The organism is Algoriphagus iocasae (assembly GCF_014206875.1).
Lineage (GTDB): Bacteria > Bacteroidota > Bacteroidia > Cytophagales > Cyclobacteriaceae > Algoriphagus > Algoriphagus iocasae.
Genome location: NZ_JACIJO010000002.1, coordinates 576,715 through 692,057 on the forward strand (window position 1 = coordinate 576,715; position 115,343 = coordinate 692,057).

Here is a 115,343-nt window from a genome sequence, read left to right on the forward strand (position 1 = left end):
AAATCCATCGCCAAGAAAGGCTCATCAAACTGTATCCATTCTACATGGGCTGCATCCAGTTTTTTCAGTAACTCCAAATACACTGGCAAGATGTTTTTAATCAAATCTATCCGATCAAAGCCTTCTTCTTTTTCTTTCCCCAGAAGCAAATAAGACACAGGCCCTATCAAAACTGGTTTGGTGGAAAAACCTGCTTGTTTGGCTTCCTTGTATTCCAGAATTACTTTGGTAGAGAACAACTTAAACTGTTGATCTTTTCTAAATTCCGGAACGATGTAATGGTAATTGGTGTCAAACCACTTGGTCATTTCCATGGCAGTGATATCCAATCCATTTTGTTGATAACCTCGCGCCATGGCGAAGTATAAATCCATTTCATTGTTGCCTTTTTGTAAAATCACCTCATGGAATCGGTCTGGAATAGCACCTAGCATCAAGGACATATCCAAGACCTGGTCGTAAAAAGAAAAATCATTGGATGGAATGAGATCAATTCCTTCCTCCTGTTGAGTTTTCCAATTCTGCAATCGAATGGATTCCCCTACAGTCTGCAATTCATGCAGGTTGATTTTGCCTGACCAATAAGACTCGCAGGCTTTTTTGAGTTCTCGTTTGCTACCAATTCGCGGGTAGCCAAGATTGTGCGTTTGCATCTCTTTTAACTTTTAATTTGAATAATGAGTTAAAAGCTCTTTTACTGAACCTCACAATGCTTTGAATAAGAAGGGATTATCATGAAAAATGCAGATTTATTCCAAGGCATAGCCAATCTGGTCTGGAATGGACAGACAGTTAACTAGTCTCAGAAATAATGCATCAAACCTGACAATAAGCTTCAAACCGCGAAAGCATTGTCTCTCCTACCTTGAGGTAGGTCGGAATAGGCAGGTCTCCTGACTTGTAACAGATTTCATCGTCCTTCCCGCCTCGATGGGGATCAAAACAGTGGACATGCGAGGATGAAATCCTTTGGTGTGTTACTTACAGTTGCGCGACAGTTCGTGATTTTCACACGATTCCCTTTTAACCCCGATTTTCATCGAGGACCGCTTCCGGTTGATAAAGTATAGAACTATTTAATTGGTGAAAGTAGTGAATTTTATTCAGCTAAAACTAATTGATAGGTTTAGTTTCTTATTGATGAATCTTCTTCCTAGTTAAATTTTCTTTGAGGCTCAATTTGAAGTCTTATCCAAAATCAAATTGTATTTTAGCTTAAACAACATTTCTATGGAATTTCTAACTGATATTTTGATCGGGCTCATCGCAGCACTACATCTCTATTTTCTTTACTTCGAAATGTTTGCCTGGGAAACTATCGGAAAAAAAACTTTTAAATCCTTACCTCCGGAATTATTCCCTAAAACCAAAGGCTTAGCTGCGAATCAGGGATTATACAATGGGTTTTTAGTTGCTGGATTAGTTTGGTCTTTGCTGATTGATGATCCGAAATGGTCATTTTATATAGCAATATTCTTTCTCGGTTGTGTTTTGGTAGCAGGAGTTTTCGGAGCCTTAACTGCCAGTAAAAAAATCTTTTGGGTTCAGGGATTACCGGCACTGATTACGTTGGTGTTACTGCATTTGAAGTAGAATTTCCCGCAGATTTTCGCGGATTTTTACGCAGATATTCGCTGAGGAACTTAAATCAGCGAGTATTTGCGGTTTTTATCCGCGTTCATCTGCTGGAGAAAAATTATAAATCATCCTCTTCGAAATCCTCCTCATCACCCCGTCCCATATCAAACGTAGAACTAAAGAGATCTTTGAATTTCAAACCGGTATTTTCTAATAATTGAAATTAAAATTTCCCGCGGATTTACACAGATTTCCACGCAGATTCTCACCGATTCTTTCTAATTCAGCGAGTATTTGCGGTTTTTATCTGCGTTCATCTGCGGGAATTCATTTACAAATCATCCTCCTCGAAATCATCCTCATCTCCCGGTCCCATATCAAACATGGAACTGAAGAGGTCTTTGAATTTCAAGCCGGTATCCAGCATTTTTTTACTGAGCTGAGAATATTCAGCCAAGCCATGAAGGGCAAATTCCATAAAGAATTCTTTTTCCTTTTCTGGCAAACTCTTCACAAGCTGTGTGACTACTTCTTCAAGTCCTGGAACAGAATTAAGAGCTGTTTTATACTCTTTATCGGATTGGGAAGCTAAAATATCCAACTCATTTCCCTCTCCAAACCAAGCCAATGGAATCACGTATGGATTCCCTTCTTTGGATTTCTTCTTTTGCTCGGGAGAAGGAAAATAGTTTACAAACTGGGATCGGATCGCTTTTCCGATTAAAGAATAAGCGACAATTCCAGCGCCTTCCTGCTCTCCCTCATACACTAATTCTACTTTTCCCGTAATCGCCGGGATCACTCCTATCAGATCTGCGATTCTGACCATCGTGTTGCTCTCCCCATTCATATACATCCGGCGCTCCGCTGCTGACATCAGGTTTTCGTAGGCAGAAATCGTCAGACGGGCAGAAACCCCACTTTTTTCATCCACATATTCCGATGCTCTGGCCTCGATGGCGATCTGTTCGATGAGATCTTTCATCAATTCCGGAACATAGATATTATCTAAAGGTTTGCCTTTTAGATTGGCTTCCTGTTCTGTAATTCTTCTGCCTATTTCGATTGATTTCGGATAATGTGTGATGATCTGGCTTTCGATACGGTCTTTCAAAGGAGTGACAATACTTCCCCTGTTGGTATAATCTTCCGGGTTGGCAGTAAAAACAAATTGAATATCGAGCGGCAATCTCAATTTGAAACCACGGATCTGAATATCTCCTTCCTGCAATATATTAAACAAAGCTACCTGAATTCTCGCCTGCAAATCCGGTAATTCATTAATCACGAAAATGGATCGATGCGATCTTGGTACCAACCCATAATGAATCACTCGCTCATCGTTATAACTGAGCTTCATCGTAGCAGCTTTAATCGGATCCACATCACCAATCAAATCCGCCACGGAAACATCCGGCGTGGCCAATTTTTCTGTGTAGCGATCATCTCTATGCCACCAAGAGATTGGCGTATCATCTCCTTTTTCTTCGATCTTCTCTTTGGCATAAGTACTTAATGGCGCTAAAGGATCGTCATTCAATTCTGATCCAAAAACAACCGGAACATATTCATCCAGTAAATGTGTCATCATTCTGGCAATTCTGGTTTTCGCCTGTCCTCTCAAGCCCAATAAATTGATATTGTGTCGGGACAAAATCGCCCGTTCAATGTCAGGAATGACTGTATCTTCATATCCCCAGATTCCTTCAAAGACATTTTCTTTTCTCTTGATTTTGAGAATCAAATTATCTCGAAGTTCTTCTTTAATGGATTTGGGTTGATATCCAGCTGCTTTCAACTGGCCGAGGGTTTTTATTTGGGTGAGTTCGTGTGGTGTCAGTTTTTGGTAGTCCATATTGCTTAAAAGCGTTTCGTTCTATTTCGTCTATAATCTTCAAAAATCAGGTCGCCTAGCCCTTTCAAGCTGCTGTAATAGGCATTCCCGTTATTCACTTTGGTAAATTCCTTTACAAACTCCTTCAGATAAGGATCCGAGGCAATCATAAAAGTCGTCACCGGTATTTTCAATTTTCGGCATTGGGCAGCGAGCTTCAGCGTTTCAGAGAGAATCTTGCTGTCAATCCCAAAAGCATTTTTGTAGTATTTGATTCCCACTTTTAGGCAAGTCGGTTTCCCGTCAGTGATCATGAAAATCTGCTTGTTTGGATTTTTTCTTCTTCGAAGTAAATCCATCGCCAACTCTAGCCCTGCAACTGTATTCGTATGATAAGGTCCAACTTGAAGATAGGGCAAATCTTTGATCTCGATCTGCCAGGCATCATTTCCAAAGACGATGATATCCAAAGTATCTTTTGGATAGCGGGTTTTGATCAATTCTGCCAAAGCCATCGCCACTTTCTTAGCTGGCGTGATTCTATCTTCCCCATACAAAATCATGGAGTGCGATATATCGATCATCAGCACGGTGGAAGTCTGGGATCGAAACTCATTTTCCACCACTTCCAGATCATCTTCGGTCAACAGGTAATCTCCACCAAAACCGTGGTTTGCCTGTGCATTTCTGAGTGAATCCGTCAAAGCAATCTGATCCAGATTATCTCCAAATTCATAGGCTCGGCGGTCGGTTCCCCGTTCTTCGCCCTGACCCGAATGCGTGGTTTTATGCTGTCCTGATTTCCCTCTTTTTAACTTCCCAAAAATCTCCTCCAAAGCTGATTTTCGGATGGTCTGCTCAGCTTTGCCGGTGATTTTAAACTCTCCTTTTTGGTTTTCCTCGGTCAGATAACCTTTGCTTTTCAAGTCTTCAATAAAATCACCGATTCCATACGTTGGATTGGTCATTCCATAGCGATTGTCCAGATTGGTCAGCCAACTCAAAGCCTCAGCCACATCTCCACCGGTCATGGTGACCAGTTGCAAAAATATATTGAGCAGGTTTTCGAAGGTATTTTTCTCAGGATCCTGAGAGGGAACAAATTTCGTAAAACGGAATCCTTTCATAATTAGAATCAAGTATCAAGACACAAGACTTTGTTTAGAGTAAACAACTTTCTCTTGTCAAATCAAACTAGCCAGAAAGCCTGAAAGCCTTAAAATTCAATTTAGTAGAATTTTATTCTCTCCGACAGATTAAGTAACAAACAGATGGGGATGGTAGTTTATTAATTAGAATAAAAACTCTAAAAAGATGAAAAACTATTTGCAAGTAGTGGGAATCGTGACGGGGGTTTTGATAGTTTTCGTCACCTTGATTCAGATCAAAGTGGCCATGCCTTTGATCTGGATAATTTTCTTGGCAGGTCCAGTTTTAATGATCTGGATGGTTTGGGCGGTTTTAAATGCGCCGGTGGAGGTGAAAGAGACTTTTGAGGAGAAGTGGTATCAGGATAGACCGGATTTATTGAAGGGTTAGTTTGATTGGAAAAAATTAACTCTCTTATCTTTACCCTCATGACTCCCGCCTCAAAAAATGCCTCCATCATCAAATCCACAGCCAATCGGCTGGGTTTTGACTTTTGTGGGATAGCAAAGGCGGGATTTATGGAAGAGGAAACACCTAAGATATTAATAAAGGGTATGAAAGAATTAATTCCCATTCTTGGTTAACTCTCTCGTATAAAAGTAAGCTTGAGGAACTTTCAGAAGAGTGATTAGAATAAAATATAAAGGCATATTTACCCTTTTGCAAAAATATAGGCTTTGAAAAACGGATATATGCATTGGTATTTAAATTCTCAAATTGTTGAGAAGAAACTGTTTGGTCCTTTAAAGATCGATAATATACAGAAACTAGAGAATCCAAATAGTTCTGTTCTACAAGTTTAACCGATTGAGGAACCATTTTATTAGAAAAGATAAAATCCTCTTCCGACTCTTCACATATCTTTTTTAAATCTTCTTCATTAAGAATACTTTTTAAAGATTTTCCCTCAATTTTAATTATACTCCTAAGCCTTGAAAACGACTCAAGATTACATGGTTTTAAGAGGGGATTTTGAAGCCACTCTACATCCGCTTTCATAGATACTTTCACAGTTTCACTCATGGAAATTTTTCTCGCAAGAACTGTAGAAAGTAACGCTTTAATTTCTTGATCTTCATTTTTTATAGAAGAGCATCCAACTAAAGAAAAAACAATAAACATTAGAAAGGCTCGATGGCTAATCACAAAGTAGCGTTCCAATTGGTGCAATATTTCCAACATTAGTATTAGTAAGTTCTGCATTATATCTGTTATTAATTCGTTGTTGTTCCGACACTGTTAGCGTATTTTTAAAAACATCAGTTTCATGGAGACCTCCCCATGCCATATCTTTAAAATATTGATCGCCAATTAAACTAACATTGTAGCCTACACTTGAAGCATAATTTTTTAACTCAAAAGCTATATCATTCAGGAATTTTGTTTCTACATATAAATTATGATGGACAGGATTTAAGTCCGCTCCACCATAAATTGCTATATAATCATTTAGCAAACAGTTTAAATCACAATCACTTGGGTATTCTAACTCATATACTAAATATGCATGTAGTACTTCATGCATAGTAGATCGTGCCATCGAAAGATCTGTAGCATTTGTAATGGCAGATTGGTTAAAATTTACTACTGCATAATTATTTGTAAGTTGCGGGTTTGTGCAAGCGGTAGCTGGTCCACAGTTTCCATATTGAAATCTCAAATTATATGGAACCGATGTATTTACTTCATCATTAAATAAACTGAATATTTTCTTAATTTGAGTTTGGGTTCCTCCCATTATATCTTCAATTAGTTCTTGATGACATGCAGAAAGTCCAGATTTATCTATTTCAAAAATTCTATAATTAGAACTACTTCCACCTCCGCCACCGCTACCAGAACATATTTCTTCTGTCCAAGTATATATTAATGTAGGAGTGTTACATACTACACTTGAAGAACTATTATAATAACAGCTTCCTTCATAATATCCAAATGTAACAGTTTCACAATCCAATGGCATGTTTGCATTAGGATTAGATTCTATTCTATAAAAATCAAAACCCATTGATTTTAGGTTTTTATCAAATTTCATAAACCTGACATAGCTATTTTCCTTTTTACTCTTTATTAAGTCTCCAAAAGATTCTTCTTTTATTTTAAAATTTGACTCCAAACTAATGTAATGGTAGTCTTCTGCCGTAGTTTTTGAGATCAGCAATCTCGTTTCGTGATTTGAAAACTTACTTATAAATCCATTCAAAGAATTTATCAAGGGAACTTCTATAAATTTCCCTCCAATAATAGCTCTACTCCAATCCAGCTCGATTGGAAGGTTTTCGAAAGTCGTTTTACCCGCCACTTCAAGATCTATAAAGTTTCGAATGGTTTGTAATTCATCTTGAGGAATTACCGGGTCTTGCTCCTGTGTACAGGAAAAAAATATCAGATTTAAAATAAGAACAAATACCCAACTTATAGACTTACTTCAATAATTGCATTTGGGGAGGTGTAAATTGTTTTTCATAAAATAGAAATAGTTGATTAATTAAAAATTTCTTCAATTAATAGGTTTTCTAATTAATATCAAATTCCAGCACCTAAATTCCCTTCAGATTACAAAACTTACTAAAAAAAGAAGAGTTGTATCTTTACCCTCATGATTCCCGCTTCAAAACATGCCTCCATCATCAAATCCACAGCCAATCGGCTGGGTTTTGACTTTTGTGGGATAGCAAAAGCGGGATTTTTGGAAGAGGAAGCTCGCAGACTGGAAGAATGGCTGAACCGGAATTATAATGGCGAAATGGGTTATTTGGCCAATCACTTTGACAAACGCCTGGATCCGACCAAACTTGTGGAAGGTGCGAAATCGGTGGTTTCTCTCATTTATAATTATTACCCCGAAAATAAACTCCCAGAAAAACCAGAGGATATCAAACTTGCTAAATATGCTTACGGCGAAGATTATCACTTGGTCATTCGAGACAAGCTCAATGAATTTCTGGGAATCCTCAGAGATGAAATTGGGGAAATAGATGGGCGAGGCTTTGTAGATTCTGCACCAGTGATGGAGCGTCAATGGGCTCAAAAAGCCGGTTTAGGCTGGCTTGGAAAAAATAGTTTATTGCTCAATCGGGAAATGGGCAGTTTCTTTTTTCTGGCCGAACTGATCATTGATTTGGACGTAACTCCCGACACACCTTTAGCAAAGGATTACTGCGGTACTTGCACCGCCTGCATCGATGCCTGCCCCACAGATGCAATTGTGGAAAATGGAGTGATTGACGGTTCCCGTTGTATTTCTTATTTGACGATTGAATTGAAAGATGCCATCCCTGCGGAGTTCAAAGGAAAGATGGAAAACTGGGCTTTCGGCTGTGATATCTGTCAGGACGTGTGTCCTTGGAACCGCTTCTCTAAACCTCACCACGAAACAAAATTCAAACCTCATCCTGAGTTGGCAGAATTTACCAATCGTGACTGGCAGGAGATCACAGAAGAAACTTTCCGCAAAGTTTTTAAAAAATCAGCCGTAAAGCGCACTAAACTTGCTGGACTAAAAAGAAATGTCGACTTTCTAAATACGAAATAACCAGATCCGAAATTCTTATGAGTCCTCAAGTACCCAACTTAAAATCAGTTCAGAAGCTTTTCAAACCCAAAAAGAAGAAGAAAAAGAAGACTCATAAAATTGGGTTGCCTCCAGGTGCTTTAATTTATACTGGAGAGAAAAAGCTCGATAATGTATTGATCAACATTATTACTTATGACGAAGTGGACCTTTACGAGGAATCCATACTTCTCGATCAGCTGGAGGAGCATCTAAAGCTGAAGAAAAATGTACTCTGGATTGATATCATAGGCCTGCATGATGTAGAGTTGCTGGAGAAAATCGGTTTGTTATTTGGGATCCATAAGCTTACCATGGAGGATATTCTGAATGTGGATCAGCGTCCTAAAATGGAAGCTTTTGAGGATTATCTTTTTGCCGCCATGAAGATGATCCAGTGTGAATCGCCAGAAGCTCCAATAGACGATGAGCAGATCAGCTTTGTGTTGAAAGATGGTGTTTTGCTCACATTTCAGGAGAAAAAAGGAGATGTATTTGACTTTGTCCGTAGTCGCTTGGCAGATCCAAAACGAGCAATTCGTCAGCGAAAGGCAGATTATTTACTTTATGCTTTGCTGGATGCAGTGATTGATAATTACTTCATCGTGATGGAAAATGTGGGTGAGCGAATTGAAAATCTGGAATCCCAGGCCATGACTGCTCCAGGCAATGAAACTCTCAATTCACTCTACAGTCAGAGACGTGAAATGATGGATCTGCGAAGAACAGTATATCCTCTCCGGGAAGTAATAGGTTCTTTTGATAAATATGCAGATGACAAAATCAGCCCGGAAACCAGACCTTTCATCCGGGATCTCTACGAAAACACCATTCAGGTGATTGAGACGATGGAAGTTTTCCGTGATATGTCTTCGGGTGTGTTGGATTTATATATGAACAGCCTTTCCAATCGCATGAATAATATCATGAAAGTGCTCACCATCATCTCCACAATCTTTATTCCGCTGAGTTTTGTAGCAGGAGTCTATGGGATGAATTTTGACAATATGCCTGAGCTTCATTGGAAATATGGCTATTTCTATGTGATCGGAGGCATGGGTATTTCCGTGCTCGGAATGTTGTTTTATTTCCGCAAGAAAAATTGGCTGTAGCTTATTGAAGCTTTAGAATCACCTTCTTTTCTCCATCTTTTAGTAGAAGTTGCCCACCTGTCTGCTGGTAATATCTTACAGAAGCGAGGGTTTCAATAAACTTATTTTCGAAAGCTGTATTCTGACAAGCCATTCTCGTAGCTCCGATTTCACCAAACTTCAAGGTGCTTTTCTTACCAATTTCGTAAGGGCCAAATATCCTGTTACAACCTCCAAAACCCGTGATTTCCTGGTCATCTGAGTCAAAAATCAAATGCGCATCCTGCACAGATCCAGAAGTCTGAATTGGAATACCACGCAGTTCTATTACTGTCCATTGCTTATTATCCCATTTAGAATCTGGGAAAGTTTTGGAACTACAGGAAACTATAAAAAGCAGTGAAACTAAGTAAAGTATATTTTTCATGTTTGGTCTAGTTTCCATTTATAACACAGAAACTAAGCCAAATTCACAAATAAATCCTTTGTAAGATTGAATTAGAAAGCTTTCAAACTTATATCCATGCTTTGCACAGAATGAGTCAAAGCTCCCATTGATATAAAATCGACTCCACATTCTGCTACCTCCACAAGAGTCTCTTCGGTGATTCCTCCAGAAGCTTCGGTTTTGAATTTATCTCCTACCATCTCCACTGCTTTTTTCATCGTAGCATAATCCATGTTATCCAGCATGATAAAATCAATGCCTCCCACTTCGATAACTTCTGCCACTTCTTCCAGAGTCCTAGTTTCCACTTCTATCTTTAGGTCAAGATTATTTGCTTTGAGATAGGATTTTGTTTGGGTGATAGCAGCTGTGATGCCTCCTGCAAAATCGACATGATTGTCTTTCAGCATGACCATGTCGTACAGAGCAAATCGGTGATTGATCCCTCCACCGATGTGAACCGCCCACTTTTCCATTAATCGGAAGTTTGGAGTTGTTTTTCGGGTATCCATCAACCGGGCTTTGGTATGAAGGATTTTTTCAGTCAATCGATGCGTCAAAGTAGCGATTCCGGACATTCGCTGCATACAATTCAAAACCAATCTCTCAGAAGATAAAATAGAGGCAGAGGATCCTTTGACGATCAAACCGATGTCACCAAAATGAACTGGATCTCCATCTGATTTTAACATTTCCACTTCCAGGCTGGAGTCATACATGGAAAAGATTTTTTCTGCTAATTCCATTCCGGCAATAATACCATCGCCTTTGATCAGCAACTTAGCCTGTCCTTTTTTACCTGCAGGAATAGATGCAAGAGAAGAATAATCACCCGGTCCTATATCTTCCTGAAATGCGGATCGGATAAAATTTTGGACGGCATCTTCCGTCAAGTAGGCTGGTTTCATGCTTCAAAATTAGGCAAAATGGCAAGCTGGAAGACAAAATTTTTCGAAAATGATTTAACCTTTTACAAATTCAAGGCTATAAATTTTCAAATTTGAATCCTGCTGAGAAACCTTGATGAAAACTTTGAAAGTTCCCTGACCACTCAAATAATCTCCGATGTAGGAGCTAAGATTGGGATTTGTTTCGCTGCTGTAAACGATGCTAAAACCTTGAGAAGGGTTCTTTTTAAAAAATTCACGAATCACAATTTCGGCTTGACTTTTAGAATAACTTCCTTGTTGCCCATTGATATTCAAAGAGATACTCGACTCGAAAAATCTGGCTAAGTCATTGCTAGAGTTAGTATCAATCGCGGCAATTACGGAATCGATAGACAACTCCTTTGTTTCATTCTTGATCGGACTATGAAACAGCAAAAGGATTGAAAGAAGTAGGTTCAAAATCGCCATCGACCTATCTTGGCAAATACTAAGCCAAAAAAAGAATTATTCTTGTGCTTATTAGGTTTGATAAAGTGAAAAGACAAATCCTGTCAGGATTCGATTTTGAGTCGCGATTGGGTCTAAAATTAATATATTTGCTCCATGGACAAGAAAGTACTTTTAATGATTTTGGATGGCTGGGGAATAGCCACCAACCCTTCAGTATCTGCAATAGACAAAGCGAATACTCCTTTTGTCGATAGCCTTTATTTAAAATACCCTCATGCCAAGCTGGAAGCTTCAGGATTGGCAGTGGGATTACCGGAAGGACAAATGGGAAACTCCGAAGTGGGTCACATGAATATCGGTGCCGGCAGAGTAGTCTACCAGGATCTTGTAAAAATCAACCTTGCGGTAGAAAAAGGGGAGCTAAATCAGCACCCGGTATTGGTTGAAGCATTTGCCAAAGCAAAAGCAGCAAAGAAAAAAGCACACTTTATGGGATTGCTTTCGGATGGAGGAGTCCATGCCCATATCAATCACCTGAAAGGACTTTGTGATGCAGCCAAGGCCAATGGCTTAGAGGATGTATTTATCCATGCTTTCACGGACGGTAGAGATACAGACCCGAAAGGAGGAATAGGATATCTTCAAGATTTACAGGAGCATCTTACTCATTCTGCAGGACAAGTGGCGTCTGTAGTCGGAAGATACTATGCAATGGATCGTGATAATCGCTGGGAAAGAGTAAAACTCGCCTACGATGCCATGGTAAAAGGTGAAGGAGAGAAGTCAAAAGACATCATCGCTGCCATGCGCAAATCCTATGAAAATGGCGTAACTGATGAATTTATCCGTCCGATTATCCATGTCGGTTCAGACAACAAGCCTTTAGCCACAATCGAAGAAGGTGATTTGGTGATTTGTTTCAACTTCAGAACGGACCGAGGCAGAGAGATTTCTCAGGCGCTTACGCAAAGAGATTTTGAAGATTTCAATATGAAAAAGCTGAATGTTGATTACATCACATTCACTAATTATGATAATACATTCACCGGAGTGAAGGTTTTGTTTGACAAAGACAACCTTAACAATACCTTAGGAGAGGTGTTGGCAGATGCCGGAAAAAAACAGATCCGAATTGCTGAAACTGAGAAGTATCCTCACGTGACCTTCTTCTTCTCTGGAGGCCGGGAAGACGTATTCGAGGGAGAAAGCCGATTGCTATGCCCATCTCCAAAAGTAGCGACTTACGATCTTCAGCCAGAAATGAGCGCATTTGAGATTGCTTCTAAAATCAATCCGGAATTGAAGAAAAAGAGTGCCGATTTCATCTGCCTTAACTTTGCAAATGCGGATATGGTAGGACATACCGGAGTTTTTGATGCAGCAGTTAAGGCTTGTGAAGCGGTGGATAAATGTGCAGAAAGTGTAATCACAACCGCTTTGGAAAACGGATACACCACGATTGTTATCGCAGATCACGGAAACAGTGATATGATGATCAATGAAGATGGAACACCAAATACAGCACATACTACCAATTTGGTTCCTTTCATCATGGTGGATAACAAAGACCAACTGCACGTGAAAGATGGCAAATTGGGTGATTTGGCACCGACAATTTTGAAATTAATTGGAATCGATATTCCTCAAGACATGACTGGAGAAATCTTGTTGACATAATGAAATTCAAATACAGTATTCTTATTGTTTCCTTCTTTCTGGCATTGACATCCTGTAATATCGGAGGGGGAAGTAGAGAAAATTTGGAAGTTTTACCCTATTTCGATCTGAAAGGATACATGGAAGGGGCCGTCAAAGGACTTGAAGAAGCCAAAGTCACCAAAATTTCAAGGGTGAATGGCATAGACACTCAAGTCGAAGTAACCTTGACCGAAGAGCAATGGAGGGAAGAATTGGATGTTTTCTTTGAAGCAGATATCAATAAATCCTCTTTGTTAAACTCTTATGATACGAGGGTTAAAAATGAATATTTGATTCATGAAATACTTCCTAATACAAAAGGAGTGGTTAAAAACATGACGATTTCCATCATCGATGACAAAGTACATTTGATTCAGGTGAAAATGGCCAGAGAGAATATTTTCTACAGCTCAGTGACCAATGCGGATCTGTATATTTCAAATAAAACACAGAAACTCGATCATTATAATATAGAAACCACTCAAAAAATCTGGTTTTTAAAACCCAACAATATAAAAATTTCGGGTTCACTAAGATTCTAAAAAAATGGCTCTGGAAGTATCCAGAGCCATTTTTTTTATTGGTTAAAGAGTGGCGGCCTTTTGGCTTGCCAGTCTGAATTTTTCTGGATAAAATCTCCCAACATCACGAGCTTTTCCTCTTCAAAAAGATTTGCCAGAAGGGTAATGGAAGTAGGACTTCCTTCCTCATTAAATCCATTTGGCATACATAAAGCAGGATGCCCGGTAAGATTTGTAATCCTTAATTGTGGCCCTGCAAATGATGGGGTCACAATCACATCATAATCCTTCATCAATTCATGCATTTCCTGGATTAGCATTGTTCGTTGCCTACTTAATTGAATGTATTCAACAGCCGGAATCATTCGTGCGGCACGGAATGAATTTGGCCAGGCACCTTTATGCTGAGCCACCAACTGATCATCCAATCCCAAACGTGTTAATTCGTCAAAAGCTGCAGCACCTTCTGCTATCAGCATCATGACTATCGGACCGGCATCGATCGTAGTTTTCAATTCCAAAGGATGCAATTCCACTCCTTTTTCCTTGAGTAACTCCAAAACTGCCTGATCATTTTTGCTTGCTCTTTCTCCTTCAAAGTAGGATTTGAAATAGCCAACCTTCAGCTCCTTCACCGATTTTTTCGAGTCAAAATTAAATGCGGATGCGATGGTACTATTATCATTGATATCAGGTCCATTAATTATCGAAAGCACAATTCCATCATCCAAAGCAGATCTTGAAATAGGTCCGATTTTATCCATAGACCAGCTCAAAGCCATTGCACCATTTTTACTGACTCTTCCGTAAGTTGGTCGCAATCCTGTGACCCCATTTCGGGTGGAGGGAGAAACAATTGATCCCAATGTTTCTGTGCCTATGGCAAAAGGCACCAAACCTGTACTCACAGCAGAAGCAGAACCTGCAGATGAACCGCTGGATCCTTGATTCAGATTCCATGGATTTCTAGTTTTTCCTCCATACCAGACATCACCCATCGCCAAAGCACCTAAAGTAAATTTGCCTACTAAAACTCCTCCTGCTTCATCAAGTTTGGTTACGACAGTGGCAGTTTGATTGATCACTTGGTCTTTATAAGGCATGGCTCCCCAAGTGGTTTTAGTGCCTTTAACTGCCAACAAATCTTTAATTCCATAAGGAATGCCATGAAGAGGACCTCGATATTTTCCGGAAGCCAATTCTTGGTCCATTTGCCTTGCTTTTTCTAATGCCGGCTCTTCCATCAAGGTAATCAGACATTCTAGGGTATCAGAATAGGTCTTGATTCTATCCAGATAAATTTTGGTGAGTCTTTCACTGCTAATCTTCTTTGATTTGATTAAAACCGCCAGTTGATGAACTGGCATATATGCAATATCCACGTCTTTTTCTGGAAGATCTACCGAAGTTGGAAGCCCCCAATGAAGCGGTTTTTGTTCCAAGCTTGGAGCAAATCCTTTTGGCAATGGATTAAAGATCAAAGCCGGAGCTACAGAATTATCTAATTCAACTTTCCTCAACTTTTCATAATTGGCAAGCTGGTTTTGGAGATTGCCGATCATGCTGTCCTTTTCTGCAGGATTAAAGGATATTCCTATCAATTCAGATGCACCATCAATGGCAGCAGGGGTAATTTCTCCGACTTTTTTTCCTAATGTAAAGCCTAAAGCCAAGCAAGAGCAAGCACCGAGCAAAATCAGAAATCCTCGTGAACTCATTCGATTATTAATTTTCATTGGATAGTTTTGTATAAACTTTTGGGGATAATCCTCTCAAGTTCTTCAATAAACCAAAATAAATCAAACCACTCATGGATGAGCAAAAACCATTTCCTGTATTTCCGATGCACTTCAGAGGTATTCTTTTATTGGCAGGAATGTATACCATCGCTTGGTCAGCGTTTTTTAAGTGGTTTGGTCCAAATCTAGTCGGCTGGCTAGCCATGGGCAATTCTGACCTGATCGAATTGTCCAGTGCATATTATGGAACTTTTGGTATTCTAGTGGGGATCATCATTTTTGTCAGCGCTTTTTACCCAGTAAGTTGGGTGTATTTGATTATTGCTGGGATTGCTGGAAAAGTAATTCTGGCTATTTGGTTTAGCCTTGGATTTCTTCCAGATATAGGTTGGAACAAACGAAGTGGTTTTCATCTCATCGTCAATGAGCTGGTTTGGCTGATTCCTTTGATTTTGATCTTTTTAAGAGCACTTCAGGTAAAAAATTATCTTGAAAACAAAGAATAACCGGATTTCTATTGTTTCAAAATGAGATATTAATAATATTTAGATTTCATTTTGACAATAAAACCCATGAACCGTAGATCCTTTCTAGAAAAATCCAGTTTGGCGCTAGCCTCTGGAATCCTTGCTCCAAACCTTTCCTTCTCCAGAAATCTCAAACCCATCAGCAACGTAGGTTTGGGATTGTTTACTCTTCCAAAGTCTCTTGGAAGCGATTTGACTGGTACCTTAAAAATGATTTCTGACATTGGCTACAAGGAATTGGAATTCTTTGGACCCTATGACTTTAGCGTGGATTCTGTAAAAAAAAGCTGGGATCAAATGGCTGGGATGCTGGGAATTTCAGGAAGTGGATATTTCGGAAAAAGTCCCAAAGAAATGCGAGCAATTTTGGATGATTTAGGACTTACAGCTCCTTCCATCCACGTTGATCTAGAAACTTTACAGCAAAACATGGAGCCTTTGGCTGAGGCTGCTCATATTATGGGGCATAAAGATGTCGGCATTGCCATGATCCCTCAGGAACTCCGACCTAATCTAGATGGATATAAGAAAATGGCAGATGTCTTTAATAAGATTGGAGAAGAGGCTAATAAAAACGGTCTGACTTATTTTTACCATAATCACGGCTATGGACACAGCGAATTAGAAGGAGAAATTCCTTTCCAGCTATTGCTAGATCGCACTGACAAAGACTTAGTAAAAATGGAAATGGATGTGTTTTGGTTTGCATCAGCCGGAGCAGATATGATCGCTTATATTAAAAATAATCCTGGCCGGTTTGAATTGTTCCATTTAAAAGACATGAGCGAGAAAAAGACTTTTGCGAATGGAGGAGAAAGCATGAATGATATCATGGGAATGTTTCCTTATTTGGCAGATGCAGGCACCGGTGTTTTGGACCTTTGTGAGATTATCTCTGTAGCACAGCAAAATGGTGGAAAGCATTTTTTCCTAGAAAAAGATTTAGCGAGTAATCCTAAAGTAACACTGGAAGACAGTTTTGCTTTTCTATCGGGAAAAAATGGAATGTGTTGACATAAAAAAAGGGCTTTTAAAGCCCTTTTTTCGTTAATCCTTACTTGATTAGGTCAATAAGATCAACAATAATAAAATAATGATTATAGCACCTACAGAGATATAAACTCCATTACCTGCTGCTTTAGCTTCTACACGCATTTCTTTAAGCTCCTTACGCACTTCCTTCTTTTCTTCTTTGCTCATTGATTTGAAATCCATTGCCTTGATTTCATCCAGTCTCTCTTGCATCTCCTGAGCTCTGATTTTCTGCGCTTCTGTTAATTCAGTCTTACCTTTTTTGGTTTCTTCATCTGTTCCTGTTGAGGCTTGTACAAATTGTACTGAAAGGAAAAGGGCAAAAATCGCTAATAGCTTTTTCATAAAGTAAATTGTTTAAGGTTAGGTACTCGTATTATCAATAAAGTCGCCAGTTTCTGTCTTTTCAAAGAATGAACTATCAAAGGAAAGCTTTCAGATACCTATTTTTTGTAACTTACGAAGCTAAAATCTAAGATACGTTCGAATCAAAATAATCTAATAATGCCCCAAAAACAAGCCAATAAGCTTTTTTTACTAGATGCCATGGCTCTTATTTATAGAGCACACTTTGCATTCAGCAAAAATCCGAGAATAAATAGTAAAGGCTTGAATACCGGAGTGATGCTGGGTTTTACCAATACCCTATTAGAGGTACTAGATAAGGAAAAACCTACCCACATTGGGGTTGCATTTGATACCCATGCCCCAACTTTTAGACATGTTCAGTTTGAAGCTTACAAAGCAAATCGCCAAGAGCAACCAGAAGATATTGGAATAGCCATCCCTTGGGTAAAGGAAATCGTCAAAGCTTTTAACATTCCAATTTTAGAGTTGGACGGTTATGAGGCCGATGACATTATTGGGACACTTGCTAAGCAAGCAGAAGCGGAGCATTTCACCGTGTACATGATGACCCCAGATAAAGATTATGGACAACTGGTAGATGACCATATTTTTCTCTACAAGCCAGCCTTTATGGGAAATGGTGTCGAGGTCATGGGACCAAAGCAAATCTGTGAAAAGTGGGACATTGAGCGGGTAGATCAGGTGATAGATATTTTGGGTTTGATGGGTGATGCTGTCGATAACATTCCTGGAATCCCAGGAATCGGACAAAAGACCGCTGTCAAACTGCTGAAACAATATGGAAGCGTCGAAGAATTGATCAAGAACACCGACGATCTCAAAGGAAAACAAAAAGAAAATGTAGTCAACTTTGCGCAGCAAGGGCTACTTTCTAAGGAACTGGCAACCATCAAGGTCGATGTGCCTGTGGCTTTTGTGGATGAGGATCTGCATTACGATGGCTTTGATGAGGAAAAGCTGAAAGCACTTTTCTCGGAGTTGGAATTCAGAACTTTGGCAAGCCGTATTTTTAAGGACGGAAGCAAAAAAGCCTCGATCAAAAGCAATGATCAATTGGGTCTTTTCGGGGATAGCCCATCTAATAATACCAAAGCAACTATCGAATTTGAAGAGGAATCTGTCAATGCAGAGCCTTTGCCTGAGGCAACAACCATTCACAACACTTCCCATCAATATCATAAAATTAAAGGTGCGGAAGCAATCGGTGAATTGGTTTCTTACTTGATGCTTCAAGAAGAGCTTTGCTTCGATACAGAAACAACTTCTGTCAATGCCATGGAGGCGGAATTGGTTGGAATTTCCTTTTCCTACCTAGCTGGAGAGGCTTATTACATTCCTTGTCCTGAAGACAAAGGGGAAACGATGGCAATTTTGGAACAGCTAAAACCGGTTTTTGAAAATGAAAATATTTTAAAAATCGGGCAAAATGTGAAGTACGACCTACTTGTCTTGAAGAATTATAATATCGAGGTGAAAGGTAAGTTGTATGACACCATGCTGGCTCATTACCTCATCGAGCCGGAAGGCAAACATTCCATGGATTGGCTGTCTGGGCATTACCTGAATTATAAGCCGGTTTCAATCACCGAGTTGATAGGGAAAAAAGGCAAAAATCAGGGGAATATGCGGGATGTAGAGGAAGATGAAGTGACCGAATACGCTTCCGAGGATGCCGACATTACCTTGCAGCTCAAAGAGAAACTGGATCCTTTGCTGAAAGAAAGCCAGTTAGAAAAACTTTTTTATGAAGTAGAAAATCCATTGATCAATGTACTTGCAGACATGGAGTTTGAGGGAGTCAGAATTGATACTGAAAGCTTGGCAGAAATGTCTCTTTTGTTGGAAAAGGAAAGCAAAGAGATCGAAAATAAGGTATATGAATTAGCTGGTGTCCGGTTTAATCTGGCTTCGCCAAAGCGGTTGGGCGATGTACTTTTCGAAAAACTGAAACTGGATCCAAAGGCCAAAAAAACCAAAACCGGCCAATATGCCACTGGAGAAGAGATTTTGAGCAAACTTGCCAATGAACATGAGATTGCTCAGGCGATTTTGGACTTTCGTCAAATGGTCAAATTAAAGTCTACTTATGTAGATGCGCTACCAACGATGATCAACTCAAAAACTGGTAAAATCCATACAACCTATAACCAGTTTGTGGCAGCTACAGGAAGACTTTCTTCTATCAATCCTAACCTTCAGAATATTCCGATCCGAACCGCAAGAGGAAGGGAAATCAGGAAAGCTTTTGTCCCAAGAGATGAAAATCATATCCTGCTTGCAGCGGATTATTCGCAGATCGAATTACGGATTATGGCCGCATTTTCCGGTGATGAATCCATGATTGAAGCCTTCAAAAATGGCCGGGACATTCATGCGACTACTGCTGCAAAAATCTTCCAAGTTCCTTTGGAAGAAGTAACCTCAGACATGCGTAGAAAGGCCAAGACAGCCAATTTTGGTATTATTTATGGTATTTCGGCTTTTGGTTTATCTCAGCGATTATCCATTTCTAGAACTGAAGCAAAGGAAATTATTGACGCTTATTTCAAAGAATTCCCAGCTGTCAAAGAATACATGGATGGGGCAATTGAGAAAGCTAGAAAAGATGAATTTGTAGAAACGATCTTGGGTAGACGTCGATATCTCCGTGATATCAACAGTCGAAATGCAACGATGAGAGGCTTTGCTGAGCGAAATGCTATCAATGCACCAATTCAAGGTTCGGCTGCAGATCTCATTAAGGTGGCAATGATCGATGTGCACAATTGGATGAAGAAAGAGAATTTAAAATCCAAAATGATCCTACAGGTACATGATGAATTGGTTTTTGACGCACATAGAGACGAAGTGGAAATCCTAAAAGCCAATGTGCCAGGACTGATGTCAAACGCCATCAAAATGGCAGTTCCAGTGGAAGTGGAAGTGGGAACAGGAACGGATTGGCTGCAAGCGCATTGATTTGAGTACAAAGTATTAAGTACCAAGTACCAAGTAGTTCAATGCTCATCATTGAAAATCGAGACCATTGACTAAGTATTTGCATCTCTGAGGTTCTTTAGATCTCGTAAATCGTAATTCTCATTTCGTAAATCCAAAAATGGTCAAAATCAAAACCACTTTCTTCTGTCAAAACTGCGGTGCCCAAAGTGCAAAATGGATAGGAAAATGCCCTGCATGTGGGGAATGGAATACCTATGTCGAAGAGGTAATTCAAAAAGAAGAAACTGGTAAAGGAAACTGGAAACCCAGTGGATCAGGCACCAAAAAAGCCAGCACTCCAAAGAAAATCCAAGAGGTAAACTATGAGGAAATGCCTCGGTACGTCACGGGCGACGAGGAACTTGATCGAGTTTTGGGAGGGGGAATTGTGCCAGGATCTTTGGTTTTGATCGGCGGAGAACCTGGAATAGGGAAATCCACCTTGATGCTTCAAATTGCTTTGATCCTCCAAGGGAAAAAGATCCTTTATGTGTCTGGTGAGGAAAGTGAAGCTCAGATCAAAATGAGGGCAGATCGGATGTCTGCCAAAAATCCGGATTGTTATGTTCTATCTGAAACTAATACCCAACATATTTTTCAGCAAATCGAACAGTTAAAACCGGATCTTTTGGTTATTGATTCTATCCAGACTTTGAATTCCCAATACGTAGAATCTGCAGCTGGCTCGGTTTCTCAAGTACGGGAATGTACGGCTGAGTTGATGAAATTTGCCAAGGAAACAGGAACTCCGGTCTTTTTAATTGGCCATATCACCAAAGATGGATCGATTGCCGGCCCAAAGGTTTTGGAACATATGGTCGACACAGTTTTGCAGTTTGAGGGTGACCGACATTTGGCCTATCGAATCCTCAGGACCTCCAAAAACCGTTTTGGCTCCACACATGAACTGGGAATCTATGAAATGCGAACAGAAGGTTTACGACCTGTTGCCAATCCATCTGAAATTTTGCTTACCCAGCGAGAGGAAGTCTTAAATGGAGTAGCCATCGGAGCAATGATGGAAGGAAATCGACCTTTGTTGATCGAAATCCAGTCTTTGGTCAGTCCCGCTACCTATGGCACTCCGCAACGAAGCAGTACTGGTCATGATTCTAAGAGATTGAATATGCTTTTGGCAGTTTTGGAAAAACGTGGTGGCATGAGACTAGGACAGCAGGATGTGTTTTTAAATGTGGCTGGAGGGCTTAGAGTGGATGATCCTGGATTGGATTTGGCAGTTTGTGCCTCTCTGATTTCCAGCTATGAAGACACTCCCGTTTCGGAAGAAATCTGCTTTGCGGGAGAAGTTGGCCTTGGTGGAGAAATCAGGGCTGTTCACCGAATCGAAAACCGAATTTCAGAAGCTGAAAAGTTAGGTTTCAAAAAAATTATAGTCTCAAAGTATGCGGTGAAAGGACTGGATCTAAGCAAGTACAAAATTCAGGTGCTTGCAGTTAGTAAGCTGGAAGAAGTGTATCAGAAGATTTTTTAAGGAAATCTGCCTCTATAAATAAATTCACAGCGTTGAAATACGTATCATTCGCAAGAATTTCATTTGCCAATTTGAATGCCTCATTTTCGTACTAATTTCTTTCTTATTCTACTGGGATTTCTGTTTTCGATACCAGTATTTGGGCAAACAGATCAAGTGCTGAAAGGGAAGGAACTGGCTGAAAAATATTGTGCCACTTGCCATGCTTTTCCATCTCCTTCTCTCTTGCCAAAAGATATTTGGGTCAAGCAGGTTTTGCCGCAAATGGCCGCTACAATGGGTATTAAAGAGGCTCAGGATAGCTTGGGAGTTTGGGAAAACAAATCGAAAGAGGAAATCGATATTCTCAAAAAACTTGCGATTTATCCATCAGTCAACATGATTAGTAAGGAGGATTTTTTGGCGATCAATTCCTATTATGAAGAAGCATCACCAAAAGAACTTCCTTCTCAAAAGCTGAAAGAGACTCCAAAAAGCCTAGATAATTTCGTCGCTAAAACACTTTTTATTGAAGGAATCACCAGCCCAAAAACAAGCTTGGTGGCGATCAATGAAGAAAGAAGAGAATTGATTATTGGCGATGGAACCGAAAACCAAATATTTGTCAAAGTCCAAAATGACGAGCTTTTTACACTTCCATCTACTTCCAGTCCAGCTGTTCATTACCTAAAAAAAGGCCCAAATAGCTATAATTTTATCAGCGTCGGTTCGATCGCTCCAAGTGATCTGGCCCAAGGAGCCCTTTATGAAATGGACTTAAATTTAAACTCCTGGAACATCATTAAAGAAAATCTGAGCAGGCCTGTTTACGGAATCTGGGAAGATCTGGAAAAGGATGGAATTCCTGACTTTCTGCTTTGCAATTATGGGCATCATGTGGGGAATATTTCTATTTACAAAAATGGAAATTTCAATTCCCCTCCACTTCAGCTTGGGGGTGCCGGAGCAAGAAAAATCGAAGTTGTAGACCTTAACCAAGATGGACTTCTGGATATCGTCGCACTTTTTTGTCAGGGAAATGAGCGGATTTCTGTTTTTTATAATCTAGGAAACGGAAATTTCGATCTGGAAAAGATTTTACTCAGATTTGTCCCTGTAATGGGCTCCAGTTATTTTGAAATGCGTGACGTAAATGGAGATGGAAAAGTGGATCTCTTGGTCAGCAATGGAGATAATTGGGATTATTCCTCGGTTTCAAAACCATATCATGGCTTCAGAATTTACGAAAACAAAGGCGAAGATCTCTTTGAGGAATCCTGGTTTTATCCACAATATGGTGCTGCCAAAGTGATGGCTTTAGACTATGATGAAGATGGGGATTTGGACTTGGCGACAATCGCTTTTTACGATGAACTCCAAAACCCCGAGCAGCAGTTTCTTCTTTTCGAAAATGAGGGAAATTTCACCTTTCATCCAAAATTCATTCCGGAGGCAGCATTGGGAAAATGGCTTACGATGGATGTAGGGGACCTAGATGGAGATGGTGATACGGACATTGTGTTAGGCGCTTACACCCATAATTTTCTGGAATACTCAAAGCTCCTTGTAAAGGGAATCGATGAAATCCCCAATGTTTTGATTTTAGAAAATCAGAAGTCCCAGAAAGAATAGATCTAATGGGCATAATCTGGAAATCAGAATTTACAAAACTTTCTATGGTTTGGAATGAGGGATTCATTAAATTCAGAATCCTAAAAACCACCATCCCATGAAAAAAATTTTTATTCTATCATTCATCCTGTTTTTGAGTGCTGGATTTCTGCAGGCTCAAGACCTTACTTTAAAAGTCAATTCAGACAAAGTCAAGATGAAAATTGGACAGACTGTTCAATTGGAAGCTGCTGTGGTAGATGCCTCCGGCAAAACCGTTACCGATAGAGAATTCATTTTTTACTCACGAAACTCACGAGCCCTTTCTGTGGTCGATAGCACTGGTTTCGCAAAAGCAATCAAGCATGGTGATTATGATGTCATTGTCATCAGCCCAGGAGACCCTCAATTGAGATCGAATATCTCTGTTTCTATTAAACCTGCAGCGATTTCAAAGGTTGCATTCGGAGAAATTCCTAATAAAATGTATGCTGGTGTAAATGTGCCATTGACAATTGATGTAATGGATGAAGCAGGCTTTGAAAGACCCGAAGTACCAATCACTTTGACCACATCCGATGAAAGCAAAGTTGCCATCGCACCTTTCAACAAATTGATCGTCAAAGAAGCCGGAAAAGTCACTGTGACTGCTTCTGCCGGTGGCGTTTCCCAAAATCTAGATTTGGAAATCCTCGAAAATCCGATCGCTCAAATCCAACTTACTTCTGATATGGTAGAAGGAAGATCTGGAGATGTGTTTACGTTAACTGCCATCGCTGTCGACAAAGATGGAAACGTGATCAAAGATGCTCCGATCAATTATTCATTTACCGGTGAGTCATTTGATGTTTCTGCTGCACCATCAGGCCTTATTACTCCAGAAGGAAAGTTTGTTGCTGATGAGCCAGGACTTTATATTTTGAACGCTACCTGTGGACCAGCAGCTGCTTCCGTAACAGTTCAGGCTAATAATAGAAATATTACCCGCAAGATTAATTTGATCGGCCAGGGTTCTGTGAATAATAAGCATACTTCAGATTTGTGGATTTGGGAAGGCGTGGATGGAAAAGATTATGCTGTCACAGGAACTTGGGGAGCAGATGGAACAGCCTATTTCTGGGATGTTACTGATCCTGCTGGAATCCAATTAGTCGATTCTGTAAAAGTGGATGCGAGAACAGTAAACGACGTGAAAGTTTCAGAAGATGGGAAAGTGGCTGTGATCTCAAGAGAAGGAGCATCAAACAGAAAAAATGGATTGGTGATCATCGATGTGAGCAATCCAAGAGATGCCAAAATCATTTCTGAGTTTTCTGAAAATCTAACTGGTGGTGTGCACAATGTATTTATTTACAAAAACCATGTATATGCATTGAGCGCAGGTAGAAAGTATTATTCAATCAATATCGAAGACCCAAAGAATCCAAAGATTGTTGGTGAATTTGAATTGGATACTCCAGGACATGCTATTCACGATGTTTGGGTGCATGATGGAATCGCTTATTCATCCAATTGGACTGATGGAGTACAATTAGTCGATGTAGGAAATGGAATTGCCGGAGGCACACCTTCCAATCCAGTTCAATTCGCCAGCTATGCTTATCCAAGTGGTTCTAATCATGCTGCTTTCCCTTATAAAGATGAGAAAACAGGCAAATTTTATGTGATTCTTGGCGATGAGGAATTTCCTTATGGACTTGATCCAAGCGGTCGTAAACCAAGCAGAGCAGCAGGATTCCTTCACGTAATTGATTTCACAGACCTTAAAAATCCGAAAGAAGTGGCTTGGTTCCAGGTACCTTTTGCAGGATCACATAACTTCTGGATTGAGGATGACATTTTATACGCTGCCTTTTATAATGGCGGAGTTCGTGTAGTGGATCTTAGTGGTGAGTTATTGGGAGACTTAAACCGACAAGGAAGAGAGATCGCATGGATTGTACCGGAAGATCCTGATGGTTACGTTCCAAATGCACCTTTTACCTGGGGGGCTCAACCTCATAAAGGACATATTTTCTATTCAGATTGGAACAGTGGATTGTGGTCAGCCAAATTGGAACCTGTTGTACCAACAAATGCTAAAATCGATCAAGCGAAGTAATAACCCTTTCATCTTAAGCTTATGACTTATAACATTTTTAGGAAAATTGGAAGTGGAATATCACTGGTAGTGTTAATGACATTTAGTTTCATGGCTAATGCCCAGGACTACTTTGTTTATGTGACTGCCGAGTCGGAAGATGAGGTTGCTTTGATCAAATTTGATGGGAAAAACGCAACGATTGAGCAAACCATTCCTGTGGGAATCTGGCCCGCGGAAATCGAGGGTCCTCATGGAATCAATGTCAGTCCTGATGGCAAGTATTGGTATTTGTCTTTGGCACATGGCAATCCCTATGGAACTTTATACAAATATGCCACTGCGACCAATGAAGTGGTAGATACCGTGCGTTTGGGGCTTTTTCCCGCTTCTTTACAGATTTCCAAGGCAACAGGGCTTTTGTATTGCGTAAACTTTGATCTGCATGGAGACATGGTGCCAAGTACTGTTTCTGTCGTGGATCCTGAGGAAATGATTGAGATAGATCGTATCGAAACCGGCGTTATGCCTCATGGTTCCAGAATTTCAGCCAATGGATTATATCATTACTCAGTAGGAATGATGTCCGGAGAGCTTTTTGAGATTTCGACTACGAAACTGAAAGTCAACAGAAAGCTTAACCTGGATGGAAAAGCAGAGGAAGAGCCGGCCATGGGAGGAATGGATCACAGTAAAATGGATCATTCAAAAATGGGACATTCTATGATGACGGAATCTGCTCCTATGTATCATAGCGCTACCAAACCAACTTGGGCTATGCCCCATCCAACCAATGGAAAAGTATATGTTGCCGGTAATGGTACCAACGATATCGTTGAAGTAGACCTTGAAAAATGGGAGGTGACCAATCGTTTTCCGGCTGGCAAAGCTCCTTATAATCTAGATGTTTCTCCAGATGGAAAGTATTTAGTGGCAACCTATAAAGGAAGTGGTGAAACTGGTATTTGGGATTTGAAAAAGGGAAAAGAACTCCCTCGAATAAAGAATACAAGAATGGTCACTCATGGTGTGACGATCTCTCCAGATAGCAAGTATGCCTTTGTTTCAGTAGAAGGAATCGGCGGTGAACCTGGCACTGTGGATATCATTGATATTAAAAATGCCAAAAAGATCACTTCGATAGATATGGGAAAACAAGCTGGGGGCATCATCTTTTGGAAAATGGAGTGATCAAACATTTCTAAAATGAATCAGCCGAAAACATCGATTCCCCAAAACATCTTTAGGTTTCTGTTAGGTGCAGGAATGGTGATGGCTGCTTTAGGACATTTGACATTTCAACGAGAGGAGTTTCAAGCTTTGGTGCCAAATTGGGTTCCGATAAATAAAGATTTGGTAGTTATCCTTTCTGGATATTTGGAACTTGGATTAGGATTAGGAATACTCTTTTTCACCAAGTATAAAGTCTATTTCGGTATTGCTTTGGCGATTTTCATCATTTTAGTCTTTCCCGGAAATATCACTCAATATGTCAATAAAACTGACGCTTTTGGTTTGGATACTGATCAAAAACGACTTTTCAGACTTTTCTTTCAACCCGTCTTAATCCTTTGGGCTCTTTGGTGCACTGGCGCGTTAAAGCATCTCTTTTCTAAAAAAACAAGGAAACAAACGAGTCGACTCCAACAGTAAATCAAATCAGCATGCGTAGCCAAATTTTTAATTCAAATCATCGGGATCCGAATATTTCCTATAGAGGGGAGAGTCCATCGCGATTGGATAACTTGACCGATGCAGTTTTTGGAATTGCGGTAACACTTTTGATTTTCAATCTTTCCAGTCCTAATTCATTAGAAGATCTGATAGTTTTCACCAAAACATTACCTGCTTTTTTAATCAGTATTGGTTTCTTGATTGTGATCTGGCAAGAGCATGTCAGGTTCTCAGAAATATATACCGTTAGAGGGCCATGGCTGATTTTTCTAAATTCTCTCTTTATCGCTTTGATAATTTTTTATGTTTATCCTTTGCGATTCCTGACCCTTTTTCTAACCAATTTGATTTTTGGAACTGATATTTCTCTACAGATTTCCGCAGTTGAAATTCCAATTTTGATGATCTATTACGGCTCGATTGCCTTTGGGCTTTACTTTGTGCTATTTTGGTTTTACTTCATTGCAATCCAAAAAAAGGAGATTTTAGCGTTAAGTCCCTATGAAGAGTTTCATACTAAATTCCAGCGAATCAGAATTGTGATCATGTTTACTGTTCCTTTAGTTTCCATACTTCTGGTTTGGATCATTTGGCCTTTTTCCATCGCTTGGTCTTCTTTCTCAGGAGGAATGGTATATGGGCTTTATACTCCAGCAATCATGATTTGGGTAAATAAGTATAAAAAAACCGCCGGCTCAATGATCACAAAGCAGTAATCAATTTTGATTTAAATCCTATATGAAGAAGCAAAAGTAGACCAAACAGGCTATCCTTTTTCAAGGGTTTAAGTTAAATCCATTCTATTTTTTTAGAATTGCCTTGGATTGCTATCTTTCTATAACCCAGAATATCAGACCTATGAAACCAAGCCTAATTTTCATTCTCACAATTTTCGCAGCATTAAACCTACATGCGCAAACTGAAATCCGTACCAACCTGGAACTGACTCCTGATCATTTCCCTCAGGAAGGTGTACCAAAAGGAGAGTTTTTAGGCCCATTTGACTTTCACAGTAAAATTATCGAAGGAACCGTCAGACAATATTGGCTATTTATCCCCGCACAATATGACGCTGTCAAACCCGCAAGTGTGTTAGTTTTCCAAGATGGTTACAGAGCCACCAATCCAAATGGATCTATTCGAGCTCCCCAAGTGATGGAAAACCTGATTGCAAAAGGTGAAATACCTGTCACGATCGGTATCTTCATTTCTCCTGGCAACCTTTCTGAAACCTATCCCACTGATCTCGGATCCAGCAACCCTAACAACAGAGCAGCCGAATACGATGCAATGGACGATCGCTATGCAAGATTCATTATCGAAGAAATGCTTCCTGAAGTGGGCAAAAAATACAATCTCACGTCTGATCCTGAGCAAAGAGCCATTGGTGGCACCAGCAGTGGAGCCATTGCAGCATTCACCGTGGCATGGCATTATCCAGATTATTTCCGAAAAGTATACAGTGGAATAGGTAGCTACGTATCCATTGGATTCCGGCCAAATGAAAATCCCATAAAACTGGGAGGGCAAGATTATCCTGCTTTGATACGAAGAGAGAAAATCAGGCCGATGCGTATTTTCTTTCAAGATGGAACCAACGACCTAAGTAATGAATGGGGCAATTGGTTTTTGGCAAATCAGCAAATGATTTCAGCCTTGGAATATGCCAATCAAAATGCGGACAAAAAGGGGTTGCCAGCACCAAGATACCAATTCACCCACGTTTGGACCGATGGAGAGCATAGTGACAAACATCCAGGAGCCTTACTTCCTGAAGGATTAAAATGGCTTTGGAATTCCAAAAAATAAGAGATGTCCTGACCCAATTAAATTTCTGAGAATAATCTTCCTACATCTAATTAATCCAAGCTGTAGGCTGGAAATTTATGGTTGAAAGGATGAATCAGTACCGAGAATTCAAATTGAAATAGTGGTTTAATTTATTTTTTGGATAGAATTTTCTATTTTTTCAAATTGAAACATTAAATCCTAAATAACCTATATCCATGAATAGAAAAATTACCACTCTTTTCCTGATGGGGGCAATCACTTTTGGTTTCCAAAATCAAATGCTTGCCCAGACGGAATCCAAAATGCCACCAATTATTGATGTGCACGTCCATGCCATGAAAGTCAATCCGGGATTCGCTGCTGGTGACTTATGCCCTTGGTTTTTGACAAGTATGCCCGGAAGTGGGCCAAACCAACCTGCGCCAAGTTTCATCAACACAGATTGTGTAGATCCTCTAAAGGCCGCTAAGTCTGATCAGGAAATGCAAGATGCAATTATCGATGCTACCAAACGTCTGAATGTAACCATGGTCGTAAGTGGCGATGCGGAAATCATTCATAAATGGCATAAAGAAGCACCCGACAGAATTATTCCTTCCATTGGGGTTGCCCCAGGAATGACCGTTGAGGCATTTAGAGATTCTTTGTCTGGTGGATTTTACAAAGTCATGGGCGAAATCGCTCCTCAATATCAGGGAATGTCACCTAGTGATATGTCTTTGGATGAATATTTTGGTGTGGCTGAGGAATTGGGCATTCCGGTAGGAATACACATGGGAACTGGAGGAAATGGGATGGCAAATATTACTTCGCCAAACTACCGAGCTTCTATGGGCAATCCATTTTTATTGGAGGATATGCTGGCAAGACATCCTAAATTGAAAATCTGGGTGATGCATGCCGGATACCCAATGATTGATGAAATGATTGCTTTAATGGGCGCAAATGCCTATGTCTATGTCGATTTGGCAGGATTAATCTGGAGTTATCCACAAGACGAAATCCATGATTACCTCAAAAGATTGGTTCAGGCAGGTTTTGGAAAACGAATCATGTACGGAACAGATCTAATGATCTGGCCAAAACTATTGGAAACCTCCATTGGCCTCATCCAAAATGCCACCTACCTATCTCATGATCAAAAAAGAGATATCTTTTTCAACAATGCTGTTCGGTTTTTTAACCTAAACGAAGAAGATTTCAAGTAATCAAATCATTATTTGACAATGAAACAGGACAGGGGAGAACAGTCTCCTGTCCTTTTTTTGCTATTTTCCCAGCTAACCAAATTTCTTCCTCACAAGGAAAATCACTTTAGTTCCAATGAATAAGATAACCCGCTTAGCCTTTATTTCACTTCTGATAAGTCTGACTTTATTTGCCAATCAGAATACTTTCAGTCAAAATCTTTGGCCAGATGGAACAGAAATATCTCCATGGTTCCATGACTATTCGAAGCTTCAGTTAGAAAATCTTGGAAAGCAATATGTGATTACTGAGCATGGTGTCCTTGCAGACAGTATGCTTTTACAAACTTCAAAAATCCAATGGGTGATTGATCAGGCAAGTCAAAATGGCGGTGGTGTAATTGTAATTCCAAAAGGGACATTTTTAAGCGGAGCATTATTCTTTAAACCCAACACCAGATTGCATGTTTCCGAAGGAGCAGTATTGAAAGGATCTGATGACATTGCCAATTACCCTTTGATTCCCTCAAGGATGGAAGGCCAAAACCTGGATTATTTTGCTGCTTTGGTCAATGCCTATGAAGTCGATGGATTCTCAATCACAGGCACTGGAACGATCAACGGAAACGGTCTAAAATATTGGGAAGCATTTTGGCAGAGAAGAAAGGAGGATCCCAATTGCACCAATCTGGAAGTTTCCCGACCTCGTCTGGTATTTATTTGGAAGAGCAATGACATCCAATTACAGGATGTGAAATTGATCAATGCGGGCTTTTGGAGCAGTCATTATTATCAATGCAAGAATATCAAATTATTGGACTTGACTATCACCTCGCCGCATGAGCCCGTCAAAGCACCAAGCACCGATGCGATCGATTTGGACGTAGTTTCGAATGTCCTGATAAAAGGCTGTTATCTCGCCGTAAATGACGATGCCATTGCCTTAAAAGGTGGAAAAGGCCCTTGGGCGGATCAGGATCCAAACAACGGAGAAAATACCAATATCATCATTGAAGACAGTGAATTTGGGTTTTGTCATTCAGCCTTGACCAATGGCAGCGAATCCATTCACAATAAAAATGTGATTATGAGAAATGTCAAAGTCCAAGATGCTGTCCGACTTTTATGGCTGAAAATGCGCCCGGATACCCCACAGCATTACGAATACATCACCGTTGAAAATATTACCGGACAAGCCAGAAGTTTCCTTTATGTTAAGCCCTGGACCCAGTTTTTTGATCTGAAAGGTAGACCTGAAGTTCCAATTTCCTATTCTGACCATATCACCATGAGGAATATCGATCTGGAATGCGAAATCTTTTTCGATGTTGCGATTACAGAACATGATCGATTAGCTGACTTTAAGTTTGAAAATCTTATAATCAAGGCCAATAAAGCAGATTTTAACCCATCAATTGTGGATGGATTTGAGGTAAAAAATGTAGTGGTTAACGGCAAAAAATTGGATTAGGAATTAGATACAATGGAAGGATAAATTGCTGAAATTCGCGAGGTTTTAGACACACCGCCAATGAAAGCAATTCTCACCATCGCATTACTTGTTCTATCCAATACTTTTATGACTCTGGCCTGGTATGGCCATTTGAAATTCGCAGAATGGAAATGGTTCAGCAAATTGGGATTGATTTCTGTCATCCTCATTTCCTGGGGAATTGCCTTATTTGAATATTGCTTTCAAGTTCCTGCAAATAAAATTGGATTCATCGGCAATGGAGGTCCCTTCTCTTTGGTGCAACTGAAAGTCATCCAAGAAGTCATCACCTTGGTAGTTTTTATGATCTTTTCCCTAATTGCTTTTAAAACCGAGACATTCCGATTAAACCATCTTCTTGGGTCAATTTTCCTGATTTTGGCAGTGTACTTTTTCTTCAAAAAGTAAATGCATCCAAGTACTATTGGGAAATTAATTGATGAATAAATTTCATTTTTTCCAATACTACTGGACTCACGACAAATGGATAAGCATCCGGAATTCCCATGCCGCGATTGAGGCTATTAATCGCAAAAGATACGGGTGCCCAAGTCTCATAAATTTCATCAAAACCATTGATTTCATAAGGGTCAGTGGGGATTTTGCCCTTTACGCTTTCATCTTTTATTCTTGGATTTACGGTCACTCCAAAGTAAAAAGCAGTCTCCGACATGTCCATAATATGAAGGTAATGAGCCCATGTTTCAGCCCAATCTTCCCAAGGGTGAGCTGTTGCATACTGGCTGATAAAGCTTTGCTGCCAATTTTGAGGAGCTCCATTTTGATAGTGTGAATTTAGTGCCTGTCCATAATCCAATTGCTCATCGCCAAAAATTCTCCTGAACTCCTGTAGATTTTCTTCCTGGCCAGCAATCAATTGGTCCCAATAATAATGCCCCACCTCATGTCTAAAATGACCGATCAAGGTTCGGTATTGCTCAGACATTTGCTTTCTCATGTATTCTCTATGAACCGAGTCCGCTTCAGAAAGTAAAATGGTGATCAAGCCATTTTGGTGTCCCGTGTTGATTTTGTCATTGCCCTGCTTCGCAATAAAATCAAACATCAAGGAAATAGGCTTTTCTGTCGAATTTTTTGTGTTCAAAAGCCCCAATTTCAATAATTGATAAACCAATCTGTGTTTGGCACTTTCCAGCTTTTTCCACTTTTCAAAATTCTCTTGATCTGAGAGATCAGGAATTGTTCTGTTTAGAGAACAAGCAAGGCAAAATTCCGAATTTTCATCCTGAGGGATTAACCAATTGCAAACTCCAAATTTATAGTTTCCGCAATAGGTGAATTTTCCTTTCTCATCATTTATTTCTAAAGATGGAAATGGAGAATCAAAAGATTTTAGATCAAGATCCTTTACGGAAAATCCCACATGATTTCCACACTTTTCACAACTTGAATTTTCGAAGTAAAGTGGATGAAAACAATGTCCACATTCAAATATCTTCATATACCTCTTAGAACTTTATACTCTGAAATAACCCTAAGTTAAAGGGTAAATTGTGGATTACCTGATTTTAAATTTTTTAAAAAGATCGGCTTCAAAAAAACAGGCATTTTTCCGAGGATCAATCTTAAATAACTCCAATTCTCAACTTTACTTAGCAATACTTTTTCTTCTGAAACTACAAAAAATGAGCTCAATATTAACAGATAATTAATGATAAATAACTAAATTCCAATAGAGTACACCATCTAACCCATAAATAAATGAAAAAACTAGTAGCAGAATTTATTGGTACGCTTTGGCTTGTCCTTGGCGGATGTGGTAGCGCCGTTTTGGCCGCCGGGTTCCCTGAATTAGGGATTGGATTTGTAGGAGTCGCTTTTGCATTTGGACTCACAGTCGTCACCATGGCTTATGCCATTGGACATATTAGCGGCTGTCATTTAAATCCAGCTGTATCCATAGGATTATGGATGGGAGGAAGATTTGATAGTAAAGACATTGTGCCTTATATCATAGCCCAGGTATTAGGAGGGTTAGCAGGAGCGGCTATCCTTTATTCTATCGCTACAGGTAAAGCAGGTGTGGACCTTGGAGGATTTGCATCAAATGGTTTTGGAGAAGCTTCCCCGGGAGGGTATTCGATGATGTCGGCTTTGATCACAGAGATTGTGATGACATTCTTCTTTCTCATCGTGATTTTAGGAGCTACACATCCTAAAGCGCCGGCAGGTTTTGGAGGCCTAGCCATCGGTCTGGCTTTGGTTTTAATCCATTTGATTTCCATTCCTGTGACCAATACTTCTGTCAATCCTGCAAGGAGCACCAGTCAGGCTATCTTTGCCGGAGGGATCTATTTACAGCAATTATGGCTATTCTGGATTGCACCGATTGCAGGAGCTATTTTAGCCGGGATTGTCTATAAATTTCTATCTCCAACAGAATGAATTTTCAAAAAAAGTTAAATCTTTGTGAATAGAATTATTTCAATGTCACTTAAGCTTTATTAAAATGAAATATTTTAAGATTTTATTTCTGGTTGTGTTTTTTGCCTGTGCAGCTACTTTAGAGAGTAATGCTCAAGAAGTGGGTATAAGGTTTGGTCAATTTGGTGGTAACAATGTGGCCATAGACGGAGTTTTTTCACTTGGTCAATTCAGCAGAATACATGCTGATGTAAGTTTTGGTTCTGGAGTCGGAGTTGATGCACTTTGGGATTTTATTTATAGGCCAGTTGGTTCTAGTGACTTCAAATGGTATGTAGGAGCTGGTCCTTCATTATACATTGATGATCCCTTCTCTTTGTCAGCAGCTGGCGAAATAGGTATCGAATATGCTTTTGAAGAAGTTCCTATTGTTATTGGTGCTGATTGGAGACCTACTTTCCGGATTGTAGAAAACACAGATTTTTTTGCGGATGTGTTTGGTCTGAATATCCGGTGGAGATTTGGCAATGATGGCAGTAACGCCACAAATTAATAACTAGGAGCGGGATTGATTCCCGCTCTTTTTTTATGAAACTTATTACAGAAGGAACTTATCGTTTAGAGAAATTCTCTGGTAAAGGAGGTTGGACGTATATCAAACTTCCAGGAGAATTGATCAAATCTGGAAAGGCCTTTGGAATGATGAAAATTTCCGGGTCAATAGATGACTATTCTTTTGGAGGAAAGCACTTATTATCCATGGGAAATGGCTATGTATTTTTGCCAGTTGCCAAGCCCATTCGTAAAATTCTTGGAAAAGAAGAAGGGGATGAAGTAGAAATTAAGTTTTACCAAGATGAATTACCGGATGGCATTCCTCAAGAATTGATTGAATGTCTTCAAGATGATCCGGGTAAACTTGAGTTGTTTCGGCAGTTAACCAAAGAGGAGCAAGAAAAGTGGATTTCCTACATATATTCTATTGAGGATATAGAAGCAAAATCCAATCGTATCATCAAGTTGCTAAACTCTTTATCCTGAATTCCTAAAACTCTACGATAATTCCGACAGTTGGCAAAATAGTCCCTGCTGTGTTCTCGATAAATTTCAATTGATATCGGCTTGGTTCATTTGGATCCACCAAAATATTTCCGGCATCATCTCTTACAGGAACCAATAATGGAGCTTGCTCGGCCTGAAAATTATAGGCATTCTGGATATCTACATACCAATTCAAACTCCATTTAGGAAAGTAATATTTTTTATCGACTCTCAAATCCAGCTGATGAAAAGCATTTAGCCTAAATGTATTGATCTGTGAATAATCAAAAATTGGTTGGCCTCTCAGATCCCAATTACTGATCAAGGATGACTCCTCCACATCGTAAGGGGTATAAGGTGTGCCTCCTAAATACCTCCATCTTGTACCGACTTCCCAGTTATTATTAAACCTCTTTCCTGCGGTCAAGCTCAAGATGATTTTATTGTCCCAAGATGAAGGAATAAATCCTTCTGTATTTGGGTTGGTAAATTCACTTCTGACCAAAGTCAAAGAGGCAATTCCATAAAAATCATTAAACAATCGCTGCTGAGCGAGAAACTCCAAACCAAAGGCTCGCCCTTTGGCATCGGACTTCACAGGTTCATTTCCAATCACCCCAAAATCTGCCCCCAGGTTAGCCAATGCAATCCCATTTCTTACCGAGGAAGGATAGTTTTTATATTTCTTGTAAAATGCCTCCATTGTAAACCTTCGGTTTTTCTCTGGTGCCAAAAACTCCAAACCTGCGATCAGTAGACTGTTTTGGATGTATCGGACATCTTCATCTTGATTGACCAAATCACCTTCATTATTCCGATAACCTAAAACCGTGTACGGAGGCTTTTGGTAATAAATACCAGCATTTGCTGTTGCAAAAAGATTCGGCCTTAATTGGTAGGAAACCGAAAATCTGGGACTGATTTGATTCAGGGGATTTGATGCAGTTTTACCAAAATCTGATCCGTCCATTCTTACTCCTCCGGAAAGTAGTAATCGCTCATTTTTAGAATATTTCGTACCCGAGATGAAGCCCCCGAATTCATTGAAATTTGAAGTGGACTCAACGGAAATTATTTCATTTGAATTAGCTAATGTCGCTCGGTCAAAGTTTTTAATGTAATACCTTGAATACTCATAATTAAAGCCGTATTTGATAGTATAACCATTACCAAAGATGTTGTTTTCAGCCCGAAACTTGTTTTCTGATTCCTGAGACAAATACCTATACAGCAAATTGGCTTCTGAACTTTCCTCATTTTTAAAATATTTTTCTGCTTCATTATTGAGCATATTCCTGCTCAAGACAAAAGTCCAAAAACCATTTTCCCTATATCTCTTCAATTTTAATCCTGTGGTATAATTCCACTGACTTTGGACAGGAAGTACATCCAATAAATACAGTCGATTTTCCAAATCATCCCCTGTTTCATCCTCTGGTATTTCCTTGTTCAAAACAAACTGATCTATCGCTCCCACACCCAGAAAAGTCAATTCAGTCTTATCATTGATCTTGGTGGTGGTTTTGAGTTGAAAATCATTAAAAGTCGGCAAAAATGGCAAGCCTAAAACTTTGAAGAGTCCCTGCAAATAGGATCTTCTAGCAGAAAGTAAATAGGTGGTTTTCTCTCCCAAAGGTCCTTCGTTTGATAAAGTCAATTCGGAAGCTCCCAAAGTCAATTGGGTTTCCAATTCTTCCCTATTTCCTTCCTTTAGTTTGATTTCAAAGAAAGAACTCAAGGCATCCATTCTATTGGCAGGAAATCCTCCAGCGATCAGATCCACGTTTGAAATCAAATTGACATTCAATATCCCAACTGGCCCTCCAGAAGAACCTTGTGTGGAAAAGTGATTGATCACGGGGACTTCAATTTCGTCAACGAAAAACTTGTTTTCATTTGGAGCTCCCCCTCTGATCAAAATGTCATTTCTAAAACTTGCCGTACTTGCCACTCCCGGTAATGCCTGTATTACTTTAGAAATATCTCTGTTTCCACCAGGATATCGCTCAATCTCATTGCTATTTAATTTTCGAACTGACAATGGAGTCTCTTCGGATCTGGAAAACTCAGAACTTACGACCACCTCGTTTAATTCGGAGGCATCTTCGCGAAGTTCAAAATCCAATTGAACAGATTTCGAAATCGTGACACTCACCTCATATTTGGTCTCCGTCTTAAAGCCCACAAAACTTGCCCGAACATTGTAGAGGCCAGGAGGAACATCCGTAATTTCATACATTCCATTTTCATCGGAAATTGCTCCAAAATCGGTGTTAAGAATTAAAACATTCGCAAAAGCCACCGCTTCTCCATTGGAAGGATTGGAAATTTTTCCCCGGATAATACCTTGGGAAAAGGCAGCCATTGAAACAAATAAAAAGACAATTGACAGTAAGCTTTTATTCATAAGTCTGGTAGTTCTTAAACAAAATGAATTTGGACGCAAAAAGTTTAGGTTTACTCCAATTTTTAAGAATTCATTTTTTCTTTTTCTCTCCAAAGTCTCCACCAAGGAGTGCCGGGTGAGTCATGATGCTCGTAATGATACCCAAAAAAGTAGCAAGAAAGGAAAGCCCAAAAATGGTTTTTTGATTGTGTGGTAGAATGGTGTTTATTGTCGTTTTCACCTTTATGAGGCAAATACGTACCAAAGTAAAAAAGCTGAAATGTGGATAACACTGCAGGAAGCATCCAATATAAAATCAAGTTATCCACATGGATAAATAACTTTAAAACATTGAATGTCAAAGCCATGAGCAAAAATTGCCAAATGCTAAGGTACTGTTTGATAAAGCTAAAGTACCAAGGAAAGAATCGATCTGAGTGATGATAATCCGGATCCTTATCCGTTGCTACAAAACGATGGTGTTCATGATGTTTTGGAAATAATTTCCAGTAAAAATTAAAGGAAAAAAGTAAGGCTGCAAAAACACCAATTACATTGTTTACAATCTTATTGGACGAAACTAATCCGTGCATGGCATCATGCGCCGTAATAAATAATCCAGTGTATAAATGCATTTGGATCAATATCAACAAATAAGTGATGGGGCTATTCCATTGTATATCTATTGACAGCAAATACACTAGTGAAATAGACCAGCATGCTATTACTCCGAAAGCAATTAGAATTCCTTTCGGATCAATATTGGAATGAAATGAAGTTGATTTTCCTGCATTCATGTCTGCAAGCACGGTGAAGTGGATCAGAAAGTCAAGATTTTCTCTCGAACTTGTTCCATAAGCCACATAGGCGTAGAGGTAGCACCACAGATTCCAATGCTTTCACCATCTTCAAACCAATCTGGCATGATTTGATCCGCATTGGAGACAAAATATGTATTTGGATTTTTCTCTTTGCAGACATTGTATAGGACCTTTCCATTGGAAGATTTGGTACCACTGACAAATACGATCTTGTCAAATCGCTCTGCAAATGCTCTCAGTTCCTTATCTCTATTGGAAACTTGTCTACAAATGGTATCATTTGTATTTACCGAGATTCCGTTGTTTTTAAGAATCTCGTTGATTTCGTAAAATTTATCTGTGCTTTTAGTAGTCTGGCTATACAGCGTGATATTTCTTGGCAATGTCTCCAGGTCCAACTCAGAAATATCTTGGAAAACAACCGCTTTATTTCCCGTTTGTCCTAACAAACCGATCACTTCCGCATGGCCATGTTTGCCATAGATGTAGATCGTTTCATCTTTATCAAACGAGTTTTTGATCCTATTCTGAAGTTTCAAAACCACAGGGCAACTCGCATCAATCAAATTCAAATTATTCTTGATCGCGAGTTCGTAGGTAGATGGTGGCTCTCCATGTGCTCTGATTAAAACCTTCTCATTGACCAGAGAACTCAATTCTTCGTGATTGATTATTTTCAGACCTTTTTTTGTCAGTCTGTTTACCTCCTCATCGTTGTGGACAATATCTCCAAGACAATACAAATATCCTTGTTCATCCAAAATCTCTTCAGCCATTTCGATGGCATAAACTACTCCAAAGCAAAAGCCAGAATGATCATCAATATGTACCTGAAGGTTCTTCATAGCCTATTAACTTTTTACAGTTTGAATTGTTCGTTGGCTGCGGAATTTTTCAAAGAAAGAAATATTCATCAGCAACAGAGTCATTGAATAAATGGTATCCTCCACCGGCACCGTCCAAATCCGGATTCCTAAATTCTCAGAGTTATTATAAATCACTACAGGCTCTTCAGTCAGCCCTCCAGTCAAAACCCCATTGCAAAGCAGAAAGGGGATCAAATGAACTAGATAGGCAAAGAGAAATTTTCCTAAATATTTATCATTAAAAGCCAGAAAATGAAGTACTAAGGCGATAGCTCCGATGAAAAAGTTAACCGAAGTGTACCACTTATCCAAATGCATTAATCCTAAACCTATCAGAAAAGGCACCATGACATAGACAAATGGTTTTCCTAGATCTTTGAGAGGGTCTTTTGGAAAGAAATAATTTAAAACCTCATAAATAAATACACAGGCGAAAGGCACGGTGATAAAGAACAGCCATTCCTCTAGCGGTAAATCAAAAAAATAAATACCCAAAATATACCTTGGATTGAATTCCCAAACTCCCATCACTGTAAACCAATGATCCCAGATAAGAAAAAATGCAGCTGTTATCAAAATGGCAGGAAAAAGGGCTCCCCATTTTTTTGCAAACTGAATTTTGCTTTCAAAAGATCGCAGCAATGGAAATGAAATGGCAAAGGCATTAACTCCCAAGTATAAATACTTTTCCATATTAGGTGATTCCCAGCTTGTTTACGAAATAGGTTCCTATCAACAGGGACAGTTTCTTGGAATTTGGTATACGGATTCTTCTTTGGGTGATAGTTTCGGCTGGAAGGCCCTTTATTTTATCAAATAACTTCTGGTAATAGAGATAGGCAACTTTTACCCCTAGTTTCGCTCCAATCGGAAGTTGCTCAATCCCAGAGAGCGAATCATTAAAATCCTGCTGAATATCTGCCTCTATTTGCTTTTTGATCACTTTATCAAAATGATTAAAGTCTACTCCAGGGAAATAAACTCTCCCTCTTTCTTCGTAATCACTTTTGATATCTCTTAAGAAATTGACTTTCTGAAATGCTGCACCAAGCTTACAAGCTGAGTCTTTCAATCGATCATATTCCTCTTGATTTCCTTCGCAAAAAACCTTTAAGCACATCAGGCCTACTACTTCAGCCGAACCATAAATGTACTCTTGATACTTGCTGTCATCGTAAGTTTTAAAATCCAGATCCATCTCCATACTATGGAGAAATGCTTCTATCAAGTCATGGTCAATTTTATATTTATTGACTACCAACTGGAAGGCATGCAGCACAGGGTTAAGTGAAATACCACTTTCTATGGATTCATAAGTATCTTTTTTAAATCTAGCCAAAAGTTGGGCTTTGTCCTGATCATGAAAAGTATCCACGATTTCATCTGCATATCTCACAAATCCATAAATGGCATAGATAGGCATGTGAAACTTTTGGTCAAGCGTTTTGATCCCCAAAGTGAAGCTGGTACTGTAGCGTTGGGTGATCAGTTTGCTACATTCAAAAGTCGTCTGATCAAAAAGATCTCTTGGGTTCATCACTATTAAATATATCTAATTTCCATTAATAAATTTCCTTTATCACCTCATTAGCTACCACTTGCCCCGAAATCAAAGATGGCGGAACACCTGGACCAGGAACAGTCAACTGACCAGTATAATACAAATTAGAAACCTTTTTGTTTTTCAAAGAGGGCTTTAATATCGCGGTCTGAGTCAGCGTATTCGCTAAACCGTAGGCATTTCCTTTATAGGCATGGTAATCATTCTTGAAATCCTGATGGGCATAAGACCTTTTGAAGACGACATGAGATCTGATTTCCTGTCCGGTAATCTTCTCCAGCCTAACCATGATGATGTGATAATATTTTTCTCTAAGCTCCTCCGTATCTTCTAAATCAGGTGCCAAAGGGATCAATAAAAAAAGATTTTCCATTCCTTTGGGAGCAACCGATCTATCCGTTAAGGATGGTACTGACGCATAAAACAATGGCTTTTCTGGCCATCTTGGATTTTTGTAGATAGCATCTGCATGCGGCCCAAGAGGCTCATCGAAAAATAAATTATGATGTCTCAGATTTACCAGTCGCTTGTCTATTCCCAGATAAAACAGCAAGCTCGAAGGCGCCAAGACTCGCTTATCCCAGTATTCTTCTGAATAGTTGCTATAATTTGGATTGACAAGATGCTTATCCACATGATGATAATCAGCTCCGGCTATAACCACATCCGCCTCTATCTTTTTTCCAGAAATCAATCGAACAGCTTTTGCCTTTCCTTCTTTAATTTCTATTTCCTCCACCTCGGAGTTATACAGAATTTTAACGCCTTTTTCCTCTGCCAGACTCACCATGCCCCGAATGATCTCATGCATCCCTTTTTTAGGATACCATGTACCTAAAGCGATATCTGCGTAATTCATCAGGCTATATAAAGCAGGAATATTTTCTGCGGTCTCCCCTAGGAAAAGTACCGGAAATTCCATCAAACGGATGATTTTATCAGATTTGAAAAACTTCCGGACATGTTTTGCCATCGACTGGAATATATCCATCCGTAGCATGTCCTTTAATAACCCCGGCGATGTAAATTCAAAGACAGAACGACTTGGTTTGGTGACGAGATCATGGATTCCTACTTGATATTTATATGCTGCCTGCTCCAAAAATTTATCCAATTGAGCAGCCGCTCCAGTTTCTATTCCCTCAAGCATGGTTTTGAACTCATCCAGATTGGCTGGAATGTCCAACACATCACCTTCGCCATATATTACCGAATAGGATGGGTCTAAACGGATCAGCTCGTAATAGTCAGATGGTTTTTTTCCAAAGGTTGCAAAGTACTTCTCAAAGACATCTGGCATCCAATACCAACTTGGACCCATATCAAAAACAAACCCCTGATGTTCAAACTTTCTAGCTCTTCCACCGGGGCTTTCATTTTTTTCTACTATTGTTACTCTAAATCCTTTTGCTGCTAAATGGGTAGCTGCTGATAATCCGGCAAATCCCGAACCAATTACTACCGCATGTTTCTCGGCCATAGAATCAATTTTTATGCTTGTATACCATCAAATCTTCTTTGAGAAGCTTTCGGGCAATATGAATTCTATTCTTTACAGTTCCTATCGGAATCTGCAATTTTTCGGCAATTTCATGGTATTTAAAACCTCTGTAATGCATCATGAAAGGCGTTTTGAACACATCATCCAAGCGATCGATCGATTCATAAATATCATCCATGGCTAAGTTTCCAAAAACTCCATTTTCAATCTGCACATTGCTTGAATTGAGGTAATGTAAATTATCGGTGGTATCTACAAAAGTACCTCTTCTCACCATCTTCTGATAGTTGGTGATAAAGGTGTTTTTCATGATCGTATAAAGCCAAGCCTTCAGATTAGTGCCTTCAGCAAACTTATCTTTGTTGGTATATGCTTTTACCATTGTGTCCTGAAGCAAATCGTTGGCATCATCAATATCTCTTGTCAGTTTCATGGCAAAAGGCTTCAAAGAACTGGAGAGATGGTTTAAGGAGTAGCTAAATTCTAGAGTCGTCATGGCTATTGGTCTTTTGTTTAATCAAATCTATCATTCATTAAACAAAATAACAAGCTTTTGTTTAATATTTTTGAAAAAAACATAATCACAATAACATGAATGGTAGATATTTATGGGTGAATGGATGTATTTAGACATAAAAAAAGCATTTCCGGAGAAATGCTTTTGTTTAACTTTTTATGTAATTTATTAAACTACTTTTCTATTACTTCTTCTCCTATTTCTTCCAAAACATCCTTGATATCCCTGATATAATTAAACTGGGTCACATTTGACGGGAAAATCATATCCTGACCAACCACCTGATATCCTGAAACAAAAATCTGGGACTTCGAAAACTTCTTTGAAAGCATATCCACATATCCCTGAGCTGTTTCCCCTGCCGGTAAAGTCGTCATGACCGTTAATAAGTATTCCGGCTCCAATAAATTATACACTGCATCTAAATCATCCTTAGGAGTACTCTGTCCCAAGTAAATCACTTTATGTCCTTTGCTTTTAATTAGATAAGAAGCAAAAAGGAGTGAAATCTCATGCAATTCACCCTCAGGCAAAAACAACAAGAACTTCTTCCCTGTGACGCTTGGGATTTGCCCATCGATCGCCACAATCAATTTTTGGCGGACAAGGTTAGAGATAAAATGCTCCTGGGCCGGATTGATTGCACCGGTTTGCCAAAGCACTCCGATTTTTGCCAGAAAAGGATAGATGATATTGAGCATGGTTTGCTCAAAACCGATTTTGATGATATTAGTGGTGAGGACTTTGTCAAATCGATCCTCGTCCATTTCAATCATGCAAATCGTCAATGCATGAATCTGATCATCATGGGTCAAGGACCTATCCGTCAGCTTCATCACTTCTTCCCGCATCAGTTCTGGCGCCATCGACGCTATTTTACTGATCTTAAAACCGTTGTCATTTAACAAGGCCACATTCAGAATCAGTTTCAGATCACTGTCATCGTAATATCTGATATTGGTATCTGTCCTTTTGGGGTTTAACAGGTTGTAACGTTGTTCCCAAATTCTCAAGGTGTGTGCCTTGATCCCGGATAATTGCTCTAAGTCTTTGATTGAATACGTGCTCACTTTTCCTCCTCTTTAAAATATTCCCTAGGTACCAAAAACAACCCAAATGAAACTGCATCATCCTTCTTATTGGTTCGATGGTGCGCTTGATGGGCTTTAAATATTCCTCTTAAAAATGCATTCTTTGGTTTCTGAAACCATTTAATCCTACGATGGATCAGAACATCGTGCAAAATGAAATACAACATTCCGTACAAACTAATCCCTATTCCTATCCAGAATCTGTAATCCAACTCCTCCACTCCCAGTAGAATTAATACAACAGCAATGCTTCCAAAGAGTAAGGAAAAAAGATCATTCAGTTCAAATGCAAATTTACTAGGCTGATGATGTGTCTTATGGATCATCCATAATGGACCATGCATCAGATATTTATGAATTGCCCATCCTGATAATTCCATCAGCCCAAAACCAATTAAAATAAATCCAATGGCTTTCATCATTTAGTAGAAAACTTAAATCCTGATCTTTTGTTCTAAAATTTTTTTTCGTTTGGCAAATAACTCTTTTTGGCCCAACAATACTATTTCTACACGGTGAAATTCAATACAGCAAAAAAGAGTATCATCGCAATTAACAGAAAGGGAGCCAGCGGGTTATATTTTTCAAATGTCGCCTTTCTATAAATGAGATGAATTAGAAAAGAAACTCCAAACCAGCCCAAATAGTTTTCGAAAGGAATGATGTCAAATTTCCAATACCACATATCCAAGGAGGTAGCAACTGGCTCCATGACATAATCAAAGGCTGTCATGGCCACTGCTCCCATCAATGCCGCATAATAATCATTTTGAATACTTCGTGAAAAAACCGAGCCAGTCAGATAAACAAGGATAAACCAATTGACCCCAATCACGAGTGGAACTTCCCAAAGCATGGGCCCCAAAGTCGGCCCATAAACGTAATCACCATACAGCAAACCGGTATGGATTCCAATCAATTCCGAGCCGAAACCTATCCAAAATGCCAATGCTGCGACGATAGGAAAAGCATCTGTCCAGCCTCTATGGAAAGATAAAATCAACACCAAGGTTACTAAAAGCTGGGCCGGAGTAAGGGAAAGAAAAAATGGCCGATACTCAGGAATACTCAATCCCACAGCTCCTACCAAATACAAAGCCACCACCACGATCTTGGCAATCAACAATCTTTTATTTTGAGCCTCGGGAGGAGTTTTTGCGACTTTATGCATAATTCGGGGAGCTTTGAGTAGGGTAAATTCAGTTTTTCACGTTGGGATTCCTAACTTTGAAATCTCAAATCTGTTTGCAAAAAAACGAAAATACCGCTAAAATCTCTCGCTATGATTCTTTACAACATCACATTCACAGTTTCCAATGACGTAGAAGAGGATTTTGTCCAGTGGATGAAGGAAACTCATATTCCTGATATTTTCGCAACAGGCTTGTTTTTGGAGCATAAATTTTTCCGTTTGCTCAATAGTCCTGATGACAATGCGACGAATTATAGCCTTCAGTTTTTTGCTGAAAGTACTGCCAAGTTAATCGAGTACGAAAGCCGGTTTGCACATGCCCTTCGATATGAAACCCAGGCTCGCTACGGAGAAAATGCCATGGCATTCCGAACCCTGATGGAACTGGTAAAATAATTTCAGTAAGTAGCTTGCCTACCGGAGGTAGGTTTTCAATGTCAGCCTGAGCACTTGAGAGACGAGAGTCTCAAAATCGAAGGGTCCTCGACTCCGCTCGGACTGACCCGTATATCGTACCATTAAATCAATCTGTCATTGGTAGCACTGGAGCAACAAAAGTCGAGTATATCCAGGTCAGTTTTATTAGGCAGTACTATTCGAACTATTGAAAACGAATCCAAATCCCCCTTGGAGAAGAATCATTTATTGAAAACAAATCGCATTCAAAGGGGGTGGGGGGATTTATCAAGAATTCATTGAATATGGTGGAGACTTCTAAAGTGATCAACCAGAGAGCTTTGACTTTTTAGATTTATTAACTAATTATTTTGCAGTGAATTAACTAAATTCCATTCTAAACTCTTTAGAATGCATAGACTGCTCCTGATTTTTAGTTTGGCTTTATTTTTTTCCTGTGGAGAGTCAAGAGACTCCAAAACTTCCGGTACCCGTAATATTCTCGAAAATCTCAGCTATTCTATCGACACAGTTGTTGTTGATCCTGGTGATGAGATTATAAATATTAAACGTGGAGCCAGATTTTCCACCGTATCACTAGACGCGCAGAAGTACTATTACTATGACTATGATAAGACTTCAATCCATGAAATTGATTTAGAAACCCTCAAATTGACAGATACCCACCAATTCTCCAAAGAAGGTCCTAATTCCATCGGTTTTAATCCACCTAAAATTCAGCCATTGAGCGATGAAAGATTTTTATTTGTTTCTTCTGGTATCAATGTAGGAACCTTCAATAAGAAAGGTGAAAAGGAGAAAAGTCTAAAATTTAATTTCAGGGAAATAGAAGGACTTGAAGAAGAAGGTGAGGGTCTAATTACTTACAATGCGCAAATTTCAGAAAATGAAAAATTACTATTTGCATTAACTAGACCTGACATGGTCAGTTCTGATGTTCGATTGATCATCATAGACCCTGACACCAAAACAGGAAAAAGCATATCACTTCCTGAATTCATTCCAACCTTGAATTTTAAAATAAGACTTCAAACAGAGAAAGAAGTCTGGGGAGTTGGGGAAGGAGTTAATCTAAAAATATTGAAGGATCAGCTTTTTATATCAAGTACTACTAACTCAGATACCTATATCTATGATTATCATTCAGACTCATTGCGTTTAGTCGAATTTCCTCATCAGCTAGTCCCCGACAGAAAAATTGCAGAGGTAAAAAACAAAGTAGAGGATAAGGCAGAGTTTTATGCTGAATGGGCCAAATTCAAGTATCAAATTAGCTTTGCTGAATTTCTATGGGATAAGGAACGGCAGCAATATTTTAGGTTTGCTTATCAACTGATACCGCGTGATGATCCTAATCTGGAGGATAAATCGGAAGTTTTTCTTTTTGCCTATGACAAAGATTTAAACCTGATAGGTGAGAGTCAATTAGAAAATGTTGAATACAGATTCCAATCTCCTTTCTTCAAAGACGGCAAACTCTATTCCTATGTCAACGTCGAAGACGAGCTCGGCTTCGCAGTATTCACTTTTGATTTTGAAGAAAAATGAGAATTGTATATCAACTAATCTTTTTATGTATCATTTTCTCATGTCAGAAAAAGGATGAATCTAAGGTTGAGTTGAATGAACCTAAGATTGTCAGAAATCCTATAGATACATTAATGAAGGATCCTGAAAAAGAAGATTCAATCATTAGTATAGAGGAAGAGGAAGCTCAAGAAGAAATTCAGAAACCAGAAGATCTAACCCCAACCAACTATCTAGAATACCTTTCCTTTAAAATTGACACTGTGCTCACTGATTCGAAAGGGACTCTAATTTACCTACCTCAAGGTTTAAATAATTCTGATCTATCCCCCAATAAAAAATTCTTATTTGCTTTAAATTCAAAATCAAACAAACTCTACCAGTTTGATTTAGAACGCTTTGAATTGGTGGAATCCTACCAATTTGAAAAAGAAGGTCCTAACAGTGTTCCACCTAAAATCTGGAATTTCCAATTGCTAGATGGACAAAAAATCGGCTTTACAGACTACCATATCGCCGGAATCTATAATTTCCAAACCCAAAAACTGTTTTCCTTTCAGTTTTCAGAAAATGATTTTTCCGATTTAATAGACACACCCACCGAAGCCAAATACGAAAGACTCCAGTTTAGCGCAGATGGAAAAGAAATTTATTTTCTACACCAGAATATTGAGGGAGAAAAAGTGTATTTGGGAATATTTGATCCCAAAATAAAGAAAGAAAAGCTGGTGGACTTAGTGGAATTTGAATTCTTGACCCGACTCCGTTTTACCCATAGTGAAGGGATAGCCCATCATATTGCTGATTTCGCAACCCTTGGACTTAAAATGGAAGCTAATCGGGCCATCATCTATTCAAAAGGTACCAGTAAAGTTTATCTGTATGATCTAGCAAGTGGTTCTTTGACTTTCAAATCTCCTAAGCATGAACTTGTTCCCAATGATCAGATCCCCCCATTTTCCAATAAATTTTCATCTATTCAAGAAGTCATCGATGCCAGTGAGTCTCTTTTGTTTCAGATTTCATACCATGACATTCTATATGATGATCAACAAGAGAAATATTTCCGCTTTGGGACGATCATGGAAAAAACCGAAAACCCAAGCCCCAATACCAAAAAAGAAGTATACCTCTTTGCTTACGATCAAAATTTCAATTTAATCGGAGAGACTCAAATCAAAGAGTTAAACAAAGTACCAGCAAATCCCTTCTTCAAAGACGGTAAACTCTATTCCTATGTCAATGTCGAAGACGAGCTCGGCTTCGCAGTATTCACTTTTGATTTTTAAAAACCATGAAAAAACTACTTCCAATTATTCTGCTCAGCATTTGCTTGGCATGTAACAGACCAACTGAAGAATCCAGTCAGGAAGAATTTGAATTTTCTTATAGCAGTGACACTGTGATGGTGGATGCAGGAGATGACTTCATTTATCTCAGAAGAGCATTGGGAATCGCAGATTTAAGCAAGGACGAAAAACAGCTGTATAATTTCAATTTCGATGCTACAGAACTGGAAGTAATCGATTTGGAACAAATGAAACTGGTCGACCGGATAAAAATGGAAAAAGAAGGCCCTCTTGGCACAGGTTTTCCTCGATACTTGAGTATCAGTGATGATGGAAAATTTTTCTTTGTCGGCTACACAGATATTCGTGAGTTTGATCCCTCTTTGCAAAATCAGGTCCTCTATCAATTCCGAAGTGACAAGACTATTGGCCTAGAGGAGGGAGAGACGCTAGGTCAGGAATTCCAGATTTCCCAAAATGGCCAATACATTCTGGTTCCATACGGCCCTGAAAACATGGATGAGCCCAAAACCGGAATAGCGATCCTTACGCTCAATGATATGACAGTCAAAAAAATCCCTATGAATCTGTGGCAAAGGACGCAAGACTATTTGGTAACCCTATACATAGATGGAAAATTGCAGTCCAGATCATTTGAACAAGTCGATATATTACCAAGGAAAGAGCAGGTTTTGATCTCCTCTCACAATTTTAACGAAGTATATGTGCTGGATTTAAAGACAGATTCTATCACTCACAAAACTTACCATTCCAAGATAACCGCTGATACAAAAAAGCTTCCCGCAAAAACTACTCTAGATGCTCCGGAACAAATGCGGGATGCCTTTACACAAATGAATGAAAATGTGGAATTTGGTGGATTTTATTTCGATGAAGTCAACGAGAAATTCTTTAGATTTTCTAGAGAGCTAGATCGGAAAATCGGTGATTCAACTGTTTTTAAGGAAGTAGTCACCATTTTTGATAAAGACCTAAACCAAGTACATGAAGAAATCTTCCCCATCAATTATTATGGGTTGAAATTTTTTAAAGAGGGAAAACTCTATTCATTTCTTAACATCGATGACGAGCTTGGCTTTGCAGTATTCACTTTTGATTTTTAAATAAAATGAAAAAACTATCCTATTTCTTGTTTCTAGCGCTGTTTTCATGCGGAGGTAATGAAAATTCTGAGTCTTCCAATTCTAATATTCTGGAAGATCTAACCTTCTCCGTGGATACAGTAATGATAGATCCAGGGGAGGAATTACTCGTTATTTCCAGCGGGTACCAACTGAAAAGCTCCAGCAGTTTTTCAGAGGATAATCGCTTTCTATACATTTTCAATCACCAAGATCACGTTATTGCCAAAGTGGATCTAAATGAGCTAAAATTGCGTGACTTTTTCAGCTTCGAAAAGGAAGGTCCCAATGGAACTGGTCCTTATGTTCAAAACCAACAAGTATTACCTGAAGAGCAGTTTTTAATAACAGGGTACCAATTGGCAGGTGTTTTTGAGCGGACAGGCAACAAGGTTCAGAATTTTAATTTGAACACAGAAGAATTCAGCGGTTTGGATGAAAACACACCCTTTGGGAATCAGTTGATTCTGGCTTCTGGTGCAAATTGGCTATTTTCCCTGTCTGGCTTATTCAACCAAGGGGGCAAAGACTTGGTCAAGCTCAGCCCTTCAGAAAAGACTGGAAAGCTGATTGACTTATCGGGATTGGATATTGCCGACAACTATTTCGTGGCATTGCATAGCGATCAGGGAAGTATGTTTTCGGTTCCCCAATTTAACCTTCAAGAAATCAACGGTAAACTCTACATCACTACGGAAGTCACCTCATCCTTGTATCAATATGATTACCAAAATGATTTGCTTCACCTAGTCACTTTTGACCATCAGATTGTCCCACCTGCCAAGACTGGAAAATTGAAAAAGGAAGTCACCAGCAGGGACGAGTTTAATGATGAAATGCTAAAGTCTTCCTCCCAAGTTAGTTTTGAGAAATTGCTATGGGATGAGAAAACGAATCGTTTTTTTCGATTGGGTAGAAAAGTGCTTCTAGATGACCCCAGCGATGCCAACTCATATAGTTTCGAATATTACCTGTTTGTCTACGATAAGGAATTAAATCTTCTGGGCGAAAAGTATTTGGATGGAGTCACTGACCAACTTGCTTTCTATTTTCTTAAAGAGGGCAAACTCTGGTCCTACGTCAACGTCGAAGATGAGCTCGGCTTCGCAGTATTCACTTTTGATTTTTAAAAACCATGAAAACAATTTTTTACTCAATAATTACCCTAGTCCTTTTTTCCTGTCACGAAAAAACAAAAACAGCAAACATGCTGGAAGGCTTGAAATTGACGGTTGACACAGTCATGGTAGACCCAGGAGATTCTTTTTTTAATTTAAAATATGGGTTAGACCTTTCTGATATTTCCGAAAGCGGTAAGATTCTCATTTTTATGGAGAGGGATAATAAAAATTTATACCAAATTGATCTGGAGACATTAAAAATACTTAGCAAAACTCAGTTCGAAACTGAAGGCCCAAACGGTATTGGTCCATTTGTAACAACAATGTCGCGAGTATTTGATGATAATCTATACTTCGGCACCTATAAATATGGAGGCATATTCAATCCTGAGGGAATTAAAATTGATCCTAAAACAATACAAACTGATCAAATCAAAGGTAAAAATGGAGAGTCAGAAATGAGTTTTCACTATTCTCCAGTGCTATCTAATAATGGGAAATTTGCTTATTCCCTTCCCAGAAATGAAGATAAGGACACATTTAGCTTTTCTTGGTTTGATTTTGAAACTAACCAAGGTGAAGTTACTGCTTTAACGAAGTTTGACTCTCTTACGCAATTTACAATCCAAGTAATTGGCGGAAGTAGAAAATTTAAATTAATGGAATCCGCTTTTGTCCAAGCCTATGGCGAAAATGTGGTCATTAGAACTCCAGGCTATAGTGATATCTACCTCTTCAATAGCGGTACAAAGCATTTATCGCATAAAGCTTTTCCTCACCAAATTGTACCCACCCGAAGAGATCATAATTTCAACGGAAAAATTGAATCAATGCAAGAAATTAGTCTAGCCCGCGCCAGACTTTTTGAAGATATTCTTTTTGAAGAGTTCTTATTTGACGATGAGAGCAAATATTTTTTTCGATTCGGGGCTAGGAAAAAACCCAAACTAGAAAACTCTAAATCCGAAGAGAGTGAAGTATTTCTATTTATCTACGATGAAGATTTTAATCTCTTGGGAGAAACAAAAATAGATGATTTAAAAAAAGTACCGGAATACCCTTTCTTCAAAGACGGCAAACTCTGGTCCTATGTCAATGTAGAGGACGAGCTCGGCTTTGCAGTATTCACTTTTGATTTTTAAATAAAATGAAAAAAATCCTCCCATTTCTAAGTCTTATACTTTGCGCAGCCTGCGGTGAAAAAGGCAGTTCTGAAGACGCAAACTCAGATAATATCCTAGAGAATCTAACTTTTACAGTGGACACGGTAGTCGTAGATCCAGGGGAGGAAATCATTGATTTATCGAATCATCTTAGATTGGCAGATATCAGTAAGGATCGAAAAAAACTCTTTTTGTTTACTGAAAGTGACAACAAACTTTCGGTCATCAACCTCGATCAATTAAATCTGGAAAAAAAGATACCCTATGAAAAAGAAGGGCCTAATGGAGTAGGAAGTTTCCTGTGGAATTTGGATCTCATTAGTGATGATAGATTCTATTTGATGACATTCAATACTGCTGCGATTTTTGATTTTAAAGGCATTAAACATGAGACAATTAATCTCGAAGAAGAGGACATCCAAGGAATCAAAGATAAAACCCTCCAAAACAACCGCTTGAAGGTAACCGAAGATCTAAAATGGTACTACACTGTGCCAGGTTCTGATTTCGATCAAGGTGATCAGTCTGCTGAATTGGCCATTATCAACAGAGAAAACAAAGAAGGGAAACTGTTCCCTTTGCCAGCCTTGGACAAAACACACGAATATAAAGTTATTCTTACTGATGGGCCAATGATGCAAGTCTATGTGGAGGAATATTTTCTATCCGAGTTCTTCGGTAAGTTCTTTGTCACCTCCTCAGCGACAAGTGATATCTATACGATTGATCCAAAAAATGACTCACTTGTACTCCATTCTTTTGATTTAAAACATACTCCAAAAGAGAAAACTGAGCCTCCAAAAAGGAAAGAATTCACTGAAAGAGAAGCCTGGAGGGAAGAAATCAATAAAATTCATACACAAATCACATTCGGAGGATTGCTTTGGGATGAAAGCAGAAAGAATTTTTTCCGCTTTGCCAATATCCTCATCCCAAGTCTTTCTGAAGATATTCCTTCCAAAAGACAAGTTTTCCTTTTAGCCTATGATGAAAATCTAACTCTTATCGGCGAGACAGAAATAGAGGACTTATATGAGTCCCCCGAATTTCCTTTCTTCAAAAATGGCAAGCTCTACTCCTTTGTCAACATCGATGACGAGCTCGGATTCGCAGTATTCACTTTTGATTTTTAAACACCATGAAAAAACTATTTCCTTTTTTTATTCTTATTCTCTTTGCTGCCTGCAGGGAAAAAGGCAGTTCTGAAGAAGTCGAATCTGGGAATCTTCTTGAAAATCTTTCCTATTCTGTGGATACAGTTATCATAGACTCAGGAGAGGAACTTTTTAATCTCTCTGGATTGATTCATTTGGAATATCAGAATCCAAACCTGCTGTATTTCTTTGATGAGAAACAATCCAAAATTCAAAAAATCAATCTTGACAACAGAGCCCTTTTGTCAACATTTCGTTTTGAAAAAGAAGGTCCTAATGGCACCGGAACCTACCTATCAAACTTTCAATCATTGAAGAATGATCATTTTCTGATCGTATCTGATGAATCTCAGGGGATTTTCAAATCTGATGGGACGAAGAAATTAGATCTTCGACTGTCAAATTTTTCTGATAATGAGAGTGAAACTTCTGAGGAAATTCAGTTGCCATTTGAAATGCAATTATCTCCTGATGGAAAATTTGCCTATGCTCTAGTGGGAGATTTCTTTGAAGGGATTTGGAATTTTGTCCGAGTTAACCTTAAAGAAAAATCAATAAAAACATGGGAAATGCCAGAACTGCTTTCCTCCAGAAACTACACCATTATGCTGATGTCAGATGATGGCTTTGATTTACGGGCTGAGGATATTCATCTAGATATAATAAATGAAAAGGTAATGATAACAATAGGCAATACCAGCTCTATCTATCATTATGACCCGGCAACAGACAGTTTACAATTTTTCGATTTCCCTCATGTGCTCACTGCCAAAGAAAAGACAGGAAGATATCCATTGGAAGTGAATTCAAAAGAGGAATACGAGGAAATCGTAAAAGAGATAAATTCGGAAATTACCTATGACAAATTTGTTTGGGATAGCAGTAGAAGCAATTTTTTTAGAATTGGAAGAAAGACAATAAGAGATTCCAAAAAGTCTGAAGTATTCCTTTATGCCTACAACAAAAACCTAGACCTAATCGGTGAGCAAAAAATAGAGGGTCTGGATCAAACTCCAAAGAACTATTTCTTCAAAGACGGAAAGCTCTACTCATACGTTAATGTCGAAGACGAGCTCGGATTTGCAGTATTCACTTTTGATTTTTAGACAATTATGAAAAATTCCAGATACCTTTTACCCCTTTTTCTGGCAGTAATGGCCAGTTGCACTTCTAAAGGAAGTTCTGATAGAATAGAAAAGAATGAAGCTTTCTCTTATACCATCGATACGGTGATGGTAGATGCAGGAGATCAATTTATTTACCTGAATAATTTGCTGACAAGTTCGGGGCAATCGCCCGATGGTAATTACCTCTATAATTTCAACAGAAACCAGGCCACTCTTGAATTAATCAATTTAGAAACATTGAGTTTGGAGAAGATCATCCCATATGAAAAAGAGGGGCCAAATGGCATTGGGTCAGGAATGATTTCAAAAGTGGTTGACATCGGCTCCGATAAGTTGATTTTCTCTGACAGCTACCAGGTATCCACAGTTGATATGAATGGTAAAAAAATAGCTGGATTCAGTTATGCAAAGCAGGAATTTGAAGGTGAAAAACTTCCGGAAGATAAACGTATTCGGCTAGAGGAAACATTTTCCAAAGATGGAAAAACGCTTGTGGCCCTATATGGAGGTCTAAAAATAGACGATACTGCAGATGGTCTGGCAATTTTTGACCTGGAAAATAAGCAGGTACGATATCATCCCATAGACTTATTTAAAGAGCTTGAGAAATTCCAGACTGTTTTTTATTTCGAAGGAGTTCATCCAATTCAGATGTATATGGCAGATATTAAACTACAACTAAAAGGTGATACCTTGATATACTCCAATACTGCCCAAAACAAAGTCTATTTCTTTCAACTCAGTACGAATAATCTCAATTCTAAATCGTTCTCAAGTAAATATACTTCCCAAGAAGCTGAAGGCAATTATCCCAAACGATCTGATAATGAGGAAGAATTTAAAGAGATAACTAAAGTAAAGGAGAAAGAAGTGAATTATGGAAGGTTCTTCTTTGATGATGTCAATGAGGTTTATTGGAGGTTTAGTAAAGAAATGGATAAAATGAATGGAGATTCTATTGTATTCAAAACTGTCTTGACCGCATTCGATTTCAATTTCAATCAACTTCATGAAGAATTACTTCCTTCAAACTTTATTCTTCCTCAAAAATATTTCAGCAGAAAGGGTATGATTTACACTTTTTTGAATATCGACGATGAACTAGGTTTCGTAAGACTCAAACCAACCATCACTTATGAGTAAATACTTTTGTTTCCTTTTTGCATTGCTATTAGTCGGGTGTAATTCCGAAAAAACCTCAGAAAACACTGACTCTGATGCGTTTGATTTTTCCTACACCATTGATACCGTAATAGTGGATTCCAAAGAGGAAATAATATTCCTCAATTGGGATTTAGAAACTTCAGCGATCTCTCTGGACGGAAAATATCTTTATAATTATGACCATAGTAATACAGCTATTCAATTCATAGATCTAGAAAATCTGGTTTTTGAAAAATCGCTGCCTATAGAGAAGGAAGGACCAAATGGACTAGGGGGTAATCGGGTATATCACATTTATGCAGCTGAAAATGATCATCTCATCCTCACTGATAGTTACCATGTGGCAATGATAGACCTGGATGGAAACAAGTCTATGAATTTTCAATACGATAAGTTTGATTTCAAAGGGAAAAAGCTACCAGAAACCATGCGGATTACATCTCAGGAATCTGTTTCTCATGATGGAAGTACTCTAATTACCACTTACGGGGATCTGGAAATGAAGAATGCTCCATCAGGACTTGCGTTTTTTGAGCTTGAAAAAAGGGTGTTTAGTCATATACCCATTGCTATTTTCTCAGAATTACAGCCCTACCTATTCAGATACTACCTTGATGGAAATTTGGCAGGAATGAACCAAGCTGATACCTATCTCATCATGAAAAACGATTCGTTGATCATTACGAGTAGTGCATTTAACAAAATTAATTTCTATCAATTTCCCACAGAATCAATCACTACCAAAACCTTCCAAAGTAAATTAACCAGTAATAGCGCATCTAGTAATTATCCAAAAGAAACTCATTCTCGCCAAGAATTATTGGAGGTTGGGAAAACCATAGAAAATGAAGTCGATTTTGGCCCGTTATTATTTGATGAAGAAAATCAGGTTTACTGGAGATTCAGCAAAGAAATGGACAGAATGATTGAAGATTCCATTGTTTTCAAGACTGTATTGATGGCTTTTGATTCCAATTTTGATCATATGCAGGAAAAATTACTTTCCTCAGACTTTCAGCTTCCAAGGAAATATTTTATCAGAAATGGTATGATCTACACTTTTTTGAATATCGACGATGAACTGGCTTTTGTCAGACTTAAACCAACCATTAGCTATGAATAAATTCAAATTAATTATTCCCGTTTTTCTGGCAGTTTTGGCCAGTTGCAGTAGTAAAGAAAATACTGCCGAAAATTCATTGGAATTCTCCTACAGCATCGATACAGTGATGGTTGATTCCAAAGACCATTTCTTTTTCCTAAACTGGAGTCTGGGAATTTCAGATTTAACCCAAGATAAAAAGCTCCTCTATAACCTTAATCCTGAATCTCTTCTTTTAGAGGTTATTGATATGGATGCATTGGCACTAAAAGAAACCGTTCAACTGGAAAAAGAAGGTCCAAATGGCGTAGGTGGTGGATATATCTCCAAACTTCAGGTACTAGGAAATGGGAACCTGATGCTCTTTGACTTCAATAAAATTGTGGAAATAAGTCCTAAAGGCGAGTTGGTGAAAAAATACGAATTCGATAAAAATACCTTGAGCGGATATGAATTTGGGGAAACAGATGTGGTCAGTTACATGGGGACATTTTCAATGGATGGAAAAACCTATGTTGGAGAATTGGAAGATGAAAGTTTCAGAAAACCTGCCAAAGGACTGGCTGTGATTGATCTGGAAAAGATGGAATTAAATTTCGTCCCAACAGATGCCATTTCAAAGCTAGATGAATTTCGAATCATTTTTGAAATGAATGGAAATGCCATGATGTCTACGGGAGAAACCACTTATATGAAGTTTATCAATGGGAAGTTGGTCCTCGATAATACTGCTTTTAATGAGGTCTATATCTATGATATTGAGACGGATAGTTTACTTCATAAATCTTTTGTAGCAAATCTCACCGGTAATGAAAGGATCAAAAACTTTCCTACACTAGTGGAGACGCAAGAAGAACTTTTTGAAACCTCCAATGAGAAAATGAAGCAGGTTAAATTTGGACCGATGATTCTACAAAAGGAAGATAGGCTCATTTGGAGAATAAGTACAGATTTGGATCGTATGATTGCAGATTCTGTAGTGACGAAGGATGTGGTGACTTTTTTCGATACGGACTATACCATGCTGAAAGAACAACCTTTAGAAAACTACATCACATCACCTACTCGGTTTTTCAAAGATGGAATGTTGTATAGCTTTATGAATTTAGATGATGAATTGGCCTTTGTCAGACTAAAACCAAGTATTACTTATGAATAAATACATTTTTCTTTTACTCACAGTATTATCTTCTTGTAATCGACCCTCTGAGGAAGTGGAAGCACCCACTTTCTCCATTTCCATAGATACTGTAAAAGTTGATTCTAGAGGAGAAATCCTTTTTTTAAATTACTTTCTTGATATTTCGGCTGTAGATCCATCCCAGAAATTCCTGTATAATATGAACATGATGGAAAGTGTTCTTGAGAAAATAAATCTAGAAACACTCAGCTTGGATACCCTGATCCAGCTGGATCGAGAAGGTCCAAATGGGATTGGTTCACCTTTCAAAATTATTGCACTTGAAAATGGAGGTTTTGTGTTTTCCAATAATTACACACTCCGACACATGGATGCTAATTGGCAAGTAACCAAACAAACTACACTAGCAAGAAAACCCTATATTATGGACCTTCTTCCTGAAGGTAAAAGCATCAGCGTTCAGTCCAATGGAATCTCAATGGATGGAAAATACTTGGCTGGAATTTACGAAACTTCAAAAATGTCTGATAAACCTGATGGGATCATCTGGATAGATCTTGAAAAAGAAACGGGAAAGATAATACCGACGGCAGCGCTGGATTTCATTAGGGATAACAACTTGACCTTGGAGTTGGATGGAAAAAAAAGAGGAGGCTTTAGCACCGCCGTGTTTTTCGAGCCTAGCGAAGATAAAATCCTTTTCTCTACCACCTCTAAAAACATGTTGATGGTCTACGATATTCCCACAGATTCTCTCATCACAAAAACTTATGAAAGCAAGCTTACTAGCAATGAGCAAAAACCGGGAGAAGCAAAAACCATCACGGACATCGACGAATTCAATAAGCTCAGGCAGGAGAACCTAAAAAAAGTCACTTTTGGGCCTTGGAATTTAGACCATAAAACGGGCTACCGCTGGAGATTTTCGAAGGAACTTGATCATACCGTCGGGGAAGATAGTCTTGTCTTCAAAACGGTAATCACGGCAATTGACAAGAATTTTGAACAAATCGGGGAATCGCAACTCCCTTCAGATTTTATATTCCCAAATAACTTCAGGATACATGATGGGATGATTTACACCTTTCTGAACATGGACGACGAGCTGGCCTTTGTCAGACTAAAACCAAGCATTAGGCATGAATAAGTTTTATCTGTTATTCTTAGTTTTCACTTTTTTATCCTGTAAAACTGATAAATCCTCCCAAGAATTCAATACCGAAGAATTTGATTTCAGCTATAAATTGGATACTCTTCAAATAGACTCAAATGGTGAATTCTTTTTTTTAAACAATGGATTAGGGGGATCCACAGTTACACCATCAGGGTTGATTTATACATTCAACAGGCCTTTGAATAGGCTCGATGTCGTGGATCTTACAAAAAGGGAACTGGTAGATACGATTCCGCTTGAGGTGGAAGGGCCAAATGGAATAGGAGGATTAGGAATAAATCAAATCCAATTAAGTGATTCAGGAGACTTTTTCTTTTCATCTTTTACAGGATTGCGACAATTTGGGCCAGATGGAGAATTGAAAAATTGGTTCAATTGGGATACTGAAGAGAGAATTCAAAAACAATTCGAAAATAAAGGACTGATCAGTTTCGAAGGGATCGTCTCTCCAGAAGGTTCTACATTTTATGGTACATATTCGGCAGACGGAAGAAGTGGGTCCAGTATGGCTGACGGTTTGGCAATTATTGATTTAAGAAACTTAGAATTAAAAACTATAGAGATTCCAAAACTCGCTGCTCTAAAGGAATATAGAATTGAACTGGAAATCGATGGAATGAAGACAGTCTCCTCTGATAAATTTGATTTATTGCTAAATGACAATAAAATCATCTTCACCCAATCATCTGTAAATTCTATTTCCGTTTATGATCTGAAAAAGGACACATTATTAAACTTTGACTACCAAACGAACCTCTTACCAGCAAAAAAACCAGGAAACTTCCCAAGAAAAGTGGGCACAATGGAGGCGTTTGGTGAGGCTTCCAATGAGAGAAGCAAAGAGCCTTTATTTGGAGAGATTTTATTTGATTCCAAGAACAATCTATACTACAGGGTAAGCTATCTCAAAGACCCAAAACCAGATGGGACAATTGGATGGAATGGAGTCTTTTCTGTTTTTGACAAAGAATTTAACCTGGTCCATGAGGAAGATGGGTTAGGAAGGTATACTGGTAAAAAATTTATTATTGATGGGACAGTTTATCGATTTATAAATCTTGATGATGAATTGGCATTTGAGACACTAACTCCAAGCATCGAAAAATGAAACGACTACTTTCTCTTCTTTTCCTATCCGTGATTATCGGTTGCTCATCGAAAAAGGAAAAGGTGGAAGTAGTGCCCAAAACAATTACCAACAATACATTTGATTACACCTTAGATACAGTTTTTATTGATTCCGGAGATTCCTTACCCTACCTCGATATGAATTTGGTTTCTTCGGATTATGTATCCTCCGAAGGGTTATTATATAATTTGGATCCTGGAACAGGCCGGGTAGATGTCTATGATATTGATGCTCAAAAGCTGAAAAAACGCATCCAGTTTGAGGTGAATGGCCCAAACGGAATCCGAAAGTATTTCCCCACCGGGATCAAAAAAACCAATAATGGTGACATGATCATCAGGGACTATTTCGAGGTTCTTAGAATGGGTGCAGACACCAAATTAAAAGATTCTTATCTTCTTCAAAATCACAAACTAAGTGGGGATAATCTCGGAGAAAGCCAAGAGATCAATGGCATGGGTGAAATCGCAGAAGATGGGTCCTATTTCGCCAGTTATTATGGTTATTACCCCTCCAATGGACGTATTCTCGGTTTAGCAAGAGTGGATCTAACTTCCAAATCCCTGAAATTGATCCCCGTGAGTTTTAGAGATCAATCGGAAAGGTTTTTGATCCGATGGGAATATCGAGAGGGAAAAACGATGGTGGTTCCAGAATACAAATTTCTAACCCTCGACGGTCCAAACTTCATCGCTACCAATTCCTACAAAAATGAACTTTGGTACTATGATGCTACAAAAGATTCTCTGTATCACAGAGTTTATCAAAGTAGTCTGATATCAAATGTCAAGCGTGGAAATTATCGAAAAAAGGTTGGGTCAATGCGGGATTTAAATCTTGCCAAAAAAAGGAAATTTCAGGAGGTAGTCTTTGGCCCCATAATCAAGGATCCTAAAAATAAACGCTTCTACCGCTATAGCCGAGAGGTCCAGCAAGAACCTGAGGAAGGTGGTAGATATTTTAGGTTTGTTTTATCTGTGTTTGATTCAAATCTTAAGATTATCCATGAGCAAAAACTGGATTTATCAGCTTTTATACCTGGAGAATATTTCGTCAATAAGACCTTTGTCCACAAAGGAATGTTGTATACTTTTTTGAATTTTAGAAATCAAATTGCGTTTGTACGACTCCGTCCAAGGTTCGAAAATGAATAGAATTTTATTGTTCTTCGTTTTGATAGCTATAGTTGCTTGCGAGGAAAATGGTAGAAAAGCAGAAAATCCAATCACTTTAGAATTCGAATTTTCTTATGATACGGTAACCATTAATTCAGGAGAACATTTATTTAACCTAGGTCATGGTATACCAAAAGTTAAGCTTTCCCAAGATGAACAATACCTATATTTTTTTGATGATTATAACCTTGCCTTAGACAAAATAGATCTGGAAAAAAAAGAATTTGTACTCACTATTCCATTTGAAAAAGAAGGTCCAAAAGGGATAGGTGCCACATTTGATTACATCCCTGACGAAAATGGAAATATCCAGCTATTAACACCTAAAAGGTTATTTTCTATTGACGAAAAAGGAGTTTTAAATAGTAATTTTCCATCCTACCATTCAATTTTCGAAATGGGTTTTGAAAGCCGATTTTTTGAAGGAGCAAGAATATCTCCTGACAGCCAATTTCTTTTTGGTCTTACAACTTCAACAAATGGTAACCAATCCCTTGCTTGGGTAAATCTAAAAGACACTGTTTTCCATGTATCTCCTTTGGATAGCATGGCATATAGAAAATCTCTTGAAATTGATCTGGGGAGATTAACAATAAGCGGGATGCAAGAAGCAGAATATTTCGAACATCATATTTTAGTTTATCATGATGATGGAATTGACTTTTATGCCCTTGATCTAAATTCAAAGAGTTTGGAATTTCATGATTTCGAACCAACCAAAGTTCCGAAAAGAAAGGATGGAAAATATCCAAAATCAGGTTCTACTGCGGATCTAACAAAGATTTTAGAAATGGAAGGACTTGAAATTAATTATTCCCGAATAGTTTATGACTCATCTTATAAACGATACTATCGAATAGCAAGTAAGAAAAGAGAGAACCAAGTCCGAGCTGGAATACCCAATCAATTCTTGCTTGTTTTTTCTGATGATTTTAAACTAATCCATGAAGAAGATCTCTCAAATTTACCTTTCAGTATTACCACCTATTTTGTCCGAGAAGGAAAGTTTTGGGTTTTTAATAAAGAAACAGAAGAACTTGAGTTTTTTGTCTTTGACTTTAACTTCAATTAGATAAATTATGGATAGGAGTTATTGCCAATTCTGCAATGATCTGCGAACCTTTTCTGCGGACATCTGCGGGAGGATTCTTTTCCGTTGATTTTTTCCCGCTGATTCTCGCCGATGAAATACCGCAGATTTTCACTGAATTAATTATCATTCTGCACCGATCTGCGGATTTTCTGCGGACATCTGGGGGAGGATATTTTTCCACTGATTATTTCCCGCTGATCCTCGCTGAAGTCAAACGCAGATTTCCGCTGATAAAATTCTGTTTCTGTGCGAATCTGCGAACCTTTTCTGCAGACATCTGCGGGATCAGTATAGAAGAGATTTCTCCCTTCGGTCGAAATGACACCACCAAATTTCGCTTTAGAATTCTAATTTTCTATGTTCTAGAGCTGAAAAACTGAGACTGAGAACTGAGACTTTCTTGAAATTTCTGAATTCTAATCAAGCCTCGGCAAGCTCAATTTATATTTCATTGCCAAAAACCGAATACTGATCACCAAAGACATGGATATCAACATATTGTAATTTCGGTCTACCTCGAAATAGTCCAAAACCACATACAAAACAGCACCAGCTAGACAAGCTGAAGCATACACTTCTTTTCGGAAGAGAATCGGGATTTCATTTGTCAGGGTATCGCGGATCACGCCTCCCATCACTGCCGAAAACATTCCCATAATTGCAGCAATCTCCGGTCTCACTCCCAAACTCAATGCTTTTTCAACACCCAAAACGGTAAAAAATCCAATTCCGAGCGTATCAAACAAAAAGAAGGTCTTTCGAAGTCTACTCAAAAAATTGGGGAAAATAAACGCTGCCAAAACCCCAGCAAGAATGGCATACAAAAATTTAACATCACCGATCCAAACCAAAGGATAACTATCCAACAAAATATCACGCAAAGTTCCCCCTCCTATGGCGGTGATAAATCCGGTAAAGCCAGCTCCGAACATATCATGCTCTCGCTCCCGGATAGCCAAAGCACCAGAAATAGCAAATACAAATGTCCCGACTAGTTCTAAGCCGTATTGTAAATCCATTTTTTGATTGTTTACAATTAAATTTTATTCATGACAAAAACACCCATCTCTCTTTGTCCCAAAACAAGCACCGTTTTAGGACCTTCCAAAAATTCCAATCCAAATTCCTGAAATCGATCCATTTGCTCCTTGCTCAGCACAAAACGCTCCGATCCATCTGGAAGTAAATATCTACCATTTCCCAAGGATTGAGAATCCTCCAAAATCCCTCCAAAACCTGTACACGTCCGAAACCATAAAGTGCCTCCAGGCTTCAAAACCCTCATCATTTCTTGGATCATTTGCCAGAAATTCGCCTCGTCCTTCGCAAAATGAAGCACTGCCATGCAAATCACCGCATCGAAAGCTTCCTTGTGAAAAGGAATATTCTCCAGCTCTCCTACTTGAAATCGATGCGAATCATACCCGGGATCCAAACTTTTCGAAAGGTACCGGCAGTATTGAATCGCTGTATCATTTTGATCGATACCAAAAACCTGATAGCCGGAATTGATAAAATAAACCGCATTTCTTCCCTCTCCACAGCCTGCATCAAGGATTTTCATATCCTTACTAAATCGACCTTTCAAGATCTGGTCGAACAGGTATACATCAATATTTCCGAGTAATCTATTCAGTTCCTTATAGTCCATCTTCCCATTTGTCTAATGCTAATTTGGCCTTTTCTCTTCCAATTTCAACTAATTCGGCAGCTCTATGAAATTCCAGCGTTCCTGCCTGATTCCTTGCAACTCTTATTTTGATATCCACAGGATACTTTTCAATCAGCAAACTGCAAAAACGATCCTGAAGCAAATCAAAAGACCTCGTCATTAAATTGATAGAACTCAAAGAGGTCGATTTTTCTACTTTCTCCTGCTCAGGAAAATACTGTTTCATTTTGGTTCGGTACTCCTTAAGCCATCCAGGCAAAGAAATAAAGCGATGTCCTTCCGCATCTTTTTTTGGAGGAATGATCAATTCTGAATCCGGCCCATTCAGTCCCACAACCACAATGGTTCTTTCCATGGGGTTATTCAGGAGTGAAATGGGAACAGGATTGAGAACTCCACCGTCGATCAATTCAAGTTTATGCATTTTGGCTGGTTGAAACACTGTAGGAATACTCCCAGAGGCACGGATCGCAGCATACAAACTCCCAGATCTAAAAATCACTTCCTTTCCGCTTTTGTAATCCACAGCATTGCAGGAAAAAGGGATTTGAAAATCTTCTATTTGACAGTCCTTCACTACCTTCTTCAGTGCGGTGTACACTTTTTCGCCTTTTATAAATCCCCTACTGGAAAAGGTAAAGTCCATCAACGAAAAAACATCCACCCGATCCAGATGACAAATCCAATCTTTAAACTCCTCGAGCTTACCTGCAGCGTACATTCCACCCACCAAAGCACCTGCCGAGCAACCTGCGATTTCGGCAATTTTATATCCCCTATGTTCCAATTCCTCTATGACCCCAACATGCGCTAATCCTCTTGCGCCACCGCTGCTCAAAACCAAAGACACTGATTTACTTTCAGACATTTTTTTCAAAGAATAATAAACTAAATTGAAGCAGAAATATTCAAACGAAAGTACGCATTATGAGCCAATTTAAACCTTTTCACCTGGCTTTCCCGATCAGGGACATTGAAGAAACCAGAGCATTTTATGGGGAATTGCTAGGCTGCGACATCGGCAGAAGCACCGACAAATGGATCGACTTCAATTTCTTTGGCCACCAACTCTCCGCTCATATCAAACCTGAAGAGTTGGCACTTGCCAAAACCAATGCTGTAGACGGTAAAAATGTACCCGTTCGCCATTTTGGAGCAATTTTACCTTGGGATGAATGGCATGAATTGGCGGATAAATTAAAAGCTCATGGGATCGAATTTGTCATCGAACCCTACATCCGCTTCAAAGGAGAAGTAGGAGAGCAGGCCACCATGTTTTTTCTAGACCCATGCGGAAATGCCTTGGAATTCAAATCATTTCAGGATGAATCGCAGATTTTTGCCAAGTAAACCCCAGAGATTTGAAGGTTTTTAACTTAAATACCAGAATTGACCGCCAAATAATTCACCAAGGAAAAACCTACCATTATTTCAGCGGGACTTCCTATTTGGGAATAGATCTGGTACCTGAGTTCCAAGAGCAGGTAGTAATCGGGATGGAGCAATATGGCCTGAATCACGGCTTGAGCAGGATTAATTCTGTCCGACTTCAAATATTCGATCAGTTCGAAAATTATTTTGCCAAAGAAACAGAAGCAGAAGCAGCTCTCTCAATGAGTAGTGGCTATCTGGCTGGAATCGCCGCACTACAGTATCTCAGCAAAGGAACGGACCAAATTTGGGTGGCACCTGATACCCATCCCGCAATTCTACCCATCGAATTAAAGCCAGATGCAACTCAAGAATTTGAGGATTGGAAAAATGAATGCCTGGAGAAATCGAGCAATGCAGAACCCCAAAAGATCTTGGTTCTGGGAAATGCCGTAAATCCAATGCTCCCAGAAATTCACGACTATTCCTGGTTGGTGCAAATTGCCGAAAAACACGAAGTCAGTCTATTGATAGACGATAGCCATGCTTTTGGGATTCTTGGAAAAGGGATTTTTGGAACCTTCAGCCAATGGAAAAACCTTCCGTTAAAATTAGTAGTCACTGGGTCTCTTGGAAAAGGTCTTGGACTACCGGCAGGAATCATTCTTGGAGATCAAAATACCTGCAAAGCGATCAAAAATCTCCCGATTTACGGAGGAGCTTCCCCTTGTCCTCCGGCCTATCTGTATGCATTTCTAAATGCAAAAATCGTTTATGAAGAAAGAAGAGTAAGGCTGATACAATTGATCAAGTATTTCTCCAAGAAAAACAAGATTCCCGAACACATCAAAGGAGAAGAAAACTATCCTGTTTTTTCCTATCGTCCTGAGTCCTGGGTCGAAAAGTTTGAGGCAAATAAGATCATTACTTCTTCGTTTCCTTATCCTACATCTAAAGATCCATCTGTGAATAGAATAATTATTTCCGCTTTTCACAATGCAGAAGACATTGATTCTATTTGGTCTTATATCAATAAAATCTATAAGAGTAAATAACCTTGAATCATGAGAATTTCTCTATTTCTGGCTTTCCTACTATTGACAATTTCTTGTAGTACAAAAAGCGAAAATCCCTTTGAAGATGATTTTAGCAAGTATCCAACATTAGAAAAAGTTCTATCGGATCCTGAGCGATATAAAGTACAGATTCTGTATACACAGATCGATAGAAATGAACATGGAAATCCAATTTTTACGGATTATTCCTTTCATCTAAATGACTCGCTCTATTATTATCCTGCTTCAACAGTCAAACTCCCAATTGCGCTTTTGGCATTGGAATGGTTGGAGGAAAATAATGTGGATAACTTAACAAAAGAATCGATTTTTTTGGTTGATTCCGTTCGGCCTTCACAGATTCCTGCGCTTGTGGATAATTCCTCAAAAGATTCACTTCCGAGCATTGCAAACTATATCAAAAAAATTCTTTTGGTATCCGATAACGATGCCAATAATCGACTCTATGAACTTATAGGTCAGGACTATATTCATAATAAACTGAAAGAGAAGGGCTTGTGGAAAACTGTCATCAGCCAGCGTCTTGCTTTTCCAATTTCTGCAGAGGAAAATCGCTATTTTAACCCAATTCGTTTTGTGGATAAGTCAGGAAAAGTTCTTTTGGAATTACCGGAAAGACATACAGAAATGATATATAAAGTTCCGGGAAATCCAATGATCGGAAAAGCACATATGGTCAATGATTCTCTAGTTCAGGGTCCAATGGACTTCACATTTAAGAATAAATTTCCGTTATCAGAACTTCATGGTGTTGTTCAAAGAGTAATTTTTCCACAGGCATTTCCTGAAGTAGAACAGTTTCATATCAGCGAAGAAAACAGAAAATTTGTGCTGAAATATATGAGCATGTTTCCGGCAGAAAGTGACTTCCCAACATATGATCGGAATGAATTTTATGACGGGTATTCCAAGTTTTTCAAATTCGGAAATTCGAAAAATCCGATTCCAAAAAATTTCCGAATTTTTAATAAAACGGGTTGGTCATATGGCTTCCTAATCGATGGAAGTTATTTTGTGGATTTGGAAAACAAGGTTGAATTTTTTGTTTCCGCTGTCGTCTACGTAAATGAAAACGAAATCCTTAATGACAACGTTTATGAATTTGAGGAAATCGGCAAACCATTTTTTGCTGAGCTCGGCGATTATTTATACCAATTAGAATTGCAACGCAAAAAAACGATTCAGCCTGATTTAAGTAATTTCACTTTTGACTATGGATCTAAGTAGATTTAAAGAATATGGAAAAAGTAAATGGTATGTTCGAATACCATTATTCGCAATTCCTTGCACATTGATTTATCTGATGGTGGTTCACAGAACTTTCAACTTGTTAGAGATCCCCATCGATGATTTCTATTTCCAATTTGGGAAATGGATGATTTGGGCCTTTTTTATGGACCTTTTCTTTTTTTATAAAAAAAACCAGAAAACCAAGCCTAAGAATGAAGTCTAATAAAATCCCATTCATTTACCGCTCATTTCTCAATTTTTGGTTGGCAATTGTTCTTCCTTCCTGTACGATAGCCTTGGTCATTTCCAAGCTTTACTACAATGGAAAAATCAATTTTGAGCCATTATCCGAAACCTACACTTGGCTTTACTTCTTATTCCTTCAGGTATTTTTGGGATTTTTCTCCTATCTATGGGTGTATAGGACGAAAGTAAAAGAATTCAAAAAATAGCCTGTTCAGTGTTTCGGCTCATATTTTACTCCAGCACAGATTGCAAGCTGTAAATCATTCTCACTTGGCGGAATTGGACAAGCATATCCTTCCGCATAGGCACAAAACGGATTGTACGCTTTGTTAAAATCGAGTTCCATGGTATCGCCGACAGGAATTTTTAAATCCATATACCTTCTCCACCATAAGTTTCCTCACCATTCGTCATGTCTGTAAAAGGAAGAAATAGATAATCTTGATACTTTTCCTGAGTTCTCAGGATATGGCTTTGGTAAACATTTAAGCGGAACTCTTTCCCTTCCAAAGTAAATGTGAGGACGCCGTAAACATCGTAATCCTTGATGGAATTGGCGGTAGTTTTCATCTGAAATAGACTTCTTGGAGGAAGTTTTTCAAATTTTGCGAGCACCTTGTATTTTTCATCAATTGAAAAAAATGGTAACCCCTTAAACTCCTTTCTTTCTGCTGCAGATAGTGGAGATTCATCAGGATTTTTAAATTCCGCATTGAGCTCTTCCTGAAACGCAACTATTGTCTTTTTATAATCCTGTGCTATTGAAATGCCTGAAATGAAAGCCATCAAAAGACAGGAAAGGAGTAATTTTTTCATTCTAATTCTATCGTAAGTCCTCAAAATTCTGAGGTAATGTTGATTTCAAATATCGCCAATTCTCCTTCTTATTAGAATGGGTAAGATAAAATTGTCTTCTGCAAATTGGATGAATTAATGTAGAAGGGTATTTGAGAAAAATTTTATCTTGGGAATACAATTTTCCAACATGAAAAATCTACCGATCTATTTCGCCTTTCTTTTTTTAACTCCTTTGACCACTCAGGCACAATCCCTTGCCGAAAAACTCGGCTATTCCAAGGAGGACAAATTATTGATTATTCATGGAGATGATGTGGGTGTATCCCATTCTCAAAACAAAGCAACTTTTGAGGCATTAAAATCCGGCTTGGTGACTTCTACAAGTATGATGGTGCCAAGTGCTTGGTCTGCAGAAGTAGGAGTGATGGCTAAAGAAATTCCTGATGCCGATGTCGGGATTCATATTACTTTGACCAACGAGTGGAATAATTACAATTGGCCTCCAAAAGCTGGAAAATCAGTGGTGCCCGGACTCACAAACGAAAAAGGATTCATGTATCCAGATTGCCCGCCGGTAACAGCGAATGCGAGTCCCGAAGAGGTAGAATTGGAAATCAGAGCACAGATAAAAGGTGCAAATGAGATGGGAATCACACCCACTCACCTCGATTCTCATATGGGATGCATATTTTATGGAAGACCCGAATACTTGCGATCCTATCTAAAAATTGCCCAAGAGCTAAAGGTCCCTGCCATGGTCAACACCCAAATAATGGAAGGAATCATCAAACCAAACAAGGCACTTTTTGAAGGAATAAATCTGGAAAATATTCCTGTTATTAATGAAATTATCATGGCTAATCCGGAGGATTATGAATCAGGAATGGAGGAATTTTATACCAAACAGCTAACGAATTTAAAACCCGGAGTCCATGTGATGTTGATCCATTTGGCTTTTGACGATGAGGAGATGAATGCAGTCACTGCAGGACACGACAGCTATCACGCCCCATGGAGACAAGCAGATTTTGATTTTTTCACAAGCGAAAAGGCCAAAGAATTGATCCAAAAAAACAATATCAAATTGATCACCTGGAAGGAAATCGGAAAAACACTTTAAGCTTTGATAGGAGGTACGTTCAGAAACATTCTCAGCAAAATTTTACTTTCTTTTGGAAGTATTTTCTTGATTTTCAGATCATACGAACTGATCATGGATTGGGAAAAAGTGCAAAGCCATGAAACTTTGGAAGCTTTCATTTTCCCCTTTTTAGCAAACCTTTTTATTCTAGGAGCATTTGCTTTTGCTGGATTTGCTTGGCCTACTTATAGACTACTTCCAGACAGTTATTATCAGATCAAAAGCCCGAATCAACTGATTTCATTTTCAAAAAAGATCGGTATAGGCTTGTTTCAAAAATTTCTGCTTTTCACTTTCTGGAGAAATAAAGACCAACAAAAACGGTATTTCAATGGAACAAAATCCGGAATCTTTCATTGGGTGAAGGAGTCAAAAATGTCGGAATTCGGTCATTTGATCCCCTTTTTCATTCTTCTTGTTTTAAGTATCTGGAGCCTTCTATTGGGATTTTGGAAAATGGCTTTGATCAATTTAGTCTTGAATATTTTGGCAAATCTCTATCCGGTTTTGCTTCAAAGAAGCCATCGAGCCAGACTTTCTCCGATATTAAAGAGGCTTAAAGATTCAACCAGTAATTCAGCTTAAACACCAAAGAACGCTGTTTTGGAGTGAAGCTTTCCGGGAAATAATTATCCGTATAAACCAGGAAGAAATCAGAAACCGGAGCAAATCTCCATTGTAAACGCGTGTTGATATTCAGGTTATCAATCTGATTATTGTACTGAATAAAGGTCGTCCAGAATAGCTTCTTAGTGAAGGTCAGGTCGATTCTTGGTCCTACCAAAACCAGATCTGCATCATTCTGAGGTTCAGGAAGTCGGATTCTAGCATAATTGAAATTCATGGAGATATTGGCAGTATATCCTATTCTCAATCCGAGTTCACTGATAACTCTTTGGAAATTTCCCGTGTAATATTGGCCTCCCTCTGCTTCCAATTTGACATTAAAAGCATTTCTCGGATTGCTGTTGTAAAGCAAGCCAATTGTTTTTGTATAATAGTCCGAGCCAGCAGGCAGCTTTTCCCCACCTGTTCTTGTCGGGTCAAAATCCTGAAATAAATAAACATATCTGTTTTTCTGGGTCAGCGTCAGTTGGGAAAATGAATTAAATCTAACACTATAGCTCAAATTAATATCCCGATCTGTTGTTCCGATATCTTCATTCCAATACCCTTCAAACTCCAGTTTTGGTCCATGCCTGTTAATCAACTTAGATTTTGGATAAAACATGTAGGAGACATCCGGGTTAAATCGCTTGAAGTTTGACCGTGGGAGATAACCTACTTCTGGATTAAAATCCTTTCCTATATCTTGAAAACTCGCACTCCATGCCCAATGGATGTCACTGAAAAGCATGTAAGCATTAAATGAATATGGCTTAACGGTTTCGACTGATTCAAAAGTCCTGTGATAAAACATTTTTCCAGTCCATTTTCCATTAGCTGAGTTTAGATTATAATCCAGTCCTATCAGGCGGTTGTATTCATTTGGGTTAAATAGAGATTGGTATTCATCCAGAGCCAAAGACTCCTTATCCACATAGATCAACCCAATATTTGATCTGGCAAAAAGCTTCTTTTGAATTGCAAAAACAGAGAAATTCTTACCTGTAATTCCTGCTTCATCATCCGTCGCAGTTTGCATATTCATCAGGCCAATTCTCCAATTTTCATTGATTTTGCCACTGAGTCTAGCTCCATAAATAATTTTACTCTGCACATTTTGGCCTGTGGCCGAATCAATATCTACCCCAATTCTTCTGGAGAAAAAAGGTCTGGATCGAGTCTGACCAAAGCTGTCAAAGAGATCGGCATTTTCTAGAAAAAATTGTCTCCGTTCTGGAAAGAATATTTCAAATCGATCCAGATTTGTTACTTGTTGATCCACTTCAACCTGCGAAAAATCGGGGTTGAAAGTCAAATCCAGATTCATCGCCGGACCAATTCCAATTTTCGCATCTCCACCCACCGCAGGAGTAAATTTCTCGCTGGTATTCTCCAGATAATTTTTGGATGTCTTTCCTGCCACATATGGTATCAAAGAAATATTGGCAGAGTTCTTCCTGATCGGCTCTTCAAAAATCAACTTTCTGTTAAATGCAGTCGAAATAATTGAGAAGTTTCTAGGGATAGGTGACCAGGTGCTTCTTTCCCCTTCATGGCTATCAATTCTGTAGAAATTGACATTCCAGTTTTGTCCACCATCCTTGAAGCGAATAGTCGACAAGGGAATGATGGCCTCGACCTGCCAGCGGTCTTCTTTGATGATGGCTTCTGCAAACCATTTATTATCCCAAGCTAAACTCAGGTCCTCAGACTTGGTCCCTCCATTCGATAAAAGTCCTTCTCTTTGTACTCCATAGGGGTTGATCCCGAACTGAAAGGCGTTGGTTTTATCATTGAATGTGTCAAAGACAAAAGTGATCCCGTCATTGGCCTCACCACGATAATCTCTTCTCAAAGAAGTGGAAATATAATCGCGTGGGCCATTATTCATCATTACCGCAGCCAAGTAGAGATTATTGTCATCAAAGGCTATTTTCACCCGGGTCATAATTACCGATTCTGATGTATCAGAAGGAAAATATTGCATGAAATTCCCGTTCCATCCATCTTCTTCATTCCAGATTTCCTCATCCAATTCTCCGTCTAAAACGATTGGATTTTGGATTTTAAAGGCAAAAGCATTGTTTGCAGAAGTTGACTGAGCAACTACTGAATAAGATTGTAAAAGAAAATAGATAAAAAATAAAATATAGTTCCGCATAGCCGAGTGATACCTCGCAAAAGTATCGGACAACGGTTAGGATAGGAACATTATTATACCAATGGTCAAATTTTCGGATGGTATGTGAGATTTACCTTAGGTTTCGCCAAAAGCGGTCAATATCAGGTTTCTACCTGAAGCATAACGCCGAAATTCACACAAATAGACTCCCTGCCATGTACCGAGGGCTAATTTCCCATTGGAAATAGGAATCTGAAGGCTGGAATCAAAAAAACTGGCTTTGATATGAGCGGGCATATCATCTGGACCTTCGTAGGTATGAATAAACTTCGGGTAATTTTCTGGAATCAGCTCATTGACAAAGGTTTGAAAATCTTTCCTCACCGTTGGATCCGCATTTTCATTGATGGTAAGGGCAGCAGAAGTATGCTGGATAAAAACTTGGAGGAATCCGATTTTTATTTTTCTCAGTTCCGGAAATTCCTCTTCGATCAAATCCGTGATCAAATGGTATCCTGATGGAAAGGCTGGTAATTTTAATTTTTTCTGAAAAAACTGGCTCATCCCTAAAAGTAAAACCAGAAAATAAAAAAGGAGGTAAAAACCTCCTTAAAATTATTGTTTATCAAAGTATAATTTCGGTCCGTCACATTCATCCCATGTTCCGGTTAACTGACCTTTGCTATTGATAAAATAGTCCTCAGTTCCAGAAGAGCAACTGTGGATCAATAGGCTATTGGTGGCGGAATAAGTAAACTTATACCGTGTCAATCCATCTGAAGTACTTTGTTCATATTCTCCTTCTAATTTATAATCTCCAACTGTTTTGGTAAAAGTACCATTTGGCATCAACGCATACACATAGGCTGAATCCTGAATATTGGTATATTCTAAATTTCCGGAAACATCGACTTGGTATCCTGCCAAAGCCCATTTTTGACTTTCATCACGTAATTCGGGCATTTCATTGAAATCGCATGAAAAGGCAACTAGTGCTATCAGCGCAAAAATTGAAAATTGTTTCATTGGTTTAATCTGTTCTAGTAAGAGCAATCTCCTTTGATCAACTTCTTTGCCAAGATTAAACCTCTGCTAAACTTTTAATTATCTTTTTTTGCTGCTTTTTGCCAATGGATTATACTTTAAGGCCATTTCCACCCAAAACTCCCAGTCCTCATCCAAGTCAAAGCCTTCAGGATCAACGAATAAAAAACCTTTCATGGGTCTTCCGGTAAATTCCATCGGTCTACAACCTGTCCTTTTCATACACAAACCCTCAGCTTCCTCACCCACCCTTACCATCAATCGGTCTACTTTGGAATTCTTATCCTGATTGACTCCCATCAACATTTTATCATCGACCATAAAGAGCATTCCACCCATCATTTTCTTATGGGTAAAAGCAACGCCCCTTCGTTTCAAACTAGACTGGAGACGCTCCACTAAGTATTCGTCGTAGGCCAAAGTTTAGAAGTTAGATTTTACCAATAAAGTTTTCCAAAACCCCAATTCCGTCGATTCCAATTCTCACTTTGTCACCGGCTTCTAGAGTAAAATTATCTGGAACAATACCAGTTCCTGTCATCAGAAAACACCCAATCGGGAAGGTGTTTGCACGGAAAAGCCAATCCGCCAATTCTTGGGGTTTTCTTTTCAACTGCGTCAAAGCTGTTTCTCCGGCAAATGCAAGTTGGCCTTCTCTAAAAATCTCCAAGCGTACTTTTGATTCTTCAGATATTATCTCATCCTGCACCAAAATACAAGGTCCAATAGCTGCACATCCTTGATACACTTTTGCCTGAGGCAAATAAAGAGGGTTTTCTCCTTCAATACTGCGGCTACTCATATCATTTCCTACAGTAAATCCCTGAATTCGTCCAGCTGGTGAAATCACCAAGGTCAGTTCAGGTTCCGGCACATCCCAAGTAGAATCTTTACGGATATTTACTTTACCGCCAGGAGGGGAAACTCTGCTGGCTGTCGCTTTAAAAAATAATTCTGGGCGGTCTGCAGCATACACTTTATCATAGAAATCCGCCCCACCAGCATCCTGGCTTTCTTCCATTCTTGCGGTTCTACTTCGATAATAAGTTACTCCTGCTGCCCAAATTTCTTGATCTCCCATTGGAGCCAAAACGCCCACGTCCAGTAATTTTTCAGCCTCTTCAATTTCTAGCACTCTCCATCCTTTTAACTCGAAATTCAAGTAGTCTTTCAGATTTTCTCTTCCCAATAGCTCGTTCCAATGAAGAGTTGGGCCTAGGTAATAGGAATCATTTTTTTGAAGGAGGGTTCCAGAAGGAAGCTTGTAGAGTTTCATAGGTTTAAGGGTTTAATGAAGCAGGAATTTAAGGAAAAGATTTGGGAAGGCTAGCTGCCGAAAACAAGGAATTTCATTTTTGAGAATTGCATAAATGCTTTTCCCCATTACCTTTGCAACAAGATCATAAGGGGTGCCTAAATATTTCGGGCTGAGATCATACCCATAAGACCTGATCCGGGTAATGCCGGCGAAGGGAAATGAGCAGCATTAACTAGTACCAAATCGAATTCGCGAAAAGGCGCCGTTGCGCTTTCTGTTTTGTACAAGTTGTGCATACGGGTAAACAATCAAGGAAGACTTCCCCTAAGTTTTCTCATGTTTCACCTTATTGACCCGAAAGGGTAATACACATGAAAAAATTACTGCTAAACCTGGCTTTTTGCCTGTTTACAATTTCAGCTTGGGCTCAGGAAAGTCTAAAAGGAAAAATTCTGGATGCCGATTCCGGTGAACCATTAATCGGTGCATCTGTCTGGACCGAAAAACAAGGCAGAGGTGCCGTGACCGATGAAAATGGCAATTTTACCATCAGCAAATTAAAGTCCGGAGAAGTTTTACTCCGGGTATCTTATGTGGGATTTGAAACTTCCGAGCAGGTAATTACTCTTCCAAGAGCAGAAGAACTTACTATTAGACTGAAGCCTACCGAGCTTTTGACGGAGGAATTTATAGTATCCGCAACTCGTGCCTCGGCAACCACACCAACAACCTTCCAGACCATTGACAAGGCTGAACTTGCCAAAAGGAATCTGGGTCAGGACATTCCTATTCTGTTGAATTTCACCCCTTCTGTAGTCACTAACTCTGATGCAGGAGCGGGAATTGGTTACACCAGCATGAGTATTCGTGGATCGGATCAAAGCAGGATCAACGTGACTGTCAATGGAATTCCAATGAATGATGCAGAATCTCATGGAGTGTTTTATGTCAACATGCCAGATTTCGCATCCTCGGTGGATAACCTCCAGATCCAGCGAGGTGTTGGAACCTCCACCAATGGAGCTGCGACTTTTGGTGCAAGCCTAAACATTCAAACGGATACCCGTCATGATGATCCTTATGCAGAGATTTCTAACTCTGTGGGATCCTTTAACTCTTGGAAACATACGGTGAAAGCAGGAACTGGCCTTTTGAATAATCGCTTTGCGGTAGATGCAAGACTTTCCAAAATTACTTCCGATGGTTACGTGGATCGGGCATTTTCTGATTTGAAATCCTTTTTTGTTTCTGGCGGATATTATGGTGAAAATCATGTGGTGAAATTGAACGTGTTTTCCGGAAAGGAACAAACCTATCAAGCTTGGTATGGATTGCCTGAATCAAAACTGGAGGACGACAGGACGTTCAATTATTACACTTATGACAATGAAACAGATAATTACCAGCAGGATCATTATCAGTTGATCTATACCGGAAAAATCGGAAATAACTGGAAAACCAATGCGGCGCTTCACTACACCTATGGCCGTGGATATTACGAGCAGTACAGAGAGGATGATGACTTTGCAAGCTATGGCTTACCAGATGTAGAAATCGGAGGAGAAACCATTTCCTCTACAGATATCATTCGCAGAAGATGGCTCGATAATGATTTCTTTGGGGGCATCGCCTCAGCCAATTACATCTCAGATGATGGAAAATGGGATGTGATTCTGGGAGGTGGAATCAATCGCTACGATGGAGATCACTTTGGGGAAATCATCTGGGCAAGAATTGCAGGAGCTACCAATATTCGGGATCGCTACTATGACAATAATGCTGTTAAAGACGATCGAAACATTTATCTAAAGGCAACTCATGAAATCAGCCCAGGATTGAATCTATTCGGAGACTTACAGTTTCGCGGGATCGATTACACCTTTTACGGAGTCAATGACGATCAACGAATCGTTGACGGTCAGGTAAATTATGGCTTCTTCAATCCAAAATTCGGTTTGAGTTATGAGCGAAACAATGGTCAGATTTGGTATGCAAGCTATGCAGTGGCCAACAGGGAACCGAAGAGATCCGATTTTACAGATAATCCGATCACTGAAATTCCAAGACCAGAAAGATTGAATGACATCGAGGCTGGGGTGAGAGCCCAATCTGGTAAATTCAGCTATAACGCTAATTTTTACTACATGGATTACAAAGACCAGCTTATTCTAACTGGTCAAATCAATGATGTAGGAGCTTATATCCGTGAAAATGTAGACAACTCTTACCGAGCTGGAATTGAACTTTCAGGAAATTATCAGGTCTCTAAAGCGTTTACCGTCGGTGGAAACCTGACAGTAAGCCAGAATAAAATCAAGGAGTTTACTGAATATGTCGATGATTACAGCACAGAGGAATTCCAACAGGAGGCATTCACTTATGAAAACACGGATATCGCATTTTCGCCAAATACGATTGCTTCCGCAATAATAGAATTTAAGCCTATCGAGAATCTTTCTTTGAACTGGATGTCCAAGTATGTTGGAAAGCAGTTTCTGGACAATTCGGCTAGTGACAGCAGATCTTTGGACGCTTTCTTCACAAACGATATTCGAATCAACTATCAAGTTCAACCGAGATTTTTCAAAAGCCTTGAGCTAAACTTATTGGTGAATAACATCTTCAATGAATTGTACGAGCCAAATGGATATACTTTCAGCTACTTCGTTCCAGGCGACACAGGCAGAGAATTAATTACGGAAAACTATTATTACCCGATGGCAGGCACCAACTTTATGTTGGGATTGAATTTGAAGTTTTAAAAACCCCGAATAAAAAGCCCTTCAGTTTTGATAAATTGAAGGGCTTTTTTCTTTAAGAAACTTTCTTTGGTAATCAGGAAGGTATTTCTTCGGTAGGAACTTGGGTATCTATAATTTTTTTTACTTCCGGGTGTATCATCCAAATGCCTATTGGCCAGAAAAATAAAAGAAATGCCATTCCAATACTTTCCCCAAATGAGACCTCACTCCGTTTTTGGACGGATTTAAGAACCTTAAGAGGAAATAAAAACACATAGATTGCCGCGAAGAAAACATAAAAAATAGGCAACGCTGCAAGTCCCTCTAATTGAATTCCATTTCCAGCAAAAAGGATATTAACAAAACAGAAAGTTCCAATCCAAATGACCCAATTTATGGTAAAGAATGTGGTACTGATTTCAACCTTTTTTGGTAGGTAATCTGGTAAAATCAATCCAATAGCGAGAGGATAAATACCGTAAATTATAATCCCACAGGAATTTAAAATTGAGGATATAAATAGGTCTTCTCCAAAGCTAATTACCATCAAAACATTTGAAAGCAACATAAGTAGAATTATTACCCAAATGGGTGCTTTTAAAAGTTGAATCATAGCTTTTGTTTTAGAAAATCCTATAAAGATAGAATTAGTTTTAAATTTTAAAAAAATCACTTTCTCCTATTTCAATGAAAATAAATAGAGTCTCAATTTGAGATGTAAAGGATGAAAAATAATTCGATAAAGATTTGAAAAATTAGAGGTATGAAAAAGAAAATTTCTTTAATTCATTTTCAAATCCCCAAACCCTGTTTTATACTTTCAATTGCCAATACTGCATCTTTTTCCTTTCTAAAATCAAGGGCTAAAAACTTGGCACCATTTGCTAACAAGATTATTTTATAAACAGTGACCGGCCCATTCATCGTAGGTGTAATGCCGTTGGGAATAAAAGAAGTTCGGAAAGTGTGGTGTATCAATTCTACATGGTTTATTTCTGGGAGTACTTCCCATTCAGCGGATTCAAACCAGAGGATCCTCTGATATTCCTTGAATTTTCTCCTTTGGAAATCAAAAAGAATACCTGATTTAAGAGAGCTTAAAATTATTCCAATCAATATAGCTCCTCCACCAACCAAGGCAATTTTCAGCGGCTCTGTATCCAAATCTAGAAATAATGGGACAAGGATAACAATCAGCCCAGAAGCAAGAAGTATCTGGCCAAGTATTCTAGGGCCCTTTGTGCCATCATTTCGGCTTTTGTAATTGAAATTCTGCACTTAGGTTGAAGATTTTCCTCTCCAATTAAGTAAACATTCACTCAATATCCCACTAGTTCTATCCTCAGTTGTATTTCTCTATCCACCAAGGTTCGGTCAATCCAATTGCCACTGTAAGCTATATCCCAATCAAATCGATCTATTTCTAAACTTGCGCTGAAGCGATCCTCGCTAATTTGCTCAGCCTCAAACAAAACAGAATTAGTTATTCCTTTTAAATCAAGTAACCCTGAAATCTGGAATTTTCCATTTAGAGTCGGCTCAACTTTCGTGATTTGAAAATTCGAATAAGGATACTTATCCACATCGAAAAAGTCAGGGCTTTTAAGGTGGTTTGTGAGATTTCTGATCGGAATAGGATCAGTTTCAGGGATATCTGTAACTGTGATCGTATTCATATCCACGGTGATTTCTCCTCCGCTTAATGCATTATTCTGAATGAGCAAAAATCCATTTTGAATAGCAATTTCTCCCTCATGTTTTCCCAAACCCATCATTTTGGTGCCTTTCCAGAAAATATTGGATTTGGAAACATCGATTTTCAAGGTATCGAGAACATTGACCAATTTTGGCTCAACTTTTTCCTCTAACTCAATAGGCCTATTTTGAAGAATATTAGAGAGTCCGAAAATCAACCCTGAAAAAACCAAGACCACAAAAGCTATGTGTCTATTCATAACCCGGAATATTCTTCCCCAAAATAAGGTCTCGACGAATGGTCAGAATTCCATTTTCTAGAGTTGGTTTAACTATTCCCGTACCTCCTCTATTCTCCAAGTTAATTTTTCTTTCATCGGTCAAAAGTGGGTCATCAGAGAACACAAACTCATCTAAATAATATTCTGATTTGCCAGGCTCTTTCACAGTAATGTGGATATGTTCAGGTTCATCCCGACTTGGATAGGCAGCTGGCCGAAACGTATAAAAAGTATACTTCCCTTCACCATCCGTTTTTACCCAACCTCGGATAAAGCCATGGCGTTTTGCCCAGCCTTTTTCTTCTCCTTTGGTTTGGTAGACACCTTGCCGGTTTGTGTGATAAATGTAAATTAGCACTTCATAAGCAGGCGATTTCCCATCGTTTTGAAATACCTGACCTGTGATTTTTAGCTTGGGTTCGGTCTCCAAAAACAGGGGCAAAGTGTCTATAGCAGTTAGCCTCTTTTTCCCATATTCAAAGATCGCTTCACAACCTTCGCAAGGACCACCAACAATTTTGTCCGGGGAATTATTTTGGCCATTGCAGGAGATCGAAACAAACAGAAGTAGAAATAATAGGGGTTCTCTCATCACTTGATTTTTTCCAAAAGGTTGGTAAAAGAACTATCTGGAAAAAATAAACTAAGACAAGCTGTGGGAATAATAGGTCAAGACGATTGAAAGTCTGAGAATCTTCGCTTGAAGTTATCCACATAATTTCTACTCAATCGAAGTTCCTGATGATTGGAAAGCTGTATGTCGTAATCACCATTTAATCTGGATTTATAGGAACTCACCTTACTGAGGTTTACGATGGTGGACTTATGTATTCTTACAAATTTCTCAGGGTCTAACTGCTCCAAGATTGATTTGAGAGTTTGGGTATGTAATTGCTTTTTGTCTATGGTATGAATCGCGATGTAAGGAGATTCCGCAGCTATAAAAAATATCTCTGAGGTATAAATGGAGATTTTAGCCCTACCCGAGCTAATAATCACTCGATCTAAGAATTTATCCTTCGGTGCTTCTGATTCATTAGCATTCTTTTTTCTCATAAATACCAATGAAACCACTGAATAGATGAGTAGGTATTTATACAAATCTTCAGATAATGTATATCTCAAATTCCTAAAAAAAGTAAAGGTGTGTTCATAGAAAATAGCTGAAACCAAATGCACTAAACCAGCAAAAAGTATGATATGGAAAATGGAAGCAACCACTACAAAAAGGAGCCTCTTGACCATTAAAACACGTATTCCAGCTAATACTGAAACCTTATTAAAAGTCATATTTAAAAAAACAGCTATTGGCAAAATCAGAATCCAAAACGTATTGAATAGAAAGGATTCCGAAGCATAAAAAGAGTAATCGTTGTACCGTGAGTGTAAGAAATCCTGAAAAATCGTAACCAAAAGAACAAGAACTAAGACAACAAGGTATTTAAGAGTCGCTTTAATTCTGGGTTTCTCAGGTATCATTAGAAAGAAATCTGGTTTTAGTTTAATAATTCCTTCTTCTAGGTGATTTAAAAATGTAAAGATTTTTAGGTTTCTTTTTCTTAAGTATTATGCTACACAAAGTTGCTTAATAAGGTTCGTTCAAGAAGTATTCGTGTATTTATTTGAAAGAACTTAACTGCTTATTTTAGCGCAGATCCAAGATGCTTCTGCAACTGGTTCATTCTTCACATACGCAATTCCTTCTTGTTTGATTAATCTATCACTTACCCGCAGGTTTTTTACACAATATTTGACTTCGGTATCATAAGTAACCCCTTTAAAAAATCTTACCTTATCTATACTGACCAGTCCAAAAAAGCCATTTGCTAATCCCAGTTTTTTAATTCCTGCCCCGCCACATTGAGCCATAGATTCGATCAAAATCATACCTGGAATAAATCCAGAGTTTGGAAAACTTCCAGTAAGAATTTCATCCTTTTTTTTATTAAAAGTCTTTATTCCAATTATTTCTTCTGTGGAAGCACTAACAATTTCATCTACAAATAGAAAAGGAAATCTGTGAGGAATTAATGATTCAATCGAGTTATTCATTTTAGGTATCCTTTTGATGCAAATTCAATATAATGAATTAAAGGAAAAATTTAATTAGTCTGGAAATACACTCTTATCCATCCCCGGAACAATACGAAGGGCATTTTTATAATACAGCTTTTTCAGCACTTCGTCAGAAAGCCCCAAGCCATACATCGCCCAAAAAGCATGGTATTTTTTGTAATAGGGGAAATATTCATCGTCAGTTTCCAGCACACGGAAATACGTATAATACTCCTCTTTATTGTAAGCGTCTTTTCCAAATAGCACTCGATCCTGATACTTTTCAAAAAACTCTTTCGCACGTCTAGGCTGACGTCCAAATTCAGCGATCACAGCACCGATACCGAAATTCACATTTGGGTATTTTTCCAAATGAGCACTTGCTGCATCCAAGTCATTTGCCATCCAACCCATATGCGCATTGATAAATGTGGTTTCTGGATGCTTTGCAAAAACATCGTGCTGCTCAGCTATAATCTGCTCAAAAGGCGCCGGATTATCCGCGCCACGCTGTCTGTTTGGATGAGTTTTAAGTTCTAACCATCGCTCATTATTCGCATCCATAGGCTGCCAAAACTGAGCTGGATCTGCTGAATGGATAATTACTGGAATGCCCAACTCACCGGCTTTTGCCCAGACAGCATCTAAATCCGGATGGTTGACAGGAACTCGGTTTCCATTGACATCTTTCACATTTAGGCCCAAGCTCTTATAGATTTTCAGACCACTAGCTCCTGCGGCCACATCTTCCTCTAATTCTTTGACAGCAATTCTTGTCCAGTTTTCATCGCCAAAACCCGCAAAATTCAAATTGGTAAAAACCATAAATCTTCCTGGCGCATGGGTATTAAACTCCTGGATCATTGACTTGATATATTCTTGCTGCGAATTGCTGTCTCCCCGACCAAAACCTCTTCCGCTCAAGTTTACCAAAACACCCATATTCAACTCATCCATCTCGCCAATCAGCTGATCAATTCGTTCCTCATTGATTCCTCCTTGATGGGAGTGAATATCCACAAACGGGAATTTGGCACGCATTACAGGATGCTCGGGTACCTTTAATGTTGATGGAGGATTGTATTCTTCAAAACTCATTTCCTGAGCCAAAGAAACAGAGGAAAGTCCAATGGATAAACTGAGAACAAAAAGCTTGGAACTGCTTAGTAGTGCTTTTTTCATAATGAGAGGGTGAATGTGAATGGTTGTTGGTTGAATAAAAAAGGAATCAAAACAATAAATGTAAAACGGAAGGTTTTAAAATTTGGTTGGAACTTTCTTAGAAAAATACCAAATAAAAAGTCCCAAATCAGTTGACTTGGGACTTTTTCAATTTTCTCCTTACTTATCTTCCTGTGCCACTTTGGATGGTTTGCCCAAAGAAGATTGCATTGAGATATAATTTATTGGTTCCAAACCAGAAGGCCCTGAAATTCATGTTATCAGCAAATCCCACAATTCTTCCTCTTCCCAAAGATGAAATTCGGATTACTCCTCCATTTTTCAATCCTTCTAAATTAGACGGGTGTAAATATCCAGATGCCAATGGACTATCGGTATAGACCAATGGATTGGCATAAGGATTTTCGGAAGGCTCCATAAATAAATTATCATTTCTGAAAGTATGAATATCCGAATTGGTATATCCATATCCAATCGGATGGGTAAGATCTAATTTGGCATTGAAAATCGCTCCGCCAGTTACTTTTGCTCCAGTAGCGTTTTCATAATCAGCATAGTTCTTTTGAAGTCCTTTTTCAGGTTCTGGAGCACTTTTGAAGGTAATTGATCCAATTTCATTGTCTGCCAAAAACCTCAATGCTCCACCTTTGGCTACCAATGTGCCGCCATTTGAAACCCATTCTTTCAAAGCTGCAGCTCCTGATTTTCCTAAACCATTATAACGTCCATCAGGCATCAAAACAACATTGTATTGTTCTAGCGTATTGCCTCTGATAGCATCCATTGGTAAAAGCGTAATGGCCATTTCCATGCGCTGATCCAGCAAATGCCAAATTTCGCCAGCCTCGTAGCTGTCCACACCACCTTCTATCAACAGTGCGATTTCCGGTTTGTCCAAAGGATCAGTAAATGTCGAACCCATGTTAATGCCAGTGGTATATCCTGTGTTGATCGCATAAATATCAACATTGGAAGCAGCAGCAATTTCATTGAGTTTCTGATACATGGCATTTTCATCCAATTCAGAATTGCCTTTCCCGATCAAGATCGTTCCTCTTCCGAAAGTTTTACCTTCCGGCGTTCCAAACTCAGCATGTGCCACCCGAACTAAAAACCCGGCATTCATTAACTTATTTGCTGCTTTTGGAGCATAATAATCCGTCCATTCCATCGCATATTGGTATGCACCTGGAGCTCCAATTACTTTACCCGGAGCAAGTTTCAAATTCGTTTTATCCACTTTTTCCACACTCGCCAAATTCAAAATTCTGCTGTTCAATGCTTGGTATTCAAGATTGAAAGCCATCGGATATGTCCAGGCAGAGATATCATAGAAAAGGCTGTCCTGGAATGATGTTCTAGTTTCAAACATCGCCTTGATCAATCGATATTGAGGCTGATTGGCAGGAACGATATAGGAATTTTCCTTTCGGAATTCCTGACCATTCAAGGTCACATCCTCTTTTAAACTGTAAACTTCAATGTCGTGTTGAATAATCAAATCAGCCAAGTGATAACTTCTGGCATCGTCTTCTTTGCTGCCAAAAATGTAAGCTTTGTTTACATCAGCATCACTTTCACTTTTGATATCTGAATAGAAGTCTTTCATCCACTGATTCAGCTCCTGGCGCATTTCTTTTGCCGCCTGATAAGAAGAAAGGTTCGCAGTAAACTGATTTCTGATAGTAAATGGAAAGCTCAGCATTCCATAATCTGTTTTCTGAAGATGTCCTCTGGAACTTGCCTGCTCAAATAGAATTCCGATCGAACCTTGCACATCAGGGTAGGTAGAGCCTTTTCCATAATAGAAATCATCGTAATTCTCCTGATTGTAGTAAAGAGATCCGATTTGATCTAAAGCCTTCGCGTGATATTCACCGATCTTTTTGGTCAGCTCAAAATTCTTGGTAGGAGTAAGCGGGTGCATTCTGGCAGGAACGCCAGGTTGGAAAAAGAAAGTACTGTTGCTTCCCATTTCGTGAAAGTCCAAATGAATGTTTGGAAGCCATTCCTGAAATACTCTTACCCGGTTTCTTGACTCCGGGTGCTGCACAGGAAGCCAATCTCTATTCAAATCAAACCAGTAATGATTGGTTCTACCTCGTGGCCAAGCTTCATTGTATTCTCTGCCATTTGGATCGCCATTGAGGTTATAGGACTTATGGGAGTTGACCCAGGAAGCAAATCGATTCAAACCATCTGGGTTGATCGCCGGATCAAGAAGTAGCACGATGTTTTCCAATTCAGGTCCCACTTCTTTCGCTGCAGCAAAATGGTAGATTGCCAGCATCGAAGCATTGGCGCCACTTGGCTCATTTCCATGAACAGAGTAGCCCATAAACATCACAATCGGCATTGACGCGATGTCTACTGAAGCTCCAGCATCCCGAAGTTTAGCCCGGTCAGCTTTGATCTGATTTATTTTTCCATGATTGGAAGGAGAGGTAATGGTCAATAAAACCTGCGGTCTTTTTTCGTAAGTTCGACCAGTCTCCTCGATGGTCACGCGATCCGAAGCTTCAGCTACTGCTTTCATGTACATGACCAACTGATCATGACTTACATGCCATTCGCCAACTTCATACCCCAGTACTTCTTTGGGAGTGGGGATGCTTGGATCATAGGTAAATCCTTTTGGGAGATAGTAACTCAAATCTACTTGAGCATAGCTAAAAAGGGCAAAAACGGTCAATAAAAGTGACAAAACAGCCTTTTTCATGTGATTAAATTAATTTAGATAGCCACATGGAATCTCGCAATTTTATATAAAAACCCTATGTTTTCTAAGGTTTTTGCTCGATTCCATATAGATAGATGGTTTAAAACTTCTGACTAAATTCCTACTTTCATTCTTTAAAAAAAACTAAATTGGTTTAGTGGTTAAAATAATTGAAGAAGAAGCATGGATTTAGTAACGCACTCAAATGGATTACTGGCTTGGCAAATGGGTGGTTTTCTAGTTATGATCTGCTATACCGGATTGATCATTTATGCCCTGATTGATATGATTCGGTCAGATTTTCAAGATCAAAACATGAAATTAATTTGGACTTTGATCATTTTGATGGTCCCAATGATTGGCTCAATTCTTTACCTTACTTTGAATCGAAAAACGAATAAGCATCGTCGAAGATTTAATCCGAATTTTTCTAATCCCAAAAATTAAAAAATGACATTTTTACTATTTCATAGCATGAATGCTGGCTTCTTCGGCACTTTGTTCTTTCTTTTCGGATTTATTTATTTCTGCCTTTGGGTGTACTGTTTGGTAGATATCATCCGGTCTGAATTTAAGGATCCTAACATGAAACTCATTTGGATATTAATTATCCTTTTTGCCCAGGTAATTGGCCCCATAGCCTATTTAATTATGAGAAAAGGCACTAAATCAACTTAACTTAACACTATGTTTGGAATCGGAATTATCGGTTTGGCAATTTATGCTTACACCATTTATGATGTAGTTATCAGTAATTTTCACAACTCCAATGACAGGCTTATCTGGCTGTTAATTGTGATTCTAGTCCCATTTTTAGGCACCATCCTTTGGTTTTTAATCGGAAGAGGTAAGAGAATCTAAACTGAAAGATTACCTGTGGAAAATATCTTTCAGCGCAGGGATCAAAATCGGGTGCTCAAATTCAAAACCTGCTTTTTGTATTTTCTGGGATGAAACCCTGTTTCCTCCAATGACCATTGCTGCCATTTCGCCTAAGATCAAATTCAAAACAAATGCTGGCACTCCAATCCCGACAAATGGTTTTCCTTTGGCTCTTGCAGCTTCTATGGTTAGACGATAGTTAGTTGCTGGATTTGGTGAAACTGCATTGAAGACACCCTGTAAAGTCGTTTTGTCCAAGGCAAAGACAAACATTCTGGCAAGATCTTCAATATGAATCCAACTCATCCATTGATCCCCTTTTCCCAAAGGTGCCGCAACAGGTGGTTTCAAGATTTCGCCAAGGGCACCTCCATTTGCATCCAAAACTATCCCGATTCGAAGCATCACTGTTCTTAAGTGCAGACTTTCTACCTTTTTCACCTCCGCTTCCCATGCTTTTACAACTTCTGCTAAAAAATCGTTTCCAGCAGGAGAGCTTTCCTCCATTAGCGCTGCGCCGGTATCAAAACCATAATAACCTACTGCAGAAGCAGATATAAACGTATCAGGTTTATTTGTGGCACTTTCAATAGCTTGATAAAGTAATTGGGTGGATTTGGTTCTGGATTCTAAAATCAATTTTTTTCGCTCCTCTGACCATCTCTTATCTGCTACTCCTGCACCAGCAAGATGGATGACCGCATCTGCCCATTCCATTGCTTCCGGGTCAATCTGATTTTTCCCCAAATCCCAAATAAATGATTTTTGAGACTGAGAACTTCGACTAAGCCAGGCCACACTTTTACCCTGTGCCTCCAGCATAGCAGTGATCCTTTGGCCAATTAGACCCGAACCTCCAGTGATAAGGATATTTTGCATAGGGTTGTTATTTTTGATTTAACCCGAATATCGGGATTATGTTGATTCAAATTAAGACATTCCTGAATGTCTGTTTATTCTGTTTCATTTTCTATGCCTAATTTGGGCAAAACTTCATGGAGAGGAATTGAACTTCACATCACTGGTCGCTTATTTATTTCGTTGGATTGGATTGGGTTTGCTCATAGGCATAGTTGCAGGCTCGGCCTCTGCTTTTTTCCTTGTCGCTCTTGAGTGGGCAGGCCAGACCCGCGAAAATAATTTATGGATCATTGCCCTATTACCTCTGGGTGGGCTGCTGATTGGATGGACCTATTATCGGTTCGCCGAATCCTCAGTGCGGGGAAATAATCTACTGCTGGAAGAGCTTTACCAATCCCATAAACCCATCCCGTTGAGGATGACTCCATTGGTTCTTTTTGGTACGATTGCCACCCATCTTTTTGGAGGCTCAGCAGGCCGAGAAGGCACTGCAGTGCAAATGGGGGGCTCTTTGGCAGATCAACTGACCAAATGGTTTAATCTTAAAAAAGAGGATCGAAGGATGGTTTTGATTGCTGGAGTATCTGCTGGTTTTGCCTCCGTTTTCGGCACTCCATTGGCCGGAGCGATCTTCGCTTTGGAGTGGATGCTCAATCGAAAATTTAGATGGAAGTCAGTTTTTCCAGCCTTTTGGACAGGCCTTGTAGCCCATTATGTTTGCGCAGTATTTTGGGGAGTAGGACATACCCATTATAGCATTCCGGAAGTTCCTGGGTTTTCAATTATTAATTTCCTTTGGATCATTCCGGCAGGGATTGCTTTCGGTTTATCAGGAAGATTATTTGCCCAAACCACGCACTTTTTTTCTCATCAATTTTCAAAATGGATTTCTTATCCCCCCTTGCGCCCGCTCATTGGCGGACTGGTGATCGCATTAATTGTATGGTTTTCGAACACTACCGTATACATTGGTTTGGGAGTTCCGAGAATCGTCGAAGCTTTCGAAACACCGCTTCCTTGGTATGACTGGTTGGTAAAAACAGGCATGACGGGATTTACCTTGGGTGCAGGTTTTAAAGGTGGGGAAGTAACTCCTCTGTTTTTTACAGGAGCTACATTAGGAAATGCTCTTTCTACCTGGATTCCTTTGCCTTTGGCCCTATTAGCGGGAATGGGTTTTGTAGGAGTATTTTCAGGAGCCACCAATACACCGATGGCCTGTACGGTCATGGGCATGGAATTATTCGGAATGGAATCTGGCTTATACTTAGCAATTGCATGCTTTATTGCATACTTGTTTAGCGGAAGATCCAGCATCTATACGGCTCAAAATTTAGAAGGAAAGATTCTCCTTTTTCCTAAAAAGAGCTACTTTTCCATCGATAGGTGGTTTAAAAAGTAAAATTCTTTAGGTTACCTTTATTTCTTTAAAACCTTAGGATGAAACCAAATTTCAGATTTTTTTCTAATCCAGATCGTAATTTATACTTCATTCGAAAGCTAAAAGCCATCGTTGAAGGGGTAGTTCGAGCGAGTAGTTTTATCACGTTTGCGCTTTTACTTTATCATCTAGGATACGATCCAGAGCCCATTACATACGCTATTTCCTCCTTTATTTTCACACTCTGCCTTATACTAATTGGAGTAGGGTATATTCTGAAAATACTTTTGAATGAACCTTCTATCTTAGTAGGACGAGTCATTTTAGAAATTCTTTTGTCCCTATTTCTGATAGGCTTTTCACTTTTGAGATGGAATGTATTCGGAATGGAGTTTTCTGAAGGTATTCTCAACTATTCAAGGCAGTATTTTTTGGTCAATATTCTCGTTGTCATTTTATTTTTTATCGAAGTCAGTAAATACAGTCTGAGCATAAACCGCCTCAAAGCCAGTCCTACTCTAGTTTTTATCCTCAGCTTTTTCATTTTGATTTTCATAGGAGCAATATTATTAAGCCTCCCTCATGCTACCACAAACGGGATTTCATTTATTGATGCTTTGTTCACCTCCACTTCTGCTGTTTGTGTGACTGGTTTAATAGTTATGGATACGGCAAAAGATTTTACTTTTTTCGGCCAAATCACCATCATGATTTTATTCCAAATAGGAGGATTGGGAATGATGACCTTTACGAGTTTCTTTGGGTTCTTTTTCAAGGGAAATTACTCTATAGAAAACCAGCTTTTTATCCGGGATTATATCAATGAAAACAATGTAGGTGAGATTTATTCCACCCTCTTAAAAATCATTTTCTTCACCGTGCTGACGGAGTTATTTGCAGCATTTCTGATTTATCATTTTACCGATGATTCTCTATTTACCTCCAAAGGAGACCAGATTTTCTTCGCTGCATTCCATGCGATTTCCGCTTTTTGTAATGCTGGGTTTTCAACTTTAAGTAATGGATTATTTGAATCCGGATTCCGGGAGATGTATTCCATGCACTTGGTTTTGGCCATGGCAATTATCCTAGGTGGGATCGGATTTCCTGTTTTTATCAATTATTACAATTACCTCAAGCATGTCGTGGTAGGTGGAACCAAAAAGTTTTTGGGAATTGAAGATTACCGGCATATTCCCCGAATCTCCAATATCAGTACACGTTTATCTTTATACACAACAGGCATTCTATTGGTCATAGGTTTTGTCACTTTTGCGATTTTTGAAAGTGATAGCACATTGGAAGGCTTAAGCCCTTATGGAAAATTCGCTACAACAGTTTTCGGGGCTGTCACGCCAAGGACTGCAGGGTTTAATACGGTAGACATGACCATGCTGACCGTACCGACAATTTTGATCTATTTGATTTTGATGTGGATCGGTGCTTCTCCCGGATCTACCGGTGGTGGATTGAAAACAAGTACTTTTGCCGTGGCAATTTTGAATACTGTCAGCATCGCAACAGGAAAGAAAAGAGTGGAAGTTTTTCGTAGACAAATTTCGAACGAAACCCTTCAAAAGGCATTTGCCGTGATTGCTCTTTCCTTTCTAGTCATTGGTTTGGGCATATTCTTGGTCATGCTTTTTGATCCTCAACTTTCATTGATAGATGTGGCATTTGAGGTATTCTCTGCATTCTCCACAGTGGGACTTAGCTTGGGAATTACATCCCAACTCAGCACTGCGAGCAAGCTGGTCATTATGATCTGTATGTTTATGGGAAGGGTGGGAACTTTGACTATCCTGATCGCCATTGTCAGAAAAGCAGGACAGGAACGCTACAAATACCCAGAGGAAAATGTCTTTATTACTTAACTTGTTTAAGCTTTGAAATAGACGATTTCAATTGGGATAAAACTTAATCACGATTTCAATTGAATTTTGAAAAAAACTAGAAACTGATGAAATATATCATTGTAGGTATGGGGAACTTTGGCGGATATCTCGCCATGAGATTGACCGATCTAGGCCATGAAGTGATAGGTGTGGACAACAGCGAAAACCGAATCGATCTGGTAAAAGATAAGATCACACACTCTGTCACCATGAATGCCACAGACACTCAGGCAGTGAAAAACTTGCCTCTAAGAGATTGCGATGTGGTGATCATTGCAATTGGTGAAGATGTCGGGGCATCGATCATGTCCACAGCCATTTTTAAACAACTTCAGGTCAAAAGAATCATCGCCCGTGCGATCAATGATCTCCACGAAACTGTGATACGAAGCATCGGTGTGGATGAAATTATTCATCCAGAAGAGGAAACTGCCGATAGACTTTCGAAGAGATTGCAGATGAAAGGGGTAATGGATTCCTTGGAAATCTCTGACGAATACAACATTGTAGAAGTCAAAGTCCCAAAAAGATATGTAGGGATGAAAGTCTCTGAAGCAGATATCCGAAAAGAATTTTACCTGAATATTCTGACAGTGATCAAGTTGGTGGACAAAACCAATCTGTTGGGAATCAAAACACAGGAAAAGCAGGTCGTGGGTGTCATTACTCCAGAATATCTTTTGGAACAGGGAGATATATTATTGCTTTTTGGGAAAATCAAAAACATTCAGGAATTCCTGAATTTGGATGATTAATGCATTTTGATCCCGCAGTTTCCACAAAAATTATCACCAGGTCTTAAATCATCTTTCCCACAATTCGGGCAAGTCACCAACTTTGGCGCATCCATTTTTTTGCGCTGGGAAGCCATTTCAGAACTTACAATTCCCGTGGGAACAGCGATAATTGCATAACCCAGCAGCATGATTATCGATGACACAAATTGACCCAATGGGGTCGATGGCGTAATATCCCCAAAACCCACGGTCGTCAAAGTCACAATGGCCCAATACATTCCTACTGGAATACTTGTGAAACCATGTTCTGGCCCCTCGATAATAAACATCAAAGTTCCCATGATCAGGACTATAGTCACCACAAAACCAATGAAAATCATGATCTTATGTGTACTTGCCCGTAGAGATCTTTGTAAATATTCCGCCTCAGACACATACCTTCCCAATTTCAAAATCCTGATAACTCTCAGCAATCTCAAAGCTCTTACTACCGCCAAAAGCTGAGAATTCAAAACAAAGAAACTGACGTAAGACGGTAAAATTGCCAGTAAATCTACGACTCCATAAAAGCTGAAAATATATCCATTTGGCTTTCTGGATAACCAAATCCTAAGAACATATTCCAAGGTAAATAAGGCAGTAAAAACCCATTCCAAATACAAAAAAAGCTGACCATAACTGGCACGTATGCTGGCAACGGAATCAAGAATAGAAACCAGAATACTCCCAAAAATCAAAAAGAGCAAAACAATATCGAAGGTCTTCGAGGCCCAGTCATCCGACTCAAAAACAATATGGGCGAGTCGCTTTTTTGTAATTTTCATAACTGAATTTAGAAATAATTCTTAGCCTACACCATTCAATCCAGATAGTATATTCGTTTTACCCGAGTACTGATATTGGTAAGAAGCTCATATGGGATCGTTCCAATCCGATCTGCAAGCTCTTTCAGCGAAATTCCTTCTCCATAAATGATAGCCTCATCCCCAGCTTTTACATCCAGACCTGTCACATCCACCATGCACATATCCATGCAGACATTTCCGATCACCGGAGCCTTTTTCCCTTGAATTAAAACATAGCCTTTCCCATTGGAAAAACGCCTATCATAACCATCCGCATAGCCAATGGAAAGTGTTCCGATTTTTCCTCCATCTTTCAACATTCCCTTTCTTGAATAACCAACGGTTTCGCCAGCTGGCAATTCCTTGATTTGGGAAATAGTGGTTTTCAAGGTACTGATTGATCGAAGTGATGTACCGTATTTGCCGGTAACTTCTACTCCGTAAAGCCCAATTCCTAAACGAACCATATCAAACTGAAACTCTGGAAAAGCAACAATACCAGCTGAATTCAATGCATGAAAAAGGGTCTTTTCAGGTAAAATCCCTTCCAATTCCGATTTCATTCTTTTAAACCTCTCCAATTGCTCTAAAGAGAAATCCCGATGAATTTCCTCATCCGCACCGACTAGATGCGTGTATACTGATGCTACTTGAATCTTATTTCCATTAGAAATGAGCTGTTTCAATTCATCCAATTGGTTTTCCTCAAATCCCAATCGATGCATCCCCGTGTCCAAATCGAGATGGATAGAAATGCTCTTACCATTTGCTTCGCAAAAACTCTGAACTGTCTTGTAAAATTCTGGACTGAAAACGACCGGTTCTAAATCAAATTCACTGCAAAGCTCGATCGTTTCTTCAAGAGGATTCAAAACCATAATCGGAAGAGAAATTCCATGCTTCCTCAGAATCACTCCTTCATCTGTAAAGGCAACGGCCAAATAATCAGCCCCCATGGTTTGCAGGTGATTTGCAATCTCAACAGCCCCTCCACCATAGGCAAACGCTTTTACCATCACCATCACTTTGGTCTTTGGCTTTAGCTGCTTTTTATAAAAGTTAAAATTATGAGTTAGCGCATTTAGATTGATCTCCAGCGTGGTTCCATGAATTCGCTGCTGGAGCCTGTTCACCACTCTTTCAAAACCAAATGGTCTGGCTCCAGTAATCAGAATCAGATCATTTGAAAACCGCTCAGGATCCAAACTTTCCAATAGCTTTTCCGAACTAGAGTAATTTTCAAATTTTCCTGAAAATCCTTTTTCTAATACTGCTATTTCTGTCCCAACTCCAATGATGAGATCCAACTGATAACTTTGAATCAACTCAGAAACTGCTGCATAAATCCTCTCAGGCGAGCCTTGCTGAAGCAAATCTGACAAAATCAGGATCTTTCGCTTCTTAGGTCGCTGTTGCTGCATAAAATCCAATGCGACTTTCAAACCAGCCAGGTCATTGTTATAGGTATCATCGATCAATAAAGAATCATTGATACCCGACTTCAAAGTCAGTCGCATATCAATTGATTTCAGGTGATCAATTCCTTTCTGGATGGATTCCGCAGCTTGGCCAAGTGTCAATGCTGCAATAATTGCATGGGTAATGTTTTCGATAGAAGCAGGATCCGAAAATGGAACCTGAAAAGTGTAGGTATTTAAATCAGATTTGACAAAAATGATTTTTGCTCCTTTTTCTAATAATTTAACTGATCTGGTAAAATCCGCTCCAGCTTGATCAGACCAGCCTATCAGCATTTCTTCCCGAAAGTTTCTCTCAATAATTGGAGCTAAACTTTTTTGATCCCTACAGTAAATTAAAAAATCAGAATTTTTGAAAAGCTTTAATTTTTCCAAAATCTTCTGTTCCAAACTCTCAAATCCCTCTTGATGAGCTGTTCCGATATTGGTGAAGATTCCGAGGTTAGGACGGATCATTTCTGCCAGCGCATCCATTTCACCGGATTTTGAAACTCCGGCTTCCAATATCGCAACCTGATGGTCTTCCTCTATTCCAAAGATAGAAAGTGGAACTCCCACCTGCGAATTATAACTTTTTGGGCTTTTGGCAACGTGGAATTTTTGGCTCAAAATCTGTCCCAGCCATTCTTTCACAATCGTTTTTCCATTGCTTCCTGTGATGGAAACAACTGGTTTTTCAAACTGAGATCTCTGAAAAGCAGCAATTTTTTGTAAAGCTTTTCGTGTGTCATCAACTTTTAAAAAGACTGCTTTTGATTTCAATTCCTCAGGAATGACATAATCAAAATGAACGAGTAAATTGCCCACGCCCAAATCGACAAGGGAAGGAATAAAAGAATGCCCATCAGCTTTTGCCCCTTTTAGTGCGACAAAAAGGCTTTGGGATGGATGAATGATTTGCCTAGAATCAATGGCAATCTGAGCGATCAGATTCTTTTCCGATTCGCCAAACTTTTGTCCATTGGTGATTTCGGCAATTTGCCCGATCGACAACGACTTTAGCATATTACTTGGTTTTGTCCTTCTTGTTCTTTTTAAAAAACACTTGTCTAATCCATCTCGGCAAGAATAATGCCCCGAGAATCAGATAAGGATAGTAAGAAAGAAGTCTCCACAAAATACTGGTAACAAATGTGTATTTGGTCAGAAACTGGGTGAAGAACTGCGCAAAGAAAAACTCCGCCGTGCCACTACTGCCTGGAGTAGGTGAGATCATCATGACGATCCACATGATCACTTGCCGCGCAAAAACAATGATATGTTCAAAGAATTCAAGTGGTACAAAAGCAGAAATCAAAGCATTAAGCATCAGATATCTGGATGTCCAGATGAAAATTGTGGCAAGGATAATCGGTAGCCAATAGTTGATTTTTTTACCTGCCAACTCTTTGGAAGCCTCAATGATCTGGTTTCCGTATTCGTCCGCATCATGCTTCCATTTGCGGAGCCACTTGATGGAAAATATCTTTATCAACACCCATTTAAAAACTCGTGGACGATAAAATAATGCAGCAGCCATAACCAAACTGTAAGTAGCATAAAGGGCATAACTGATCCAAAAGATAGCTTCCATACTATTCTGGAGCTGACTTTCGAGAACTTTACTTTCAGGAAAAATATTGCCTTTGGCAAAAAACAGAATGATCGGAGCACCAATGACAAAGAATAAATTGTCTAAAATGGCTGTCACCATCACATAGGCTATCGCTCTTCCAAGCTTAATTCCTTCTTTATTTAAAATAAAAATTGCTACTGCCGTTCCCCCCACTACGGATGGCGTCACAGCTGAAGCAAATTCCCATAAAATGATGACATAAATGGACCTTGTCCAAGTGAGTTGCCTATTCGTAACTTCCCTGATTCGATAGACATAACCAGCATCTCTAAAAAGTATTACTAAGACCGCTAAAAAAATCCAGGGCAAAGAAGCATCAAACACTACATCTAAGGTTTCACCATTGACCGAAGGGTCAAAATAAAACATTGCAAATACGATCCCCAACCCGATAATGACCGGAAACCATACCTTATTAGGATTCAGTGTCTGAAAGATTTTTTTATTGTCTAACTTCATTCTTAGCCAGCGGTGATAGGCTCAGTTTTTTCAACCCAAAAATTATTGAATCCTTCTCCAATGATAATGGTCACCTTCGAGAGTTGAAGTAGTTCCAAAATGGCGAGAAAGGTATAGATTACAAAAATTTTGTCGGGTTTGTAGGTGATAAACTCGGAAAACGGAACTTGCTTTTTGAAACTGATTTTTTCCAAAACAAAGTCCTTTTGTTGCTCAATGGTGTAAGGATATTGGATGACTGTATGGGTAGTTTCATCTCTTCTCGAGGCAAACTTGGCCATGCTACGCTGAAACACTTTGAGAAGTTTGTACAGATCAACGTTTTGCATTTCGGCATCCACATCTTCGACTTTGCTTAATTCCTGAAGTTCGAAAATTAAATTTCCTCTTTTTTCCTTCGAAAGTCGATTTTCTTCCAAAGAAGCCAAATCCTGGATTACAGACTTATACTTCTTATATTCCAAAAGGTTTCTGATGAGTTCCTCTCTCGGGTCAATTTCCTCTCCTTGCTCGTTTAGCTCAGGTCTAGGTAGCAACATTTTGGATTTGATCCGCATTAAAGTTGCTGCAAAAAGGATAAACTCACTCGCTACCTCGATTTCCATTTGCTCCAAATGATGGAGATAATCCAGGAAATCATTGGTAATCTTTGAGATGGGAATATCATATATATCCAATTCGTCCCGTTCGATGAAGAATAACATCAGATCAAACGGGCCTTCGAAAAGCGGTAATTTGATTTCGAAACTCAAGGGATATTTAAATTATTGGTTAATTTTGCAACCTTGTAGCCAAAGATATTCAATTAAGCGTAAATTAATTGGACTTACGTGAAAGAAAGAAAAAAGGCCTAGGAAAGAATTCATTTGTGAATTGTAACAAACTCTTCGAAAGCCAGTTATTTCTTTTTGACACAAGAACACCAAACCATGCTGATTCAACCAGGAGAATTATTAGCACAAATCAACAGCCCCGCTGATCTGAAAAAATTTCCAAAAGATAAATTGGTTCAGATCTGTGATGAACTGCGTCAGTTTATTGTGGATAATGTTTCCGTTTATGGCGGTCATTTTGGTGCTAGTTTAGGAGTAGTGGAGCTTACTGTAGCTCTTCATTACATGCTGAATACCCCAGAAGACCAATTGGTTTGGGATGTAGGCCATCAGGCTTATGGTCATAAAATACTGACCGGAAGAAGAGATCTTTTTCATACCAACCGTGTGTACGGCGGCATTTCCGGTTTCCCAAAAAGAAAAGAAAGTGAATACGACACCTTTGGTGTTGGTCATTCCAGTACGTCGATTTCGGCAGCATTGGGCATGGCAGTCGCTTCAAAATATAAAGGAATCCAAAAGCAACATGTCGCAGTAATCGGCGATGGATCGATGACGGGAGGAATGGCATTTGAAGCCATGAATCATGCAGGTGTCAGCGACTCCAATTTGCTGATCATTTTGAATGACAATTGCATGTCAATCGACCCCAATGTGGGAGCTTTGAAGGATTACCTGACTGATATTACCACTTCCCATACTTACAATAAGGTAAAGGATGAAGTATGGAAGCTCCTTGGAAAATTCAGCAAATTTGGTTCTAGCGCTCAGGAAGTTATTTCCAAAGTAGAAGGTGCCATCAAATCTGCGGTACTAAACCAAAGCAATCTTTTTGAATCTCTAAATCTGAGATATTTCGGACCGGTAGATGGGCATGATGTCAATCATCTAGTCGAGATTCTCAAAGACATGAGAGACATTCCTGGACCAAAAATCCTTCATTGTGTCACTGTAAAAGGCAAAGGATACGCTCCTGCGGAAAACGGAAATAAAACTACTTGGCATGCCCCAGGTACTTTTGATAAAGTAACCGGAGAAATATTCAAGAAAATTCCTTCTGTCCCACAAGCTCCAAAGTATCAGGATGTTTTTGGAAACACTTTGGTGGAATTGGCAGAAATGGATGATAGAATCATGGGTGTTACCCCAGCGATGCCTTCTGGCTCTTCCATGAATATCATGATGAAAGCCATGCCAGACAGAGCTTTTGATGTCGGCATTGCTGAGCAACATGCAGTCACTTTCTCTGCTGGACTTGCCACTCAAGGACTTGTTCCTTTCTGTAATATTTATTCCACATTTATGCAGCGGGCTTATGATCAAGTCGTGCATGATGTGTGTTTACAAAACTTACCGGTAGTCCTTTGCTTGGATAGAGCTGGATTTGCTGGTGCTGATGGTCCGACACACCATGGCGCTTACGACATCGCTTATTTCAGATGCATACCTAATCTAGTTGTCTCTGCTCCTATGAACGAGGAGGAACTTCGAAATATGATGTATTCTGGCTCATTGCATAATGGTCCGTATTCTATCCGATATCCTAGAGGAAAAGGTGTGATGCCAGAATGGAAAACTCCATTTAGAAAAATACCTGCAGGTCAGGGCAGAGTGATCAAAGAAGGTGAAGAGGTTGCTATTTTGACAATCGGGCATATCGGAAATTATGCTGTCGAAGCTTGCGAAACACTTTCCAAAGAAGGCTTAAATCCAGCTCATTTTGACATGCGATTTGTAAAACCATTGGATGGGGAATTGCTACATGAAATTTTCATCAAATTCAATAAAGTCATCACTGTCGAAGACGGATGTCTGATGGGAGGCTTTGGTTCCGCAGTCATCGAATGGATGATGGATCACGGCTACCAAGCGCAAGTTAAACGTCTTGGAATTCCTGATGATGTGATTGAGCATGGGGAGCAAATTGAATTGCATAAAGAATGTGGCTTCGATCCAGAAGGAATCGCCGAGGCGGTCAGAAGTATGGCTGAGGTAGCCAAAGCACATTAAAAATCAAGTTCATGTCGAGTATCCATTTTTTTGAAAAAGGTCAAGGCCAGCCTTTGATACTGATTCACGGTTTTTGTGAAATCGGAGCCATGTGGAAGGATTTTTCTGAAGCATTATCTTCAGATTTCCGTGTCATTTGTCCTGATCTTCCAGGCGTTGGAAAGTCTACTTTAGATCAAGAATCGCTTTCTATGGAAGAAATCGCGGTGATTTTGGAATCCTGGATGGAAGAAAACCAAATTGACCAGCCGATAGTAATTGGCCATTCTCTGGGAGGATATGTGACTCTGGCTTTGGCTGAGTTGATGGGAACAAAGCTAAAAGCTATTGGACTTTTCCATTCTACAGCATTTCCAGATAGCCAGGAAAAGAAAGAAATGCGGGATAGAACGGTGATTTTTTTAGAAAAACACGGAGTGGAGAAATTTGTGAGCTCCTTTGTTCCACCACTTTTTCCAGAAAACCGAAGAGCTGAGTTGGATGGGGAGATTCAATTGGCAATTGAACAGGCAAAGGAATGCTCTCTACAGGGTTTAATTGCTTTGACCAAAGCGATGCGAGATAGGAAAGATCGATTCGAAGTTTTGACAAACTTCCAAGGCCCAAAATTGATGATTGCGGGAGAATTAGACGGTGCAGTTCCTTTGGAGGCCAGCAAAAAACACCAAGACATCGTCAGTTCTTACATTGAGCTCTCAAACACAGGACATATGGGAATGGTAGAACAAAAAGCAGAAACTATCGAAATTTTAAGATCTTTTTGTAAAGCAGTCTGAAAGAGGTAAATAACTGATTTTTAATCACAAAGTCTTTTCTAAAATTCCCATCAACTTCTCCAAATATTCCTGATCTACCGAGTCAAAATCATCCAGCTTGTCGGAATCTACATCCAGCACCATTGCAACTGTTTCCTCTTTAAAAACTGGTACTACGATCTCGGATTTGGAAGCAGAGCTACAGGCAATATGTCCCGGAAATGCATCTACATCTGGAACCAATTGGGTTTTGGCTTCTTGCCAAGCTGTTCCACAAACCCCTTTGCCCAATGAAATCCTAGTACAAGCGATAGGTCCCTGAAAAGGCCCCAGCACTAATTGATTTTCTTTTACCAAGTAAAATCCAACCCAGAAGAATCCAAAAGCCTCTTTCAGCGCAGAAGAAATATTTGCCAAATTTGCATAGAGGTCCGGTTCTCCACTGATCAGCGCCTCAATTTGAGGGATTACGGATTCGTATTTTTCAGCCTTGGTAGCTGCTTCTGGAATATATAAGTTTTCAGACATGGTAGTGTATGGCTAGTCGATCTTCTTGAATAGAAAGTATTTCTGAAGCAGGTTTTGTAATGGAAGGCGCTGCAATTCCTTCTCCAAATTTATTTTGGCTGGTAAACACTCTGGCCTCGTCCCAAAGTTCAGATTCCAAAAACTTTTGTAATAGGTAAGTTCCTCCTTCAACAATCAGGCTTTGGATTTTACGCTTATGTAAATCATCCAAAATCTGTTGAATCGAGAATCCTGACTTGAATTTTACGAACTCTAAATTTCCTTTTTCTTCGGATTTGATCGTGTTATAACAAATCGTAGGAACTGCCTGATCAAATAATTTTAGATCTTGGGGTAATTCCAATTTGCTATCAATAACCAATCTAACGGGATTTTTGCCAACCCAGTCTCTTACATTCAAAGCTGGATCATCATACTTGGCTGTATTTTTCCCTACCAAGATGGCATCTTCTTCCGCCCTCCATTTGTGAACGAGTTGGCGGCTGGAAGAATTACTGATCCATTTAGAAGAGAAATCATTTCGGGCGACAAAACCATCTTGAGTCTGTGCCCATTTTAAAATCACATAAGGCCGATTCTTTTCTATTTGAGAGAAAAATCGACGGTTTTGCCATCTTGCTTCTTTTTCCAATAAGCCAGTCTCAACTTCGATTCCTGCATCTTTCAGGATTTGTATTCCTTTTCCTCCCACCAAAGGATTGGAATCCATGGCAGCAATAACCACTTTTCCTACTTTTTTTTCTACCAGTAAATTAGCGCAGGGAGGAGTTTTACCAAAATGAGCACAGGGCTCTAAGGTCACATATGCAGTCGACCCAATTATCGAATTCTGATCTAAAACGGAATTCACTGCATTTACTTCAGCATGTGCCTCCCCGTATTTTTGATGATACCCTTCTCCAATTATACGGTCATCCTTGACAAGAACACAACCCACCATTGGGTTTGGACTGACATTCCCTCTTCCCTTTTCTGCCAGCTCCAATGCTCTTTGCATATAGTGAAGATCTGTCATATCAGGGTTTGAGTTTTAAGGTAACCAAGTCAATTGTCAAAGTTTCTCCAGCTAATACCTCCAAGTCATGAATCACAGTATCTGCGTAAGTTTCATTTTTAGGGTCGAAGTAAATCGAATATTTTCCTTCAGTAATTCTAAACTCATAAGTCCCTGAGGAATTGGAATGGGTGCTTACTGAGTCACCATTTTGAATAGCATAAATCGCTGGCTGGATCGCTGAAGGTTTTATTATCCCAGTAATTTCACCTGTTCCAGCTCCTTTGATAGCGGTGATTTTTGGATCCAATTGCAGAGTCAAGGGACTTTCAGAAGTAACAATAATGGATTTTTCCAGATCAAAGTCCAAAACCACATCATAGGCGATTCCTTGAATAATTTCCATTTCAAAATCAATTGGAATTTCTGTCGTAGAAGGATCAAAAAGCGGCATATTGTAGCGCTTTTCATCTAAAAAGAGATAATATTCATCTCCCAACTGTACAGTCACTTTTAAAATTTTGCCATCGGGTAATTCATCTCTGCCTAAAAGAAGAGCCTCCCCACCAATCAAGGAACTCACTTCGATTTTTTTGTCTCCAGGTTCGTATGGCAAGAAAAAAGTTTCTATCTGACCATCATCCTTTCCTGCACTGATAATTTCTATATCTACTCCTAAGATTTCCACAAAAACAGAATCCCAAGTTGCAGGAGCATCTACCAGTATGACATTGACCAAACCTTTTGGGTTGGAATCAAACTTCTCACAACTCCAAAGGCTGAAGAGTAAGAAAGCTAAAAAGAAAGAAGAGACAATTTTATTCACAGGGTAAATTTAGCCTAAAACTAGTCAAAAATAAGGCTTTCCTAAAGTGACTGTTAATTCAAAAAAAAAGCCGGTCGAAACCGGCTTAATAATTTATTCTTCAATTGGGAGTAGTGTGATAGGATCTATAGTCTTAACTTTCCCTTCTTCCACGACCACATTATCAATCACTAAGATCTGATAATCATCATTAGGAGTAAAGGTAAAAGTATAGACACCATCATCCATTCCTAAAATTTTGAAATTCCCATTTTCATCTACAAAGGTGTTGTATACATCATCACCTTTTTGAGCATTGACTGCCACAACTTGAGCTTCAGCAGGGAAAACCTGACCCATCACTCCAGATGCAGCTTCTTCTACATAAGCTCTCAAAACAGGCTTAAGGTTGATATTTCCGGAATTTCCTGCGACTACAATTGATTTTGCAACGTCAAAGTCAATTACTAAATCGTAACTCATTCCTCCTTCGATGTCTGCTTCGACTTTAATTTTCAAGCCGCTTTGTTGCGCACTAGGAGTTTTCAAATCGGATCTTACTCCGTCTTTTACTACATAATTATCATCTCCTAATACCAATCTCAATTGGTCAATTTCTCCTTCAGGGAAATCTTCTGAACCTAGGAACAAAGAATTTTCTCCTGTAAGATCCATTAGGTTGACATATCTGCTAGACTCGTCGTATGGGATTTCAACCCATCCGAATTCGTCATCATCATCATCCATTCCGTCGTCGTCCATCGAATCATCCTCTGCTTTCACTCTCACAGAAAGAACTTCGACCCAAACTTCATCAAAATCTCCAGGAGCATCTACCAAGTAAAAATTTACCCTCGCGTTTCCTCCATTAGGAGTTTCATCATCATTGGAGCATGCTACAGCAAAAAGCAAAACTCCAAACATCAATAAATAATTAAATAGATTTTTCATCTGTAAATAGTTGGATTAATAAACCCTAAAAGCCAAGGTCCATGCCAAGTTTACTTTTTAAGATTTAGGATTTTATAAAAGGATTCTAGTAGCACCTTATTATTTTTGGGGATGATGAAATGGGAAAAGCTTTTGGCCCGGGGTAGATTTGGAGATACTCCGGGTTTCATTCCAACACAAGTAGTAAGAAGTGAGTTTGAAGTCGACTATGATCGAATCATATTTTCGGCACCGTTCAGAAATTTACAAGACAAAACCCAGGTCTTTCCTTTGCCTGAACAGGCCTTTGTTCACACCCGACTGACACATAGTTTGGAAGTCTCCAGTGTAGGCAGATCTTTGGGAAAAGCAGCAGGAGAATTATTGCTTAAAAAGTATCCTATTTTGGAGAAAACAGGGATTTCGGCCTATGAAGTCGGTGCAATTGTCGCTGCTGCAGCGCTGACCCATGACATTGGAAATCCTCCATTTGGTCATGCCGGTGAAGAGGCAATTTCAGACTTTTTCAAATTCCATATGGCGGGAAAATGCTGGGAATCTCATGTGAGAGGAGAGCAATGGGCTGACCTGTGTAATTTCGAAGGTAATGCTCAGGGATTCAGAATGTTAGTATCCAAATCAAATGGACTGAAACTGACTTATGCCACCTTGGCGGCATTTACCAAATACCCTAGACCAAGCTTTATTCCCCACCGGGATATCGCCAGAAGAAGTCAGAAGAAATATGGCTTTTTTATCAACCAATTAGCTGATTTTGAGCAAATGGGCGCTTTTCTGGGAATCGAAAAGTCGAGTCCGGAATGTTGGTTACGTCATCCATTGGCATTTCTGGTTGAAGCGGCAGATGATATCTGTTATAGCATCATAGACCTAGAGGACGGCTGTACAATGGGCTTGGTTAGTTTTGATGAAACTGTCAAGCTTTTGGCGCCGATTCTCAAAGATAAATTTGATCCAAAAAAACTTAAAGATCGGAGCAATGCCCAAAACTTGGGAGCACTAAGAGCATTGGCAATCGGGGAACTCATCAATGAAACTGTAGAGGTTTTTGCGCAGTATGAGGAGAGTATGTGCAAAGGAAATTTTGACAAAGCACTCACTGATATTATCCCTTCCGCTAAAGCCCTTCAGAAAATTACTGCTGTTTCTGTGGAGAAAATCTATCGCTCCAAAGTCGTTCTGGAAAAAGAAGCAGCAGGCTTTCAGGTTTTAGAAGGATTATTATCTGTTTTCTCCCAGGCTTTATACCATCAGTTTTACCACCAAGAGAGATTTTCCGGACAGGATAAAAGCATTTTACGATTGCTACCAGAAGACTTTCCTCTGAAAGGTTGGGGCTCTGAAGTTAATCCCTATCCACTATTGAGAGCACTGGTGGACTTCATCTCAGGAATGACTGATAAATATGCCCTGAACCTCTATCGAAGAGTGAAAGGAATCTCCTTTCCAGGTTCATAAGCTATCTAAACTTACATCAAGGTCTTAATCAATTGGTTAAGACCTTTTTGTTTGGTATCCAAAAAATTTTTACCCCCAATCGGCTTAAAACTTGTTATATATTAAGGCCTTACGGACATTTTCTTCGTTCATAAGGAGCCAATCAAAACGCAGTAATTTTCTCGAAAACAGCGTTAAAGCTCATTGATTAAGGATTATGAAAAAGACACTCTTAATACTTTCCGGTATATTTCTATTTTTAATTGCAGCAGCAGCATCAATCCCTTTTCTATTTAAGGATAAAATTGCTGCACGAATTGACCAAGAAATTGCCCAATCTGTGAATGCACAGGTTATTTACGACTTAGATAATATCAGTTTAAGCATTTTTAGAAATTTCCCGGATATCTCGGCAACAGTTAAGGATTTTGGAATAGTTGGAAATGCTCCTTTTCAAGCAGACACCTTGGCTAGTCTGGATGAATTACAGATTGATTTTAATCTGAAATCAATACTTTTTGATGATTATCCAACTTTAACTGGCGTTCACCTCAATGGCGGAAGCCTTTATATTAAAGTACTGAAAGATGGCACTGCCAATTATGATATAACTTATCCATCTGAGGATACAACTGCTTCTGAAGAAAGCAACATGCGAATCGGAGTAGACCTTATCGAAATCAATGACTTGAACCTGGTCTATGATGATAGACAGCTAGATTATTTCATGGCACTTGGTGGCATTGATGCCAAAGGAAATGGAGAATTTACCGCTGATGTCTATGAGCTTCCCATTGAGTTAGAAGCGTTGATCGCCGATATAACTTACGAAGGGACAAGCTATCTAAGCAATAAAACTTTCTCCGGAGAGACACTTTTAAATATTGACATGGCCAATATGAAATTTACCTTCGGTGAAGGAGATTTCAGGTTGAACGATTTCCTTTTTGACCTTTCGGGATACATCGCCATGCCGGAAGACGATATTGAAATGGATCTGGCTATTGCAGGAAAAAACAATGAGTTCAAAAGCATTCTTTCACTAGTTCCCGGAATTTATTCAGAAAGCTTTTCGGACTTGGAGACATCCGGAACGATGGATTTTCAAGGTTCTATAAAGGGAATTTATAATGAAACCAAGTTTCCAAGCTTTGATATTGGATTGACTATCAAAGAGGGAATGTTCCAATATCCAGAACTTCCAAGACCTGTGAAAAATGTCAATCTCAACATGCAGGTAAAAAACGAGACAGACAACTTAGACAATACCTCCATTTCAATTCCAGCATTCAATTTAGCTTTTGGAGATAATCCCATTTCAGGAAGATTTATGCTTTCTGACTTGATCAGTTATACGATCGATGCGGCTCTCAATGGAAAACTGAATCTTGAAGAGCTTACCTCCATTTTCCCAATTGAAGGGATGGCTTTAAAAGGAAATCTGGATGTCAATGCTATAGCAAAAGGAAGGTATGATTCGATTGCTGGAGTTATACCGACAATAGATGCGAAAATGGTTCTCGCCAATGGGTATGCAAAAAGCGCTGAATATCATGCTCCGATAGAAAATATAAATGTGCAGGCCCTAATTGAGAATAAGACCGGAAAAATGAATGATTTTTTGGTCAACCTCAGTCAGTTTGGTTTCGAATTAGAGGATGAAAAAATCCAGGGATTCATGAAGATTTCTGATTTTGAAGACCTTAACTGGGATGGGGAAGTCAAAGGTGGTGTAGATCTGAAAAAAATCCTGGCCATTTTCCCTATGGATGACATGACTATGGAGGGAAGAATCCAAGCAGATATTTTAACCAAAGGGTCTTATGCGGCAGTGGAAACTGGAAGATATCAGCAATTGGAAACCAAAGGAAAAATGGAGGTAGATAACTTTAAATATTCCTCCACTGATGTTCCTCAAGGGGTAGAAATTTCCAAAGCCATCGCAGAGTTCAGTCCGGCAAGCATCAATTTGACTCAATTTGATTCTAAACTTGGTCAAAGTCCTGTTCAGGCAAAAGGCTCTTTGACTAATTATATGGACTATTTCCTAGGAGAAAATGGAACCTTAAAAGGTCAATTGATCCTGAATAGTCCCAAGTTTAATGTCAATGAATGGATGACGGAAGATGCTACCACTGACACGGTCAATACAGAAATGACTGTTATCGAACTTCCGGAAAACATCGATTTTAACATGTCAGTTGCTGCAAACGAAGTGATTTATGACAATATGAATCTGAGAGAGGTAAAGGGGAATATGACCTTGAGAAATGGAGTCTTGAATTTTAATGATGCCTCCATGAAAACATTGGGCGGAAACATTGGACTTCAAGGAACCTATGATCCTAGAGATGTCTCAGCACCGAAATTTAACTTCAGTTTGGATATTGCTGATTTAAGTATTGCTGAAGCTTTTAAAACATTTAATACTGTAAAAGCTTTTGCTCCGATTGCACAAAATTTGACTGGAAAATTCAATTCAAATTTGAGTTTCTCTGGTAATCTTGGACAGGACATGATGCCTCTATTGGCAAGTCTAGATGGTTCTGGGCTTTTAAAAATCGCAGAAACTGCTTTGAGAGATAGCAAAATTTTGGAAGGAATTACTACGCTTACCAAGCTGAAGGATGCAAATACCCTATCCCTTAAAAACATCAGCATCCCGATATCAATCGAAAATGGAGTGATGGACGTGAAACCATTTGATGTGAAACTTTGGGACTATGAAGCAAATGTTCAGGGTTCTGCAGGATTTGATGGATCGATCAATTATTTAGTCAACATGCAGATACCAGCTGGAAAATTTGGAGCACAGGCAAATTCTCTGTTAGCGACTATTTCGGGAACGCAAGTGGATGAAAATACCACTATCCCGCTAGCGCTTAATTTATCAGGTACCTATAACTCTCCAAAAATCGCTTTAGCCGGTGGAAATAGTATTGAGACTTTATTGGCCAATGCGCTCAAAGCGCGGGTAAGTGGAGAATCTCAAGCCCTTCAGGCACAGGCAACTGAACAATTCAATGCTGCTCAGGATAGTATCAAAAAAGAAATGAAGCTAAAAGCGGAAGTTGTTCAGGACAGTGTCAAAAAGGTGATAGAATCCCAAACTAATGCGACGAAGGATAAAGCCGTTGAGGAAGCTAAAAAATTATTGAAAGGATTCCTTTCTGTCCCAAAAGAAACCAAACCGGATACCACGAAAACTAAAGAAAACTAGGAAGCCAAAAAAAGCCCTGAACCTTTCGGCCCAGGGCTTGGCTATTCCGGGTTTGTATCTTATTTCCTCATTGCGAAAGCTATTGAGGGAGTGATTCAAACGTGGTTATTTAATTTTTAAACTCTATTTCATTGATGGATACCAGAATATCTTCTGATTTCGCATCTGAATTTTTAAATATAAAATAAATATCATGTCTTCCATTCACTTCAGAGATCTTGGCAAAAGGTTTTGCTGAATTTTGTCTCATCCATTCAAGTCTTGACATTCCTGCCGGTGGTCTAAACCCTCCAGCTGGCGCACTGGTTACTTTTTCGGTCTGACCAATTACAGTTCCAGTTGGCGAATCAATTCTAATTTCTACAGATGCACCTTTGGCATTATTTCTTGCACTGATTCCTAAATAGAGCATGATTTCCTTAACACCAGTCATATCGAGGTCTTTGAAACCAATGTAAGACTGATCACCCATCATGAAGAAATTAATACTCGGAGTAGTCAAAAGCTGAACTCCTTTTCTTACTTCAGAAAGCGTTGGATTAAGGAATGGATTTCTCAAGGCAACAAAATCTTCACCTGTTAGTGACTGAATATTTCCTGCGCCTTTGTCAGAATAGTAAGCTCTCAATAGATAACCTCCTTGACCATCTTCTCCTTCCGGAACTTCTGGACTTACTTTTCCTTCCAACGGAAGCGAAGTCACAGTTGGTTTTACCTCATTCATTGAGAAGATATAATCAATCATTCTCTTGGCATCAGCTTCGGAAAGTTGAGGGTGCGCACTCATCGCATGATCTCCCCATACGCCACTTCCACCATTGATAACTTTGCCTACCAGCATGCTTACATTTGCTGGAGTATTTGGATACTTTTTAGCAACATCTGCATAGCTAGGCCCAATAGAAGTAGAATCATACTGATGGCAGGATTTACAATCGCTGCTTTCAATCAGATTTCTTCCAATGTTCAAAACAGCCATGGATTCTGCTCCACTTTGCTTGGAAGCCATTTCAATCGGATCAAATCCTGCCGGAACATAATCAAATGTCACTGCAACTTCTTCACTTTTTATACTACCATCAGCAGTACTTCCATCTTCCTTATCGGAAACAAGAACTTTATAATCCAGCGATTTGTCACCAAAATAGAAGGTTTCATTTTTACCCATTAAGTCGATCGATACTTCCGGTTTTTCATTTCCAGCCACCAAATCCAAACTTGCAGAATTGCTCTCGCCTTTGGTGTCGGTAACCGTCAAGGTTGCCTTGTATGCCCCAGGGGTTTCAAATGTATAAGAAGCATTTTCACCCTGAAGATCCACTGTGGTTCCATTGTCAGAGGTTATTGCCCAAGTGTATGTTAATTTCCCTTGGTCGTAATCGTCAAAGTCATTTGTTCCGGCAGCTGTAAAGTTAGCCGTGAATGGAACCGCCCCAGTAAGTTTATCAGCGGCGGCATTGACATTTGGCTTTCTGTTTCCGGCATTGTATTCGATTTTAATCAATCTCGAATTCGAGTTTCCTCTAAACCAAGCACTTCCGTATTCCAGCACATACAAAGCTCCATCAGGACCAAAATCCATATCGATTGCAGAACTAAAAGTCTCCTCAGGAAGGAATCTTTCCATTGACTGATAATCTCCATTTTCATCCATGGACACAGCCATGATCCAGCCTCTCATAAAATCTACGATCAACCATTTTCCATCGTAATAGGCAGGAAAAACATAAGGAGCATCTTTTGAGAAATCAGCTTTTCTGAAAACCGGACCCCCAGTGGCACTTCTACCAGAGCTTCCTAGCATCGGGAAAATTTCAGATACTCCATAAGGATACCAGATAAATGCCGGTACAACTGGCGTTGGCAACTCTCTCAAACCTGTGTTGTTGACAGATTCATTTACAGGATTGTTTACATCGAATGGTTCACCATAGGTTTCTGTCGCCAAGTCATGTTTATTGTATGGATAATTATCCCCAATGAAATATGGCCATCCGAAAAATCCCGGACCTTTTGCCTGATTAAATTCGTCGTATCCCTTTGGTCCCCAAATACTATCAACCGAAGCATCCGGACCTACTTCACCCCAGTATAAATAGCCTGTTTTACTATCCAAAGACGGTCTCCAAGGGTTTCTGTGTCCCATGGTATAAATCTCAGGTCTGGTTTTCTCAGTGCCTTCTGGGAATAAATTTCCTTTAGGAATGGTATAAGTCCCGTCATCTTCCGGATGAATTCTTAGGATTTTTCCTCTCAAATCATTGGTGTTTCCAGGAGCTCTTTGATCATCCGAGTTTTCATGACCTGGTCTCTCATCGAGATTGGAAGATCCAGTACGTGGATTCACGGTGTTATTCCCAACTGTCAAATAAAGGTTCCCTTCTTGATCGAAAACCATTCCTCCACCTGTATGACAACATTCTTCTCTTTGAGTAGGCACGACGAGAAGGACTTTTTTAGTTTCTTCTTTTAAGGTGTTTCCATCCAGTTCAAAGCGGGCCAAAACATGTTGGGTATCCACAGGATCAGCATAATACAAATAGATCCAATGGTTTTTGGCAAAATCAGGATGGGCAATTACTCCCATCAAACCTTCTTCGGCTTCTCTTACCATGCCCTCTTTATTGGTGTATTTCGTATTGACAGGAATGGTAGCCACCAAAGTCATTTCACCTGTTTTCTCATCAAAAACTTTAACTCCACCTTTTCTTTCTACGATCAAAACCCTTTTGTCTGGAAGAAAGGTCATTTCCATAGGCTCGTCCATCCCTTCAGTCAGGACTACTTTGGTAAATCTATTTTCGTCTGGCTTGATCGTTGGATCATCAAATGGCTCTGACTTCTGGCAGGAGCTAAATGCCAAAACAGCCGCGATGAACAAAAAGGAAAATTTCCTTCTTGAGATTTCCATCAATTGATTCATAAGATTTGATTTTGGGTTTTTTGAGATAGGGATAATTTAATTTGTCAATCTGACAAAATAGAAAAAAACTACCTACAATAAATTCACTACACGGTATATTATTAGGATAAATGTACCTTTCCCATAAGTTTTTCAAAATGCTACTCCAACTTCACCAAATTTATTTCCTTCATAAAACCCACATGGTTTAGAACAATCACACCTTTTTCCATTTGGTCAAAGACGAATTTGATTGATTGGATCTGATAGGGGTCGAAATCAGGGTTTTTGGCTTTCATTTCAGCCAAGCCAAAAACAAACTTTTGAAAGACAATTTCAGAACTTCCATCTCCATCCAAAAAGTCAGTTTTAAGTGTATTGACCACAATCTGTCTTTGAAGTGCCGAAAACTCACTCAATAAAAAGGAGGCTTCTTTCCCTGAAGAATCAGAAATCACAATTCTTAAATCTATCGGCTTCTCTGGTTCTTTTTCAGATTCTTCCTCATCATCCTCTTCATCGATTTCCTCTTCTTCTTCTTCATTAGAACTTTCTGTATTGGTTTCTAGATTTTCTTCATTTTCATCAGAATTTACAGAATTTTCATTCTCTTTATTGGAAACCCATTTTCCACCTGATTTAGGATTCGAACTTTCTTTTGATTCAGCCATTTCAAAAACAAAAATCGAGGTAGAATCCAAGGTAATTTTGTCCAAATCTGGCAAAATAGAGTAGGAGGCCAGCAAAGAATCTGGAACAACCTCCTCAATTGGTTCCTCTTTCAAACTATCTTCCACTTCATAATTCCATCCAAGAAAAACCGCTCTGGTTCCTTTTTTCTGATAATTGAGCTTAACCTCTGACTCCCTCCAAACGCTCAAATTCTCTCCTGAAATATGGCCATCATTTTTGGCAGTAGTCACATCAAAATCTTCATTGAAATCAACCAGATATTTTGTGTTCGAATCCTCAAATTGATTCAAATAGATCGTTTCAGGTAGCCAGTCTTTTCCTGCCCGATGATCCAAAAACAGCGGTAAATAATCCTTTTTAGATTTTAAGGTTGTTTCCAAAAATGCACTTATATAAACCTTGGCGATTTCCTGCTGGGTTTTCTCATCCAGCTGTTGCTTTAAATTCAAAAGTCCTTTTAATGGATTTCCCGTGTCATTATCCCCCCAAGAGGTATTGAACTGGCCATGATTCGCGCCTTGGATATACAAACCGGTTTTAAAATGATAAGTGCTGTCCTCAAAAGTTACCCGCTCATATTGCATGGATCCCATAAATGAGGTCACATCTGCGTCCTGAGAACCATGAAAGGTGAAATAATCAATGTCCTTGAGCTTAGTTCGAGTCTGTCCAGGTTCATATTGCCCATCAACAGGAGCGATGGCAATGATGGATTGTATGTCAAAATGATAGCCCAATTTAATCGTCGCATCATCCGGATAATAATCCAATTCATTGAGCATTGCGGCATGGGCAACCGCCTCACCGCCTCTGGAATGGCCAATCAAAGCAATTTTGCTCATATCTACTTTTCCAGAGAATGGGTGATCTGAAGAAGCGTTCCAGTTATCCCAGACTTTCAGATGCTCTAAAAGAAGCCAGCCTCTTGCATCATTTTCTTTGCTCAAACCTCCGAAAATATCCGACCAAGATCCATTGATAAAGTTTTCATCCACGGATGCCAAAATCATTCCTCGCGAGGCCATTAACTCGCCTAAGTAATCATATCCAGGGTCCGAAAAATCCTGCATGGAATGATTCCCATGAACGACCAAAACTAGTGGAAAAGGACCAGTTCCTTCAGGATACCAAACCCGACCATTTATAGGCAAAGCTTTGGAATCAAAGCCCCAATATTTTTCTCTCCACCATCCACCAAATCCATCCCAATCATCCAAAAATGCGACTCCATTGACAGAGTCAGTCTTATAGGTCACTTCTGATCCAAACTCAGGCCGATGCTTATCTTTTCCACTTCCATATGTAAAAGTCTTCACGGAATAAGAACCTGGAGTAGCTGGGGACTCTCCGGCAATTTGAGGAATATCATGATCATGGTAATAGGCCGCATTTTCGATTTCATCCATTTCCAGACCTTTGAGAGAATAGTAATAAATGCCTGCACCAAGCCCAGCAATTCCAATCAAGCTACCCAAAATAAAAACCACCTTTTTAGGGGTGGTCAATCTCTTAAATCCCGTTTTTGAAAATGTAAACCATGCTGCACCAATGAAGGAAGGAATGAGTACAGCCGCCAAAATCAACTTATCATTTCCAAAAAAGATGGTTACAAAAAGTGGAATTGAAATCAGCAGAGCGATTTTATACCATTTTGGAGCTTTGAAAAGTAATTTGATCAACCAATTGACCAAAAATGCAGCCAAAACAAAGGCCAACATCATCAATAAGTTTAAAACCAAAAACCAAGGATCCCTGATACTGATCGCTCGAAGAATAGAAACAATCACCATCAAACCGATGCTGAATAATACTAATCCTATTGCAGCACCTTTGACAGAAGTATTCCCGGGGGTGATTAATCGAATTTTTGCCTTAACCCAAAGCCAGGCCTGTTTTAGTTTTCTTTTGATCAGATTCAATAGAGTGGTAGTTTTTGGAACTCAAAAAAGAACAATTACCTAATCTAATGAATATTTTAGATACTAAAGAAAGCCAATTCTCAGAATACTTTAAATATCAATTATTTGGCTTGAGGTTCAAATTTACCGTAGACAGCATCTCTAAAATTTTTGTGCAGACCTATTCCATCATATGGAAATAACTGAACAAAAAGTACAGCTGTCAATTCATTAACTGGGTCTACCCAGAAAAGTGTGCTGGCAGCTCCATCCCAGAAAAATTCTCCAATTACTCCATTCATTTCTTCCTGCGAAGCAGGTGGATCCGTGCGAACAGCAAAGTCAATCCCAAAACCCACACGACCTTTGCTCGGTAGCCATGATCTTTCTGTCACAGTATCGGGGAGATGATTGGTAGCCATCAGTTTCACTGTTTCTGGTTTTAGAATCGTGGTACCGTTTAATGTGCCTTCATTAACCAGCATTCTTGCAAAAGTCATGTAGTCGTCTAGTGTGGATGTCAAACCAAACCCTCCTGGAGTCAAAGGCCATTTTTTCAAGTTAAAAGCATGAGCAGAAGAATCCGGCATTTGAGTCAACTGTCCTTCACCTGTTCGCTGATAGGCCGCAGAGAATCTATCCAAGTCTTCTTCCTTTACGACATATCGGGTATCATTCATTTTTAGAGGACTCAAAACATGCTCCTGAACATAATCTGCATAAGGGATTCCAGAAATTCTTTCCACTAAAAATGCCTGCACATCTACAGATTGGCCGTATTCCCATTGCGTTCCTGGCTGAAACCATAGGGGAGTGCTGCCAATTTTTTCAGCCATAACGGTCAAGGTATTTTCATAACTTCTGGCATCTTTTTCCTTCATCACTTTACTAAGGCCAGGGATATTATCACGATTGGGAAACCCAGCCGTATGTCTGGTAATATCTCTGATGGTGACAGGTCTATCTGCATCCACCAAAATCATTTCTCCATTTTCATCCACCCCTTGATAAACCTTCATATTGGCAAATTCAGGAGCATATTTCTCCAATGGATCATCCAACTGGAATTTACCTTCCTCATAAAGTGTCATCAAAGAAGTCCCGGTAATCGGTTTGGTCATCGAATAAATCTGCACGATGGTGTTTCGATCCATCGGGATGTTCTTCTCTTTGTTAGCAAAGCCAAAAGCATTGAAATAGACTTCCTGATCTTTCTCAAAGATCAATGCTGAAATCCCAGCTACATTTCCGGAATTGACATAGGCTTGGAGCGTTGAGTCCAATCTGGACTTTGCTGCATCGTCAATAACAAAATCTACATTTTCTTCAACAGAAGCAGGGCTACAGGCAGTAAAAAAGGCAAAAGCAACTATAATAGGAAAATTGGAGCGTCTCATTTCTTTAGATTATTGGTTGACAATTTTATAGATTTTTCCATCAGCTTTCGTCAAAACATACACCTGACCGGTGCAATCCTGACCAAATTTTAGATCCACTCTTCCGTTTCCACAAACTTCCCTCAGGTTAGTTTCTTTCCCTTCAAAGCGAATTCCCAATTCTTGAATTTTTGGCTTTTCCTCATTCAAATCTGAAATAAATACTTTGCCTGAGGGCACATCTCCAAAGAGGAATTTTCCTTTAAATGGCCCTGAATTTGGGAAATATCCTGCAATGATTGCATTCCCCTCATCATGATCAAACTGGATAAGTGGGTAGGTAGCACCCAAAGAAGCATCATCCGATGGAAGAGGGTAGAGCGCACTCATATTCCCATAAGGATTGATGACAAAAGTTCCTTCACGTATCGGCCATCCATAAAATTTACCCGGCTCAATCAAGTTCAGTTCCTCCACATTATGATGGCCTATCTCGGAAGCCAAAAGTCGACCATTTGGATCCCAAAATACTCTGTTGGGATTTCGGAAACCATAGGCATAAACTTCTCCAAGTTTTCCAGGCTTCCCTGCAAAAGGATTCGAAGAAGGAATTCCATATTTGCCATTCTTGCTATTTGTTCCACTTGGATCTATTCGCAAAATACTACTCCAGATTTTACTTCCTTGATGATCCGCCAAAAATGCAAAACCGCTTTCTGCAGCTCCTCCATCCCCAATTCCTATGTATAGCAAGCCATAATCCTCATCTCCAGGTTTTGAATTAGGATTAAAAGCAAGTTCCTGAACACCATGGATCTGCGTGACCACATCGATACGCATCAATTCACGATTTGTACCTGAAAAAACTTCAGCTTCAGGGTTATCCGTTTTCCACTCGGTGATAACCCATTCCATCGTTACTTTGATGCTATCCGCATAGTCAAAATCCTTTTTCTTATCACCTGGCTTTTCGGTATGAGAAGTATACATCAATCCGTTCTTCGTAAATTCAGGATGAAACGCATAGCTTCCAAAACCTGTAGCCAAACCCGGTTTGGAGACGAAATCTGGGAAATACGATTTCAGGTTAAAAAACTCGTGCGGCTGTGCATCTCTGATTTCATACATGATGCCATGCTGATCCTGAACGAATAATCTCCCTGAAACAGGTTCACATTCCATTTTTGTAATTTTCGCCAATGGGGATTTTTCATCCGAAGGAGGAACTTGGGCAAAATATTCCAATTCCAAAGACATTCCTGAAGAGGGAATTGTATCAGGAATCGGATCTTCCAAAGCATCCAAATCCGATGCTTCAGCAACTGGAATACGTTCGTAGGTATGCAAATAGCTGAGAAGATCATTAAGATTTTCCTCAGAAAGTGTAGGAAAAGCAGGCATGTAAACCTTGTAATCCGCATACAGTTGTTTAGCTCTTTCATCTCCACCATCGATTTTCTCTTGTGGGTTTTTGATAAAAGACTTTATCCAATCTGAATCAACTTGTCTGCTCAATCCACTCAAATTAGGTCCAATGGCACTCTGATTGAAGTTATGACAAGTCGAACAATTCTGTTCAAAAAGGACTTTACCTGCATCGATTTGCTCTACGTCAGTACTTATATCAGAACCGATTTCTTTGAGTTCATCCGAAGTACAGGAGAAAGCAAATAGTAAAGAACCAGCTGCAAAAAGGTATTTTAGGTTTTTCATCGCTACTAATTTGGTGCTTTTTGATGAAACCCGAAATAATTATTGTTTTTATGGGTAAAAATGAAATAAAAAACCTCTGATGCAATGCACCAGAGGTTTCTCCTCTAATCCCTGTTTAGTTAAAATGGGTATTTCCCTTGCTCGATCATGTAATCGGCAATTTGTCTTCTTAGCTGCTTGGTATTGACTGGGTCGGCTTTGGTAAATCGCTTCAGCCCCATTAGCATCACTTTTTGTTCATCTCCTTTTGTGAAACTTGCAATAGCCTCTTTGCCTGCAGCATTGATTTTATCAACCGCTTCTGCTAAGTAGACCTGGCTCATTGCTATCTGATTTGCGGCAGCAGCTTCACCTTTCAAACTTACCAATTTTTCAGTTCTCAAAATGGCAGATTC

At 39.2% G+C, this 115,343-nt stretch carries 107 protein-coding genes and 2 riboswitches (2 of these 109 only partly in view); of the genes, 54 read left to right on the top strand and 53 right to left on the bottom strand.

Annotation, left to right across the window (positions count from 1 at the left end; translation table 11 throughout):
* Positions 1 to 653, bottom strand: partial view of a 5-methyltetrahydropteroyltriglutamate--homocysteine S-methyltransferase gene (gene metE, locus FHS59_RS09915; protein WP_184494989.1) — the beginning only. 1,651 nt of this gene lie to the left of the window's left edge; only the first 653 of its 2,304 coding nucleotides appear in the window; its start codon is at positions 651 to 653; the stop codon falls past the left edge of the window.
* Between the two features lie 213 nt (positions 654 to 866).
* A riboswitch (cobalamin riboswitch) is annotated at positions 867 to 1,066 on the bottom strand.
* A 164-nt stretch (positions 1,067 to 1,230) separates the two neighbouring features.
* Here metE and FHS59_RS09920 point away from each other — a divergent pair.
* On the top strand, positions 1,231 to 1,593 hold the full coding sequence (locus FHS59_RS09920; protein WP_184494990.1) for a DUF1304 domain-containing protein: 363 nt from the start codon (positions 1,231 to 1,233) through the stop codon (positions 1,591 to 1,593).
* 316 nt (positions 1,594 to 1,909) lie between these two features.
* Here FHS59_RS09920 and FHS59_RS09925 read toward each other — a convergent pair whose 3' ends face one another.
* On the bottom strand, positions 1,910 to 3,433 hold the full coding sequence (locus FHS59_RS09925) for a P-loop NTPase family protein (RefSeq protein ID WP_184494991.1): 1,524 nt from the start codon (positions 3,431 to 3,433) through the stop codon (positions 1,910 to 1,912).
* A 5-nt stretch (positions 3,434 to 3,438) separates the two neighbouring features.
* Complete coding sequence (locus FHS59_RS09930; protein WP_184494992.1) at positions 3,439 to 4,539, bottom strand: vWA domain-containing protein; 1,101 nt, start codon at positions 4,537 to 4,539, stop codon at positions 3,439 to 3,441.
* Between the two features lie 187 nt (positions 4,540 to 4,726).
* Here FHS59_RS09930 and FHS59_RS09935 point away from each other — a divergent pair, with 187 nt between their 5' ends.
* Positions 4,727 to 4,951, top strand: a complete 225-nt coding sequence (locus FHS59_RS09935; protein ID WP_184494993.1) for a hypothetical protein — start codon at positions 4,727 to 4,729, stop codon at positions 4,949 to 4,951.
* 144 nt (positions 4,952 to 5,095) lie between these two features.
* Here FHS59_RS09935 and FHS59_RS09940 read toward each other — a convergent pair whose 3' ends face one another.
* Both FHS59_RS09940 and FHS59_RS09945 read right to left on the bottom strand, forming a co-directional pair.
* Positions 5,096 to 5,722, bottom strand: coding sequence for a hypothetical protein (locus FHS59_RS09940; RefSeq protein WP_221444483.1), 627 nt, complete (start codon positions 5,720 to 5,722; stop codon positions 5,096 to 5,098).
* Complete coding sequence (locus tag FHS59_RS09945; protein ID WP_184494995.1) at positions 5,700 to 6,863, bottom strand: hypothetical protein; 1,164 nt, start codon at positions 6,861 to 6,863, stop codon at positions 5,700 to 5,702. Before FHS59_RS09945 ends, FHS59_RS09940 begins: the two co-directional genes overlap by 23 nt.
* Positions 6,864 to 7,160: 297 nt before the next feature.
* On the opposite strand from FHS59_RS09945, the gene queG reads away from it, so the two are divergent.
* Together queG and corA are read left to right on the top strand one after the other, a co-directional pair.
* Positions 7,161 to 8,096, top strand: coding sequence for a tRNA epoxyqueuosine(34) reductase QueG (gene queG / locus FHS59_RS09950; RefSeq protein ID WP_184494996.1), 936 nt, complete (start codon positions 7,161 to 7,163; stop codon positions 8,094 to 8,096).
* Between the two features lie 17 nt (positions 8,097 to 8,113).
* Entirely contained in the window at positions 8,114 to 9,226 is a 1,113-nt protein-coding gene (gene corA / locus FHS59_RS09955; RefSeq protein WP_184494997.1) for a magnesium/cobalt transporter CorA, read from the top strand.
* 1 nt (position 9,227) lies between these two features.
* On the opposite strand, the gene FHS59_RS09960 is transcribed toward corA, so the two are convergent.
* The 3 genes from FHS59_RS09960 to FHS59_RS09970 all read right to left on the bottom strand — a co-directional run bounded on the left by FHS59_RS09960 (position 9,228) and on the right by FHS59_RS09970 (position 11,011).
* Positions 9,228 to 9,632 (bottom strand): META domain-containing protein, encoded by a 405-nt coding sequence (locus FHS59_RS09960; RefSeq protein WP_184494998.1) that lies wholly within the window; start codon positions 9,630 to 9,632, stop codon positions 9,228 to 9,230.
* A 71-nt stretch (positions 9,633 to 9,703) separates the two neighbouring features.
* Positions 9,704 to 10,561, bottom strand: a complete 858-nt coding sequence (gene nadC, locus FHS59_RS09965; RefSeq protein ID WP_184494999.1) for a carboxylating nicotinate-nucleotide diphosphorylase — start codon at positions 10,559 to 10,561, stop codon at positions 9,704 to 9,706.
* Between the two features lie 54 nt (positions 10,562 to 10,615).
* Positions 10,616 to 11,011 (bottom strand): DUF4783 domain-containing protein, encoded by a 396-nt coding sequence (locus FHS59_RS09970; protein WP_184495000.1) that lies wholly within the window; start codon positions 11,009 to 11,011, stop codon positions 10,616 to 10,618.
* 135 nt (positions 11,012 to 11,146) lie between these two features.
* Here FHS59_RS09970 and gpmI point away from each other — a divergent pair, with 135 nt between their 5' ends.
* Both gpmI and FHS59_RS09980 read left to right on the top strand, forming a co-directional pair.
* Positions 11,147 to 12,670 carry a 2,3-bisphosphoglycerate-independent phosphoglycerate mutase gene (gene gpmI / locus FHS59_RS09975; RefSeq protein WP_184495001.1) on the top strand — a complete coding sequence of 508 codons (1,524 nt, stop codon included), beginning with the start codon at positions 11,147 to 11,149 and terminating at the stop codon, positions 12,668 to 12,670.
* The gene (locus FHS59_RS09980) at positions 12,670 to 13,233 is read left to right on the top strand and encodes a hypothetical protein (protein ID WP_184495002.1); all 564 of its coding nucleotides are present in this window, start codon (positions 12,670 to 12,672) and stop codon (positions 13,231 to 13,233) included. Before gpmI ends, FHS59_RS09980 begins: the two co-directional genes overlap by 1 nt.
* Positions 13,234 to 13,268: 35 nt before the next feature.
* On the opposite strand, the gene FHS59_RS09985 is transcribed toward FHS59_RS09980, so the two are convergent.
* Positions 13,269 to 14,930, bottom strand: a complete 1,662-nt coding sequence (locus tag FHS59_RS09985) for an amidase family protein (protein WP_184496087.1) — start codon at positions 14,928 to 14,930, stop codon at positions 13,269 to 13,271.
* Positions 14,931 to 15,022: 92 nt separating this feature from the next.
* Between FHS59_RS09985 and FHS59_RS09990 the strand changes: the two genes are divergently transcribed.
* Together FHS59_RS09990 and FHS59_RS09995 are read left to right on the top strand one after the other, a co-directional pair.
* Entirely contained in the window at positions 15,023 to 15,457 is a 435-nt protein-coding gene (locus FHS59_RS09990; protein WP_184495003.1) for a hypothetical protein, read from the top strand.
* Between the two features lie 66 nt (positions 15,458 to 15,523).
* The gene (locus tag FHS59_RS09995; RefSeq protein WP_184495004.1) at positions 15,524 to 16,492 is read left to right on the top strand and encodes a sugar phosphate isomerase/epimerase family protein; all 969 of its coding nucleotides are present in this window, start codon (positions 15,524 to 15,526) and stop codon (positions 16,490 to 16,492) included.
* Between the two features lie 48 nt (positions 16,493 to 16,540).
* Here the strand turns inward: FHS59_RS09995 and FHS59_RS10000 are convergent, their stop codons facing one another.
* The gene (locus FHS59_RS10000; RefSeq protein WP_184495005.1) at positions 16,541 to 16,855 is read right to left on the bottom strand and encodes a hypothetical protein; all 315 of its coding nucleotides are present in this window, start codon (positions 16,853 to 16,855) and stop codon (positions 16,541 to 16,543) included.
* A gap of 159 nt (positions 16,856 to 17,014) precedes the next feature.
* Here FHS59_RS10000 and polA point away from each other — a divergent pair, with 159 nt between their 5' ends.
* The 11 genes from polA (at position 17,015) to FHS59_RS10055 (ending at position 31,572) form a co-directional block, all read left to right on the top strand.
* Complete coding sequence (polA, locus tag FHS59_RS10005) at positions 17,015 to 19,837, top strand: DNA polymerase I (RefSeq protein ID WP_184495006.1); 2,823 nt, start codon at positions 17,015 to 17,017, stop codon at positions 19,835 to 19,837.
* A gap of 139 nt (positions 19,838 to 19,976) precedes the next feature.
* Positions 19,977 to 21,350, top strand: coding sequence for a DNA repair protein RadA (gene radA, locus FHS59_RS10010; RefSeq protein ID WP_184495007.1), 1,374 nt, complete (start codon positions 19,977 to 19,979; stop codon positions 21,348 to 21,350).
* 75 nt (positions 21,351 to 21,425) lie between these two features.
* Positions 21,426 to 22,961 (top strand): FG-GAP repeat domain-containing protein, encoded by a 1,536-nt coding sequence (locus tag FHS59_RS10015; RefSeq protein WP_184495008.1) that lies wholly within the window; start codon positions 21,426 to 21,428, stop codon positions 22,959 to 22,961.
* A 97-nt stretch (positions 22,962 to 23,058) separates the two neighbouring features.
* Positions 23,059 to 25,041 (top strand): LVIVD repeat-containing protein, encoded by a 1,983-nt coding sequence (locus tag FHS59_RS10020; protein ID WP_246388390.1) that lies wholly within the window; start codon positions 23,059 to 23,061, stop codon positions 25,039 to 25,041.
* 90 nt (positions 25,042 to 25,131) lie between these two features.
* Complete coding sequence (locus FHS59_RS10025; RefSeq protein ID WP_246388392.1) at positions 25,132 to 26,211, top strand: YncE family protein; 1,080 nt, start codon at positions 25,132 to 25,134, stop codon at positions 26,209 to 26,211.
* A gap of 15 nt (positions 26,212 to 26,226) precedes the next feature.
* Positions 26,227 to 26,673 carry a DoxX family protein gene (locus tag FHS59_RS10030; RefSeq protein ID WP_184495010.1) on the top strand — a complete coding sequence of 149 codons (447 nt, stop codon included), beginning with the start codon at positions 26,227 to 26,229 and terminating at the stop codon, positions 26,671 to 26,673.
* A gap of 11 nt (positions 26,674 to 26,684) precedes the next feature.
* Positions 26,685 to 27,410 carry a TMEM175 family protein gene (locus FHS59_RS10035; RefSeq protein ID WP_184495011.1) on the top strand — a complete coding sequence of 242 codons (726 nt, stop codon included), beginning with the start codon at positions 26,685 to 26,687 and terminating at the stop codon, positions 27,408 to 27,410.
* A gap of 142 nt (positions 27,411 to 27,552) precedes the next feature.
* Positions 27,553 to 28,503: an alpha/beta hydrolase gene (locus FHS59_RS10040; protein ID WP_184495012.1), complete on the top strand. Its 951-nt coding sequence runs from the start codon at positions 27,553 to 27,555 to the stop codon at positions 28,501 to 28,503.
* Between the two features lie 197 nt (positions 28,504 to 28,700).
* The gene (locus tag FHS59_RS10045) at positions 28,701 to 29,693 is read left to right on the top strand and encodes an amidohydrolase family protein (RefSeq protein WP_246388393.1); all 993 of its coding nucleotides are present in this window, start codon (positions 28,701 to 28,703) and stop codon (positions 29,691 to 29,693) included.
* Positions 29,694 to 29,808: 115 nt separating this feature from the next.
* On the top strand, positions 29,809 to 31,143 hold the full coding sequence (locus tag FHS59_RS10050; protein WP_184495013.1) for a rhamnogalacturonidase: 1,335 nt from the start codon (positions 29,809 to 29,811) through the stop codon (positions 31,141 to 31,143).
* Between the two features lie 60 nt (positions 31,144 to 31,203).
* On the top strand, positions 31,204 to 31,572 hold the full coding sequence (locus FHS59_RS10055) for a DMT family protein (RefSeq protein WP_184495014.1): 369 nt from the start codon (positions 31,204 to 31,206) through the stop codon (positions 31,570 to 31,572).
* 13 nt (positions 31,573 to 31,585) lie between these two features.
* On the opposite strand, the gene FHS59_RS10060 is transcribed toward FHS59_RS10055, so the two are convergent.
* Complete coding sequence (locus tag FHS59_RS10060) at positions 31,586 to 32,626, bottom strand: zinc-binding metallopeptidase family protein (protein WP_184495015.1); 1,041 nt, start codon at positions 32,624 to 32,626, stop codon at positions 31,586 to 31,588.
* Positions 32,627 to 32,886: 260 nt separating this feature from the next.
* Here FHS59_RS10060 and aqpZ point away from each other — a divergent pair, with 260 nt between their 5' ends.
* The 3 genes from aqpZ to FHS59_RS10075 all read left to right on the top strand — a co-directional run bounded on the left by aqpZ (position 32,887) and on the right by FHS59_RS10075 (position 34,590).
* Positions 32,887 to 33,570, top strand: a complete 684-nt coding sequence (gene aqpZ / locus FHS59_RS10065; protein ID WP_184495016.1) for an aquaporin Z — start codon at positions 32,887 to 32,889, stop codon at positions 33,568 to 33,570.
* A gap of 64 nt (positions 33,571 to 33,634) precedes the next feature.
* Positions 33,635 to 34,102, top strand: a complete 468-nt coding sequence (locus FHS59_RS10070) for an outer membrane insertion C- signal (protein WP_184495017.1) — start codon at positions 33,635 to 33,637, stop codon at positions 34,100 to 34,102.
* Between the two features lie 35 nt (positions 34,103 to 34,137).
* On the top strand, positions 34,138 to 34,590 hold the full coding sequence (locus FHS59_RS10075; RefSeq protein ID WP_184495018.1) for a YdeI/OmpD-associated family protein: 453 nt from the start codon (positions 34,138 to 34,140) through the stop codon (positions 34,588 to 34,590).
* Between the two features lie 4 nt (positions 34,591 to 34,594).
* Here the strand turns inward: FHS59_RS10075 and FHS59_RS10080 are convergent, their stop codons facing one another.
* The 10 genes from FHS59_RS10080 to FHS59_RS10125 form a co-directional block, all read right to left on the bottom strand.
* On the bottom strand, positions 34,595 to 36,997 hold the full coding sequence (locus FHS59_RS10080; RefSeq protein ID WP_184495019.1) for a TonB-dependent receptor: 2,403 nt from the start codon (positions 36,995 to 36,997) through the stop codon (positions 34,595 to 34,597).
* A 62-nt stretch (positions 36,998 to 37,059) separates the two neighbouring features.
* Positions 37,060 to 37,773: a fatty acid desaturase gene (locus FHS59_RS10085; RefSeq protein ID WP_184496090.1), complete on the bottom strand. Its 714-nt coding sequence runs from the start codon at positions 37,771 to 37,773 to the stop codon at positions 37,060 to 37,062.
* Between the two features lie 23 nt (positions 37,774 to 37,796).
* A complete protein-coding gene (locus tag FHS59_RS10090; RefSeq protein WP_184495020.1) occupies positions 37,797 to 38,642 on the bottom strand; it encodes a 4-hydroxy-3-methylbut-2-enyl diphosphate reductase in 846 nt (281 codons plus the stop codon).
* A gap of 6 nt (positions 38,643 to 38,648) precedes the next feature.
* Positions 38,649 to 39,356: a lycopene cyclase domain-containing protein gene (locus tag FHS59_RS10095; RefSeq protein ID WP_184495021.1), complete on the bottom strand. Its 708-nt coding sequence runs from the start codon at positions 39,354 to 39,356 to the stop codon at positions 38,649 to 38,651.
* A 1-nt stretch (position 39,357) separates the two neighbouring features.
* A complete protein-coding gene (locus FHS59_RS10100; RefSeq protein WP_184495022.1) occupies positions 39,358 to 40,200 on the bottom strand; it encodes a phytoene/squalene synthase family protein in 843 nt (280 codons plus the stop codon).
* A gap of 25 nt (positions 40,201 to 40,225) precedes the next feature.
* Positions 40,226 to 41,704, bottom strand: a complete 1,479-nt coding sequence (locus tag FHS59_RS10105) for a phytoene desaturase family protein (protein ID WP_184495023.1) — start codon at positions 41,702 to 41,704, stop codon at positions 40,226 to 40,228.
* A gap of 4 nt (positions 41,705 to 41,708) precedes the next feature.
* Positions 41,709 to 42,221 carry an RNA polymerase sigma factor gene (locus tag FHS59_RS10110; protein ID WP_184495024.1) on the bottom strand — a complete coding sequence of 171 codons (513 nt, stop codon included), beginning with the start codon at positions 42,219 to 42,221 and terminating at the stop codon, positions 41,709 to 41,711.
* Positions 42,222 to 42,415: 194 nt separating this feature from the next.
* Positions 42,416 to 43,312 carry a MerR family transcriptional regulator gene (locus tag FHS59_RS10115; RefSeq protein WP_184495025.1) on the bottom strand — a complete coding sequence of 299 codons (897 nt, stop codon included), beginning with the start codon at positions 43,310 to 43,312 and terminating at the stop codon, positions 42,416 to 42,418.
* Complete coding sequence (locus tag FHS59_RS10120; protein ID WP_184495026.1) at positions 43,309 to 43,755, bottom strand: sterol desaturase family protein; 447 nt, start codon at positions 43,753 to 43,755, stop codon at positions 43,309 to 43,311. The genes FHS59_RS10115 and FHS59_RS10120 overlap by 4 nt, the downstream gene beginning before the upstream one ends.
* An 86-nt stretch (positions 43,756 to 43,841) precedes the next feature.
* Positions 43,842 to 44,504, bottom strand: a complete 663-nt coding sequence (locus FHS59_RS10125) for a carotenoid biosynthesis protein (protein ID WP_184495027.1) — start codon at positions 44,502 to 44,504, stop codon at positions 43,842 to 43,844.
* Between the two features lie 111 nt (positions 44,505 to 44,615).
* Here FHS59_RS10125 and FHS59_RS10130 point away from each other — a divergent pair, with 111 nt between their 5' ends.
* From FHS59_RS10130 to FHS59_RS10200, 15 genes are all read left to right on the top strand, one after another.
* Complete coding sequence (locus FHS59_RS10130; RefSeq protein ID WP_184495028.1) at positions 44,616 to 44,921, top strand: DUF4286 family protein; 306 nt, start codon at positions 44,616 to 44,618, stop codon at positions 44,919 to 44,921.
* Between the two features lie 411 nt (positions 44,922 to 45,332).
* The gene (locus FHS59_RS10135) at positions 45,333 to 46,490 is read left to right on the top strand and encodes a DUF4221 family protein (RefSeq protein WP_184495029.1); all 1,158 of its coding nucleotides are present in this window, start codon (positions 45,333 to 45,335) and stop codon (positions 46,488 to 46,490) included.
* Entirely contained in the window at positions 46,487 to 47,758 is a 1,272-nt protein-coding gene (locus FHS59_RS10140) for a DUF4221 family protein (protein ID WP_184495030.1), read from the top strand. Before FHS59_RS10135 ends, FHS59_RS10140 begins: the two co-directional genes overlap by 4 nt.
* A 5-nt stretch (positions 47,759 to 47,763) precedes the next feature.
* A complete protein-coding gene (locus FHS59_RS10145) occupies positions 47,764 to 48,882 on the top strand; it encodes a DUF4221 domain-containing protein (RefSeq protein ID WP_184495031.1) in 1,119 nt (372 codons plus the stop codon).
* A 5-nt stretch (positions 48,883 to 48,887) separates the two neighbouring features.
* The gene (locus FHS59_RS10150) at positions 48,888 to 50,030 is read left to right on the top strand and encodes a DUF4221 domain-containing protein (protein ID WP_184495032.1); all 1,143 of its coding nucleotides are present in this window, start codon (positions 48,888 to 48,890) and stop codon (positions 50,028 to 50,030) included.
* A gap of 5 nt (positions 50,031 to 50,035) precedes the next feature.
* Entirely contained in the window at positions 50,036 to 51,163 is a 1,128-nt protein-coding gene (locus tag FHS59_RS10155; RefSeq protein WP_184495033.1) for a DUF4221 family protein, read from the top strand.
* Between the two features lie 5 nt (positions 51,164 to 51,168).
* Positions 51,169 to 52,317: a DUF4221 family protein gene (locus FHS59_RS10160; RefSeq protein WP_184495034.1), complete on the top strand. Its 1,149-nt coding sequence runs from the start codon at positions 51,169 to 51,171 to the stop codon at positions 52,315 to 52,317.
* Between the two features lie 5 nt (positions 52,318 to 52,322).
* Positions 52,323 to 53,444, top strand: coding sequence for a DUF4221 family protein (locus tag FHS59_RS10165; RefSeq protein WP_184495035.1), 1,122 nt, complete (start codon positions 52,323 to 52,325; stop codon positions 53,442 to 53,444).
* A 6-nt stretch (positions 53,445 to 53,450) separates the two neighbouring features.
* Complete coding sequence (locus FHS59_RS10170) at positions 53,451 to 54,608, top strand: DUF4221 family protein (protein ID WP_184495036.1); 1,158 nt, start codon at positions 53,451 to 53,453, stop codon at positions 54,606 to 54,608.
* Positions 54,601 to 55,752, top strand: a complete 1,152-nt coding sequence (locus tag FHS59_RS10175; RefSeq protein WP_184495037.1) for a DUF4221 family protein — start codon at positions 54,601 to 54,603, stop codon at positions 55,750 to 55,752. Before FHS59_RS10170 ends, FHS59_RS10175 begins: the two co-directional genes overlap by 8 nt.
* Complete coding sequence (locus FHS59_RS10180) at positions 55,745 to 56,890, top strand: DUF4221 family protein (protein ID WP_184495038.1); 1,146 nt, start codon at positions 55,745 to 55,747, stop codon at positions 56,888 to 56,890. Before FHS59_RS10175 ends, FHS59_RS10180 begins: the two co-directional genes overlap by 8 nt.
* On the top strand, positions 56,883 to 58,019 hold the full coding sequence (locus tag FHS59_RS10185; protein WP_184495039.1) for a DUF4221 family protein: 1,137 nt from the start codon (positions 56,883 to 56,885) through the stop codon (positions 58,017 to 58,019). Before FHS59_RS10180 ends, FHS59_RS10185 begins: the two co-directional genes overlap by 8 nt.
* Positions 58,012 to 59,154 carry a DUF4221 family protein gene (locus tag FHS59_RS10190; protein WP_184495040.1) on the top strand — a complete coding sequence of 381 codons (1,143 nt, stop codon included), beginning with the start codon at positions 58,012 to 58,014 and terminating at the stop codon, positions 59,152 to 59,154. The genes FHS59_RS10185 and FHS59_RS10190 overlap by 8 nt, the downstream gene beginning before the upstream one ends.
* On the top strand, positions 59,151 to 60,329 hold the full coding sequence (locus FHS59_RS10195; protein WP_184495041.1) for a DUF4221 domain-containing protein: 1,179 nt from the start codon (positions 59,151 to 59,153) through the stop codon (positions 60,327 to 60,329). The genes FHS59_RS10190 and FHS59_RS10195 overlap by 4 nt, the downstream gene beginning before the upstream one ends.
* Positions 60,322 to 61,422 carry a DUF4221 family protein gene (locus tag FHS59_RS10200; protein WP_184495042.1) on the top strand — a complete coding sequence of 367 codons (1,101 nt, stop codon included), beginning with the start codon at positions 60,322 to 60,324 and terminating at the stop codon, positions 61,420 to 61,422. The genes FHS59_RS10195 and FHS59_RS10200 overlap by 8 nt, the downstream gene beginning before the upstream one ends.
* 437 nt (positions 61,423 to 61,859) lie before the next feature.
* Here FHS59_RS10200 and FHS59_RS10205 read toward each other — a convergent pair whose 3' ends face one another.
* Genes FHS59_RS10205 through FHS59_RS10215 form a run of 3 tightly spaced genes read right to left on the bottom strand, consistent with a single transcriptional unit; the run spans position 61,860 to position 63,983 of the window.
* On the bottom strand, positions 61,860 to 62,462 hold the full coding sequence (locus tag FHS59_RS10205) for a trimeric intracellular cation channel family protein (protein WP_184495043.1): 603 nt from the start codon (positions 62,460 to 62,462) through the stop codon (positions 61,860 to 61,862).
* Positions 62,463 to 62,479: 17 nt separating this feature from the next.
* Positions 62,480 to 63,094 carry a class I SAM-dependent methyltransferase gene (locus FHS59_RS10210; RefSeq protein ID WP_184495044.1) on the bottom strand — a complete coding sequence of 205 codons (615 nt, stop codon included), beginning with the start codon at positions 63,092 to 63,094 and terminating at the stop codon, positions 62,480 to 62,482.
* Positions 63,084 to 63,983 (bottom strand): patatin-like phospholipase family protein, encoded by a 900-nt coding sequence (locus FHS59_RS10215; protein WP_184495045.1) that lies wholly within the window; start codon positions 63,981 to 63,983, stop codon positions 63,084 to 63,086. The genes FHS59_RS10210 and FHS59_RS10215 overlap by 11 nt, the downstream gene beginning before the upstream one ends.
* Positions 63,984 to 64,042: 59 nt before the next feature.
* On the opposite strand from FHS59_RS10215, the gene FHS59_RS10220 reads away from it, so the two are divergent.
* The 4 genes from FHS59_RS10220 (at position 64,043) to FHS59_RS10235 (ending at position 67,244) form a co-directional block, all read left to right on the top strand.
* Positions 64,043 to 64,465 carry a VOC family protein gene (locus FHS59_RS10220; protein ID WP_184495046.1) on the top strand — a complete coding sequence of 141 codons (423 nt, stop codon included), beginning with the start codon at positions 64,043 to 64,045 and terminating at the stop codon, positions 64,463 to 64,465.
* An 11-nt stretch (positions 64,466 to 64,476) separates the two neighbouring features.
* Positions 64,477 to 65,541: an aminotransferase class I/II-fold pyridoxal phosphate-dependent enzyme gene (locus tag FHS59_RS10225; protein ID WP_184495047.1), complete on the top strand. Its 1,065-nt coding sequence runs from the start codon at positions 64,477 to 64,479 to the stop codon at positions 65,539 to 65,541.
* Between the two features lie 9 nt (positions 65,542 to 65,550).
* Positions 65,551 to 66,789: a serine hydrolase gene (locus FHS59_RS10230; protein ID WP_184495048.1), complete on the top strand. Its 1,239-nt coding sequence runs from the start codon at positions 65,551 to 65,553 to the stop codon at positions 66,787 to 66,789.
* 215 nt (positions 66,790 to 67,004) lie between these two features.
* On the top strand, positions 67,005 to 67,244 hold the full coding sequence (locus tag FHS59_RS10235; protein WP_184495049.1) for a hypothetical protein: 240 nt from the start codon (positions 67,005 to 67,007) through the stop codon (positions 67,242 to 67,244).
* 5 nt (positions 67,245 to 67,249) lie between these two features.
* Here FHS59_RS10235 and FHS59_RS23440 read toward each other — a convergent pair whose 3' ends face one another.
* Positions 67,250 to 67,384 (bottom strand): DUF1684 domain-containing protein, encoded by a 135-nt coding sequence (locus FHS59_RS23440; protein WP_221444484.1) that lies wholly within the window; start codon positions 67,382 to 67,384, stop codon positions 67,250 to 67,252.
* A gap of 20 nt (positions 67,385 to 67,404) precedes the next feature.
* On the bottom strand, positions 67,405 to 67,854 hold the full coding sequence (locus tag FHS59_RS10240; RefSeq protein WP_221444485.1) for a DUF1684 domain-containing protein: 450 nt from the start codon (positions 67,852 to 67,854) through the stop codon (positions 67,405 to 67,407).
* A 169-nt stretch (positions 67,855 to 68,023) separates the two neighbouring features.
* Between FHS59_RS10240 and FHS59_RS10245 the strand changes: the two genes are divergently transcribed.
* Both FHS59_RS10245 and FHS59_RS10250 read left to right on the top strand, forming a co-directional pair.
* Positions 68,024 to 68,956, top strand: a complete 933-nt coding sequence (locus tag FHS59_RS10245; RefSeq protein ID WP_184495050.1) for a polysaccharide deacetylase family protein — start codon at positions 68,024 to 68,026, stop codon at positions 68,954 to 68,956.
* Between the two features lie 3 nt (positions 68,957 to 68,959).
* The gene (locus tag FHS59_RS10250) at positions 68,960 to 69,562 is read left to right on the top strand and encodes a glycosyl-4,4'-diaponeurosporenoate acyltransferase CrtO family protein (protein WP_221444486.1); all 603 of its coding nucleotides are present in this window, start codon (positions 68,960 to 68,962) and stop codon (positions 69,560 to 69,562) included.
* Here FHS59_RS10250 and FHS59_RS10255 read toward each other — a convergent pair.
* The 5 genes from FHS59_RS10255 to FHS59_RS10275 all read right to left on the bottom strand — a co-directional run bounded on the left by FHS59_RS10255 (position 69,534) and on the right by FHS59_RS10275 (position 74,025).
* Positions 69,534 to 71,744 (bottom strand): DUF5916 domain-containing protein, encoded by a 2,211-nt coding sequence (locus FHS59_RS10255; RefSeq protein ID WP_221444487.1) that lies wholly within the window; start codon positions 71,742 to 71,744, stop codon positions 69,534 to 69,536. The two genes, FHS59_RS10250 and FHS59_RS10255, sit on opposite strands and share 29 nt — an antisense overlap.
* 96 nt (positions 71,745 to 71,840) lie before the next feature.
* Positions 71,841 to 72,269: a secondary thiamine-phosphate synthase enzyme YjbQ gene (locus tag FHS59_RS10260; protein WP_184495052.1), complete on the bottom strand. Its 429-nt coding sequence runs from the start codon at positions 72,267 to 72,269 to the stop codon at positions 71,841 to 71,843.
* A 51-nt stretch (positions 72,270 to 72,320) separates the two neighbouring features.
* On the bottom strand, positions 72,321 to 72,731 hold the full coding sequence (locus FHS59_RS10265) for a hypothetical protein (protein ID WP_184495053.1): 411 nt from the start codon (positions 72,729 to 72,731) through the stop codon (positions 72,321 to 72,323).
* Positions 72,732 to 72,809: 78 nt separating this feature from the next.
* Positions 72,810 to 73,169 carry a TfoX/Sxy family protein gene (locus tag FHS59_RS10270; protein WP_184495054.1) on the bottom strand — a complete coding sequence of 120 codons (360 nt, stop codon included), beginning with the start codon at positions 73,167 to 73,169 and terminating at the stop codon, positions 72,810 to 72,812.
* Between the two features lie 10 nt (positions 73,170 to 73,179).
* Entirely contained in the window at positions 73,180 to 74,025 is an 846-nt protein-coding gene (locus FHS59_RS10275) for a fumarylacetoacetate hydrolase family protein (RefSeq protein ID WP_184495055.1), read from the bottom strand.
* Between the two features lie 119 nt (positions 74,026 to 74,144).
* A riboswitch (TPP riboswitch) is annotated at positions 74,145 to 74,241 on the top strand.
* Positions 74,242 to 74,378: 137 nt separating this feature from the next.
* On the opposite strand from FHS59_RS10275, the gene FHS59_RS10280 reads away from it, so the two are divergent.
* On the top strand, positions 74,379 to 76,769 hold the full coding sequence (locus FHS59_RS10280) for a TonB-dependent receptor (RefSeq protein ID WP_184495056.1): 2,391 nt from the start codon (positions 74,379 to 74,381) through the stop codon (positions 76,767 to 76,769).
* A 73-nt stretch (positions 76,770 to 76,842) separates the two neighbouring features.
* Here FHS59_RS10280 and FHS59_RS10285 read toward each other — a convergent pair whose 3' ends face one another.
* From FHS59_RS10285 to FHS59_RS10320, 8 genes are all read right to left on the bottom strand, one after another.
* Entirely contained in the window at positions 76,843 to 77,421 is a 579-nt protein-coding gene (locus tag FHS59_RS10285; protein ID WP_184495057.1) for a hypothetical protein, read from the bottom strand.
* Between the two features lie 119 nt (positions 77,422 to 77,540).
* Positions 77,541 to 78,026, bottom strand: coding sequence for a hypothetical protein (locus tag FHS59_RS10290; protein WP_184495058.1), 486 nt, complete (start codon positions 78,024 to 78,026; stop codon positions 77,541 to 77,543).
* A 41-nt stretch (positions 78,027 to 78,067) separates the two neighbouring features.
* Positions 78,068 to 78,703 carry a YceI family protein gene (locus tag FHS59_RS10295; RefSeq protein WP_184495059.1) on the bottom strand — a complete coding sequence of 212 codons (636 nt, stop codon included), beginning with the start codon at positions 78,701 to 78,703 and terminating at the stop codon, positions 78,068 to 78,070.
* The gene (locus tag FHS59_RS10300) at positions 78,696 to 79,316 is read right to left on the bottom strand and encodes a dioxygenase family protein (protein WP_184495060.1); all 621 of its coding nucleotides are present in this window, start codon (positions 79,314 to 79,316) and stop codon (positions 78,696 to 78,698) included. The genes FHS59_RS10295 and FHS59_RS10300 overlap by 8 nt, the downstream gene beginning before the upstream one ends.
* Positions 79,317 to 79,393: 77 nt before the next feature.
* Positions 79,394 to 80,014, bottom strand: coding sequence for a LytR/AlgR family response regulator transcription factor (locus FHS59_RS10305; protein ID WP_184495061.1), 621 nt, complete (start codon positions 80,012 to 80,014; stop codon positions 79,394 to 79,396).
* A 342-nt stretch (positions 80,015 to 80,356) separates the two neighbouring features.
* Positions 80,357 to 80,776, bottom strand: a complete 420-nt coding sequence (locus FHS59_RS10310; RefSeq protein ID WP_184495062.1) for a 3-hydroxyacyl-ACP dehydratase FabZ family protein — start codon at positions 80,774 to 80,776, stop codon at positions 80,357 to 80,359.
* A 54-nt stretch (positions 80,777 to 80,830) separates the two neighbouring features.
* Positions 80,831 to 81,961 carry an amidohydrolase family protein gene (locus tag FHS59_RS10315; RefSeq protein ID WP_184495063.1) on the bottom strand — a complete coding sequence of 377 codons (1,131 nt, stop codon included), beginning with the start codon at positions 81,959 to 81,961 and terminating at the stop codon, positions 80,831 to 80,833.
* A gap of 163 nt (positions 81,962 to 82,124) precedes the next feature.
* A complete protein-coding gene (locus FHS59_RS10320; RefSeq protein ID WP_184495064.1) occupies positions 82,125 to 84,680 on the bottom strand; it encodes a M14 family zinc carboxypeptidase in 2,556 nt (851 codons plus the stop codon).
* A 243-nt stretch (positions 84,681 to 84,923) separates the two neighbouring features.
* Here FHS59_RS10320 and FHS59_RS23445 point away from each other — a divergent pair, with 243 nt between their 5' ends.
* Genes FHS59_RS23445 through FHS59_RS10335 form a run of 3 tightly spaced genes read left to right on the top strand, consistent with a single transcriptional unit; the run spans position 84,924 to position 85,541 of the window.
* Complete coding sequence (locus FHS59_RS23445) at positions 84,924 to 85,127, top strand: PLD nuclease N-terminal domain-containing protein (protein ID WP_262890870.1); 204 nt, start codon at positions 84,924 to 84,926, stop codon at positions 85,125 to 85,127.
* A 3-nt stretch (positions 85,128 to 85,130) separates the two neighbouring features.
* A complete protein-coding gene (locus tag FHS59_RS10330; RefSeq protein WP_184495065.1) occupies positions 85,131 to 85,358 on the top strand; it encodes a PLDc N-terminal domain-containing protein in 228 nt (75 codons plus the stop codon).
* A gap of 9 nt (positions 85,359 to 85,367) precedes the next feature.
* The gene (locus FHS59_RS10335) at positions 85,368 to 85,541 is read left to right on the top strand and encodes a PLDc N-terminal domain-containing protein (protein ID WP_184495066.1); all 174 of its coding nucleotides are present in this window, start codon (positions 85,368 to 85,370) and stop codon (positions 85,539 to 85,541) included.
* A 9-nt stretch (positions 85,542 to 85,550) separates the two neighbouring features.
* On the opposite strand, the gene FHS59_RS10340 is transcribed toward FHS59_RS10335, so the two are convergent.
* A complete protein-coding gene (locus FHS59_RS10340; RefSeq protein WP_184495067.1) occupies positions 85,551 to 86,441 on the bottom strand; it encodes a TIGR01777 family oxidoreductase in 891 nt (296 codons plus the stop codon).
* Positions 86,442 to 86,568: 127 nt separating this feature from the next.
* On the opposite strand from FHS59_RS10340, the gene FHS59_RS10345 reads away from it, so the two are divergent.
* From FHS59_RS10345 to FHS59_RS10355, 3 genes are all read left to right on the top strand, one after another.
* Positions 86,569 to 87,825 carry a voltage-gated chloride channel family protein gene (locus tag FHS59_RS10345; protein WP_184495068.1) on the top strand — a complete coding sequence of 419 codons (1,257 nt, stop codon included), beginning with the start codon at positions 86,569 to 86,571 and terminating at the stop codon, positions 87,823 to 87,825.
* A 38-nt stretch (positions 87,826 to 87,863) separates the two neighbouring features.
* The gene (locus FHS59_RS10350) at positions 87,864 to 89,678 is read left to right on the top strand and encodes a TrkH family potassium uptake protein (protein ID WP_184495069.1); all 1,815 of its coding nucleotides are present in this window, start codon (positions 87,864 to 87,866) and stop codon (positions 89,676 to 89,678) included.
* Between the two features lie 86 nt (positions 89,679 to 89,764).
* Complete coding sequence (locus tag FHS59_RS10355) at positions 89,765 to 90,454, top strand: potassium channel family protein (protein WP_184495070.1); 690 nt, start codon at positions 89,765 to 89,767, stop codon at positions 90,452 to 90,454.
* Here the strand turns inward: FHS59_RS10355 and FHS59_RS10360 are convergent.
* The 4 genes from FHS59_RS10360 to FHS59_RS10375 are packed head-to-tail and all read right to left on the bottom strand — an operon-like array spanning position 90,451 to position 95,585.
* Complete coding sequence (locus FHS59_RS10360) at positions 90,451 to 91,260, bottom strand: ion transporter (protein WP_184495071.1); 810 nt, start codon at positions 91,258 to 91,260, stop codon at positions 90,451 to 90,453. The two genes, FHS59_RS10355 and FHS59_RS10360, sit on opposite strands and share 4 nt — an antisense overlap.
* 35 nt (positions 91,261 to 91,295) lie before the next feature.
* Positions 91,296 to 93,764: a bifunctional UDP-N-acetylmuramoyl-tripeptide:D-alanyl-D-alanine ligase/alanine racemase gene (locus FHS59_RS10365; RefSeq protein ID WP_184495072.1), complete on the bottom strand. Its 2,469-nt coding sequence runs from the start codon at positions 93,762 to 93,764 to the stop codon at positions 91,296 to 91,298.
* Position 93,765: 1 nt separating this feature from the next.
* A complete protein-coding gene (locus FHS59_RS10370) occupies positions 93,766 to 94,833 on the bottom strand; it encodes a lysylphosphatidylglycerol synthase transmembrane domain-containing protein (protein ID WP_184495073.1) in 1,068 nt (355 codons plus the stop codon).
* Between the two features lie 2 nt (positions 94,834 to 94,835).
* Positions 94,836 to 95,585: a segregation and condensation protein A gene (locus FHS59_RS10375; RefSeq protein WP_184495074.1), complete on the bottom strand. Its 750-nt coding sequence runs from the start codon at positions 95,583 to 95,585 to the stop codon at positions 94,836 to 94,838.
* Positions 95,586 to 95,762: 177 nt separating this feature from the next.
* Here FHS59_RS10375 and dxs point away from each other — a divergent pair, with 177 nt between their 5' ends.
* The gene (dxs, locus tag FHS59_RS10380) at positions 95,763 to 97,676 is read left to right on the top strand and encodes a 1-deoxy-D-xylulose-5-phosphate synthase (protein WP_184495075.1); all 1,914 of its coding nucleotides are present in this window, start codon (positions 95,763 to 95,765) and stop codon (positions 97,674 to 97,676) included.
* Between the two features lie 11 nt (positions 97,677 to 97,687).
* The gene (locus tag FHS59_RS10385; RefSeq protein ID WP_184495076.1) at positions 97,688 to 98,452 is read left to right on the top strand and encodes an alpha/beta fold hydrolase; all 765 of its coding nucleotides are present in this window, start codon (positions 97,688 to 97,690) and stop codon (positions 98,450 to 98,452) included.
* Between the two features lie 24 nt (positions 98,453 to 98,476).
* Here the strand turns inward: FHS59_RS10385 and FHS59_RS10390 are convergent, their stop codons facing one another.
* The 4 genes from FHS59_RS10390 to FHS59_RS10405 form a co-directional block, all read right to left on the bottom strand.
* Positions 98,477 to 98,959: a GAF domain-containing protein gene (locus tag FHS59_RS10390; RefSeq protein WP_184495077.1), complete on the bottom strand. Its 483-nt coding sequence runs from the start codon at positions 98,957 to 98,959 to the stop codon at positions 98,477 to 98,479.
* Entirely contained in the window at positions 98,952 to 99,974 is a 1,023-nt protein-coding gene (ribD, locus tag FHS59_RS10395) for a bifunctional diaminohydroxyphosphoribosylaminopyrimidine deaminase/5-amino-6-(5-phosphoribosylamino)uracil reductase RibD (RefSeq protein WP_184495078.1), read from the bottom strand. The genes FHS59_RS10390 and ribD overlap by 8 nt, the downstream gene beginning before the upstream one ends.
* Before the next feature lies 1 nt (position 99,975).
* The gene (locus FHS59_RS10400) at positions 99,976 to 100,779 is read right to left on the bottom strand and encodes a DUF4382 domain-containing protein (protein ID WP_184495079.1); all 804 of its coding nucleotides are present in this window, start codon (positions 100,777 to 100,779) and stop codon (positions 99,976 to 99,978) included.
* Positions 100,780 to 100,872: 93 nt separating this feature from the next.
* A complete protein-coding gene (locus tag FHS59_RS10405) occupies positions 100,873 to 101,709 on the bottom strand; it encodes a DUF4382 domain-containing protein (protein ID WP_184495080.1) in 837 nt (278 codons plus the stop codon).
* Positions 101,710 to 101,823: 114 nt separating this feature from the next.
* Between FHS59_RS10405 and dgt the strand changes: the two genes are divergently transcribed.
* Both dgt and FHS59_RS10415 read left to right on the top strand, forming a co-directional pair.
* On the top strand, positions 101,824 to 103,167 hold the full coding sequence (gene dgt, locus FHS59_RS10410) for a dGTP triphosphohydrolase (protein ID WP_184496093.1): 1,344 nt from the start codon (positions 101,824 to 101,826) through the stop codon (positions 103,165 to 103,167).
* A gap of 196 nt (positions 103,168 to 103,363) precedes the next feature.
* Complete coding sequence (locus FHS59_RS10415; protein WP_184495081.1) at positions 103,364 to 106,366, top strand: AsmA-like C-terminal region-containing protein; 3,003 nt, start codon at positions 103,364 to 103,366, stop codon at positions 106,364 to 106,366.
* Between the two features lie 109 nt (positions 106,367 to 106,475).
* On the opposite strand, the gene FHS59_RS10420 is transcribed toward FHS59_RS10415, so the two are convergent.
* The 5 genes from FHS59_RS10420 to FHS59_RS10440 form a co-directional block, all read right to left on the bottom strand.
* Positions 106,476 to 109,289 (bottom strand): PQQ-dependent sugar dehydrogenase, encoded by a 2,814-nt coding sequence (locus tag FHS59_RS10420; protein ID WP_246388396.1) that lies wholly within the window; start codon positions 109,287 to 109,289, stop codon positions 106,476 to 106,478.
* Between the two features lie 140 nt (positions 109,290 to 109,429).
* Positions 109,430 to 111,880 (bottom strand): poly(ethylene terephthalate) hydrolase family protein, encoded by a 2,451-nt coding sequence (locus FHS59_RS10425; protein WP_184495082.1) that lies wholly within the window; start codon positions 111,878 to 111,880, stop codon positions 109,430 to 109,432.
* Positions 111,881 to 111,981: 101 nt separating this feature from the next.
* Positions 111,982 to 113,256, bottom strand: a complete 1,275-nt coding sequence (locus tag FHS59_RS10430) for a serine hydrolase domain-containing protein (protein ID WP_184495083.1) — start codon at positions 113,254 to 113,256, stop codon at positions 111,982 to 111,984.
* Positions 113,257 to 113,265: 9 nt separating this feature from the next.
* Positions 113,266 to 114,948, bottom strand: coding sequence for a PQQ-dependent sugar dehydrogenase (locus FHS59_RS10435; RefSeq protein WP_184495084.1), 1,683 nt, complete (start codon positions 114,946 to 114,948; stop codon positions 113,266 to 113,268).
* A 119-nt stretch (positions 114,949 to 115,067) separates the two neighbouring features.
* A protein-coding gene (locus FHS59_RS10440; RefSeq protein WP_184495085.1) for an acyl-CoA dehydrogenase family protein crosses the window boundary here: on the bottom strand, positions 115,068 to 115,343 show its final stretch. Its footprint extends 1,518 nt past the window's final position; the window shows 276 of its 1,794 coding nt (coding positions 1,519-1,794); the start codon falls outside the window, past its right edge — the gene reads right to left on this strand; the stop codon is at positions 115,068 to 115,070.

What these genes read in the sequence shown, in the direction of transcription:
- FHS59_RS09920 (WP_184494990.1), top strand. Translation starts at nt 1,231, where the DNA reads ATGGAATTTCTAACTGATATTTTGATCGGGCTCATCGCAGCACTACAT.
- FHS59_RS09925 (WP_184494991.1), bottom strand. Translation starts at nt 3,433, where the DNA reads ATGGACTACCAAAAACTGACACCACACGAACTCACCCAAATAAAAACC.
- FHS59_RS09930 (WP_184494992.1), bottom strand. Translation starts at nt 4,539, where the DNA reads ATGAAAGGATTCCGTTTTACGAAATTTGTTCCCTCTCAGGATCCTGAG.
- FHS59_RS09935 (WP_184494993.1), top strand. Translation starts at nt 4,727, where the DNA reads ATGAAAAACTATTTGCAAGTAGTGGGAATCGTGACGGGGGTTTTGATA.
- queG (WP_184494996.1), top strand. Translation starts at nt 7,161, where the DNA reads ATGATTCCCGCTTCAAAACATGCCTCCATCATCAAATCCACAGCCAAT.
- corA (WP_184494997.1), top strand. Translation starts at nt 8,114, where the DNA reads ATGAGTCCTCAAGTACCCAACTTAAAATCAGTTCAGAAGCTTTTCAAA.
- FHS59_RS09960 (WP_184494998.1), bottom strand. Translation starts at nt 9,632, where the DNA reads ATGAAAAATATACTTTACTTAGTTTCACTGCTTTTTATAGTTTCCTGT.
- nadC (WP_184494999.1), bottom strand. Translation starts at nt 10,561, where the DNA reads ATGAAACCAGCCTACTTGACGGAAGATGCCGTCCAAAATTTTATCCGA.
- FHS59_RS09970 (WP_184495000.1), bottom strand. Translation starts at nt 11,011, where the DNA reads ATGGCGATTTTGAACCTACTTCTTTCAATCCTTTTGCTGTTTCATAGT.
- gpmI (WP_184495001.1), top strand. Translation starts at nt 11,147, where the DNA reads ATGGACAAGAAAGTACTTTTAATGATTTTGGATGGCTGGGGAATAGCC.
- FHS59_RS09980 (WP_184495002.1), top strand. Translation starts at nt 12,670, where the DNA reads ATGAAATTCAAATACAGTATTCTTATTGTTTCCTTCTTTCTGGCATTG.
- FHS59_RS09985 (WP_184496087.1), bottom strand. Translation starts at nt 14,930, where the DNA reads ATGAGTTCACGAGGATTTCTGATTTTGCTCGGTGCTTGCTCTTGCTTG.
- FHS59_RS09990 (WP_184495003.1), top strand. Translation starts at nt 15,023, where the DNA reads ATGGATGAGCAAAAACCATTTCCTGTATTTCCGATGCACTTCAGAGGT.
- FHS59_RS09995 (WP_184495004.1), top strand. Translation starts at nt 15,524, where the DNA reads ATGAACCGTAGATCCTTTCTAGAAAAATCCAGTTTGGCGCTAGCCTCT.
- FHS59_RS10000 (WP_184495005.1), bottom strand. Translation starts at nt 16,855, where the DNA reads ATGAAAAAGCTATTAGCGATTTTTGCCCTTTTCCTTTCAGTACAATTT.
- polA (WP_184495006.1), top strand. Translation starts at nt 17,015, where the DNA reads ATGCCCCAAAAACAAGCCAATAAGCTTTTTTTACTAGATGCCATGGCT.
- radA (WP_184495007.1), top strand. Translation starts at nt 19,977, where the DNA reads ATGGTCAAAATCAAAACCACTTTCTTCTGTCAAAACTGCGGTGCCCAA.
- FHS59_RS10015 (WP_184495008.1), top strand. Translation starts at nt 21,426, where the DNA reads ATGCCTCATTTTCGTACTAATTTCTTTCTTATTCTACTGGGATTTCTG.
- FHS59_RS10020 (WP_246388390.1), top strand. Translation starts at nt 23,059, where the DNA reads ATGAAAAAAATTTTTATTCTATCATTCATCCTGTTTTTGAGTGCTGGA.
- FHS59_RS10025 (WP_246388392.1), top strand. Translation starts at nt 25,132, where the DNA reads ATGGCTAATGCCCAGGACTACTTTGTTTATGTGACTGCCGAGTCGGAA.
- FHS59_RS10030 (WP_184495010.1), top strand. Translation starts at nt 26,227, where the DNA reads ATGAATCAGCCGAAAACATCGATTCCCCAAAACATCTTTAGGTTTCTG.
- FHS59_RS10035 (WP_184495011.1), top strand. Translation starts at nt 26,685, where the DNA reads ATGCGTAGCCAAATTTTTAATTCAAATCATCGGGATCCGAATATTTCC.
- FHS59_RS10040 (WP_184495012.1), top strand. Translation starts at nt 27,553, where the DNA reads ATGAAACCAAGCCTAATTTTCATTCTCACAATTTTCGCAGCATTAAAC.
- FHS59_RS10045 (WP_246388393.1), top strand. Translation starts at nt 28,701, where the DNA reads ATGAATAGAAAAATTACCACTCTTTTCCTGATGGGGGCAATCACTTTT.
- FHS59_RS10050 (WP_184495013.1), top strand. Translation starts at nt 29,809, where the DNA reads ATGAATAAGATAACCCGCTTAGCCTTTATTTCACTTCTGATAAGTCTG.
- FHS59_RS10055 (WP_184495014.1), top strand. Translation starts at nt 31,204, where the DNA reads ATGAAAGCAATTCTCACCATCGCATTACTTGTTCTATCCAATACTTTT.
- FHS59_RS10060 (WP_184495015.1), bottom strand. Translation starts at nt 32,626, where the DNA reads ATGAAGATATTTGAATGTGGACATTGTTTTCATCCACTTTACTTCGAA.
- aqpZ (WP_184495016.1), top strand. Translation starts at nt 32,887, where the DNA reads ATGAAAAAACTAGTAGCAGAATTTATTGGTACGCTTTGGCTTGTCCTT.
- FHS59_RS10070 (WP_184495017.1), top strand. Translation starts at nt 33,635, where the DNA reads ATGAAATATTTTAAGATTTTATTTCTGGTTGTGTTTTTTGCCTGTGCA.
- FHS59_RS10075 (WP_184495018.1), top strand. Translation starts at nt 34,138, where the DNA reads ATGAAACTTATTACAGAAGGAACTTATCGTTTAGAGAAATTCTCTGGT.
- FHS59_RS10080 (WP_184495019.1), bottom strand. Translation starts at nt 36,997, where the DNA reads ATGAATAAAAGCTTACTGTCAATTGTCTTTTTATTTGTTTCAATGGCT.
- FHS59_RS10085 (WP_184496090.1), bottom strand. Translation starts at nt 37,773, where the DNA reads ATGAATGCAGGAAAATCAACTTCATTTCATTCCAATATTGATCCGAAA.
- FHS59_RS10090 (WP_184495020.1), bottom strand. Translation starts at nt 38,642, where the DNA reads ATGAAGAACCTTCAGGTACATATTGATGATCATTCTGGCTTTTGCTTT.
- FHS59_RS10095 (WP_184495021.1), bottom strand. Translation starts at nt 39,356, where the DNA reads ATGGAAAAGTATTTATACTTGGGAGTTAATGCCTTTGCCATTTCATTT.
- FHS59_RS10100 (WP_184495022.1), bottom strand. Translation starts at nt 40,200, where the DNA reads ATGAACCCAAGAGATCTTTTTGATCAGACGACTTTTGAATGTAGCAAA.
- FHS59_RS10105 (WP_184495023.1), bottom strand. Translation starts at nt 41,704, where the DNA reads ATGGCCGAGAAACATGCGGTAGTAATTGGTTCGGGATTTGCCGGATTA.
- FHS59_RS10110 (WP_184495024.1), bottom strand. Translation starts at nt 42,221, where the DNA reads ATGACGACTCTAGAATTTAGCTACTCCTTAAACCATCTCTCCAGTTCT.
- FHS59_RS10120 (WP_184495026.1), bottom strand. Translation starts at nt 43,755, where the DNA reads ATGATGAAAGCCATTGGATTTATTTTAATTGGTTTTGGGCTGATGGAA.
- FHS59_RS10125 (WP_184495027.1), bottom strand. Translation starts at nt 44,504, where the DNA reads ATGCATAAAGTCGCAAAAACTCCTCCCGAGGCTCAAAATAAAAGATTG.
- FHS59_RS10130 (WP_184495028.1), top strand. Translation starts at nt 44,616, where the DNA reads ATGATTCTTTACAACATCACATTCACAGTTTCCAATGACGTAGAAGAG.
- FHS59_RS10135 (WP_184495029.1), top strand. Translation starts at nt 45,333, where the DNA reads ATGCATAGACTGCTCCTGATTTTTAGTTTGGCTTTATTTTTTTCCTGT.
- FHS59_RS10140 (WP_184495030.1), top strand. Translation starts at nt 46,487, where the DNA reads ATGAGAATTGTATATCAACTAATCTTTTTATGTATCATTTTCTCATGT.
- FHS59_RS10145 (WP_184495031.1), top strand. Translation starts at nt 47,764, where the DNA reads ATGAAAAAACTACTTCCAATTATTCTGCTCAGCATTTGCTTGGCATGT.
- FHS59_RS10150 (WP_184495032.1), top strand. Translation starts at nt 48,888, where the DNA reads ATGAAAAAACTATCCTATTTCTTGTTTCTAGCGCTGTTTTCATGCGGA.
- FHS59_RS10155 (WP_184495033.1), top strand. Translation starts at nt 50,036, where the DNA reads ATGAAAACAATTTTTTACTCAATAATTACCCTAGTCCTTTTTTCCTGT.
- FHS59_RS10160 (WP_184495034.1), top strand. Translation starts at nt 51,169, where the DNA reads ATGAAAAAAATCCTCCCATTTCTAAGTCTTATACTTTGCGCAGCCTGC.
- FHS59_RS10165 (WP_184495035.1), top strand. Translation starts at nt 52,323, where the DNA reads ATGAAAAAACTATTTCCTTTTTTTATTCTTATTCTCTTTGCTGCCTGC.
- FHS59_RS10170 (WP_184495036.1), top strand. Translation starts at nt 53,451, where the DNA reads ATGAAAAATTCCAGATACCTTTTACCCCTTTTTCTGGCAGTAATGGCC.
- FHS59_RS10175 (WP_184495037.1), top strand. Translation starts at nt 54,601, where the DNA reads ATGAGTAAATACTTTTGTTTCCTTTTTGCATTGCTATTAGTCGGGTGT.
- FHS59_RS10180 (WP_184495038.1), top strand. Translation starts at nt 55,745, where the DNA reads ATGAATAAATTCAAATTAATTATTCCCGTTTTTCTGGCAGTTTTGGCC.
- FHS59_RS10185 (WP_184495039.1), top strand. Translation starts at nt 56,883, where the DNA reads ATGAATAAATACATTTTTCTTTTACTCACAGTATTATCTTCTTGTAAT.
- FHS59_RS10190 (WP_184495040.1), top strand. Translation starts at nt 58,012, where the DNA reads ATGAATAAGTTTTATCTGTTATTCTTAGTTTTCACTTTTTTATCCTGT.
- FHS59_RS10195 (WP_184495041.1), top strand. Translation starts at nt 59,151, where the DNA reads ATGAAACGACTACTTTCTCTTCTTTTCCTATCCGTGATTATCGGTTGC.
- FHS59_RS10200 (WP_184495042.1), top strand. Translation starts at nt 60,322, where the DNA reads ATGAATAGAATTTTATTGTTCTTCGTTTTGATAGCTATAGTTGCTTGC.
- FHS59_RS10205 (WP_184495043.1), bottom strand. Translation starts at nt 62,462, where the DNA reads ATGGATTTACAATACGGCTTAGAACTAGTCGGGACATTTGTATTTGCT.
- FHS59_RS10210 (WP_184495044.1), bottom strand. Translation starts at nt 63,094, where the DNA reads ATGGACTATAAGGAACTGAATAGATTACTCGGAAATATTGATGTATAC.
- FHS59_RS10215 (WP_184495045.1), bottom strand. Translation starts at nt 63,983, where the DNA reads ATGTCTGAAAGTAAATCAGTGTCTTTGGTTTTGAGCAGCGGTGGCGCA.
- FHS59_RS10220 (WP_184495046.1), top strand. Translation starts at nt 64,043, where the DNA reads ATGAGCCAATTTAAACCTTTTCACCTGGCTTTCCCGATCAGGGACATT.
- FHS59_RS10230 (WP_184495048.1), top strand. Translation starts at nt 65,551, where the DNA reads ATGAGAATTTCTCTATTTCTGGCTTTCCTACTATTGACAATTTCTTGT.
- FHS59_RS10235 (WP_184495049.1), top strand. Translation starts at nt 67,005, where the DNA reads ATGAAGTCTAATAAAATCCCATTCATTTACCGCTCATTTCTCAATTTT.
- FHS59_RS23440 (WP_221444484.1), bottom strand. Translation starts at nt 67,384, where the DNA reads ATGGAACTCGATTTTAACAAAGCGTACAATCCGTTTTGTGCCTATGCG.
- FHS59_RS10240 (WP_221444485.1), bottom strand. Translation starts at nt 67,854, where the DNA reads ATGAAAAAATTACTCCTTTCCTGTCTTTTGATGGCTTTCATTTCAGGC.
- FHS59_RS10245 (WP_184495050.1), top strand. Translation starts at nt 68,024, where the DNA reads ATGAAAAATCTACCGATCTATTTCGCCTTTCTTTTTTTAACTCCTTTG.
- FHS59_RS10255 (WP_221444487.1), bottom strand. Translation starts at nt 71,744, where the DNA reads ATGCGGAACTATATTTTATTTTTTATCTATTTTCTTTTACAATCTTAT.
- FHS59_RS10260 (WP_184495052.1), bottom strand. Translation starts at nt 72,269, where the DNA reads ATGAGCCAGTTTTTTCAGAAAAAATTAAAATTACCAGCCTTTCCATCA.
- FHS59_RS10265 (WP_184495053.1), bottom strand. Translation starts at nt 72,731, where the DNA reads ATGAAACAATTTTCAATTTTTGCGCTGATAGCACTAGTTGCCTTTTCA.
- FHS59_RS10275 (WP_184495055.1), bottom strand. Translation starts at nt 74,025, where the DNA reads ATGAAACTCTACAAGCTTCCTTCTGGAACCCTCCTTCAAAAAAATGAT.
- FHS59_RS10280 (WP_184495056.1), top strand. Translation starts at nt 74,379, where the DNA reads ATGAAAAAATTACTGCTAAACCTGGCTTTTTGCCTGTTTACAATTTCA.
- FHS59_RS10295 (WP_184495059.1), bottom strand. Translation starts at nt 78,703, where the DNA reads ATGAATAGACACATAGCTTTTGTGGTCTTGGTTTTTTCAGGGTTGATT.
- FHS59_RS10300 (WP_184495060.1), bottom strand. Translation starts at nt 79,316, where the DNA reads ATGAGAGAACCCCTATTATTTCTACTTCTGTTTGTTTCGATCTCCTGC.
- FHS59_RS10305 (WP_184495061.1), bottom strand. Translation starts at nt 80,014, where the DNA reads ATGACTTTTAATAAGGTTTCAGTATTAGCTGGAATACGTGTTTTAATG.
- FHS59_RS10310 (WP_184495062.1), bottom strand. Translation starts at nt 80,776, where the DNA reads ATGAATAACTCGATTGAATCATTAATTCCTCACAGATTTCCTTTTCTA.
- FHS59_RS10315 (WP_184495063.1), bottom strand. Translation starts at nt 81,961, where the DNA reads ATGAAAAAAGCACTACTAAGCAGTTCCAAGCTTTTTGTTCTCAGTTTA.
- FHS59_RS10320 (WP_184495064.1), bottom strand. Translation starts at nt 84,680, where the DNA reads ATGAAAAAGGCTGTTTTGTCACTTTTATTGACCGTTTTTGCCCTTTTT.
- FHS59_RS23445 (WP_262890870.1), top strand. Translation starts at nt 84,924, where the DNA reads ATGATCTGCTATACCGGATTGATCATTTATGCCCTGATTGATATGATT.
- FHS59_RS10330 (WP_184495065.1), top strand. Translation starts at nt 85,131, where the DNA reads ATGACATTTTTACTATTTCATAGCATGAATGCTGGCTTCTTCGGCACT.
- FHS59_RS10335 (WP_184495066.1), top strand. Translation starts at nt 85,368, where the DNA reads ATGTTTGGAATCGGAATTATCGGTTTGGCAATTTATGCTTACACCATT.
- FHS59_RS10340 (WP_184495067.1), bottom strand. Translation starts at nt 86,441, where the DNA reads ATGCAAAATATCCTTATCACTGGAGGTTCGGGTCTAATTGGCCAAAGG.
- FHS59_RS10350 (WP_184495069.1), top strand. Translation starts at nt 87,864, where the DNA reads ATGAAACCAAATTTCAGATTTTTTTCTAATCCAGATCGTAATTTATAC.
- FHS59_RS10355 (WP_184495070.1), top strand. Translation starts at nt 89,765, where the DNA reads ATGAAATATATCATTGTAGGTATGGGGAACTTTGGCGGATATCTCGCC.
- FHS59_RS10360 (WP_184495071.1), bottom strand. Translation starts at nt 91,260, where the DNA reads ATGAAAATTACAAAAAAGCGACTCGCCCATATTGTTTTTGAGTCGGAT.
- FHS59_RS10365 (WP_184495072.1), bottom strand. Translation starts at nt 93,764, where the DNA reads ATGCTAAAGTCGTTGTCGATCGGGCAAATTGCCGAAATCACCAATGGA.
- FHS59_RS10370 (WP_184495073.1), bottom strand. Translation starts at nt 94,833, where the DNA reads ATGAAGTTAGACAATAAAAAAATCTTTCAGACACTGAATCCTAATAAG.
- dxs (WP_184495075.1), top strand. Translation starts at nt 95,763, where the DNA reads ATGCTGATTCAACCAGGAGAATTATTAGCACAAATCAACAGCCCCGCT.
- FHS59_RS10385 (WP_184495076.1), top strand. Translation starts at nt 97,688, where the DNA reads ATGTCGAGTATCCATTTTTTTGAAAAAGGTCAAGGCCAGCCTTTGATA.
- FHS59_RS10390 (WP_184495077.1), bottom strand. Translation starts at nt 98,959, where the DNA reads ATGTCTGAAAACTTATATATTCCAGAAGCAGCTACCAAGGCTGAAAAA.
- ribD (WP_184495078.1), bottom strand. Translation starts at nt 99,974, where the DNA reads ATGACAGATCTTCACTATATGCAAAGAGCATTGGAGCTGGCAGAAAAG.
- FHS59_RS10405 (WP_184495080.1), bottom strand. Translation starts at nt 101,709, where the DNA reads ATGAAAAATCTATTTAATTATTTATTGATGTTTGGAGTTTTGCTTTTT.
- dgt (WP_184496093.1), top strand. Translation starts at nt 101,824, where the DNA reads ATGAAATGGGAAAAGCTTTTGGCCCGGGGTAGATTTGGAGATACTCCG.
- FHS59_RS10415 (WP_184495081.1), top strand. Translation starts at nt 103,364, where the DNA reads ATGAAAAAGACACTCTTAATACTTTCCGGTATATTTCTATTTTTAATT.
- FHS59_RS10420 (WP_246388396.1), bottom strand. Translation starts at nt 109,289, where the DNA reads ATGAATCAATTGATGGAAATCTCAAGAAGGAAATTTTCCTTTTTGTTC.
- FHS59_RS10430 (WP_184495083.1), bottom strand. Translation starts at nt 113,256, where the DNA reads ATGAGACGCTCCAATTTTCCTATTATAGTTGCTTTTGCCTTTTTTACT.
- FHS59_RS10435 (WP_184495084.1), bottom strand. Translation starts at nt 114,948, where the DNA reads ATGAAAAACCTAAAATACCTTTTTGCAGCTGGTTCTTTACTATTTGCT.